At 41.7% G+C, this 90,074-nt stretch carries 82 protein-coding genes and 2 pseudogenes; 52 read left to right on the forward strand and 32 right to left on the reverse strand.

What is annotated here, in order from left to right; all coding sequences use genetic code 11:
• The 6 genes from ACEYW6_RS20695 to ACEYW6_RS20720 all read left to right on the forward strand — a co-directional run.
• On the forward strand, positions 1–609 hold a 609-nt coding region (locus ACEYW6_RS20695), incomplete at its 5' end, for a tyrosine-type recombinase/integrase (protein ID WP_412981220.1).
• A gap of 58 nt (positions 610–667) precedes the next feature.
• Positions 668–889 carry a hypothetical protein gene (locus tag ACEYW6_RS20700; protein ID WP_012412874.1) on the forward strand — a complete coding sequence of 74 codons (222 nt, stop codon included), beginning with the start codon at positions 668–670 and terminating at the stop codon, positions 887–889.
• 390 nt (positions 890–1,279) lie between these two features.
• Positions 1,280–1,483: a hypothetical protein gene (locus ACEYW6_RS20705; RefSeq protein ID WP_412981221.1), complete on the forward strand. Its 204-nt coding sequence runs from the start codon at positions 1,280–1,282 to the stop codon at positions 1,481–1,483.
• Positions 1,484–1,540: 57 nt separating this feature from the next.
• Positions 1,541–1,870: a hypothetical protein gene (locus ACEYW6_RS20710; protein WP_412981222.1), complete on the forward strand. Its 330-nt coding sequence runs from the start codon at positions 1,541–1,543 to the stop codon at positions 1,868–1,870.
• Between the two features lie 13 nt (positions 1,871–1,883).
• The gene (locus ACEYW6_RS20715) at positions 1,884–2,180 is read left to right on the forward strand and encodes a hypothetical protein (RefSeq protein WP_412981223.1); all 297 of its coding nucleotides are present in this window, start codon (positions 1,884–1,886) and stop codon (positions 2,178–2,180) included.
• 134 nt (positions 2,181–2,314) lie between these two features.
• Positions 2,315–2,623: a hypothetical protein gene (locus ACEYW6_RS20720; RefSeq protein WP_412981224.1), complete on the forward strand. Its 309-nt coding sequence runs from the start codon at positions 2,315–2,317 to the stop codon at positions 2,621–2,623.
• Between the two features lie 200 nt (positions 2,624–2,823).
• Here ACEYW6_RS20720 and ACEYW6_RS20725 read toward each other — a convergent pair whose 3' ends face one another.
• Positions 2,824–3,132 carry a hypothetical protein gene (locus ACEYW6_RS20725; RefSeq protein WP_412981225.1) on the reverse strand — a complete coding sequence of 103 codons (309 nt, stop codon included), beginning with the start codon at positions 3,130–3,132 and terminating at the stop codon, positions 2,824–2,826.
• A gap of 677 nt (positions 3,133–3,809) precedes the next feature.
• Between ACEYW6_RS20725 and ACEYW6_RS20730 the strand changes: the two genes are divergently transcribed.
• Together ACEYW6_RS20730 and ACEYW6_RS20735 are read left to right on the forward strand one after the other, a co-directional pair.
• Entirely contained in the window at positions 3,810–4,586 is a 777-nt protein-coding gene (locus ACEYW6_RS20730; protein ID WP_412981226.1) for a hypothetical protein, read from the forward strand.
• 2 nt (positions 4,587–4,588) lie between these two features.
• Positions 4,589–5,080: a hypothetical protein gene (locus tag ACEYW6_RS20735; RefSeq protein ID WP_412981227.1), complete on the forward strand. Its 492-nt coding sequence runs from the start codon at positions 4,589–4,591 to the stop codon at positions 5,078–5,080.
• Positions 5,081–5,217: 137 nt separating this feature from the next.
• On the opposite strand, the gene ACEYW6_RS20740 is transcribed toward ACEYW6_RS20735, so the two are convergent.
• From ACEYW6_RS20740 to ACEYW6_RS20760, 5 genes are all read right to left on the reverse strand, one after another.
• The gene (locus tag ACEYW6_RS20740) at positions 5,218–5,661 is read right to left on the reverse strand and encodes a DUF29 domain-containing protein (RefSeq protein WP_412981228.1); all 444 of its coding nucleotides are present in this window, start codon (positions 5,659–5,661) and stop codon (positions 5,218–5,220) included.
• A gap of 34 nt (positions 5,662–5,695) precedes the next feature.
• Positions 5,696–5,953, reverse strand: coding sequence for a BrnA antitoxin family protein (locus ACEYW6_RS20745; protein WP_109007450.1), 258 nt, complete (start codon positions 5,951–5,953; stop codon positions 5,696–5,698).
• Between the two features lie 3 nt (positions 5,954–5,956).
• Positions 5,957–6,223 (reverse strand): BrnT family toxin, encoded by a 267-nt coding sequence (locus ACEYW6_RS20750; protein WP_412981229.1) that lies wholly within the window; start codon positions 6,221–6,223, stop codon positions 5,957–5,959.
• Between the two features lie 85 nt (positions 6,224–6,308).
• Positions 6,309–6,587, reverse strand: coding sequence for a LapA family protein (locus tag ACEYW6_RS20755; RefSeq protein ID WP_412981230.1), 279 nt, complete (start codon positions 6,585–6,587; stop codon positions 6,309–6,311).
• A gap of 159 nt (positions 6,588–6,746) precedes the next feature.
• Positions 6,747–8,171 carry a phosphoglucomutase/phosphomannomutase family protein gene (locus ACEYW6_RS20760; RefSeq protein WP_412981231.1) on the reverse strand — a complete coding sequence of 475 codons (1,425 nt, stop codon included), beginning with the start codon at positions 8,169–8,171 and terminating at the stop codon, positions 6,747–6,749.
• A gap of 146 nt (positions 8,172–8,317) precedes the next feature.
• Between ACEYW6_RS20760 and ACEYW6_RS20765 the strand changes: the two genes are divergently transcribed.
• On the forward strand, positions 8,318–9,172 hold the full coding sequence (locus ACEYW6_RS20765) for a PD-(D/E)XK nuclease family protein (protein WP_190891502.1): 855 nt from the start codon (positions 8,318–8,320) through the stop codon (positions 9,170–9,172).
• Between the two features lie 307 nt (positions 9,173–9,479).
• Here ACEYW6_RS20765 and ACEYW6_RS20770 read toward each other — a convergent pair whose 3' ends face one another.
• Positions 9,480–11,147 carry a transglutaminase-like domain-containing protein gene (locus ACEYW6_RS20770; RefSeq protein ID WP_190891508.1) on the reverse strand — a complete coding sequence of 556 codons (1,668 nt, stop codon included), beginning with the start codon at positions 11,145–11,147 and terminating at the stop codon, positions 9,480–9,482.
• A 479-nt stretch (positions 11,148–11,626) separates the two neighbouring features.
• On the opposite strand from ACEYW6_RS20770, the gene ACEYW6_RS20775 reads away from it, so the two are divergent.
• Both ACEYW6_RS20775 and recF read left to right on the forward strand, forming a co-directional pair.
• The gene (locus ACEYW6_RS20775; RefSeq protein ID WP_412981232.1) at positions 11,627–14,485 is read left to right on the forward strand and encodes a cation-translocating P-type ATPase; all 2,859 of its coding nucleotides are present in this window, start codon (positions 11,627–11,629) and stop codon (positions 14,483–14,485) included.
• Between the two features lie 139 nt (positions 14,486–14,624).
• Complete coding sequence (gene recF, locus ACEYW6_RS20780; protein WP_412981233.1) at positions 14,625–15,746, forward strand: DNA replication/repair protein RecF; 1,122 nt, start codon at positions 14,625–14,627, stop codon at positions 15,744–15,746.
• Between the two features lie 25 nt (positions 15,747–15,771).
• Here the strand turns inward: recF and ACEYW6_RS20785 are convergent, their stop codons facing one another.
• Positions 15,772–16,221, reverse strand: coding sequence for an MgtC/SapB family protein (locus ACEYW6_RS20785; protein WP_412981234.1), 450 nt, complete (start codon positions 16,219–16,221; stop codon positions 15,772–15,774).
• Between the two features lie 638 nt (positions 16,222–16,859).
• Here ACEYW6_RS20785 and ACEYW6_RS20790 point away from each other — a divergent pair.
• Complete coding sequence (locus tag ACEYW6_RS20790; protein WP_412981235.1) at positions 16,860–19,232, forward strand: putative PEP-binding protein; 2,373 nt, start codon at positions 16,860–16,862, stop codon at positions 19,230–19,232.
• Positions 19,233–19,337: 105 nt separating this feature from the next.
• On the opposite strand, the gene ACEYW6_RS20795 is transcribed toward ACEYW6_RS20790, so the two are convergent.
• From ACEYW6_RS20795 to ACEYW6_RS20830, 8 genes are all read right to left on the reverse strand, one after another.
• Positions 19,338–20,510: a hypothetical protein gene (locus ACEYW6_RS20795; protein WP_412981236.1), complete on the reverse strand. Its 1,173-nt coding sequence runs from the start codon at positions 20,508–20,510 to the stop codon at positions 19,338–19,340.
• A gap of 229 nt (positions 20,511–20,739) precedes the next feature.
• Positions 20,740–21,396 (reverse strand): DUF1361 domain-containing protein, encoded by a 657-nt coding sequence (locus ACEYW6_RS20800; protein WP_190895112.1) that lies wholly within the window; start codon positions 21,394–21,396, stop codon positions 20,740–20,742.
• Between the two features lie 465 nt (positions 21,397–21,861).
• Positions 21,862–23,073 (reverse strand): hypothetical protein, encoded by a 1,212-nt coding sequence (locus tag ACEYW6_RS20805; protein ID WP_412981237.1) that lies wholly within the window; start codon positions 23,071–23,073, stop codon positions 21,862–21,864.
• 139 nt (positions 23,074–23,212) lie between these two features.
• The gene (locus tag ACEYW6_RS20810) at positions 23,213–25,105 is read right to left on the reverse strand and encodes an iron uptake porin (protein ID WP_412981238.1); all 1,893 of its coding nucleotides are present in this window, start codon (positions 25,103–25,105) and stop codon (positions 23,213–23,215) included.
• Positions 25,106–26,371: 1,266 nt separating this feature from the next.
• Entirely contained in the window at positions 26,372–26,791 is a 420-nt protein-coding gene (locus ACEYW6_RS20815) for a response regulator (RefSeq protein ID WP_190895115.1), read from the reverse strand.
• A gap of 114 nt (positions 26,792–26,905) precedes the next feature.
• Positions 26,906–27,286 (reverse strand): response regulator, encoded by a 381-nt coding sequence (locus tag ACEYW6_RS20820; protein WP_196512387.1) that lies wholly within the window; start codon positions 27,284–27,286, stop codon positions 26,906–26,908.
• Positions 27,283–29,847: an ATP-binding protein gene (locus ACEYW6_RS20825; RefSeq protein WP_412981239.1), complete on the reverse strand. Its 2,565-nt coding sequence runs from the start codon at positions 29,845–29,847 to the stop codon at positions 27,283–27,285. Before ACEYW6_RS20825 ends, ACEYW6_RS20820 begins: the two co-directional genes overlap by 4 nt.
• Entirely contained in the window at positions 29,844–31,793 is a 1,950-nt protein-coding gene (locus tag ACEYW6_RS20830) for a response regulator (protein ID WP_412981240.1), read from the reverse strand. The genes ACEYW6_RS20825 and ACEYW6_RS20830 overlap by 4 nt, the downstream gene beginning before the upstream one ends.
• A gap of 292 nt (positions 31,794–32,085) precedes the next feature.
• On the opposite strand from ACEYW6_RS20830, the gene ACEYW6_RS20835 reads away from it, so the two are divergent.
• The gene (locus tag ACEYW6_RS20835; RefSeq protein ID WP_412981241.1) at positions 32,086–32,472 is read left to right on the forward strand and encodes a hypothetical protein; all 387 of its coding nucleotides are present in this window, start codon (positions 32,086–32,088) and stop codon (positions 32,470–32,472) included.
• A gap of 116 nt (positions 32,473–32,588) precedes the next feature.
• On the opposite strand, the gene ACEYW6_RS20840 is transcribed toward ACEYW6_RS20835, so the two are convergent.
• From ACEYW6_RS20840 to ACEYW6_RS20855, 4 genes are all read right to left on the reverse strand, one after another.
• Positions 32,589–33,065, reverse strand: a complete 477-nt coding sequence (locus ACEYW6_RS20840; protein WP_412981242.1) for a hypothetical protein — start codon at positions 33,063–33,065, stop codon at positions 32,589–32,591.
• Between the two features lie 167 nt (positions 33,066–33,232).
• Positions 33,233–33,997, reverse strand: coding sequence for an energy-coupling factor ABC transporter ATP-binding protein (locus tag ACEYW6_RS20845; protein ID WP_196512383.1), 765 nt, complete (start codon positions 33,995–33,997; stop codon positions 33,233–33,235).
• Between the two features lie 29 nt (positions 33,998–34,026).
• The gene (locus ACEYW6_RS20850) at positions 34,027–34,680 is read right to left on the reverse strand and encodes an energy-coupling factor transporter transmembrane component T family protein (protein WP_190895122.1); all 654 of its coding nucleotides are present in this window, start codon (positions 34,678–34,680) and stop codon (positions 34,027–34,029) included.
• On the reverse strand, positions 34,673–35,596 hold the full coding sequence (locus tag ACEYW6_RS20855) for an energy-coupling factor ABC transporter permease (protein WP_196512381.1): 924 nt from the start codon (positions 35,594–35,596) through the stop codon (positions 34,673–34,675). Before ACEYW6_RS20855 ends, ACEYW6_RS20850 begins: the two co-directional genes overlap by 8 nt.
• Before the next feature lie 1,095 nt (positions 35,597–36,691).
• Between ACEYW6_RS20855 and ACEYW6_RS20860 the strand changes: the two genes are divergently transcribed.
• The 4 genes from ACEYW6_RS20860 to ACEYW6_RS20875 all read left to right on the forward strand — a co-directional run bounded on the left by ACEYW6_RS20860 (position 36,692) and on the right by ACEYW6_RS20875 (position 42,701).
• Positions 36,692–37,936: a glycosyltransferase gene (locus ACEYW6_RS20860; RefSeq protein ID WP_412981243.1), complete on the forward strand. Its 1,245-nt coding sequence runs from the start codon at positions 36,692–36,694 to the stop codon at positions 37,934–37,936.
• Positions 37,937–38,038: 102 nt separating this feature from the next.
• The gene (locus tag ACEYW6_RS20865; protein WP_412981244.1) at positions 38,039–39,904 is read left to right on the forward strand and encodes a glycosyltransferase; all 1,866 of its coding nucleotides are present in this window, start codon (positions 38,039–38,041) and stop codon (positions 39,902–39,904) included.
• Complete coding sequence (locus tag ACEYW6_RS20870; protein WP_412981245.1) at positions 39,882–40,163, forward strand: hypothetical protein; 282 nt, start codon at positions 39,882–39,884, stop codon at positions 40,161–40,163. Before ACEYW6_RS20865 ends, ACEYW6_RS20870 begins: the two co-directional genes overlap by 23 nt.
• A gap of 9 nt (positions 40,164–40,172) precedes the next feature.
• A complete protein-coding gene (locus ACEYW6_RS20875) occupies positions 40,173–42,701 on the forward strand; it encodes a sugar phosphate nucleotidyltransferase (protein ID WP_412981246.1) in 2,529 nt (842 codons plus the stop codon).
• Positions 42,702–42,794: 93 nt separating this feature from the next.
• On the opposite strand, the gene ACEYW6_RS20880 is transcribed toward ACEYW6_RS20875, so the two are convergent.
• Complete coding sequence (locus ACEYW6_RS20880) at positions 42,795–43,055, reverse strand: Txe/YoeB family addiction module toxin (RefSeq protein WP_412981247.1); 261 nt, start codon at positions 43,053–43,055, stop codon at positions 42,795–42,797.
• Positions 43,048–43,302, reverse strand: a complete 255-nt coding sequence (locus ACEYW6_RS20885; RefSeq protein WP_412981248.1) for a type II toxin-antitoxin system Phd/YefM family antitoxin — start codon at positions 43,300–43,302, stop codon at positions 43,048–43,050. Before ACEYW6_RS20885 ends, ACEYW6_RS20880 begins: the two co-directional genes overlap by 8 nt.
• Positions 43,303–43,591: 289 nt before the next feature.
• Here ACEYW6_RS20885 and fldA point away from each other — a divergent pair, with 289 nt between their 5' ends.
• The 3 genes from fldA (at position 43,592) to ACEYW6_RS20900 (ending at position 45,237) form a co-directional block, all read left to right on the forward strand.
• Entirely contained in the window at positions 43,592–44,104 is a 513-nt protein-coding gene (gene fldA / locus ACEYW6_RS20890) for a flavodoxin FldA (RefSeq protein ID WP_412981249.1), read from the forward strand.
• A 68-nt stretch (positions 44,105–44,172) separates the two neighbouring features.
• Positions 44,173–44,928 carry an alpha/beta fold hydrolase gene (locus ACEYW6_RS20895; protein WP_412981250.1) on the forward strand — a complete coding sequence of 252 codons (756 nt, stop codon included), beginning with the start codon at positions 44,173–44,175 and terminating at the stop codon, positions 44,926–44,928.
• A gap of 165 nt (positions 44,929–45,093) precedes the next feature.
• A complete protein-coding gene (locus ACEYW6_RS20900; RefSeq protein WP_412981251.1) occupies positions 45,094–45,237 on the forward strand; it encodes a hypothetical protein in 144 nt (47 codons plus the stop codon).
• Between the two features lie 680 nt (positions 45,238–45,917).
• On the opposite strand, the pseudogene ACEYW6_RS20905 reads toward ACEYW6_RS20900, so the two are convergent.
• Positions 45,918–46,790 (reverse strand): annotated as a pseudogene (locus tag ACEYW6_RS20905) (IS630 family transposase).
• Between the two features lie 210 nt (positions 46,791–47,000).
• Here ACEYW6_RS20905 and ACEYW6_RS20910 point away from each other — a divergent pair.
• The 3 genes from ACEYW6_RS20910 (at position 47,001) to ACEYW6_RS20920 (ending at position 51,824) form a co-directional block, all read left to right on the forward strand.
• On the forward strand, positions 47,001–47,438 hold the full coding sequence (locus ACEYW6_RS20910; RefSeq protein WP_412981252.1) for a hypothetical protein: 438 nt from the start codon (positions 47,001–47,003) through the stop codon (positions 47,436–47,438).
• 24 nt (positions 47,439–47,462) lie between these two features.
• Entirely contained in the window at positions 47,463–49,346 is a 1,884-nt protein-coding gene (locus tag ACEYW6_RS20915; RefSeq protein ID WP_412981253.1) for a CHAT domain-containing protein, read from the forward strand.
• Positions 49,347–49,511: 165 nt separating this feature from the next.
• Positions 49,512–51,824, forward strand: coding sequence for a P-loop NTPase fold protein (locus tag ACEYW6_RS20920; RefSeq protein ID WP_412981254.1), 2,313 nt, complete (start codon positions 49,512–49,514; stop codon positions 51,822–51,824).
• A gap of 65 nt (positions 51,825–51,889) precedes the next feature.
• Here the strand turns inward: ACEYW6_RS20920 and ACEYW6_RS20925 are convergent, their stop codons facing one another.
• The gene (locus tag ACEYW6_RS20925; protein ID WP_412981255.1) at positions 51,890–53,203 is read right to left on the reverse strand and encodes an ABC transporter ATP-binding protein; all 1,314 of its coding nucleotides are present in this window, start codon (positions 53,201–53,203) and stop codon (positions 51,890–51,892) included.
• 189 nt (positions 53,204–53,392) lie between these two features.
• Between ACEYW6_RS20925 and ACEYW6_RS20930 the strand changes: the two genes are divergently transcribed.
• The 6 genes from ACEYW6_RS20930 to ACEYW6_RS20955 all read left to right on the forward strand — a co-directional run bounded on the left by ACEYW6_RS20930 (position 53,393) and on the right by ACEYW6_RS20955 (position 57,808).
• Positions 53,393–54,649, forward strand: coding sequence for an FAD-dependent oxidoreductase (locus ACEYW6_RS20930; protein WP_412981256.1), 1,257 nt, complete (start codon positions 53,393–53,395; stop codon positions 54,647–54,649).
• 271 nt (positions 54,650–54,920) lie between these two features.
• Entirely contained in the window at positions 54,921–55,496 is a 576-nt protein-coding gene (locus tag ACEYW6_RS20935; protein ID WP_412981257.1) for a single-stranded DNA-binding protein, read from the forward strand.
• A gap of 359 nt (positions 55,497–55,855) precedes the next feature.
• Positions 55,856–56,131, forward strand: coding sequence for a DUF5132 domain-containing protein (locus ACEYW6_RS20940; protein ID WP_196510897.1), 276 nt, complete (start codon positions 55,856–55,858; stop codon positions 56,129–56,131).
• A 134-nt stretch (positions 56,132–56,265) separates the two neighbouring features.
• Positions 56,266–56,481 (forward strand): DUF2945 domain-containing protein, encoded by a 216-nt coding sequence (locus ACEYW6_RS20945; RefSeq protein ID WP_190899670.1) that lies wholly within the window; start codon positions 56,266–56,268, stop codon positions 56,479–56,481.
• A gap of 29 nt (positions 56,482–56,510) precedes the next feature.
• Positions 56,511–56,972: a rhodanese-like domain-containing protein gene (locus ACEYW6_RS20950; protein WP_412981258.1), complete on the forward strand. Its 462-nt coding sequence runs from the start codon at positions 56,511–56,513 to the stop codon at positions 56,970–56,972.
• A gap of 80 nt (positions 56,973–57,052) precedes the next feature.
• Positions 57,053–57,808, forward strand: a complete 756-nt coding sequence (locus ACEYW6_RS20955; protein ID WP_190899674.1) for a TIGR04283 family arsenosugar biosynthesis glycosyltransferase — start codon at positions 57,053–57,055, stop codon at positions 57,806–57,808.
• On the opposite strand, the gene ACEYW6_RS20960 is transcribed toward ACEYW6_RS20955, so the two are convergent.
• The 3 genes from ACEYW6_RS20960 to ACEYW6_RS20970 form a co-directional block, all read right to left on the reverse strand.
• A complete protein-coding gene (locus ACEYW6_RS20960; protein ID WP_190899676.1) occupies positions 57,793–58,494 on the reverse strand; it encodes a DUF547 domain-containing protein in 702 nt (233 codons plus the stop codon). The two genes, ACEYW6_RS20955 and ACEYW6_RS20960, sit on opposite strands and share 16 nt — an antisense overlap.
• 432 nt (positions 58,495–58,926) lie before the next feature.
• On the reverse strand, positions 58,927–59,964 hold the full coding sequence (locus ACEYW6_RS20965) for a CobW family GTP-binding protein (RefSeq protein WP_412981259.1): 1,038 nt from the start codon (positions 59,962–59,964) through the stop codon (positions 58,927–58,929).
• A gap of 79 nt (positions 59,965–60,043) precedes the next feature.
• Entirely contained in the window at positions 60,044–60,415 is a 372-nt protein-coding gene (locus ACEYW6_RS20970; RefSeq protein ID WP_412981260.1) for a hypothetical protein, read from the reverse strand.
• A 237-nt stretch (positions 60,416–60,652) separates the two neighbouring features.
• Between ACEYW6_RS20970 and ACEYW6_RS20975 the strand changes: the two genes are divergently transcribed.
• From ACEYW6_RS20975 to ACEYW6_RS20995, 5 genes are read left to right on the forward strand one after another with little or no spacing between them, the layout of a single operon-like run.
• A complete protein-coding gene (locus ACEYW6_RS20975; RefSeq protein WP_196510903.1) occupies positions 60,653–60,961 on the forward strand; it encodes an ArsR/SmtB family transcription factor in 309 nt (102 codons plus the stop codon).
• A gap of 21 nt (positions 60,962–60,982) precedes the next feature.
• Entirely contained in the window at positions 60,983–61,837 is an 855-nt protein-coding gene (locus ACEYW6_RS20980; RefSeq protein ID WP_412981261.1) for a phosphate ABC transporter substrate-binding protein, read from the forward strand.
• Positions 61,818–62,672 (forward strand): phosphate ABC transporter permease subunit PstC, encoded by an 855-nt coding sequence (gene pstC / locus ACEYW6_RS20985; RefSeq protein WP_412981262.1) that lies wholly within the window; start codon positions 61,818–61,820, stop codon positions 62,670–62,672. The genes ACEYW6_RS20980 and pstC overlap by 20 nt, the downstream gene beginning before the upstream one ends.
• Positions 62,665–63,504, forward strand: coding sequence for a phosphate ABC transporter permease PstA (pstA, locus tag ACEYW6_RS20990; RefSeq protein ID WP_190899684.1), 840 nt, complete (start codon positions 62,665–62,667; stop codon positions 63,502–63,504). The genes pstC and pstA overlap by 8 nt, the downstream gene beginning before the upstream one ends.
• Positions 63,504–64,307, forward strand: a complete 804-nt coding sequence (locus ACEYW6_RS20995) for a phosphate ABC transporter ATP-binding protein (protein WP_412981263.1) — start codon at positions 63,504–63,506, stop codon at positions 64,305–64,307. The genes pstA and ACEYW6_RS20995 overlap by 1 nt, the downstream gene beginning before the upstream one ends.
• A gap of 22 nt (positions 64,308–64,329) precedes the next feature.
• Here the strand turns inward: ACEYW6_RS20995 and ACEYW6_RS21000 are convergent, their stop codons facing one another.
• Positions 64,330–64,521: a hypothetical protein gene (locus ACEYW6_RS21000; protein ID WP_412981264.1), complete on the reverse strand. Its 192-nt coding sequence runs from the start codon at positions 64,519–64,521 to the stop codon at positions 64,330–64,332.
• 156 nt (positions 64,522–64,677) lie between these two features.
• On the opposite strand from ACEYW6_RS21000, the gene ACEYW6_RS21005 reads away from it, so the two are divergent.
• Positions 64,678–65,232 carry a RidA family protein gene (locus ACEYW6_RS21005; protein ID WP_412981265.1) on the forward strand — a complete coding sequence of 185 codons (555 nt, stop codon included), beginning with the start codon at positions 64,678–64,680 and terminating at the stop codon, positions 65,230–65,232.
• Positions 65,233–65,644: 412 nt separating this feature from the next.
• On the forward strand, positions 65,645–71,074 hold the full coding sequence (locus ACEYW6_RS21010; RefSeq protein ID WP_412981266.1) for an AAA family ATPase: 5,430 nt from the start codon (positions 65,645–65,647) through the stop codon (positions 71,072–71,074).
• Between the two features lie 168 nt (positions 71,075–71,242).
• On the opposite strand, the gene ACEYW6_RS21015 is transcribed toward ACEYW6_RS21010, so the two are convergent.
• The 3 genes from ACEYW6_RS21015 to ACEYW6_RS21025 all read right to left on the reverse strand — a co-directional run bounded on the left by ACEYW6_RS21015 (position 71,243) and on the right by ACEYW6_RS21025 (position 72,760).
• Positions 71,243–71,725, reverse strand: coding sequence for an Hsp20/alpha crystallin family protein (locus ACEYW6_RS21015; RefSeq protein WP_412981267.1), 483 nt, complete (start codon positions 71,723–71,725; stop codon positions 71,243–71,245).
• Between the two features lie 240 nt (positions 71,726–71,965).
• Positions 71,966–72,532: an HPF/RaiA family ribosome-associated protein gene (locus ACEYW6_RS21020; RefSeq protein WP_412981268.1), complete on the reverse strand. Its 567-nt coding sequence runs from the start codon at positions 72,530–72,532 to the stop codon at positions 71,966–71,968.
• 63 nt (positions 72,533–72,595) lie between these two features.
• Complete coding sequence (locus ACEYW6_RS21025) at positions 72,596–72,760, reverse strand: hypothetical protein (protein WP_412981269.1); 165 nt, start codon at positions 72,758–72,760, stop codon at positions 72,596–72,598.
• A gap of 860 nt (positions 72,761–73,620) precedes the next feature.
• Between ACEYW6_RS21025 and ACEYW6_RS21030 the strand changes: the two genes are divergently transcribed.
• From ACEYW6_RS21030 to ACEYW6_RS21040, 3 genes are read left to right on the forward strand one after another with little or no spacing between them, the layout of a single operon-like run.
• Positions 73,621–74,052, forward strand: coding sequence for a pentapeptide repeat-containing protein (locus ACEYW6_RS21030; protein ID WP_412981270.1), 432 nt, complete (start codon positions 73,621–73,623; stop codon positions 74,050–74,052).
• Between the two features lie 15 nt (positions 74,053–74,067).
• Positions 74,068–75,246, forward strand: coding sequence for a M20 metallopeptidase family protein (locus ACEYW6_RS21035; RefSeq protein WP_412981271.1), 1,179 nt, complete (start codon positions 74,068–74,070; stop codon positions 75,244–75,246).
• A gap of 46 nt (positions 75,247–75,292) precedes the next feature.
• Positions 75,293–76,468 carry a YbdK family carboxylate-amine ligase gene (locus tag ACEYW6_RS21040; protein WP_412981272.1) on the forward strand — a complete coding sequence of 392 codons (1,176 nt, stop codon included), beginning with the start codon at positions 75,293–75,295 and terminating at the stop codon, positions 76,466–76,468.
• Positions 76,469–77,153: 685 nt separating this feature from the next.
• Here ACEYW6_RS21040 and ACEYW6_RS21045 read toward each other — a convergent pair.
• Positions 77,154–77,576 (reverse strand): annotated as a pseudogene (locus tag ACEYW6_RS21045) (IS4 family transposase); the annotation flags it as partial.
• A 497-nt stretch (positions 77,577–78,073) separates the two neighbouring features.
• Between ACEYW6_RS21045 and ACEYW6_RS21050 the strand changes: the two are divergent.
• The 13 genes from ACEYW6_RS21050 (at position 78,074) to ACEYW6_RS21110 (ending at position 89,889) form a co-directional block, all read left to right on the forward strand.
• Positions 78,074–78,337 (forward strand): hypothetical protein, encoded by a 264-nt coding sequence (locus ACEYW6_RS21050; protein WP_412981273.1) that lies wholly within the window; start codon positions 78,074–78,076, stop codon positions 78,335–78,337.
• A gap of 193 nt (positions 78,338–78,530) precedes the next feature.
• On the forward strand, positions 78,531–78,749 hold the full coding sequence (locus ACEYW6_RS21055; protein ID WP_412981274.1) for a hypothetical protein: 219 nt from the start codon (positions 78,531–78,533) through the stop codon (positions 78,747–78,749).
• Positions 78,750–79,131: 382 nt separating this feature from the next.
• Complete coding sequence (locus tag ACEYW6_RS21060; RefSeq protein WP_412981275.1) at positions 79,132–79,905, forward strand: photosystem reaction center subunit H; 774 nt, start codon at positions 79,132–79,134, stop codon at positions 79,903–79,905.
• Between the two features lie 8 nt (positions 79,906–79,913).
• Positions 79,914–80,846 (forward strand): ribose-phosphate diphosphokinase, encoded by a 933-nt coding sequence (locus ACEYW6_RS21065; RefSeq protein WP_412981276.1) that lies wholly within the window; start codon positions 79,914–79,916, stop codon positions 80,844–80,846.
• A 17-nt stretch (positions 80,847–80,863) separates the two neighbouring features.
• Positions 80,864–81,523, forward strand: coding sequence for a phosphoribosyltransferase (locus ACEYW6_RS21070; protein WP_412981277.1), 660 nt, complete (start codon positions 80,864–80,866; stop codon positions 81,521–81,523).
• Positions 81,524–81,596: 73 nt separating this feature from the next.
• On the forward strand, positions 81,597–82,298 hold the full coding sequence (locus tag ACEYW6_RS21075) for a dienelactone hydrolase family protein (protein ID WP_190899703.1): 702 nt from the start codon (positions 81,597–81,599) through the stop codon (positions 82,296–82,298).
• A 20-nt stretch (positions 82,299–82,318) separates the two neighbouring features.
• Positions 82,319–83,650, forward strand: a complete 1,332-nt coding sequence (locus tag ACEYW6_RS21080; protein WP_412981278.1) for a glutamate-cysteine ligase family protein — start codon at positions 82,319–82,321, stop codon at positions 83,648–83,650.
• Positions 83,651–83,921: 271 nt separating this feature from the next.
• Positions 83,922–84,491 carry a pentapeptide repeat-containing protein gene (locus tag ACEYW6_RS21085; RefSeq protein WP_190899705.1) on the forward strand — a complete coding sequence of 190 codons (570 nt, stop codon included), beginning with the start codon at positions 83,922–83,924 and terminating at the stop codon, positions 84,489–84,491.
• Between the two features lie 70 nt (positions 84,492–84,561).
• Positions 84,562–86,187, forward strand: coding sequence for an alpha-keto acid decarboxylase family protein (locus tag ACEYW6_RS21090; protein WP_412981279.1), 1,626 nt, complete (start codon positions 84,562–84,564; stop codon positions 86,185–86,187).
• A gap of 53 nt (positions 86,188–86,240) precedes the next feature.
• Positions 86,241–87,341 carry a Glu/Leu/Phe/Val family dehydrogenase gene (locus ACEYW6_RS21095; RefSeq protein WP_412981280.1) on the forward strand — a complete coding sequence of 367 codons (1,101 nt, stop codon included), beginning with the start codon at positions 86,241–86,243 and terminating at the stop codon, positions 87,339–87,341.
• Between the two features lie 770 nt (positions 87,342–88,111).
• On the forward strand, positions 88,112–88,453 hold the full coding sequence (locus ACEYW6_RS21100) for a hypothetical protein (protein ID WP_412981281.1): 342 nt from the start codon (positions 88,112–88,114) through the stop codon (positions 88,451–88,453).
• A 33-nt stretch (positions 88,454–88,486) separates the two neighbouring features.
• On the forward strand, positions 88,487–88,714 hold the full coding sequence (locus tag ACEYW6_RS21105) for a hypothetical protein (protein ID WP_190899707.1): 228 nt from the start codon (positions 88,487–88,489) through the stop codon (positions 88,712–88,714).
• A 26-nt stretch (positions 88,715–88,740) separates the two neighbouring features.
• Positions 88,741–89,889, forward strand: coding sequence for a hypothetical protein (locus ACEYW6_RS21110; RefSeq protein ID WP_412981282.1), 1,149 nt, complete (start codon positions 88,741–88,743; stop codon positions 89,887–89,889).
• The last annotated feature ends 185 nt before the right edge of the window (positions 89,890–90,074 follow it).

Consider the following 90,074-nt stretch of genomic DNA (forward strand, 5'->3'; position numbering starts at 1 on the left):
GTAATCACGGCTTTGTTCAGTTTTGCTGTTGATATGGGATATCTCAAATCCAATCCGGTTGCGGGTCTCACAAGACGCAAACCTAGTCGAGAACAAGGAGAACACGCGACTGATGAGGTTGTGCGTTACCTTACTCCATACCAATTAAGTATCCTGTATGGTGTCATCAAAAAAGATATTCGTTTGTCTGCATTGGTGCGTTTGTTGCATACCAGTGGCGCTAGGATTGCTGAGGTACTGGCTCTAAATTTAGATGACATAGACCTCGAAGCTCGGAAATTTCAGGTTGTTGGAAAAGGCAACAAGCAACGGTGGTGTTTTTACAGTGAAGTAGCACTCACGAGTCTAAATAACTACATTGAATATTATAGACATCCCAAGCATCCAGCACTGTTTACTGCTCAACAGCCAAAAACTTTAGAAGTATCCCGCCTTTCTTATCGTATGGCGCATAAATCCTGGATTAAGCTCATTAGAGATAGTCCTGAACTCCAAGAAATTCGTATTCACGACCTACGGCACACTTTTGCTACAGAGCGAGTTGGATTAATGGGAATTGAAGAACTCAGGGCGCTCATGGGACATGAAAGCATTCAGACAACATTATAAAACTGAGCATTTCGCGGATTGGAAGAGAATTAGGGAAGTTGCAAAATAGGAATTAATTATGAGCAACCCTGACAATCATCCTGTTTTTGAAATTACCGTTACCGAAGAAGATGGAACTTTTTACGAGTCGTTTATTGCGTATGTTGATGGAGATTTATTTCGATGCTTGAAAATTTTAGATTATCCCGAAGACTGGGAAATTGATACAGAAGAACTATCAAAAGACACGCCGGAAGTGAAGTGGTATTTATGCGAATCTCAAATGATTGAAATCGATTGATAAACACTATAGCCTGCTATGCTAGCCAAGACTATGGATCTGAACTGGAGGGTTTCAATAGGCACACAGCCAAAATATAATACAAGCCAAATGCTATCGAATCATTTTGATAGTTTATTGGCAGATGCCAGATTTAATTTTACCATGCCTAAATACTATTTTAGGGAAAAGTGTATTGGAATTGTACGGTATTGTGAATGTATTGAATGTACCGCTTTTGATTGCTACGAATGCCAAAAGAGAATACCAAAAGGTCAAGAAAATATTATTTACTGGTCGGATGATAACCTACACTACTATTGCCAAGATTGCTTGCCAAAACAATTAGAAGCGATTCAACAAACAGTAGATTACGGGTTAAATGAAACGCACGATAGTTTTTAAAAATATATGGGGAAAAGAAAATTAAAGCCAGGCGATCGCGTAATCTTTGAATCGCACGATGAACATTGCTTGCCATTTCAGCAAGTTGGCATCGTAAAACGCTATATTTATCCACACTTTCACCCAGATGGATATATTGAAATTGTGGATGAAGCTGGCGATACAATTCTTTACGGCGAAGCAGGCAAAGGGATTCAGAAGGCGAAATGACGAAATGGATATTTTTAAATTTTGTACAATCATCTCATCAAAGCATGGATTTATACAATGAGAATTACTGAAATTTACGTGAGGAATAATTGTTTAGTATTTTGCACCGATGATGGATGTAAATCAATTTATCATTTATCAAATATTGTTGTAGATACAGGCTTATCAATAGATTCGCTCTCTCCCGAAAACCTACCAGAATCAAGAGTACAAACAATTATTGAAGCTGAAGGTGAACAAATAGCAATAATTGAAATCAAAGGCCCAACTGGTAGATTAGAAAATGCGGAAAATTGCCTTGAGGCTAGTTATAGTGAAGCTACTCACAGTTGCTCTTATTACTTTTCCGGGCAAATAAACAATATCTTAAATCAACTTTTTAGTTAATTTTATGATAAAAATGAAACACCGTGGTATAAGTATTCAAACCTACCAAGATGACATTACAGAATTTTGGTACGCTACAGCAAAACACCCCAAAGAGAAAGGTGCAAGCTTAAAATCTCATGCTGATTATCCCACCCAAGAAGCTGCACAAAAATATATGTGTGGCGTGTTAGATGCAATCTTAGATCAGTGTTCTGCTTGTGCTGGGGAGGGAAAGATCTATCGCTGGTTGGGCGATCAGTCGCCTCAAAAATGCAATTGGTGTAATGGCACTGGCAACATTAAAAATGTACAGCAAATGACATTTTAGGAACCATGAGTAAATGCCCAATAGGATTAATTTGTGAATTTTTTGATTGTGATAAGAAACAATGCTTTCAATTAGTTAAACCGTGGCCACTACCTTATTGCGATAGATCCTTTGATATTGAATGGAGATTATAGATGGTTATGAACGCGGATATGTTTATAGTAGTTCAAAGCACTGAAGAAGAAGGTTATTACTTTCTTAATAAAAATAAATTTCTTCCTGAGTTGGACGATGCTCAACAATTTACTAAACAAGAAGCAGACAAGCAGGCAGAATATTGGGATTTATATTGGAAGCAAAATGAACATCCTCCAGAGCTAACAATTATTAACACCTTTGTCACCACTCGCGAGCAAATACAGCAGATATATCAAGAGCGTGAACGTCAATGGACATTAACAGTGGAAAAGTATAATGGCCAAACTAGCAATACTGATTATTGATTGCGCTAGATGCTGGACAAAAACCGTCAAAAGACAAAATGGAGATTTTGACCAATTTAGTTTTTTGGATAGTGGCATTACTTGAATCTGGCTTGGTTTCATGTCAAATAGCAACAATTAGCAAGCAAAGATAAATGAATAATAGACTGTTTCCTGAACGGCTTGTTCTCCCCCTTCACTCCAGGGTGCTATTTCTCTGTTTAGTCTAACATCCATGTACAAACTTCTTTATGTCCGTTAACAGCTTGCTCCCAATTTGAATATCTCCAGAATTTACCATTGTATTCACCTCCAAAAACCATAGTTTCAAAAAGCTGTGGTTCAAGATTTAGTAAATTAGAATAATCCTTTCCCAAAAAAATTGTAGATACTCTTCCCCAAGAAAAAGTACTTAAAGCTACTTGTACATTGTTATCATCTTTCCGCCACTTAGACCATTGCTCAAGACTTGTGGGAGCAATAGGTTTGTGATTTTGATCTAATATATAAAGACCATCGAGTATATTCATACAGTCCCCTAAAATAACTAACAACTTTAAAAAATATACGACCAAAATAGAAACACGATTTTGAGAATTAGATACAAATCTAAAATTGAGTTATAAAGAAATTTTTGATCTTCTTTGTCAGGAATATCACTTTCACGCCAATTTCCTAGAAAAAGCTTTGAATTGTAAATGTCCATTTGCCTTGATTGGTTTTATTTGCGAATTAGAATCATAGGAACTTTCTACTTATGAGTATAGATAATCGGCGTAATTGACGCACACGGACACCTGAAGAGAAGCGATTACTATACAAAATTCTTTGCCAATCGAAACTAACCAAAAGAAGCTCCTAAAAAGCCAAAGAAGAAATTAGAATTTGACCAAAAATAATCGCAGGCTGCGGTAAATTTTATAAAATTGCTAGCCAAAATCGCTAAAACTTAGATACAGCAAGCCCTTTTAGACCATTTTTCCGGAAATTACACCCTATCTCGGCTCAATATCACTTACGGGTATTATTGAAAATTGGTGGCTAAAATGCTTATGGGGGAAGGGTTTCAGCCTTAGCGTACAATTTTCCCGTTTTGGCACGGTGACGCCAAATTGGTGAACAGGCTCAACAAAAATACGAAAGTAACCTGCAAAACTTAAAAGCAGCCTGGGAAATTACTAACCAGTCAGCAGAAGTTTATGGTCAAATGCAGCTTCGTATCAAACAGGGTACAATTTCAAACTTTATAGCTTTTATCGAGAGAATTGGTCAGCGAGCTTCCCAAAACAATCTGGATATTCTAACTGGATTAGACATCTCCACTCAGCAAATTCAGGAGTACAAAACAGAAGTTATCAAAGCTGAACAGTGGGTGAAAGGTGGTGTGTCAGCAGCCGTTGCAGCCTCAGCAGCAGGTTCTGGTGCAATTACCTTAGCAAGGACTGTAGGTACAGCTACTGTTTCCAGGTTCTTTGGATTGTGGACTGCTCAAGTCGGTATCTCACAACTTGGTGGTGCTGCGGCTTGGAATGCGACCATAGCTTGTTTAGGTGGTAGCAGTATGGCGGTTGGTGGTGCTGTGTTGGGAAGTATTACACTCGGCCCCGCGTTGATGGTTGGGGGTTTTCAACTTGCTGGTAAGGGTGAGGAAGCTTTGACTAAAGCGCGAGAATATGAAGCCAATGTCAACGTAGAGATTGCCAATATTGAAGCAGCTCAAGATTTTCTCTTACAGGTTAAAAGGCGAACAGTGGAACTAGCTAATTTAGTGTGTAATTTAAACAACCGTGCTAAATCTGCACTTCAAGAGCTTGAAGCCCAACCTTTTAATCGCGATCGCGATGCTAGCAAATTTCAAGAAGTAGCACTTTTAATTAAAGCACTTGCAGAAATTATGAAAATTCCTATTTTAGATCATGAAGGACTGTTAAACTCTGCTACTTTAACCATCCAAGCTAAATACAAAACTCTGGGAGTTAATTAGCAATGGTTTTACCAAGTATTGGTACAGTATGTACTGCGGTTAACGCGACAAAATCGTTAGTAAGCATTGTTTCCAGTTACAAGCAAATTGGAGAGCAACAACGGACTAAAAGACGTGAGATAGCAGCTTTGCAAAAAACACAATGTGTAGACATAGTTTCTTCAGCTTATATTGAATATAAGATAATTGCCGAACAGGAACAGACAAAGAGACGAGAGATTGATGCTTGGGAAAATGAAACAATTACCAAGATTAACGCCCAGCGAGAGTTGCTGATGGCGTATCTAGATCGCTCTTTTGATGAACGTGCAGAAAACTTTCGCGCTTTATTTGCTGTCGTTGATAATGCGATCGCATCTGGCAATAATGATCAATTAGCCCTTACCTTAAATTCAATCACAGAAATTGCTAAATTAAGCCCTTTCAAAGACCTTGCTAACTTAGCTTCTGTTCGCGCCGCCCTGGATGATCCAGACCACGAATGGACATTTTGATTTTATAACGGCGCGATCGCTCTGCCAAAAGTTTCTAAAAAGCCTGCGTTGTCAGGCTTTTTTTATATAGTGTGAGGCTTACAGGCGTTATTATTTAATAGCGATCGCCACTACCCATACAGTCACAAATAAAGTTATCAAATATCGCTTGCTTCCGGTAGCCAGTCTTCATCCAACAGTAACTCTAAAGAATATGGGCACTGTTCTGGAAACACGGATAAAAGTATCCCTGTTTGCTTGGCTGCTTGGTGACGCGCCCTTTGATAACTTTCCTGAAATTGCTCTGTAGGATAGTTCTTAAGACTAGGACTATCTTCTATCGCTAACTCAATTTGGGTGCGAGAATCAGTAATCGAATCGAGCCAACTATCTGAGCGACGCTGGGGTTGATATTGCCACTTGAGCAGATGCAACAGTAAGCGAGTTAGTTGACTGGCAATAGCCCGCCGTTCACTTTTGCCCAAGCCTTCAACCTCTTCAATCAGATGTTCTACATCAATTTCATGCCAGCGATGCGATCGCAATAGTTGGGCTGTCTGCTCAATCCACAAATTAAAATCTGCTTTATAAGTTGCGCTCATAGCCGTTATTGATCTTAAGCAAGCCAAAATATCCTTATTTTCCAATACGCTCAAGTTCCTCTCGCAATACTCGCCGTAATGTATCTTCTAACGGTTCACGGCGCTGCTGAATGTACTCACGCAAGGCATCGTTAATCAAAGTTTGGTAATTTCCTCCACCTGCTGCATGAACTTGGTCACGAAACCATGCTAATACTTCATCATCTAGGCGAATTGTAATTCGAGTTTTGCCTGTTGGTGTTGATTCAATCGCTCCCCGCTTGCCTTGGCTAAAATCATACTCAGCTTCCATCACTTATCCTTCTTCATACTGCTTTAGTTCATAGCGCGTAGCTTTGCGGGCAGAAATCAATCGAATCTCATCATTGCGCCATGTATACACAACTACTAAAACTCGACTGAAAGCATCTATCCCAATAGTGATAAATCTCTCTTCATCAAAACGTTGATCTGTGATGGTAATTGCTAAATCGTCAGAAAATACCGTTACTGCATCAGCAAAGTCAACGCCATGCTTACGAAGATTGGCTGCTGCCTTATCCCTATCCCACTGATACGCCATCTCAATCTATTGTATGCACATTCGTGCATATCACCAGATGAAGATTACTTAACTGGTGTAATTCTATGTGTTTTTTTTTCAACCCTCAAAAGTCTTCATCATCGACAAAAAATTCGGCATCCTCTTCCAATCGAGAATTACCCTGCCCAAAACCAGCAAGTCCCCACAGAGGTTGCAGCAGTGCCATACCAATTAAACCTATACCGGCACTAAAAGCTAGCACTAAACCCATTGGTATCTGAATCGATTGGAATGTTAAGAATTTTAACGATACAGGTGTGGCATTTTGGACTGAAATAATTGCGATCGCTATCACCCAAACCGTTACAACTAGAGATGTCAAAAAAGGAGCCAGAGTTTTCATACTTTGATCGAAGTTAGGAGTTAGGAGTTAGAAGTTAGGAGTTAGAAGTTAGGAGTTATATTTTGCTCGAAATTAAAAATGAGGAGTTAAGAATTGTTACTTTACAACTCTTAACTCCTAATTCATAACTCTTAACTTTTAATTCCTAACTCTGACAAATTAAACTGCTACTGCCTCTAGTTTAGCAATGGCACTCTCTAACTCTTGGGCGATTTGGGTGAGTTTTTCGGGAGTGTTGGTTTCTAGGTAGACGCGTACCAGTGGTTCTGTACCAGAAGGACGTAGTAAAACCCAGCTACCTTCTTCTAAATACAGCTTAATACCGTCTTTACGCCCCACTTCCTTGACTTTAATTCCAGCTACCTCTGTAGGTGGATTTTTAGTAAAGGAGTCGATGACGGCGGTTTTGTGCGCCTCTGTGAGGTGCAAGTCTAGGCGGTTGTTGTAAAGTGGGCCATCTGCTTCAGCGATCGCTTCTTTGACAAGTTGACTTAGCGGTTTGCCTTCATAAGCGATCGCTTCTGCCACCAGCATATCGGCTAAAACCCCGTCTTTTTCGGGAATATGCCCGATAATACTCAAACCGCCTGATTCTTCTCCACCAATTAATACATCAGTTTCGCGCATTTTTTCGCCGATGTATTTAAAACCAACTGCTGTTTCGTAAATTTGCAGCCCATTTTTAGCAGCAAAATTATCCAGCAGGTGGGTTGTCGCCACAGTGCGGACAATAGCGCCTGTTTTACCTTTGTTTTTGATTAAATGACGTGCTAGAACTAACAGCACAGTATTCGGAGTCAGGACGTTTCCTTGTTCATCGACGATGCCAAAGCGATCGCTATCTCCATCCGTTGCCAAGCCCAAATCAGCTTGATCGCGAACTACTGCTTCCACTAACTCAACTAATTGTTCTCCTTTGGGTTCTGGCATCCCACCCCCAAATAAAACATCCCGCCAATCGTGGAAACTTTCTAACTGAACGCCACTATGTTGCAAAACTTCATCTAAATATCCGCGAGAGGTAGAATACAAAGCATCGTACTTTACCTTTAAATTAGCGCTTTTGATTTTTTCTACATCAAGTAGGGTGTAGATAAATTGCAGATAATCAGGTTTTGGGTCGAAAATTGAAATTGAACCTGATGGGTTGCTTCCAGGCAACTCATCCGATGCACTTTCTATATTTGCCACAATAGTATCAGTAATCTCTGGAGTGGCAGGCCCAGCATAATCGGGTATATATTTAATTCCACAGTAGGGTGCTGGATTATGACTAGCAGTAAACATTAACGCCCCAGCGGAATTTAAGTGACGGGCGTTGTAGGCAATTACTGGTGTAGGGCAATCCCGATCAGTAACTTTCACAGTCCAACCCAAGTCTGCCAGTACTTGGGCCGCTGTTTGGGCAAACTGGTCAGCTAAAAAGCGAGTATCGTAGGCAATAAGTACTGGTCTGTCTTTTGTGTAGGCTGTTTCTAAGTAAGTGGCTATTGCTCTTGTTACTTTCCGCACATTGGGGAAAGTAAAGTCATCGGCAATAATCCCTCGCCATCCATCGGTACCAAATTTTATCTTGCTGGACATTTTTGCCACTTGCTCCCGTACATTATCAGTACTATTCAAGCTTCCCGCAAAGCGTGTGTAGCAGCAAGTATCCCCCGAAGTTCTTTTCTAAGGAAGCCTTAGCTTAAACTTCTCCCCACCGTATTTTCTCTCACTGTTTCTGAGCAATGTCAACCCCCGATCGACCTTTTGCCAGTTATCACCTTTGGTCTCTAGTTGCCCCAGCGACCGGGCAAGAACGCTGGCATTGCCAGATGAGACGGGGGTTTATCAAAGCGCGGCAACACGAACCACAAGTCAAAGCACTGTTAACGCAAGCCACCGCACCCCAGCGGATTGGGATACTCGCCCAAAAAGGCGTTTATGAGTTTCATCATCACAGGCATCTGTTGAAGCAAGCAGATGGTGTAGAAAGAGTTGCACAGCTACTTAAATTAGCCAACTCAAGCGATCAAGTCCAGCAACGCGTGCTGCAAATTTTAAAAAAATATCACGATGCACCGTTACTTTTGGATAAAGATATTATTCAATTAACTCCGGGTGATGAAGGCTTTCCCAAACCGATAGTAGTTGAACAAGAAGATTATTGCTTTCGCTTATATGCGGCTATGGACTGCGTTTTCATCGAATCTGATAGCACTTTACATATTTTAGATTTCAAAACTGGTAAGTCGGCTTTTGACCGACGACAGGCATTAGTTTATTTGGTAGCTGCTCGTTATCTTTACCCTGGACGGGAAGCTGTCGCATCATTTTATAATTTAGAAATATGTAAAAAGTCTGAGTTAATTAGCATCAATAGTAGTGAATTAGAATCCTTAAAATTTGAGTTAGCGAACATTGCTCACAAGCACCAACACGACTTGCAAAAATATCAAGAACACAGTAGTAATTTCAGTAAAATTTTCCCTCCTAATCCTGGATCTCACTGCCGATTTTGCCCATTTAACTCAATTTGTGACTTTGCTGATTTTAAGCAGCATCAATCATATCCACTGCCCAGTTTAAGAGTTAATAGCTAATTGGTTTACCTGTTTATCTTGGTTCAATATTCAAAAAGATCTGCAAAATTCTCGTACTTTTACTGACCTAACTCTTCACTCTTGTCAGACAACCTAGATGTAAAATACACCGATTTTCTATTCTGTAGATGAGCCTGAGGCACTACAGAAATTTTTTGAATTGTTTGAAGAATACTTGAATAAAAATAAGAGTTTAGAAGTAGACACAAATTGTGGTTAAGCAGAGACTATTAAGGTGCGTTAGCCTACGGCATAACACACCTTACTCGCTTTCTCAGCACCTTTCCAGGATGCTCAATGCCCTAATTCAAAAGTCCGGTAATTCTTTAAGAATTGTGAAGCGAATATGATTAATCGCCAAATCACCGATGGGGATATCTTCTTTGGTTAGTCGCGCACCTTGACTTGTCACAGTTTCAAAAGTGATACCTTTGCCAATTTCAATGTGATACCAGCATAAGCCCATAAAAAAGCGCGTCGGATAAGGCCCCCCTTGACCCACATCGTCAGGATTTGATTCCATTGGCAACCAGCCAAAATTCGGTACGTAAAACTCCAGCCAAACATGATTAAAGTCCGGTTGTAGCGGTACTCCTAGTAAGTCACTATGGGGAGGACATTTGTACCTACCTACAGTCCGACAAGGGATGTCATTTAAACGGCATAACGCAAGTAAAACACCGACATATTCGCCACAGGAACCAACACCTCGCTCTAAAACTATATCTGGCGTGTCAATGTAAGGTTTAATACCGTAGGATAACTCATCATAGACGTAGTTGCGGATGCTGTACATTTTCCGCAGCACATTGGTTTCAGAACCAATGGCTTCTCTAGCAGCACGGCGAACAATGGGAGTGTCCATTGCTAAATCATCGTCATCCACTAGGTAGCGTGTTTGTAATTCGGGGGACAGTTCAGGTATATCTTCTACATCTCTAGGTGTGATGCGATACTTGATGCCTCGAACTTCCAAAAGTGCTTTCCAGCCAAATATATGCCGTTCACCTGGGGTAAGAGAATCAAATTTAAATACTGCTACACGTTGCCCCTCTATCACTTCTTCAGTAAAAGGTATACCAATGGGTTCAACGTGTTTTACCTTTTGACGTTCGGTTTCCGATGGTAAGGCGATACGCCATTCTACCTCAGGTAAATAAACCTCGTCTAGGGGTGCAATTTCCTCAGCATAGGACATCTCAATGAGATAACCGTTAGAGAGGGCGTAGCGCTTATCTGGTTGGTAATGATAATACAGGGGATGAATAAAAGTGCGATCGCGGAACGTTAGCTCATGACTCGGATCAGCATTGGGGTTGTCCCGAATATAAGGCTCCTCTGTGGCGTAGGCGACGTAAATACTTTCTTTACCTGTTTCGTCAGTTTTATGAATTGCTATGCCTGTAGGACATTCAAAAGGGGTCAGGACACTAAATTGTAGTTCTCCTGTTGCCCTGTCCATCGCGTAAACTGATTGTTCGGTGCGATCGCAAATCCACAGCATTTCCTGAGTCACTGCCAAATTTTCTACCCCAACTCCAGGGGCATAAAATCTGGTAATTTCTTTTCGCGTTTCGCGGTCAAAAATCAGAATGTAGCCCAGCCTTTGACAACTGACATAAACTGTCGTTTCCCAAACAGCAACGCCGTCAGCCGGATAAGGCAATGTCACAAAATGTTCCAGTCCCAAAGCATTGAGCTTGCACAAGTAAACACTATTTTCTCGGCTCACCCACAGGGTATCTTCCCATACTGCTATACCAGTGACATCGGTAAATTCTTTAACTTGATGGGGATTGAGAATTTTGCTGTTGTCAGAGGTGGGATCAATCTCCAGTAGATGCCCTTTAATGCTGTCAATGGCAATCAGTCTATCTTTAATGAAAGTAATGCCACACAGGGTAGCAGCAGTCAGCGGTCGAATTGTTTTTTGCCCAAACATCTGGCTTGCGGTCGTGGGGAGTGCAAAACTCATATTAAGCATATTTCTTGAATGGTTTAGCACGCCTGGACAATTCAAAATTAAAAACTCTGCTGGAAAAGTTTGCTAAATCAGGAAACCCTCCTGGCACGCCAGTTCGCTTGAAGGCGAAATACACAAATGGCTGGCTCAACTTTGGGCAAAATTCAAAATTAAGAAATGCAATCGTGCCATGCATCCTGGCTATTGACTAGATGTAAATGAAAGCAATGGCAGCCTAAAATTAATTGTGGCATACGCTCTGCAACAAAGCTTCAAAGCTCTATTACTCACAATTATCGAGTACAATATGTTCCAAAAAACTCTTTCGTGAGAAATAACACTATCTCAAAAAAGGATAAATTTACAAATGTTAAGAATTACATATACACTCATACAACTTAGCGATCGCCTTAATGTAACTTTAGAAGATGGTTTTCCTGCCATCACTAAATTATGATCGAATTTTGTAACCATTTCCTGTGACGTACACGATGTCTGCTAATTCTCTGCCTGAAGGTGCCGCCGTTTGGCATAGTTTAGAAGTTGATAAAGCGCTAGGCCTGCTTGATAGTAATGCAGACAGTGGCTTAACACCCCAAGAAATTCAACAGAGGTTGCAAAAGTACGGCCCCAACGAACTTGAAGAAACTGCTGGCCGTAGTACTTGGGAAATTCTGCTGGATCAGTTCAAGAACATTATGTTGTTGATGCTGATTGGCGTGGCTCTGATTTCTGGGATTTTAGACCTTATAGCTTTGCGGGCGGGGGATTTGAAGCCTGGTGAAGTGCCATTTAAAGATACGATCGCTATTTTAGCAATTGTCATCCTCAATGGCATACTCGGCTACGTCCAAGAAAGCCGTGCCGAAAAAGCCTTGGCAGCCTTGAAAAAACTCACCTCTCCCTTAGTGCGGGTCATCCGCAACACCAGATTGGTGGAGATAGCAGCCAAGGAACTAGTCCCAGGGGATGTAATGCTGCTGGAAGCTGGGATGCAGATAGCCGCAGATGGACGCTTGATCGAACAGTCGAATTTACAAGTGCGTGAGTCGGCACTGACAGGTGAAGCCGAAGCTGTGAATAAACAGGCAACGCTAAAATTGCCCGAAGAAACAGATTTAGGCGATCGCATCAATTTAGTATTTCAAGGAACCGAAGTAATCCAAGGACGGGCGAAGGTTCTGGTAACTAACACTGGCATGACAACAGAACTAGGCAAAATTGCCACTATGTTGCAGTCGGTGGAAAGTGAACCTACACCCTTACAGCAACGGATGACTCAACTGGGTAACGTCCTGGTTACGGGTTCTTTGATTCTCGTGGCAATTGTTGTCGTCGGTGGTGTTATCCAGGCAAGAGGTTTTAGCAACATCCAAGAACTCTTAGAAGTTTCCTTGAGTATGGCCGTTGCTGTGGTGCCAGAAGGTTTACCAGCCGTAATTACCGTTACCCTGGCACTGGGAACCCAGCGAATGGTACGCCAGAATGCCTTGATTCGCAAATTGCCAGCAGTGGAAACATTGGGTTCTGTAACCACTATCTGTTCTGATAAAACTGGCACGCTGACTCAAAATAAAATGGTGGTGCAATCGGTTTCCACCAATAACAAAACTTTTCGCGTCACTGGCGAAGGTTATGCTCCCACAGGGGACTTTCAGTTAGATGGTCAACAAATTTCCCTAGAGGAGTCTCCAGAAATCTCAGCGTTGTCAATCGCCTGTGCTGTTTGTAATGATTCCGTGTTGCAAAAAGAACAAGGTGAATGGGCAATTTTGGGTGATCCTACAGAAGGGGCGTTAGTCACCCTGGCAGGAAAAGCCGGAATCGAAAAAGACCAGTGGAACAGTAAGTTACCTCGCGTTGCGGAATTTCCCTTCTCCTCAGAACGGAAGCGGATGAGCGTGATTTCTCAAGTTGAGGGAATCGCCACAGGTGACGCATCTTCAAGAGGTGTTGACCCTGCGATCGCTAATTTTCTCCAATCTGAACCTTACTTAATGTTTACCAAAGGTTCTCCAGAGTTAACCTTGGCACGTTCGGCTCAAATTCATTTGGGCAATCACTCAGCCCCCTTAACCGAAGAACAACGCCAGAAAATTTTGGCAGAAAATGACCAAATGGCGAGTAAAGGTTTACGGGTGCTAGGTTTTGCCTACAAACCCCTCGCGGAAATCCCACCAGAAGGTTCAGACGAAGCATCTGAGCAAGACTTAGTATGGCTGGGATTGGTGGGAATGCTGGATGCACCACGCCCAGAGGTGAGAGCAGCAGTCCAAGAGTGTCGGGATGCAGGTATTCGCCCAGTGATGATTACTGGTGACCACCAATTAACAGCACGAGCGATCGCTACTGATTTGGGAATTGCCCAAGAAGGCGATCGCTTGCTCACAGGTCAAGAGTTGCAGCGGATGAGCGACGAGGAATTAGAGCAAAATGTTGACTTGGTGAGCATTTATGCTAGGGTTTCCCCAGAACACAAACTGCGAATTGTTCAAGCACTGCAACGCCGGGGCAGATTTGTGGCCATGACGGGTGATGGTGTCAACGATGCCCCAGCCCTCAAACAAGCTGATATCGGTATTGCAATGGGCATTACTGGTACCGATGTCAGTAAAGAAGCAAGTGACATGGTGTTACTTGATGACAACTTCGCCACCATTGTCAGCGCCACTAAGGAAGGTAGAGTTGTTTACACCAATATCCGCCGCTTTATTAAATACATCTTGGGCAGTAACATTGGCGAAGTTCTGACAATTGCGGCTGCACCCCTAATTGGTTTGGGAGGCGTTCCCCTTACTCCCTTACAAATTCTCTGGATGAACTTGGTGACAGATGGTTTACCAGCCTTGGCATTAGCTGTGGAACCTCCAGAACCGGATGTGATGCAACGTCCGCCTTTTAGTCCCCGCGAAAGTATTTTCGCCAGGGGATTAGGTTCTTACATGATTCGCATTGGGATCATTTTTGCCATTATCACCATTGCCTTGATGTGGTGGGCTTATCAACATACCCATGCCCCTGAGTATCAGGGAAATCCCGATACTTGGAAAACAATGGTATTTACTACCTTGTGTATTGCTCAAATGGGCCATGCGATCGCCATTCGCTCTAACAACCGACTGACCATCGAGATGAATCCCTTCTCCAATATTTTTGTACTAGCGGCTGTTGTCGTCACCACGATTTTGCAGTTGATGCTAGTTTACGTCCCACCCCTGCGAGATTTCTTTGGTACTCACTACCTGACTCTAGAGGAATTGGGAGTTTGTATTGGCTTCAGTGCCTTAATGTTTGTGTGGATTGAATCGGAGAAGATATTTTTGCGGATTATGGGCAAGAAGGCTGTCTGAAAAAGTGCGTAGCTATGAGTAGAGACGCGATTAATCGCGTCTGTAATGAGTTATAAGGTATGAGTTTTCAATTCCTAACTCCTAACTCCTAACTCCTAACTCCTGACTCCTAACTACTCTTTGCCCCTAACTTTTCTCTATGTACCTCAAAACTCTAAACCTCCGACAATTTCGTAATTATCAAGACCAAAAGGTTGAGTTTACTGCTGCCAAAACAATTTTGGTAGGTAATAATGCTCAGGGAAAGTCGAATTTGTTGGAGGCGGTAGAGTTGCTGGCGACATTGCGATCGCACCGAATGGCCCGCGATCGCGATTTAGTCCAAGAAGGAGAAGCCGTAGCCCAAATTAATGCCACCCTTGAGCGACAAACAGGCGTTAGTGACCTTAGCTTAACCCTGCGCCGCAATGGTCGCCGTAGCGTTGCTCTCAATGGTGAATCTATCCGCCGTCAAATGGATTTTCTCGGCGTTCTCAATGCAGTCCAATTTTCCAGCCTAGATTTAGACCTAGTACGCGGTGGCCCGGAAGGTCGCCGCAACTGGTTAGATACACTCTTAATTCAACTCGAACCAGTTTATGCTCACATTTTGCAGCAGTATAACCATGTGTTACGCCAGCGCAATGCTTTTTTAAAACGTCATGTAGAGACATTGGATGCAACGTCTCTACACTCAGAACTGGCGGTGTGGGATGCACAATTAGCTACCACAGGAACCAGAGTAATTAGACGACGCGATCGCGCCATCCAAAGATTAGCTCCTATTGCTAGTGCTTGGCACGCCAGTATTAGCGGCAGTACAGAAATTCTACAAATCAATTACGTGCCGAATATTCCTTTAGAGGATAACCATCCTGAAGAAGTGCAGCAAGCTTTTTTAGCAAAAATTCAGCAGCGAGCGATCGCTGAAATGCACCAAGGCACTACTCTTGTCGGCCCCCATCGAGACGAAATAGAATTAACTATTAACCAGACACCCGCTCGTCAATACGGTTCTCAAGGTCAACAACGAACGCTGGTTCTAGCTTTAAAATTAGCCGAATTACAATTAATTGAAGAAGTCGTCAAAGAGCCACCATTGCTATTACTTGATGATGTTCTTGCCGAACTCGATTTATCCCGTCAAAATCAATTGCTTGATGCTATTCAAGACCGCTTTCAAACCCTGATTACTACCACTCACTTGGGTTCTTTTGATTCCCAGTGGTTGAAGTCCTCCCAAATTCTTTTTGTAAAAGCAGGAGAAATAATCCAACAGTAATTATCAACTATGAATAATTTTGACCTTATTCTAACCTTTTAAAAATGTTGAGAACTACAAGAGTTAGCAGAGAACCGATTAATCCTAACTGCCATAAACCACAGCCAGCAGCAATTCCCAATGCAGCCGAAACCCAAATAGCTGCTGCTGATGTGAGTCCATGAATTTCAAATCGCTGTGATTCTTGGGAAGATTGGCGCACAATTTCTCCAGCACCAAGAAATCCTACACCAGTTGCAATTCCCTGAATTACACGGCTAAGTGCATCAGTAGTATCTTGCAGTCCTCCTGTTTGCATAATTATCAAAATAAAAATGGCTGAACCGAAACTCACCAGCATGTGAGTTCTTAAACCGGCTGGTTTGTGCCTAATTTCGCGGTCTAAGCCGATTATCGCTCCAATTAGCAATGCAATGCCTAGCCGGAAGCTCATATTCAGCCAATCATTAGTTGCCAGGTAGTAAGTGTTTGACAATGCTTAGTTTGGTATAGAGTATTCTATATACTAGGCTAACTGATAATATTTTTATTAATGGAGTTTAATCCAATGGGTTTAGTGCAATAGCCTATCTCATATTTGGATTTTATCGATTCAGGAATGCTTTTTAAGCTAGTAATTAATATCTTCCATTGTTAGGATTATTTTTCAATAATATCTTCTTTCAGTCAATAAATTGAGGTTTGCATGATGAAATTATGGAAACGATCATAATTTGGACAAACTACATGAATTTTAAGTTTATTAAATAGTTTTTGGGCCATTTAAAATAACTAATGCTATAAAAGCCTACCTTAAATTGCTAGATTTAACCCATACACTTAATAATTAAATATGACACCGCCATGTACAATCTCGATAAAGAACTAAACTCCCGGTTTTAGGGAAGGGAGGCGAAATGAAGGCAAAAATTTGATTTCCAAAGAAGTCGAATTACAGGAATACATCGTGTAACTAGCAATTAACCACTAACAAGGTCGGTAAATTCAAGGTAAATGCTGAAAACTATTCCTATTGAGGAGTCCTGATTCAGGAGTCAGTGGATTAACGCCTGATAACGTACCAGGAGGGAATAGCTGTGGCGACAAATAGACAATTGAAAACTAACAAATTGAGTGGATAAACTCTACTGGCTAGACCAAATTAAACTACAAGACCGCGCCAAAGTAGGTGACAAAGCGTTTTTCTTAAGCAAAATTATCCAGCGTGGCTATCCGGTGGTGCCTGGTTTTGTCGTTTCAGCGGAAATTCTACGGCAATTTCTCGAAAATCTCAATAGTTCAGAGTCATTAGTGGCTGACTTACCCCATTCTTCGTTACACCTGGATGTCACTAATTGGCGGCAACTTCAGCAGGTGGCTGGTCGCTTGCGCCAGGAAATTCTGACTGCGACTGTGCCAGAGGAGTGGGTGAGGACAATTTTCCAAGCAGCTAGAGAATTGCAAACTGGCTGTTTAATTCTTCGACCTACCTTGGCAGTATCGACTGCTACCCCAAGTATGAAGAATATATCTGGTTTGCTGGAGTCGGTGTTTTGCCAGTGCGAACCCGAAGCGATCGCTTTTGCATTAAAGCGTACCTGGAGCCAGATATTTCGTGCCAGAAGTCTACTATATTGGCAGCGGGCCGGAATTAATCTGCAACAAATAAATTTAGCAGTTTTGGTGCAACCTGTTGATAATGCGATCGCCAGTGGTTTGCTCAGAGCCAACTCCTCTGGGTGGGAAATTGAAGCTACTTGGGGATTAGGAATTGCGATCGCTCTTGGCGAAGTCCAGCCAGATGTTTACTACATTCAACAGGCAACTGGGATTGTACTTGAGCAACAGTTGGGCAATAAAATGCTTGCTTATGGTGTGGATGATGCAGCACCTGAAGATTTTTCGCAACCCATCCCCAAGTCAGCGCTAACACCAGATCACTCTTGTCTGAATACCTACCTACTTCAGGAAGCCCAACAAAAACAGTACGCTTTACAAGAAGAATACTTACAACAAATAATTGCTCTGGGAACTCAACTGGTGAGTGAACTGGGAAAAACCTTTACTATTAAATGGACTATCGCCGGACAAACTCCATCTGGCAAGCTCTACATAACACAAGTTAGTTCTCCCCAATCTGTAATTATTCCCCACGGACACTTTATCAGGGGACTAGGGGCGGCAGGAGGACGTGTTGTGGCGACTGCCCTAGTAATTACTAATCCGCAACATAAACCCGAACAATTACCCAAGGGAGTGATTTTAGTAATACCAACGATCGCACCTGATTGGTTACCATTACTGCAACAACTTGCTGGGATTATTACTGAACAAGGTGGATTAACCAGCCATGCTGCAATTCTTGCCAGAGAATTAGGTATTGCAGCAGTAGTGAACGCAACATCTGCTACAAGCTTAATCCAAACTGGCGAACGACTGCTGCTTGATGGCGACAGAGGAGAGGTTTATCGAATCAAAGGAAACTCAAAGGAGGAGATGGAAAAAGCTACAGAGGAGGAAAGTGGGAAACTGGCAGGAGAAAAGTTTCTTTCCTCGAATCATCACAATCTCAAAGTGCCCCATCCTCCTCTTAGTTCTCATCTACCTATGATTGCTACCCAACTACTAGTTAACTTGAGTCAGTCCAGTTTAATAGAACAAGTGCAAAGCTTTCCTGTGGATGGGGTGGGATTGTTGCGCTCAGAATTGATGGTACTAAATATATTGGACGGGCAACATCCCAATAGTTGGATTTTAGGTGGGCGGCAAGCAGAATTGTTAGAGCGATGGTCTGAGCAGATTATGCAGTTTGCCCGTGCCTTTGCACCAAGACCAGTTTTTTATCGTTCTTTAGATTGGCCGCAGGATTTACCATCATTGAGTGATAATTTACAATCTTCAACCCAGTCGATGTTGGGTGAACGTGGCACCTTCAGCTATTTACGAAATCCCGCAGTCTTTGAGTTGGAATTGCAAGCTTTGGCAAGTGTTCAGCAAGCTGGTTACAGCAATGTCAATCTAATGTTGCCTTTTGTGCGAACTGTGGAAGAATTTGTCTTTTGCCGTCGTAAAGTTGAGCAAGCTCTTTTAACTGAGGTATCACAGTTTCAATTGTGGATGATGGCAGAAGTGCCAAGCGTCCTGTTTTTACTGCCAGAATATGTCAAAGCAGGTGCAGATGGAATTTCTATTGGTACAAATGACCTGACCCAATTATTGCTCGGAGTAGATCGAGAGCAAGGACAGCTAGCAAAAGTATTTAATGAACGTCATCCGGCAGTGATGAGTGCGATCGCTCAACTGATCCAAATGGCTAAAAGTGCCGGTATACCTTGTTCAATCTGCGGTCAAGCACCAGCCCTCTATCCAGAAATCATAGATAAGTTAGTGGAATGGGGGATAAATTCTATTTCCGTGGAACCGGAAGCAGTGGAGCGAACATATCAGGCGATCGCTCGTGCTGAAAAACGTCTAATTTTACAAGCTGCACGACGAAAAATTCATTAGTTAAGAGTAATTAAATTTTTGATTTTTTAACGATAGATATCACAAAAGACCCCACCTCAATATACTCATAGGGTGGGGTAGCGATCGCCTGAAAAACCGAAATTGTTAATATCGGTAAATCGCCGCAACGGCTGTACTATATGGAATCTGTTCAAAGGGAACGGCGTAAACCGTGCCACCATTTAATAAAGTATGAGCAGCAACAAAATCCAACAAATCCTCATCACCAGCTTCTTTTTCTGGGTGCAAATAAACCGTTTCTGAGGTTGGATCGAATAAACCCCACTGTTGCTGACCAACTGCAACTAGTAATGAATCCACTCGTTGGTAATAAGCAGCTGAGACAATTTCTTTGAGGTTGTTAGATGCTTTACCAGTATCACCACCAAACAATTTGTGAAATTGTTCCAAAACCTCTTGCTGCGACTTCTGGAAATCAGCCTCGACAATCGGCCAAGCTTCGTCATGTAACTCTTGGGCGCTGAGAATTTCTGGATTACCCGTGATAGCTTCATCCATCAAATGCTGGTAAGTATTTGCCTGTCTGTACAGAGGCAATAGATACTCTACCCCAGCCAGCACCAAAGGCGCTTTTTGCTCTCGCAGTTTTTCGTGCAATGCGCCATCAATAATCTGAAAGAATTGTAGTATGTATTCTTGTTGTTTATCCTTTTCAGGGCTTCCCTGCCCGTGAAACGTACCTGGTTGCGAAAAGGAATTGGCGGTTCCCCCTCTTGATGTTGCAAGCCGGAACTGACCTTCTTTAGCAGTCTCGTCTTTTTGCAAAGCTTCATCTAGACTTTTAGGAAGATTTTCTACTTCCACCTCATTGACGGTGTAGCGTGTTCCTTCAAAAAACCTGACATCTTTTTGGCTCAAAGCCAGCATATAGAAACGACCATTGCCATTTAAAATTGGCAGCAGTGGCTTGATATGAAATCGGTCTGTAACCACGACCAACTCTTGAAAATCAATTGGCAGGGTATAGTAGCGAAAAATATTTTCAGAAATAAAAATCGCCAGCCCTTGGTCTCCCATTTGCTCCCAAAACTCTTGGGTATCAATTTCATGGGATTTTTCCAGCAATGCGATCGCTTCTTTCTGTTCCAAACCCGCATCGATTAAACGAGTCTCCGCTTCCTTGACCAAATTTTTAAAGCGAATCGGGTCTTGTCGCACTTCTGGCCCAGCTGGGTGCGTTGGCATATAAATTGAAACACAATTTCCTTTTGGCTGTTCTATTAATATCTTTATTTCCTCTCTAGAGATTAATTGCATCTTATATCCCTCCTATCAACGTGACCAGATAAATTAGACCAGACCATCGATATTCAATGATCTGATAGGGCGTTAGTTTCAGATAGTGGCGGTTGAAGTTCAACCGTTTGCTTCTGAATCTATTTCATCTCAAGGAGGGTTTAGTTACATCTTTCTTTTGACAGGCAATATTAATCAGAGGAATTACTAATTAAAACCTCAAATTTAAAAGCCAAAATCGTCACGTTCATCAAATGTTTGGTGTGTTAGAGTTAGCGCGTCCTGAATTTATCCCTATTCTACTATTTGGTTGGCTAAGACCTAAAGTTACTCGTTTCATAATCCAGTACAAACCTGCAAGTACCACAAAGGTGATAGCAATAATCACCAGGGGCTGTTTCCCAAGAATTTCTTCTACCCCTTTGGTAAGTAAAGCATCAGGTTGAGTAATCAAATCCCAACTGTTGAAACGCAAAAATCGTCCCCAATAAATACCAATAGCGCAAAGAAAATGTGTAATCAACTCAACCCGCCAAATCCATTCGCTCTTGCCTATGCGATGTAAGTAGTAACCCCAATTAATTAACGATATTACATAAGCTTCAAATCCACCGAGAATTACTAACAAATACACAGGAATGAGTATCAAAGTAATCATCCACACCGATTGAATCGTGCGGATATCATCTATTAGGTGAATTACATCAGTCAACAAATATGGTGCATTTGGTAAGAAAGCATAGAAAACTAAGAATCCTAGCCACCAAAGCCAAGAGCCACCACGCCTAAAGCGAAATAGCCACACACTCAAAGCTAAAGGTATAAAAGCCAGAAATAAATTCCAAGTCATCCAACTCATATTAATTCGCAAGACCTGCACAACTCTGGCTATCAATTCTTCTTTCATAGGTGCTAACTCAGAAGACGTTTGATTGATCTAGATTCACTCTGTAGTGTTAGTGTTAACCTCAGTGATTGACTGATCAAATTTTTGTACCCCCAAAGAAATTTTTTACTCCCAGACTAGACAAGGCTTTTGTGTCACTTCAAAAGAAATGCACACTGATATATGTCTGATATTTAGAGTTTTTATGTCTTTCATACTGGGGGATGAAATTTATCAATCAATCAGCTGAAATCACTAGTATAGCCAGAAAATCATCAGGGTAAAATCTACCATAGAAAGAAAGTCTGAGCGGCAAAAATGCCGCTAAATAACTTCCTGTGGACTTTTTTATTGGAATGTTTCCCCTGTCCTGGCTATTATATAGATTTAATTCTGCCCTGCTAGAGTTCCAGAAGCACCCTAAAACTTTTGCCAAGATGCCTAAAATAATCGTGCAATCCCTTCAGAACTAACGATATTAAATAACTAACGCACTAGCACTCGACTACGGGGGCCGATCGCTTGTTTGGGTGAAGCAGGTATTGTGCAGCTATTGGCAGAATCCTGTGAACAAGCAGCCTGAGGAAGGGTTGCAGGGTTGACAACTACTTGATTGCTCTCCAGGGAATTACCATTACTCAACTCCATATTAGGTGTAGTAGAAAGTGATGGATTAGACCCAGATGTGTACGTTGTAGGTGTCGAGGAAGCGATCGCACTACCACCATCAACTATTGGTGTAACAGTGAATGTGTTACCCCCATCAACTATTGGTGTAACAGTGAATGTGTTACCGCCATCAACTATTGGCGCAACAGTGAATGTGTTACCACCATCAACTATTGGTGTAACAGTCAATGTGTTACCGCCATCAACTATCGTTGTGAGAGTGGGTGTGCTACCACCACCAACTATTGGTGCAGGAGTGGGTGTGCTACCGCTATCAACTATTGGTGTGGGAGTGGGTGTGCTACCGCCATCAACGACTGGCGTGGGAGTGATGAGAGTTGCAGTTGCAGGTACTTTAATTGTTATCCTCGCCAAGGGAGAGTTAGTCATTTCCAAAGATGTTACCTTTGGCGAACCTGGAAGATCGGATTTGAAATCAAAGACTGTGGGGGTTGCACCACCATTGCGATCGCTATATCGCACTCCATATCCACTTACTTCAAATGTGCCCTGATACTGGTTTCCAGTGTTTGGATCGGTGACAATACCAGTGTATAAGGCTTTTGTGAGATTAAATTCATCCTGAACTACTCCCTGAAATGTAGTTCCTGCCAATCTTCCCTGGTATTTATAAGGTGTCAACTCACCGTCAGAGAGAATCGGCGAAGTTAGAACCCCGTTGAAGGAGACAATCGGAATGCCTTTAAAGTCAACGTAGTAATGTAGGCTTCCATCATTACGTGTTCTTACTTGTACATAGTCTGACTTGTATACAGGAACGTAATTAGGATTGTTCTTAGTTCCTAAGTTCCGGGAGTAAGTCCCCGTGTCATCTGTATCAACACGAGTAGTACTTTGATTGAAATTGGGATTAATACTGGGAAGTTGGATAGTGCCTGATAATGTGCCAGTACTTTGAATTGTGATTTGAGCGAAAGCACTTGTTCCAGTTAAAGCAATGATGATTGCGGCTAAACTACTGCTGCCAACAACTGCACAACCCAACTTAGTTGATGAATGTAATTTCATGAAAAATTTGCTCCTTTAATCACCTATGAAAAAAAATACGCTTGGCTTTTCCTTCCTGCCATTGGGTAATGCAAGCATTTCATACTGAATAACCCAGTATGGAAAAAGCGTCTTTAATTACATTTACATCAGTACAAAACTAAAACCGGAAAGTAGCTCTTAATGCCCCAACAATTAATGCATCGTTAGCAGCATTGTGATCGGGATTGAAAATAACGAATAAGCCCGGAGTCAAGGCAATATTGTCGCTCAACTGGGCGCGGTAAAAAAGTTCTACGTGAATTGATGTGTCACTACGTCCGTCTGCTGTCCCCCCATCAGAAAAGTTGGGAAAGTTGAAGCCTTCGGGTAAAGTGCTAGAAGTAATTTTGGGCGGTTGTCCTACGAGAACGCCCCCTAAATTCCCAGGACGCAGCAAATTGGGAAAAGCCGCGAACACCATCCAGTTGGTGGTTTCCACACTTCCAGAAAGGTTAAATGGTTTAGAGGAAGTAAAGCCACCCCAACCGCCCAACTGCAAGTTAGGGTTAATTCGCCAAGCAACGGTAGCGCCAATGGCTTGGGTATCGAAAGCTGTAGGATCTGCAAAAGGCGAAATCAGTTGAGAATCGCCGACACCACTTCCCAGCAAACCATCTGGGGAGTGGGAATAAAGATAATGTACGCCGATATCGATGTTATTGGTGGGTGCTAAACTTAACTGTGCGCCAGCAGTAAATCTACCGCCAAATAGTCCGCCTTGGTTGATATTGCCAGGAAAGCTGGGGATTTCTGCACTATAAACGCCTTGTAAACTGATGCGATCGCTAATCTGCCAGTCAAAGCCTATACCGCCTGTGCCGTTGCCAATACTTAAAATTGGGTTACGTTGACCAAATAGAGAAATCGCGCCGTCGCTAGAACCTTCTAAAGGACTAATTCCGCGAAAGGTGTTGATGGGGTTAACTCCCGCCGTACCTACGACAATTCCCAAGTTATCCGAGGCCAGAAATCGATAAGATAAGTCACTAATAACTAGATTGTTGTCTGTATTTGACTCGAAACCCAACCGCCCCATATTGGTAGATAGCAACGATGCAGTAGAACCCAAATTACCCGCAGATAGACCTGTTAACAGCAAATCTCGCCCTGTAAATGAAGTTGCTAAGGTTAGTTGGGCGCTACTTGTGAAAGTTAGATTGGTTTTTCCCTGGCGTTCAGGTACTCCATCTCTAGGAAACAAATCTACATCCGGGCTATTGGTTCCCTGAACGCTAAAAATGGCTTGACCAAATAATCTGGTAGTTGTGGAAAACCGATTACCTTGTAATTCACTAGTCCGGTTTTCTACAGCCTCGACACGCTGCTGTAATTGCTGCAACTCTGCTTTGAATTCACCCTGCAACCTTTGCAGTAGGATTAAATCTTCATTATTAACAGTATTAATTTTATTATTAGCGTAGGCGTAGCCCGCCGCAGGCATCGCTTCGTTAATCTTCTCTAAACAAGCGTCTAAACCAGCCGCAAATTCATAACGGCTGATACTACTATTCCCCAGATAAGTCCCATCAGGGTATCCAGCAATGCAGCCATAGCGTTCTATCAAAGACTGCAAAGCACCAAAAGCCCAGTCGGAGGGTTGCACATCTTTAAGTTGCGATACTGAGGTGACTTGAGACATTGGGTTGTCTGAGTCTGGAGACTGAGGAGATAGAGAGAATTCTTCTGTATTTTCCTGGTTCTGGGCAACTTCTGTTACAGGTTGAGTATCTTTTAATTCAGGTAAGTTAGGAGAATTTATAAATTGAATTTTTTCTCTGCTTTTTTTAAGTATATTTTCGTACTTATTGTTTATAGCTGATGATGTGATTATATCTGGCTGCACAAATTCAGGCGGTGTAATTTCAGCAGCTGATACAACTTGAGATAAATTTTCCTGTGTTGACTCCTGCACCGGATTCTCTGGCATAATTACGGGCTGTTCTGGTAAATTAAGCGCAGAGATTGGCGCTGTTGCTAGCACACCCGCCATCAGTAGACTAATATCACTCATGGTATTCCATTTGACTTGCACCAATATTTCTTTTGACAGACAAAGTTGGTGTATATCAGGAAATTTTTTGAAAAAAAAGTGATAAAAGTTACTATGGCTATGATCCTAATGGCACTAAAAAAGCTACAAGCTATACAAAATAAGCACTACAACTTTTAAAGCTATTGAACAGTGGAGAGATGGGGCGATTATCCTTCATGCAGTGCTTAGGCAAAGTTCCGCTGTTCCTTGCAGAGAGATTGGAATGGAATGTATGGGTTGTCCAAAAATTTTTGTAAGTAGAAAAAGCTGATACCAACAGGACTTATACAGAAGATATCTCCCCTAATTTAAAAAATTGGATCTTAAAGATCCCCTCCTTGTTTAAATTAGGGGGGATCGAGGTTTCAGCTTTTCAATACGTAAGTCCTAAACAATTTTGTATGAAGATGCAGAGAATGTTCTGCCTGAAATGCTTGCTAGATAAAGGGACTATTCTATGCAGCCTCACATAGAATTGGTATCACTTTTCAACCTATTAGTTAGCATTTCAGGCGATATCCCTAGCTAACTGACCTGAAAGCAATCGCTCTATTAGCAATGGTGTTTGCTTCCTGATTCACTATGGCTGAAATCCCGGTTTTTACGGTTTTTACGTCCGTTTGCAAAAGTTTGTGGTTTACTGAAATTGGCTTTTTAACTGATGATGTGCTTTTTATAGTCAAATTTAAAATATTGCTGTTTTTTTCTGAATTCAGGTTAGGCATCTCTTGCCAGCAGTGGCGGCAGAACCAGTAGGTTTGTTGTAAGCGAATGTGACGAAGCATTTGGTTGGAACAGCAGGGACAATTTGTCATAAAATTGATATTTTTTAAAAAAGTTAAACACAAGTAGATAGTTGGCTCTTGGCTTCACTACCAACAACTTGAATTTATAAACAGAAAATAAAAAACTAATAAAGAAATGAAAGTAGTTAACAAATTTTAAAAAATATCAGCAAGCACTTGATTAGCGATTACAATCTTCCTGAAACAATCTATAAAATTAAGAATTTATTAAATAATTTCAGATATTTGGACTGCGAATAAATTCGTCAGCGCCTTAGGGACTTCCAACTAAAAAAATATCCCATCGCTTTCTTGGCAGGGGAGTAGGGAGCAGGGAGCAGGGGGGAGCAACAGTCGTGTTGAGTCCAGAAATTAGGATAATTTATTTTTTGGAGTTCCCTTACCTCTATGTTTAAAAGCAGGGGCTGTCTCGGCTCGGATATCTTGGTAAACTTATTGTTTAATCCATTAATGAGGTAAAGTCCCAACCCAGCAGTTGAGCAACTTGAGCAGGGAGGGTAACTGGATTAAAGGGTTTGGGGATTACACCTGCGACTTGATACTGTCGCAAAATTTGCGAATCCAGCCATCGCGCTTTAGCACTGAGCAGCACTACAGGAATAGCTTGAGTTTCTGGATTATTTCTTAGTTTATTCATAAACTCAAAACTCGCGATGTCACGGATTGAGATATCTAATACAATCGCATCAGGACTGTGGCGTACTGCATTCTGCAATCCTTCTAATGGAGAATCTGCTGTCACCACATCCCAACCAGCTAAATCTTGGAGGCAAAATTTTACTATCTCACGTACATTCAGTTCATCATCAATGAGCAATATCATTTTGCCGCTTATATTTACCTCCTGTAGCATGTTCATTTCATTTCATATACCTTTCCGGTTATATAAAAGATTTTTATCTATAACCAAGAAAGATAAATTACAAAAATAAAAAACTAATAAAGATATAGATTATGTTACAAATCTTAAAAATTAATCGTCCCACCCCAGAATCTCAGTAACTTCGTTGCAAATAGAGGTGGGTTCAAAAGGTTTGGTAATAATCCCAGCAATTCCCATCTGAGCAAAACGAGCGCGATCGCTCCCTTGGACTTTCGCTGTTAACAGAATCACTGGAATCCCTTGGGTTGCAGAATTTGCCTGAAGTTTTTCGTATACTGCAAAGCCGTCAATGTCAGGCATAGACACATCAAGGAGAATGGCATCAATGGGTTCTGTTTGAGCGATTTTTAGTCCTTCTGCCCCTGATGCAGCTGTCAGAGTGTTCCATCCTCCCAAGTCTTCTAAACAAGCTTGTACTAATTCGCGGATTCGTTCTTCATCATCCACAATTAATACTTGTCTGTTAGTCATGTGATCTCCTCTGGTGGCAATGGCAGAGTGAAGAAAAACGTGCTGCCAACACTAAGAGTACTCTCAGCCCAGATTTGCCCACCGTGCCGATCAATAATACTACGACAGATTGCCAATCCCAAACCTGTGCCGCCTTTGGTGCGAGAATCAGAGGCATCTACTTGCTGAAATCTTCCAAAGATTGCTTCTAATTTGTCTGCGGGGATACCTCGTCCTTGATCCGCGATCTGGAAGAGTACGCGGTCTGTTTGCTGTTGGACACTCAGGGTAATAGTAGAATCGGCAGGGGAGAATTTAATCGCATTACCTAACAAATTGGTGAGTGTTTGCACAATGGCATCAGCAGCAGCCCAAACTTGAGCATTGCTAGGGTGGATCTTAAAGGTAATATTTTGCTGATTAGCGATCGCCTGCACTCCTGCTACTGCTTGTTGAATTAAATCAGCTGCATTGCAGGTGGCTTTTTCTAGGACAGCTCGATCCGATTCTAAGCGTTCCAAATCGAGAATATCGTTAACTAGACGCACTAAGCGATCGCTGTCGATGGCTGCAATCTCAATCATCCGCTTGAATTTGTCTGGTTTTTTGTCGTAGATACCAGTTTGGAGTAAGCCCAGTGCAGCGCGAATTGCAGTTAAGGGAGTGCGGAGTTCGTGACTAACGATGCCAATAAACTCACTCTTCATTAGATTAACCTGCTCTAGTTCAGTAATATCTTCGGCAATACCAGCAATCCGAACTACCTCGCCTAATTCATTTTTGATCGCAAATGCGCGATCGCGAATCCAACGGATTGAACCATCAGGGCGGATAATCCGATATTTTTTATCGTATTGCCCTGGTTTAAGCTGTTCAATGACTTCAGTTTCGACGCGCTGGCGATCTTCTGGGTGAATTGCATCTAACCAATTTGAATAGTTGTGATACAAGTCCTCACAATTTCTTTGCCAGATGGTTTGGTATGCGTTGCTCACATATAAAACTTGCTGACTTTGATTATCGGTCATCCAAAATACTGCTTGGATGTTTTCTGCCAGCTGACGAAACTTTTCTTCGCTCTCGCGTAAAGCTTCTTGAATGCCTTTGCGCTCAGTGATATCTTGGTGAACCGCAACCAGAACGTCGCCGTAGTCGGGATGCCTGAATACAGAAGTCGTCACACTACACCAAAATGGTGTACCATCTTTTTTAAAATTCTGGACTTCGTAGTTGGCTTCAGTATTTTGTAAGACGGCTGACAAAGTGGCTTGATTTACATCTTCGGTAGTTACCGATTTGGTGACACCGCTCACAATCGAAACGTGCTGACCGTTGAGTTCATTAGAGTCATAGCCAAACATCTGCTCAAATTTCGGATTGGCATAGATAATGACTGCATTATCAATTCTCACTAAGCAAATGCCTTCCCCCATATTTCGGGTGATTACAGCCTGAAGCTCTAGCATTTGCGCCTGTTCTAAAAGTGTGAGTTGGGTTTGTTGCTGCTCTATCACTGTTTTTCGCAGGCGATCGTTCGTCTCTGTCAGTTGTGCAGTGCGTTCTTGTACCCGTTGTTCAAGTTCGGCATTTAGTTGTTGTAGGTCAATTTCTGCTTGTTTGCGCTCCGTTAGTTCTATCTGTAACTGTTTAAACAAATCTGCTTGCTGGATAGCAATGCTTACTTGCGCTCCTAACTGCCGCAACAGAGCAATTTCTGAAGATTGCCACTCACGAGGAGCCGCACATTGATGAGCTGCCATTAATCCCCACAATTCATCTCCCAAAGAAATGGGAACGACGAGATTTGCCCTCACCTGAAGACTTTCCAAAAATTGAACGTGACAGGGACTAATTCCAGCAGTATAAATATCAGTTTTCGCAGTGACTAAGCCTTGTTTGAAGGGTTCGACGTTCTCTTCACCAATGCAAGGATCATGAATCTGGAGTGGTAAAAGAGCCATCCATTCCGGTGCAACAGACTCAATAACAATCGTTCCACCCCAACCTGGATAAAATTGGAAGATAGTGACGCGATCGCACTCCAGAAATTGCCGCACTTCATCAACAGTAGTTTGCAAGATATCTTGTAAATTCAGCGATCGCCGGATACGCTGAGTCATTTCCATCACTAAACGCTGTTGCTCAAATTGCTGTTGCAGCGTTTCTTGTGCTTGTTTGCGATCGTCAAGAGTCATCCGCAATTGCTCGGCATTTTCCTGAGACAATTGTTGGTTGAGTTGTTGAATTTTCTGTCTGCTGTACTGAAGATTGCCAGTGACCAGGTTAATTATCAAGGCAACCAGTAGGAAAAGTCCTAGCCGCAATACATCTTCTGGTTGATTAATCCCTGGTTGATATCGAGGGGGAATCAAGAAATAATCAATTGCCAGTGTGGAAAGGACAACTGTAACTATCCCTGGTCGAAAGCCACCATACCAAGTACTGACGATAATAGCTATATAGAAAAAAGCACCAATGGTTCGAGAAATCAGCGGTTCTAGCCAGAGTGACAAAAGCAGTGCGATCGCAGTTGAGCCAATAGCAACACCGTAGTTCAATAATTGCGGATAATTTCTCATCATGCTTTACTTCTTCCTGCCTGAGAGCGCCAACGCGTTCTTTGAATGCGGCTCAGTACCCGTGTCACAAGTTCTGGCCCTAGCACTGGCTTGCTGATAAAATCATCGGCTCCGGCAGCAAAAGCTTGCTGAAGAAATTCTGCTTCAGTATGGGCTGTAACTACTAAAACAGGTAAATCTCCCCACTGGGCATCCTGGCGCACGACCTGGCACAACTCTAAGCCATTAACTATTGGCATTTCTAAATCTAGTACTACCAAATCTGGAGATGTTGCAATCAGCACCTTCCAAAATTGTTGTGATTGAGAGAGAGTTGTTACTTCCAGCCCCCAAGGAGTTAGTAACGCCGATAATCCAGCCAGTATTACAGGGTCATCATCTACGATTAAAACTTTGGCTTCGGAAGTTTTCGGTTGAGGTAAGACACGAGCGATCGCCTGAAAAATCTGCTCGGTTGTCGCCGGTTTATGCAAAAATTGTCTAGCTCCTAAACGGGATACTTTCAGTCGATCTACCAGGGTATCTCTTCCTGTAAAAACAATCACTGGGATATTTGGCGATCGCTGTACTATCTCGCTCAACAATACTAATCCATCTTCCTCTGTTCCAGGAAAACTCAAATCCAGTAAAACTGCGTCAGGAGTTTTTAAGGAAAAAAGCGATCGGGCCATTGTTAAGTTTGGTGCAATCTTCATCCTGATTCCCCATAAGTCGGCTTCTGCCTGCAACTGCTCCGTCAGCATCGCATCATCATCGATGACTAATAGACGATAAGTTTGATTTATCGGCAAGTTTGGAGCGGTAGAAGTGACAGCAGGCTTGGTTAACTCTTGCTGTAATGCTGTTACCAATTGTGAGAAATTAGAGATTTGATCGGGAGATAGCGAGGAATTTTCAAAAAGAGGCAGGGTAGCAGGAGATTGAGACCCTTGCTCCACTTCGTTTCGCAGTTCTTGTGGAGGAGCATTTCCCCTGACCCCTGCTTCTTGTTCAAGTAGTAAATGCTCTATTTTCCGTGCTAGCCGGGAACCCTCTGGATAACCGAACGACCCCATTGAGCCTGCGAGCTTATGGGCTTCATGCAATGCCTGCTGTTGTAACTCTTGATTTAAATTCCCTGCTAAGAGTGCAGTTTTTGCCTGCTCCAACACACCAACCTGTCCGGCAAAGGAATTACGAAATCGCTCCAGCACCCGATTTACAGAAGTCATATCTTTGGGAGCAGGTTTTTTCTTTCCATCTTGATTCTTTTCGATAACAGAGATGGAGCGATTAGGCGCAGGCTTGAGGCGATAGCCCATGCCATATACCGTTTCTAGAAATTCTTCTGCTAGCCCTGCTGTTTTCAGTTTCTTTCGCAAGTCTTTAATATGAGTCGTAACTGCACTTTCAGTCGGTGCATCATCAAATCCCCAAAGCCGATCTAGAATTACTGCACGACTAAAGATCCGTTCTGGGTTTTGCAAAAACAACTCCAGCAGTTTGTATTCTGTTGCAGTGAGGGGAATTTCTTGCTCATTACAAGTGACTCTGCCGGCACTTGGATCTAAACAGAGATTTCCCCAGGTTAACGTGGATGATGAGATTGCCTCATTGCGTCGTAATAAAGAGCGAATTCTGGCTAGTAATGCTTCTGGGTTGAATGGCTTAATGACGTAATCATCTGCTCCGGCATCTAACCCAGCAACAATGTCTGCATTAGAATTTTTCCCGGTTAGCAACAGAATAGATTTACGGTAGCCTTGCGATCGCAGTTGCCGACACAAGCTAATACCATCCAGTTTCGGAATTAGCCAGTCCAGCAAAATCAACTCATATTCAACCGATATTGCTAGTTCTAATCCAGCCTGTCCATTGCTTGCTATGTCGATAGTATAACGATTTGCACTCAACAACTCGAAGAGTGCTGTACTCAGTAATACGTCATCCTCTACCAACAAAATTTTCATAAGTTGAATCTAAAAAAGATGCTTATGACATCTTTGCGATCGCAGCGCACACTATCTGCGTGGTCAAACTCCTGCATAATTTTAATATATTGTTACAAACTTTACAACAACTTAATTCAAATTTTGCACTCTGATATGCTTTTTTACAAATCTTCATAAATAAAGGAAAATATTCCTTTACTTTGATTGTGAGAAATTTATTTAATAATTTTTTCTGTAAAACCTAGAATCCTCATTAAATCTTTAGATTTAGAGATTATTTTTTGAAAGTCTCAATTATGCTCTATAAATTATGCAATACCTATACTATTTGTCCAATGCTAGTCTGACACTGCGGGTTGTTGAATATTGTAGTAAAAATGATTTTTCTGTTGAATTTGTGACTGTAATTAATCAATTTGATGGTTGGATAATCAACCTCAAAATTAAATCTTTTATTTCTGCACAAAAGGATAAAGATATTAGAGCTTTCTTAAGTGAATTGGGAATTATTTACTCACCATCCGAGTTGATTAGTAAGGTTCTGAGCAGTTTGGAAGCTGGACAATCAACAATTAATGTTATGAAACGCTATAAGGTAGCGGTAGTTTCTCACGGTAGACCGCAGCCTGATGAGATTGAAGTATTCCGACAAAATTATATCCGGGGATTGGGCTATTGTCCGCAAAACTTAGCTTGACTTAACGTTATATTGCTTTTCTTAGTGCCATTTGGAGCAGGGAGCATGGGGAAAATTCCTCTCCTCTGAACTTTTTTCCCTGCCCCTCTGCCTCTTGTGCCCAATGCCCCAGATAGTTATTCTGGCTGACTACAATACTTATTCATCTGATTGACTAACGTATCCGACTGCTTGCCAACTGTTGTAGCTGTTGTCAGTGCCGAGTCAATTTCGGTTCTCGCCTTTTGGATTTTTTCCCTACCAGGTGCCGAGGCTTCTGCTGTCTTGGTTGCGCCTAGTGCTCTACCGGCAATGGCTACCGCTTGACTGAGATTCTGAAAAATTTTGACAAAACCGCTTTGAAATTCTTTCAGCTTAGGATCTGTTAAATTCAGTTCCCTAATCGATTTAGTCACAAATTCTAAATCTTTGGATAGCTGTATGCTGGTAATCACTTGCGTTCCTTTATTTTTATCAATCAGAGAAGTTCCGGCATTCACAACTCGAATCAGTCGCTGGCACTGGGAGACTTTATTTTCGCTACAACTAGTAATGAATAAGGCAATGCTCAGGCTAACAGGAGCCATAACGGTATATTTAGGTAAAACAGACATTAACACCCCACCAGCAATAAAACCCAGAATATAGTACCCAATATTACGAGTAAAAAAGATAAATCAGGTAGGGGGCATGGGGCATGGAGAAGAGGCAGAGGGGCAGGGAAAAAAGTACAGAGGAGAGGAATTTCCCCCTGCTTCCTGCTTCTCTTCTCTCTCTCATATCACCAATCTATCGGCAAACCCAACTGGTCTAAAGTAGCACCATCTTGTAAAAGTGGCTGAATATCGCTGTCTATTTGAATGCGACCACCAGACAGTACCAAGGCACGTTGCGTAACTCTGCCTAGCCAATGCAAGTCATGGGAAGCAATTAATATCACCTGCACGGGTAACTTTAACAACACTTGCGCTAAATGTCGCCGCCATGCTGGATCAAGACCGTTAGTCGGCTCATCCAAAATTAGAATTGTCGGGTCTAGGGCTAAAATTGAGGCTAGGGCGGCCAACCGTCTTTGTCCACCAGAAAGTTCGTGGGCGGAACGATTGGCGTAAGCTTCAAGACCGAAATCAGCTAATAATTGCCGGGCGCGATCGCTTGCCTGGGCTGGTGACATTCCATAGTTGCGTGGCCCAAAGGTAATATCTTCCAAGATGGTCGGCATAAATAGTTGGTCGTTGGCATCTTGGAAGCTAAAGCCGATTTTGCGACGTACTTGGGGTAGAGTTTTAGGTTCTACTGGGATGCCATTAATCGTAATTTTGCCAGTTTGCGGTTGTTTTAAGCCGATCAGGTTCTCCAGCAAGGTGCTTTTTCCAGAACCAGTTGCTCCCATCAACGCCACGCGATCGCCTGGATTTAAGGTAAAAGAAATTTCTTGTAATACTGGCTCCTGGCGAGAATAGGCATACACTAGGTTCTCAACCTCGACCACGGCTGCGTGGGGGTTATGGGTTGATGGTTGGGGATTAGAACTTAAAGATTTCAAGATTCACAAACTCAATATTCACAACTGCGCTAAATTCTGTAAGAAGTTACAGTTACACAAGCAGCGATCGCCCAAGCTGCTAACAGGGCAAAACGCTCTTTTGGTCTGAGGGTAGAATCTATGGGCAATTGCCCGTTGTATCCGCGAGCGATCATTGCTGCATAGACTCGCTCTGCCCTATCCAAACTACGGAGATACAAGGCTCCAATCATGGCAACACTGGCGTAGCGCAGCCATCCCGCAGTTCCTGTCAGACCGCGTAACTGAGCGCTACGTTGCATCCGCGTCACTTCTGAGAGCAAAATTTCCATATATTGCCCAGCTAACAACAAGTTTTCCTTTAAAGGTGCAGGTACAGGTAAGCCTTTAAGGGCTATGCCAAAACTGTGGGGCGGTAAGGTTAACAAAAAACTATTCATGGTAACCAGACAAACCAGAGAACGAACTAGCAAAAAACTGGCTCGTTCCCATCCCAAGGGCAATGCCAGCAATGACAAAAAAATCAATTCTGTACCGAGTAATCCTCCCAAGCTGCGAATTGGTACACGCAAGAAGCAAGCCCACAAAAGTGCGATCGCGCCATATACACCTAAGCAATACCAAGCATGATGCTTTAATAAAGCTGCTCCCACCACAACCACTAGAGACAGTTGCAAACGTAATGGCAAGGGAAGTTTAAGCATTCTTAGGTTTCACCACCTTGGCAATCCCAAAGGCAACAGCAAAACAAACGGTAGCTCCCACAAGTCCAGCGATACTTGTGCCAATTGGCCCCAAACCCTCAATCCCATAGTCAGCTAAGGGAGTCGGCACAATTACCCGCACTTTATCGGCTAAGTCGATGAAGCCCGTATTTTCGGCGACTTTCTCCAAACCATCAGGCCAAGCTGAAGCAAAGAGTGATAGCACTCCCGCAATTAAGAAAATGGTGACAATGGGTACAGACCAACCGCGAAACTCCTGCTGTTCCCCTGGTAATAAATCTGGTCGGGCTGTGGCTAAATAAGTCAGCACACCTCCCGTAATTATCCCTTCGCCAATGCCAATCAGAATATGGACACCAGCCATTGCTGGTAAAACTATAGCTACGGGTGCAGTTCCTGAAAGGGCTAACTCAATGGCACAAGCAATAGCAGCTACCACTACACTTACACCAGCAGCTATACCAGCAGCCAAAGGTAAGCGCCCTTTAGCCCCCCCAAACAGCCGCTGCAAGGTTTGGGTTAAAACCCAGCCAACCCAAACACCAACTACTGCCATATTCAGAATATTCGCTCCCAAGGCTGTAATGCCACCATCAGCAAACAGCACAGCTTGAATAATTAAAACTGTGGCGATACACAACGTTCCTGCCCAAGGACTACCCAAAACGATCGCAGCTAAGGTTCCCCCCAACAAGTGACCACTAGTACCCCCTGCTACCGGGAAGTTGATCATCTGGGCGGCAAAAATGAAAGCCGTGGTTAGTCCCAGTATGGGCGCACGGCGGATACCAAAAGCCTGTTGCGATCGCTCAAAGGCAATAAAGAGTGCTGCCACGCTGGCTAAACCAGTAGCCCCTGCCACCGGTACAGAAACAAATCCATCAGGAATATGCATGTTCTACCCTGTATTTTAGATGTTTATTTACTCACTACAAGCAATAAAACAAAGGCATTAAATTAATAACAAACAGAATTTTCACCTTTTTTGCAATGCCCTCTTGGGGGATTTTATCCTGTTACTTTTGAGAGATTTCCAATCCAATGACTGATAAATAGTATACTTATTTTATTAAATTATTAAATTTTGTTAATTTTATTTTTATAGTATGTCGCTAAATTTTGATAAACTCTTGGAAAAGTGGAAAAACTTGACTTTAGTAAGTTAACATGCTTCCGAGTCACATATTATCAATCACCAAAAGGCTGGCTAGAATTGCGTTTCTTTTCTACGAAACGCTACGCGAACATTTTGAATTTTGAATTGCTTTGCTGCTCTGAGGTTGAGAGATAGCTATCACGATTTACAGAAGTTTTCATTTATTTTATCCACATATGTCGTATGGAAACAGTATTGCTGTGCCCCCAAAAGATCGAGTCTATTTACCTGAGAATAGCTGTATAACTAAATTGTTTTGATATTTATCTAGATTCAAAAAGAATTATAAAGTCAGAGTTCAAGATTCAGAATATAATTAGCTCTTGATCCGTACTCACCACTTTCTTGTTGACCACCAATTTGAAGATTTAGTGAACCAGTAATTAGTAAGTAGGTGCAAATAATTAAAATAAATGCACCTAAAACCCCAGATGGTGCCTGACAAAAGCCGTAAAACCCCTAGAAATACTATTTTCTTACGAATGATTTCGGATTGGTACATTAACCCTAACTAATACTAAAAGGTCTTCACATAGTCTTGACAATACTGTATATTTTCTAACTTAATGATACAGTATAAATTAATTATTTGTATAAAAAATTGAGTAAGCGTTGATACATACCATAAAAACAATTGGTCAAATTTAAAATTTAGATGAAGTTTAGGAAAATATTTTGAATTGAGGTGCGGCAATTACTAAACTTTTCAAAACAGTTAACTGTAACAAAAGTAGTCATCAAATTTTGACTTAACCTAGTTAGTCAATAAAGGTAGCAGATGTTCGGCTTTATTTCCCTCGGTCTTTACATATCCTCGTTCTGTAATGTGAAATTATGAAGACAAACTCATCCAACTCACTGTTAACAGCACCAACTGGCCCACTAAAGATTTCCGAGTTGCCACCTAACCGTGTGGCTACAAGTGGTGAATCTATCCATCTTTCCCTAGTAATTCCTACTTATAAAGAGCGTGACAACATCAAAAATGTGGTCAGCATATTGAGTCGGTTACTGGATGAATCTATTCCAGGAAACTATGAATTGATTGTGGTAGACGATGATAGCCCAGACCGAACTTGGGAAATAGCACAATCCTTGACGACAGAATACCCGCAGTTACGGGTGATGCGACGCCAACAAGAACGGGGGTTATCCTCAGCGGTGATTCGTGGGTGGCAAGCAGCTACGGGGAATGTGTTGGGGGTGATTGATGGAGATTTGCAGCATCCACCAGAAGTGCTGATGCAACTGTTGCGTAGCGTTGAGGAGGGAGCAGATTTGGCAGTAGCCAGCCGTCATGTTGAAGGAGGTGGTGTCAGTAGCTGGAGTGTTGTCAGGCGTTTCTTGTCTCGTGGTGCTCAGTTGTTAGGCTTGGTGATTTTGCCGGGGGTACTGGGGAGAGTTTCTGACCCAATGAGTGGTTATTTTATGGTGCGCCGGAGTGCGATCGCAAATGCAACACTCAATCCAGTTGGATACAAAATTCTCCTAGAAGTAATCGGGCGCGGGAAAGTAGACCAAGTTGCCGAAGTTGGGTATGTGTTCTGTGAACGCAAAGAGGGTGAGAGTAAGGTCACATGGAAGCAATATATAGATTACATCCACCACTTAGTACGGTTGCGGCTTTCCACAGGACGAGTAGGACGATTGAGTAGAAAAGTCAATTTCCCCGTTGGCCGATTTCTTCGCTTTGGGGCGGTTGGCTTTAGTGGGGTATTTGTGGATATGGCAGTACTTTACTTGCTCAGTGATCCGACTACCTTGGCTTTGCCACTGACGCGCAGCAAAATTATTGCTGGTGAAATTGCGATTTTAAATAATTTCTTGTGGAATGATGCTTGGACATTTGCCGATGTCAGCGCCAGACAGCAAGAATGGCATCAACGCCTGAAGCGGTTTGTGAAATTCAACGCCATTTGCCTTGCTGGACTCGTATTGAATGTACTGATATTAAATCTGGTATTCAATTTCTTGATTCCTAACCGCTATATTGCCAACTTTATTGCGATCGCAGTTGCTACCATCTGGAATTTCTGGATTAATTTGAAACTTAGCTGGCGCGTCACTGATGTGAAATAATCACAACGAGGGATTTGAGATTTTGATTTTTGTTCTTAGACTTTAGAACGAACTGAAATCTAAAACGTCAAATCTACAAATCCATTTGTGTGAGGCCCGGCAATGAGAGTTTTTTTCCAAGGTGCATTTTATTTTTCCAGAAAAATTATCTCGTTGCTACCTGCATCTGCTATCAATTTCCTATCTCTGGCAGATACAAACTCTGCCTCACAACACAAGCATTGGCATAGTTGGCATCGCCTCCCTCCTTCCTGGGTTCACCCCTTGCTGAACTTGATGTGGTTGCTCATCGGCATTAGCTTGCGCCTAGCCAACTTGACTGCAAAGCCTCCTTGGACTGATGAGTTTTCCACCTTAGTGTTTAGCTTGGGGAATACTTTTTTATCAGTACCCCTAGATCAAGCGATCGCACCTGATGTTCTCCTATCACCACTACAACCAAACCCAGCGGCTAGTATTGGTGATGTCATTCATAACTTGGTTACACAAGATACACACCCACCACTGTATTTTGTGCTGGCTTACCTATGGATGAAATTATTTCCCAGCGACGGAGGATTAGTATCGATATTTGCGGCGCGATCGCTACCAGCTATAATTGGTGCTGCCTCAATACCATGTGTTTACCTATTGGGTAGGGTAGCATTTCGTTCGCCATTAGTAGGACACTTGGCTGCTGCCATGATGGCAGTATCACCCTACGGCATCTTTTTAGCACAAGAAGCACGCCATTACAGTTTGGCAGCCTTATGGGTAACTGCTTCCCTCACCTGCTTAGTAATTGCCACACGTCATATTCAAAACCGCACACCTTTACCCATCTGGATAGCGGTTTCCTGGGTGGAAATTAATGCTTTAGGCCTGGCTACTCATTATTTCTTCAGCCTCACCCTCTGCACAGAAGCTGTAGTTTTAATTTTTCTTGCTTGGCTTCAATTGCAGACTAGCACCAAATTTTCTCTCCTCTTCTCTCCTCCCTGGCGGCGGATCTATGCCGTTGCTGTAGGTACTTGTGTGGCGGGTTTAATTTGGCTACCAATCTTTTTAGAGAATAAAAATCGTAGTAATTTGACCGAGTGGATTCGAGGTTCGCGCGTCGGACTAGATTGGTTAAGCCCAATTTTTCAAGCTTTAGGAACATTGATTGCAATGATTTCCCTGTTACCAGTTGAATCTTCGCAACTATTGGTTGTGATTCCTTCTGGAGTGGTAATGCTGATTTTCTTTATTTGGGCAGTACCAATTTTGCTGCGTGGGATCAAGATTCAACTACAGCAGCCAGAAAGCCGGATGATGATTCAGGTGTTTGCTGGAGTCGTGATCAGTGCGATCGCTTTATTCTTTATCTTTACGTACTTTTTCGGTATTGATCTGACAAGAGGTGCTAGATATAACTTTGTTTATTTTCCCGCGATCGTTGTTTTACTAGGGGCAAGCCTCGCAGTTTGTTGGCATCCTCCCAAGGAATGGATAGAAACACAGCAAGGGAAAAATAGGATAAAAAGTATAGGTAAATGGGGAATAAACGGTAAAAAAGCCGTGATGTTAATTTGGTTAATGGGATTTGTCAGTGCAGTTACAGTAATCTGCAATCTCGGCTATCAAAAATATTATCGTCCTGACCTGTTTGTGCAACTAATTCAACAAACATCCCCAATACCAGTACTGATTGCCAATACTCACAAAACTTATGTACACACTGGGGAAATGATCGGAGTAGCTAGGGAGTTTAAACTTGCAAATTCACCCCAAAAACCTCTGTTTCTCCTTGCCCATCAAGACCAAGACCCGAATACTTCCAGCATTACTCTGGAAAATACTTTAAAGAAATTACCACGACCTTTTGACTTGTGGCTGGTAAACTTTCACGCACCTGTAGCAGAAGCCGTTAAAACATGCCTTATGTCTGAGAGTCAATCTTTGCCAAGCGTAGACGGCTACGAATATGAACTTTATCATTGCCAATAACTTGGGAAATGGGAACTGGGGAGTGGGGCATGAGGGAGCAGGGGAAGCAGGGGAGAATTGGGGACAAGAGGAACTTGAAACAAGTCTTTCCCCTTGTCCGCAATTCTCCTTGTCCCCAAGTCCTCTTGCCCAATCCCCAATCCCCAATCTATATGCATCTTGTGGAAGTTCCTCAAATATCGATATCCATAGGAGACTAGAGAAAGAAGAAAAAATATATCTGACACGTTTTCAAGCATCGAAGGCTGTAACTAGTTAAGGAGGATTTATGCGTGCAGTACTGATGGCAGGGGGTTCGGGAACGCGGCTTCGCCCGTTAACTTGCGATCTGCCCAAACCGATGGTGCCGATCCTAAATCGACCAATTGCCGAACATATTATCAATCTCCTCAAACGACATCAAATTACAGAAGTTATTGCAACATTGCATTATTTACCTGATGTCTTGCGAGACTATTTTCAAGATGGCAGCGATTTTGGTGTCCAGATGACCTATGCCGTCGAAGAAGATCAGCCTCTAGGTACAGCTGGCTGTGTGAAAAACATTGCTGAACTTCTTGATGAAACTTTTTTAGTCATTAGCGGTGATAGCATAACAGATTTTGACCTCACGGCAGCGATCGCATTTCACAAACAAAATAAGTCAAAAGCTACTTTGATTTTGACTAGGGTTCCCAACCCGATTGAATTTGGGGTGGTGATTACCGATGAGAAAGGACGAATTCGGCGATTTTTAGAAAAACCCTCTAGTAGTGAAATTTTTTCCGATACCGTCAACACTGGCACTTACATTCTCGAGCCAGAAGTTTTAGAATATCTGCCAGCAAACATTGAATGTGACTTTTCCAAAGATTTATTTCCTTTACTACTAGCAAAAGATGAGCCAATGTATGGTTACATTGCTCAAGGTTACTGGTGCGATGTTGGTCACTTAGATGCCTACCGGGAAGCTCAGTATGATGCCTTAGATCGCAAGGTAAATCTCGATTGTGCCTACAAAGAGGTTTCTCATGAGTTATGGGTGGGTCAAAATACTTACATCGACCAGACGGCTGTGATTGAAACGCCAGCAGTAATTGGTGACAATTGCCGCATTGGGGCAAGAGTACAAATTGAGGCCGGAACTGTAATTGGCGATAATGTCACCATTGGCGCTGATGCGAATCTCAAACGTCCCATAGTGTGGAATGGGGCATTCATTGGCGATGAAGCACATCTTTCTGCCTGTGTAATTTCCCGTGGCGCTCGTGTAGATCGCCGCGCCCATGTATTAGAAGCTGCTGTTGTGGGTTCGCTTTCCACGGTGGGAGAAGAAGCCCAAATTAGCCCTGGCGTGCGCGTTTGGCCCAGTAAAAAGATTGAGTCAGGGGCAGTTTTAAACATTAACTTGATTTGGGGAAACACCGCCCAACGAAATTTATTCGGGCAACGTGGTGTCCAAGGATTAGCTAATATCGACATCACCCCAGAATTCGCGGTGAAATTGGGAGCTGCTTACGGTTCTACTTTGAAACCTGGTTCTAAGGTAACGGTTTCCCGTGACCAGCGTAATGTCTCTCGGATGGTGACGCGATCGCTGATTGCTGGTTTGATGTCAGTAGGTATTGATATTCAAAACCTCGATGCTACAGCTATCCCCATTGCCCGCACAGTTATACCTACAATGTCAGTAGTTGGTGGCATCCATGTGCGGGTACACCCCGATCGCCCTGACTACATTTTGATTGAATTCATGGATGCTAAGGGCATTAATATCACCAAAGCCCTGGAAAAGAAAATTGAAGGGGCTTACTTTAAGGAGGATATGCGTCGGGCGCTAATTCATGAAATTGGCGATGTATCTTATCCTAGCCAAGTCATGGAGCGCTACTGCACTGCTTTTGAGAAATTGTTGCATGTTCATACACTCCGCAACAGCCGCGCAAAAGTGGTGATTGACTATGTTTATGCGGTATCGGGGGCAGTTTTACCTCAAATGTTGGATAAATTTGGCGCTGATGCAGTGGTGTTGAATGCCAGTGTCAATAAAACGGCAATGTCAATCACTGACCGCGAAGGACTGCTGACTCAGTTAGGTCATGTAGTGGAGGCATTGAAAGCTAACTTTGGCGTGCAAGTCTCGGCTAATGGAGAACAGTTAATTTTAGTTGATGAATCAGGCTACCCAATTCGTGGAGAAACTTTAACAGCACTGATGGTAGACATGATTCTGACGGCTAACCCCAGAGGAACGGTAGTAGTGCCAGTTCATGCTTCCAGTGCTATTGAACAAGTCGCCCGCCGCCACGATGGTAGAGTCATTCGCACTAAAGCCAACCCTACAGCCTTAATGGAGGCTTGTCAGAAAAATCCGAATGTGGTGCTAGGAGGTAGTGGAGAGACTGGTTTTATTTTCCCGCAACTGCATCCGGGATTTGATTCCATGTTTTGCATTGCCAAGATAATTGAGATGTTGACTATACAGGAGCGATCGCTTGCTGCTGCTCGGTCAGAATTGCCCCGTGTAATTCACAAAACTTATACAGTCCGCTGCCCGTGGACAGCTAAGGGTGCTTTGATGCGTTATTTGGTGGAAACTCACCCAGCCCAAAACCTAGAACTCATTGATGGAGTGAAAATTTGTCAACCCTACGATGACAGTTGGCTGTTAGTTTTACCAGATGCTAGCGAACCACTAGTGCATTTGTATGCAAATAGCAACGATCGCGAATGGGTAGATGAGACTGTGAGAAACTACCGCACCCGCGTCCAGACTTTTGTGGAAAGACAACAAGAATATCAACCCGCCGAAGCGTAATTCGTAATTCGTAATTCGTAATTCGTAATTCGTAATTGAATTTTTTAATTACGAATTACGTTAGCGCAACGTCATTAGCAATTACGAATTATTTTAATAATGGTATAGACAAGAAATAATTGTTAGATAGGCATCCTCCACCGCATAAACCAAACGGTTTGCATCATCAATTCGCCGCGAACAAAAGCCAGCTAAATTTTCCCGTAGAGGTTCTGGCTTACCTATACCCTCAAAAGGCATCCGCATCGTCTCCTGAATCAGTTTATTGATTCTTTTGAGTGTCTTCTTGTCTTGCCCTTGCCAGTAAAGATAATCAGCCCAAGCCTCATCCGTCCATGCCAGCATTCTAGTCATTGAGCAAATCTCGCTCCACCACTTCCCCCTGCTTAAATTGAGCAATAGAACGTTCCAAATGGGCTGCATTTGTCGGAGACTTCAGCAAATGCACAGTCTCCATCAGACTATTAAAAAACTCTAGCGACATCACCACCGCATCATCCGCATCCCGTCTCGTGATGATCGTATAGTCGGCATCTTCCGCCACCCGATCTAAAACCGTCTTCAGGTTATTTCTCGCCTCGCTAAAAGAGATAACTTTCATCTGGACACAACTTGTACTTTTTATTGTACAAGTATAGCTTTTTCTTCAATTTGTTTGTTTCCTGAAATACTTTACAAAACTTAAATCAAATTAAATGATAAAAAATTTCAATAAGTCTGGTACGATATCTTTAAGCTTATTGAGATAGATATTCATTAAGCTCATGATAAATTTCAACAAGCAAGGTAAATAAGTATCCTTGCGTAAATTATTGCGTTCGCGTAGCATCTCCGTTCGTGCAGCGTCACGCAGGGAAGGAGAATTGCAAAACTATATATCAGGTGAGAATATGTCAAAAAAAATCGGTCTATTCTACGGTACTCAAACTGGCAACACTGAATCTGATGCCGAAAAAATTCAGGATGAGTTTGGTGGTGATGTTGTAACATTACATCCCATTTACGAGGCGGATACTACCACTTTTGATGAGTATGACTTGCTGATTATTGGCTCTCCCACTTGGGATATTGGTCAACTTCAGAGCGATTGGGAAGGCTTTTTCTCCGAGCTAGATGAAATAGATTTTAATGGTAAGCTGGTTGCCTATTTTGGTGATGGCGATCAATATGGCTATGCCGATAATTTCCAGGATGCAATGGGAATTCTAGAAGAAAAAATTTCTCAGCGAGGCGGTAAAACAGTTGGCTACTGGCCAACTGAGGGATATGACTTTGAAAATTCCAGAGCTTTGAAAAATGGCAAGTTTGTCGGATTGGCACTTGATGAAGGTAGTCAATCTGATTTAACAGATGAGCGAATTAAAACTTGGGTTGCTCAGTTGAAGACAGAGTTTGGTTTGTAGAGATTAAAGGCGTACAGCTAGCTGTGCGCTCCTACTGAAATTGATAATTTAGAAGTTATAGGTTATTTATGTCTGATTCATTTGATGTTCTGTGGTTAAGTTCCAGCGCTGCTTTACAGCGTTTTGATAAACCATTACTTCAATATTTATCTGGGTATATGAAAATCGCCCAGTGGGAATACCAGCAAACCAAAGATGAAGCCAGTTCCATAGATCAAGCTGTGGATTTGCTATATGAGTTTTTAGAATGGTGCGATCGCCCCGTACATTTAGCCGGTCATGGGATGGGTGGTGCGATCGCCTTAACCTTTGCGCGGCGATTTCCCCAAAAAGTGCGATCGCTAACTCTGCTGGCTGTAGCTGCTCAACCTGCAAACAATTGGCAGGCTCACTATTACTTTCAACGACAACTTTTTAGCATCAGCCGTGAGCTAGTTTTAGCAAGCAGCGTTCGCAGTCTTTTTGGAAATCAACCAGTTCATACTACTAAGAAGTTAGTAGCTGCCTTAGATAAAGATTTAGAACAATCTCCCTCGTCCCACTCTTTATTTAAGTTGGTTTATTTACCCAAAGGTGGAGTTTCTATGCCAATGATGGTATGTGGTAGCAAGAGTGATCCGGTAGTCAATCCACCTGCATTGCATGACTGGTTGAATTGGTTGAAGCCAGAAGATAAGCTCTGGGAATGCTCACAAGGATATCATTTTTTTCACTACTTCTATCCTCAACAGGTTGGCGAACAAATTTTGAGTTTTTGGGAACGCCACAATCTGCATTTGGTGGAAACATCTGCGCTATCTTTTAGCAGTTCTACAAGTTGGTAAAATGATAATCGTTCTGTGAGATACAAGAGTGCGATCGCTACTTAATAACTCAAGTTGCTAGTTACTCTGGAAGAGGGATGACATAGGGGTAGAGAAAAAAAATCCCTCCAAACAGACAATGAGTTATTAACTACCAAAACAGGTATTCCAGTGGAATTTGTGTTCATGCTAGCCAGTGCGACAGATATACGGGGATTGAGTGCTTTACCTTTGAATTTACCACCTGGGACTCAGGTTTATGCCGATTATGCCTATCTTGATTACACTGTGGAAGATGAATTAATTGAAACTAGTCAAATCTCGATGTAAGTCATGCGAAAAAGTAACTCTAAACGTCAAGATGCACCATGAACTCAATACATTAAATAGTCTATTTGTCACTACATTTAAACCGTATTTAGCGGAGTTACGAGTTGTTTCCAAAAATCGATTCATGCAGTAACACATGAAGGGTTTTTACTGAATTTACAAGCTTTTATTTTTGCCTACACTCTGCAACAAGCTTTTATTGACTAAGTTACAAATGCCACTTTCTCTTCAACTAAACTGAATATTCATGATTGCACTTTCGTGGTAGTTGTATTTCGTACAACCGCTTATTTACTGTGCCTACATTTCCCATATCCTCATTTGTATTTTATTACCCGCAACTTGGGTTAATAGGGAAGCAATCTGCTCATCAGACCAGCCCTTACTTATAGCAGCCAGGGCTAGTTTGGTTCGTGTGGCAAGTAGATTCTAAGAACTTTTTTTACCTTGCTCTACTTATAAAGTATTGCTCTTCTTGATAAAAGGACTATGTATCTTAAATCTCCTAACAGTAGTCGGATTGATCTGAAGTTGTAAAATTGACTACTTTGATAATTTTATTATAAAGATAGTTCAATAGATAAGGTTAATAGAAATTATGAATTGTAAATATTATTGAAATTTAACCAGTTTTCTCTGATTTAATTAGTTAGAATTATTTATAGCAATAGCCAGATGAGTTAGGACGCTAAACGCAAGACAGATTCCATCGTTTCTCGAAGAGAATTAAACTGCTGGATTTGTTTGCGAATTCGACTTTTCAGCCAAGACTAGGATTTCTCAATTCGGCTGAGGTCTGCGGAATAAGGTGGCAAATACAAAACTTCACAGCCAGCATCTCGAATCAATTGTTCAATACATCCACCTTTATGAAAGGTAGCATTGTCCATCGTCACAACCTGACAAAAGTTTGAGTACAGGGATTAAGCAAGTTTTTAGCCAGGTTTGAAACACATCTCGATTACAAGAACCTTCAATAATGAAAGGAGCCATCAACTTCTGATTACACAGTGCGGCAATCATATTCACCCGCCCTTGACGCCGCCCAGACTTGAGAGCATAGAAGCGCTCTCCTTTCTGATTCCAGCCATAGCCATAATCGTCTCGATCCATGCCAGACTCATCAACATAGACAACCATATTTTTTCAAGCTTGGCTATCTGAGCAATAAACGAACTTCGTTTGTACTCGTCTCGTTCTTGATAACCATAGGTCTTTTTTTTTCGCGTGAATCCGATTTTCTCTAACCCACGGGAGATAGTACGCGCACTAATCTCGTCTTCCCATAATTGTGCCATCTGGTCTTGAGTCTTATCCCCGTGTACTTTCACAAAAGCTCGAAATTTCTCCCAGTTGGTGATTTTCTGATTATGTCCAGGGGACTGATTGTGCTTGGCCTGGAAATCTCCGGTTTCTGCAAAGCGTTTCAGCCACAAATTAATTGTGTTTCGACTGATGTTGAACAGTTCACTTGCTTCGCTTTTTTTTAGCCCGTTCAATTCAATGGCTTCAATTACCTTCCGGCGGAAATCGTAACTGTAAGGGTTTGCCATTGTTAATCAGTCCTAATTTCAGAACGCAACACTTTTTCTAGTCTACGTCCTAACTGTACTGGCGATTGCTATACATACATAACACATAACTGGATTCACGAGCAAGCGAAAAAGTTTCATATTTTTTGTAGATGGACTTTCGGCTTGTCATACATAAACACCGTTTCAGTAATAAGTCATTCTTCCTTAACCAAATACTTTGTAAACAGTATGAAGACCTACTTAAAAGTTGAATTTGAAGTTAAAAATTCAAAAAATGTTGAAAATGTCGAGAAAATTTTATATGAAACCTTTAAAGTAAAATTTCAGCAAATTGACACACAAGAGGTTGAAAGTTATAAAGATATTCAGGTGAATGTGGGAGGAGATTTAGCAGTTGGAGAGATAGTAATTGCAGTCATTGGCTTGGCTGTTGCAGTTGTAGACTTATATAAGTTCTTGAAAGAAAAAGAACTGAGGTTAGAAGAACTAGATGTTGAAAAAGCAAAGCTTGAATTGGAAAGAGCAAAGTTTGAATTGGAAAAGCTCTCAAACTTTGAAAGAGAAAGGCTAAGGCAAGCTTTTATCGAAGAAGATTTACCGCAAATCTTACAGGCAAGTGATGTGACTTATACTGAGCTTGATACATCCATTTATATAAAAGAGTAGGGAAGTCAAGCTAAAGGTATTTATATGAAGCAAGCTGAAGACATATCTACCTTTCACTTAGAGTTAGAAACCCTTGGCTCATCATCAGAAGCTCTGAGAGTTAAGCTTATCAGTGGACCAGATAGTGATGAAGAATCAGAAACTCATGTGATTGATAATCCATTACACAAACAATTTGTAAGCGATATCGAATTAGGACGAGCACTTTATGAGTGTCTTTTTGGCTCTAAAGAGAATCCTAATGAAATCGGTCAGAGGCTCAGCAAGTATTATAACGAAAAATGTGCTAATCAGCTAGACAACCAAGTATGTATACGCTTGCTGTTGAAATTTTCATCTACTAAAAAACGCCCTGAGCCAGCAATAAGTCTTCCTTGGGAATTGTTACACGACGGTCAAAAATGGTTAGGTAGAGATCCACGCATTTCTATTGCCCGCCGAACAACTTTTAAAAGTAATTCTCCCCAGAAAAATGATTCTTCCTTACGAGTGTTATTAGCTTATGCTGAACCCAAAGTTTTAACTCAATTCGATGGCGAAGAACATTTAAAAAAGATTGCAAAAGCGATAGGAGAATCTACATGGTTAGATTTAGTGCTACTTCCTAAAGCTAATCGTTTAACTCTTAAGGAAAAGCTTAAAGAAGGATTTCATATTTTTCACTTTTTAGGACATGGAGAAGCTGAATCCTCAGCAGAAGTAGGATTGAATGCCTATTTACATCTTGAGAGTTCCCATTATCAAGATAAAAGTGAGAGAGTATCTGCACTTGATTTCGCAGAGTGGTTTAAAGAGGCAAAAATTTCACCACAGTTAGTTGTGCTTACTGCTTGTCAAAGCAGTATAACAAACTGCTTCTCAGCTTTAGGCACTGCTCAAGCATTGCTTGATAGCGGCATTCCTGCTGTAGTAGCGATGCAAGCAAATCTACGTATTCCAGAGGCACTCTTGTTTGCGCAAGCATTTTATAAGCAGATAGCAAATCACACCACAGTAGATGATGCCCTTCAAGCGGGACGTAAAGCACTTGATCCATTGACAACTAGATCAAAGCAAAGAGGCGTAGAAGAACAGGTAATTCGTTTGCTGAAACCTCCTACTTTAAGTGACACAGGGAAGGTATTTGAAATTGATACTGCGCAAGAGTCTTTAGGAAACACCTTGAAAGATCAAACTGTTAGGTTTCCAGCTTGGGCAATTCCAGTTCTTTTACTTAATGGTGATAGTCGATTAGGGCTGGAACCTCCCCCTCAAAAAATTTGCTGGAAATTAGAAAAGATTTTCTGTGAAATGGTATACATTCCCGAAGGTAATTTTTATATTGACAAATATCCAGTCACTTATGCTGCTTATCAAGAATTTAATGTGCAATTAAGTAATCCCCATTTCAAAGAAAACTCTTCAGAAGACTTTGATAACTATCCTGTAACTCGTGTATCGATAGAACAAGCTAGAGAGTTTGCCCATTGGACGGGTAGGCGTTTACCTCTAGTTGAAGAATGGCAACAAGCGGCTCTTTCAGGCATACCTGACAAATATCAACGTTACACATGGGGCAATCAAGTTCGACAAAATTCTTGTAATACCCTCGAAAGTGGACGTAATCCGTTAAGCCCGATGTCTGTTATAGAAGAAGCAGATTGCTATAAGGGTAATACGAATCCAAGCGGTATGTGTGGCATTATTGGTAACGTTGCTGAGTTTGCTGAAGATAATGCTGGAGAAATTAGATTATGTGGTGGTACATATATTACCAAACTGGAAAGCATTTCTATTAAACAAGCACTTCCAGCAGCAAAAGGACTTTTCAAAACAGTAGGATTTCGGTGTATTGCTGATTGGCAAGCCATTAAGGTAGCTCAAAGGGAAGGTAGATTATCTATCCCTTTAAGTGCAAGTTGCTCATAAAAATTAGTTAGCTTAAAAAGTAATAATCTTAAAAGTATATTTGAAAAGTATAGATTTTATAAATAAATTTTACCATCTTTAATAATCACTATTCAAGAATATAGTAGATAAATAATCAGGTGTTAAGTATTAATCACAATTTACAGAGAATGAATCAGAACAAGTATGTATATCGGTCCCATTCTTCTAAGTGATGCACCAGTCGATTCTGAAGGAGATTTAATCTGGCAAGAAACAGATATCGACTTAGATGCTGCCATGATTTCTGACACGATTTTAAATTCTGAAGATCCCTTGGTATTTGCAATTCATGGGCCTTGGGGTTCGGGTAAAACAAGCTTCTTGAAGATAGTCGAAAGTAGACTTAAAAAGCAAGAGAATCAAACAATTTATATTTCTTGGTATATCGCTTCAACTTATCAATCAGTTGGTGATGCAGCTACCACATTAACCTTGCGAATTTTAAGAACCTTACGTGGAGAGACAAGAGATTCATCTTCTTCACCAGCTGAGGATTGGTATACACAATTCATGCAGCAAACCTTTCCTAAAGTTAGAGATGAAGCTATGGGAATGTATGGCTTCTTAGAAGAATTAGCTGCTAAAGTGGCCGTCTTGTCAGATTTAGGAGTATTGATTGAAAACATCCTCAATGGTGGTGCTGAGGGAGACAAGAAAAAACTAGTGCTCATGATTGATGATCTTGACCGTTGTTCACTAGAATATATTGGCGATTTAATAGAGGCAACTCAACGTTTAAGTTCGGTCAAAAATTTATTTATATTCTTAGCTATTGACCAAGCCAGACTTACTAATGCTTTGGGAAAACGGTTTGAAGATGTCAAAGATGAAAGAGGTCCTAGATGGACTGGTGAAAAATATATTCAACATACAATAGAATTGCCACCACTTGATGAAAACAGCCTCAAGGATTTTATTGATAAATCACTTCAATTTAAACATTCTAATGTAGAAAATACAGAACTCTATCCCTCGGCGCTTGAGGCACTTGAGACGATTTCTAAATCAACAAGTTATTTTGCTACTGCGATTCGTCACAAATTTCCAAGAACTGTTAAAGCTTGTATTAACCTTATCCGTCCTGTTTTAACACGAGAAATTATAAAATCTAAAAGACAACATTCTGTTCTAGATAGTGATGAAAAGCGTCGGATTGTCAAAAGACGTTTAATAGAATATTTATTTCGTGAATTTAGTGAAATTTGTTTGAAGAAAGCAGAGTTAAATAAAGATTCTCAAGAGTTTGAATTTTTATTAGAAGCAGAAGGGTATTGTCGTGATTCTTATTCTAAAGGTAAGCCTTCTGTTGATACATACGAATTACTTAAATTTCGACTTGAAAGACTTAAAAGAGCTAATCTTTTGGAAAGTGAGCATTTAATTATTCCTGAGGAATTAGCAAAACTACTAGCTCAAGATCCGTTCTTTTGTTTGGAGGAACGAGAACCTCATGTAGACAATGTTATCGTAGTTGATGCTGAGCAAAAGTTTGTCGAACTATATAATCAATCAGAAGAAGCTAGAAAGGCTAGTGATGCTAAAAACTGTGTGATTGCAGCTACTAATGCCTATAGATTTGCCATCAAGAATCGACAAGCACTTGGTAATGTCGCTTGGAGGGTTCATAACTTAGCACTTAATGCTGAAGAATTCCATAAAATTCCCTTAGCAGAAGCTCTTTACCGATTAGCACTTGAAATTGACCCTACATATGTAAGGTCAATGGTATATTTTTCTGCATTTATTATCAAAAATCGTTTTAATTTATATGATGAAGCTAAACAATGGTTAGAAATAGCTTATAAATCTCGAAATAATGATGAGTTTATTCCACTTATATTGACTTCATCGCTAGTGCTTAAAGAGCGAGTAGGTCAAACTACCACTCAAGAAATTGAGGAAATCAACAGAAGAATAGAAGCCTCTACAGATGCTAAGGAAATAGGTGAATATTTAAGAGGTATGATTGACGCTAAACGTGATACTGAAGCAATTGAATTGTTCAAAAAAGCTGCACCAAAATTTGCTGGTACAAAGTCATTGGCATCAATGCAACTTAACTTTGCTAGCGATTTAATCATGAAAGGAGATCACGGTAGAAATATTTCCTTGATTGCTTTAGAGCTTTTCAAGCAGTTGTTAGACAAACAAGAACTATTACAACAAAATCAAATATCTACTTTGAAGTATTACTACGCTTATGAACTATATGTGTGTGGTTATATAGCCCAAGCTGTAGATCCTTTCTTTGAAGCTTACAATCAAATGCGAAATAATCCAGGAAGTACTTATATAACTAGTAACTTTCCTGAGTTTTTAAGAGATATTGGTGCCACTCACCTCATTCAAAAGGTAATACTTAGAGAGGCAATTGAGCCTTCCGAATGGGTTTTTATAGAAGAAACCGAGCCGCTTCCGGAACATTTTTCCCCTATTGCTTTACCTAATTATCTTTGAGAGATTGGTTACTGTTGATAAAACCAATCCAAAGTGCGTATTCTACCAATTAGACCCGGATAGTCTTAGGGAAATATTGCTAACTCAGTTTCCGGGTCAAAAAAGTGAATTTTCTCTGGAGTGAGAGATAACCATAATTGCTCACCTGCTTTTACAAATCGGTCTGGTGGTATTCGCACTTGTAAGGAATTGGCTGTAGTAGTAGGTTGAGATCCCGGTTCGGCAATCTTAACAGCGAGAAAGGAATCGTTGCCGAGATTTTCTACCAAATCTACTTGCACTGGGAGATTTTTGGTCGCAGGCATACTCAAGTTCAAATGTTCTGGGCGAATGCCTAAAATTAGAGTTTTCCGATCATATTTTTGTAGGGCTTTTCCCCAGACTTCTGGAAGCGTGAAACGCAACTGGGAATGAGTAATCAATAGAGGGGCATGAAATTCCACAGGAATAAAATTCATCGGTGGTGAACCAATGAACTCTGCTACGAAAAGATTGGCAGGACGGTTGTAAAGTTCTAAGGGAGAAGCAACTTGCTGAATTTTACCCTCAGACATAATCGCAATGCGATCGCCCATTGTCATCGCTTCTGTTTGATCGTGGGTGACGTAAATTGTCGTTGTCCCCAATTGGCGCTGCAATTTGACAATTTGAGCGCGGGTTTCCGCCCGTAGTTTGGCATCTAAGTTAGAAAGCGGTTCATCCATTAAAAACACTTGGGGGTCACGTGCGATCGCTCGTCCCAATGCAACTCGTTGCCTTTGTCCCCCAGATAGCTGTTTGGGTAAGCGATTCAGCAATGTTTCGATTTGCAACAGTTGGGCAACACTACGCACCTGCTGATCCACTGACCGTTCTTTGTCAGAAATGTAGCGCAGTCCTTTAGGTAACTTTCTTGTCGTCCCCACAAAAAGATTTTCTGCCCATGTCCGAAGATATGGAGATGAGGAAGTAATTTCTCCTCCTGCTTCCCCTCTTCCCGTAAAACGGCGGCGCAATCCAAAGGCGATGTTGTCATACACCGTCATGTGGGGATAGAGGGCGTAATTTTGAAACACCATTGCTATGTCGCGTTCCTTGGGTGGTAGGTCATTGATCAAGCGATCGCCTATCCAGATATTGCCGCCAGTCATCACTTCTAACCCAGCGATTAACCGCAGCAGAGTGCTTTTACCACAACCGGAAGGCCCCACCAGCACCATAAATTCGCCATCTGCGATCGTCAGGTTAATCCGCCGCAAGACGTTGACACTTCCCGCACGTTCTTGCGCTGCATCAGTTTTCTCCCCAGACTTGAGTGGGGATTGAGTTTGCCCTGTCATACTTTCCCCTTTACGTGGGGAAAAACTTTTATAAACGTTTTCTAAAACAACTTGCGCCACGATTAGTTATTGTCATTGAGCATTGGGGATGGGGCATTGGACATTGGATTTGGACAAATGACAAATGACCAATGACACTTTAGCGCCCATCATAGTACAGGTTCTATGTAAATACGAAAAGTTAAAAAAACAGCTTGCAGCATCAAAAGCAAACTACCCTGAATTTTAGGGCTGTCAGGAGGTGTTGTTATGACTACCGATATACCTAAAAATCTTTCCCAAGACCCAAGTATTAACCCTATCCATGACATTGTAGACGTACAAACCACAGATTGTTGCATTGTGGGTGGGGGCCCGGCAGGAGCAGTATTGGCACTGTTGTTAGCGCGTCAAGGCATTTCTGTGATGCTGCTGGAAGCACACAAAGACTTCGATCGCGACTTTCGCGGCGATACGATTCATCCGTCGGTGATGGAAATTATGGAGGAATTAGGACTTAGCGATCGCTTGCTAGAACTCCCCCATGCCAAAATGCGCCAAATTAGGTTTAAAACTCCTCAAGATACTGTCACATTGGCAGATTTTAGTCATCTGAAAACCCATTATCCCTACATTACGATGCTTCCCCAGGTAAAATTCCTGGAGTTCATCACCCAAGAAGCACAAAAATATCCTAGTTTCCATCTGGTAATGGGTGCAAACGTGCAGGACTTAATTGCCGAAAATGGCGTGATTCAAGGTGTCCGCTATCGGGGAGGCGGTGGTTGGCACGAAATCCGGGCAATACTGACAGTGGGTGCAGATGGTCGCCACTCACGTTTACGCCATCTCGGTGAGTTTGAGTCAATCGAAACCTCGCCGCCAATGGATATCCTCTGGTTTCGCCTGCCCCGGCAGCCAGAAGACCCAGAGGGGGGAATGGGGCGGTTTGGCCAAGGTAAAATCATCGCTATGCTTGACCGTGGTGATGAGTGGCAACTTGCTTATGTCATCCCTAAGGGAGGCTATCAACAACTACGGGCTGCGGGTTTGGAAGAATTAAAAAAATCTGTTGTCGAAGTGGTGCCAGAATTTCACCAACGCATCCAAAATTTACATGATTGGTCACAAATAGCTTTTCTCTCAGTCGAGTCCAGCCGCGTCAAACGCTGGTATCGTCCGAGACTGCTACTCATCGGTGATGCCGCTCATATAATGTCTCCTGTCGGTGGAGTTGGCATTAACTACGCGATTCAAGATGCAGTAGTTGCGGCGAATGTACTCAGCAAACCGCTCAAGAACCGACAAGTACAACTGAGCGACCTAGCAAAAGTACAACGTCAACGCGAGTTGCCCACACGCATCATTCAGGCGTTTCAAACTTTTATCCAAAAGCGGGTATTTGCCCCAGTTCTCACCTCAAATCGCACCTTTGTACCACCTGCGTTTTTGCGCTTACCCATTTTGCGCGACCTACCAGCAAGGTTGATTGCCTTCGGTGTTTTTCCATCTCACGTCAAGACTTAATTTTTGCCAAGAATTTTTTCTATTTAATGAGTTGATGGTACAATTATACTACTCCATGCAGAATTAAATGCTCATTTAGTCAAGCGAGGGTGGCGAGCGGCATACTCAATGCTGTTCAAAGCGATCGCTTGGCTTTTATGCTAGAAAGGACTAAAAACTCAGCCATTATTAAAAAATGCAAACAATTAAACATATCTAGATATTAATTGGCACTACATAGAAAAACCCCCTCTTTTTGAATCAGTACTTTTTGCAGTCAGGAGTAATTTTAATGAACAGCTGCGTTTTGATGGCGGAAATTATTAACGAGCCGCAACTCCGTTATACGGCGGATAATCTGGGAGTTACAGAAATGCTGGTGCAGTTTCCCAATTCCCAGAAACCAGAAGATCCACCAGCCACCCTGAAAGTTGTCGGCTGGGGGAATTTAGCCACAGAAATTCAGCAAAACTATCACCAAGGCGATCGCGTCATTCTGGTAGGACGTTTAGGTATGAGTACTGTTGAGCGCCAAGAAGGTTTTAAAGAAAAACGCGCTGAATTGACAGTGCAACAAATTCAATCTGTTGGAGGTAGTTTTAATACTGATCCATTGCCCTCAGCAACCGCAACTCCATCATTTACTGAAACTGCTCCACGACAACCATCTTCAGCATCTCGTCCTGCACAGAAAGACGTTCCCACTTACGAGTCACCACGTCCAGCGCCTACCCCAGCGACAAATCCTGTTGGCGTTACTCCCCCAGCGACAAGTTACGAACCCATACCCCAACCCACAAATTATGAGCGAACCGCTTATCCAACAGTGAAAGAGGAAGAACCAGATCCAGATGATATTCCCTTCTAAAGTTGGGAGTTTAGCGTGTATTTAACAGGACTTACGCAAAATCATGAAAAAACGAACCACAGAGGACGCAGAGGGCACGGAGAAATAAGAATTTCAGAGAGTTCTTGCGTAAGTCCTATTTAATTTGCTAACTAATATTACGATTAGACAATTTCTACAAATAGCCATCCTTTAGGTAGGATGTGCTATTTTTTTGTCTGCGTTGATTTAAGTCAACTGCGGATTGTAGTGCTGGATGATGAAGATATGCGGGATTGATTATTATCGTTACGATAAATTAATTAGGGTTTTGATAGAGAAATTTAACGAGAAGATGGAATATAGAATGAAGTGAGTTAGACAAGGGAGGTAGAAATAATATGTCAGTAAAACTTTTACCCGATCTTGAAGAATTAGCTGAAGGGTTGGGAGTTACAGGGATTATAGGAATAGTTCTTATACCCGTGTTACTTCCAGTTATAGGTGGTGTTGGCAGGCCAATAGCTAAAGCGGCTGTAAAAAGTGGAATCCGTTTTTATGAAAGAAATAAAGAAGCTTTGGCAGAATTAGGTGAAACTTGGGAAGATATCATCGCAGAAGCGAAAGCAGAGGTTGGTGAAGCAAGAATGAAATCGGCTGAACCAACAGAAACTTAGTAAGCGATCGCTTTGCCAAAAAGATAACAAGAAAAAGTAGCTCCCCATAACCCTTTTTCTATCGTTCGGCTGATTAATTTTTCTGGGCGACCCCACCATAATAAACAGGTATAAAATAGCCAAAAGAAAAACTCGTGACAGAAGAATTAAAGAAAGGCGATAAGGTTAAGTGGAATACGGCACAGGGTGAAACTACTGGCAAAGTTGAAAAAAAATTAACTTCACCCATAGATATCAGTGGACATCATGTTGCTGCTTCAAAGGATAATCCACAGTATCTAGTGAAAAGCGACAAAACTGGAAAAGAAGCTGCTCATAAATTCGATGCTCTTGAGAAAATTGAAGAGTAAAATTGCTGTAATCATCTCTGAATTAGCCAGTGAAAGGACTTGCACTAAACTTCCTCAAACTCCTTATCCGGTTTAAGTTTCCGGCTATTCAGGAGATTACGACTGAAGAATTTGCTCACTGGTTATTAAACTCTAGAAAGTCACAGCCATTAGTGCTAGATGCACGAAGTCAGACAGAGTATGCGGTGAGCCATATCAAAACAGCAACGCATATAGACGCTATTACACCTGACTTAGCAGTACTTTCAACAGTTGCAAAAGATAGACCAATTGTTGTGTACTGTTCCATCGGCTATCGGAGCGCAAAATTAGCCCAACAGCTTGATAAAGCTGGAATGAAGTGCATTTATAACTTAAGCGGTGGGATTTTTCAGTGGGCAAATGAAGGGAGGCTCATCTTTAAAGACGAGCATCCGACACAACTTGTACATCCTTATAATGCAATGTGGGGAAAATTGCTAAAAGCTACTTACCATGCTCAGGAGTGGTAAATACCAGATTTTTCTTGGGACTAAAGCCTAATAACATCAAGCAAGTAGAATAAAAACAACAATAAAACTACTTAAGCTGCATGTCTCAAGTTTCGATTGTCATTCCTACATTAAACGAAGCAGTGAGCTTAGGACGTACATTGCGCCAACTGACTTTACTTAATCCGCCTGCTTTTGAAGTGATAGTGGTAGATGGTGGTAGCGAAGATGAGACAGTGGCAGTTGCAAAGCAAGACTTTGGATCATTCAATCAGTTGCTATGTGTACAAGTTCTCTCATGTGAGCGGCGTGGGCGTTCTATTCAGATGAATTACGGTGCATCGGTTGCAACTGGAGATATTCTTTGCTTTCTTCATGCAGACACTTGGGTACCGGATGACCTAATCAGCGTAATAGAGCAAACCCTAGCAAAGCCAACCATTGCCTGTGGAGGGTTCATTTCTCTGATGAGTGGATCTCAAACGACTCGCTGGGGTATCTCTCTACATAACTATCTAAAAACCTATTACGCACCACTACTATTTAAACCTCACCTGTTTTTTCGAGGATTGCGTCTGTTGTTTGGAGATCAGGTAATGTTCTGCCGTCGGGCTGATTTTTGGGATTGCGACGGATTTAATGAGGCATTGCCGATTATGGAGGATGGAGATTTATGTTTGAGATTAGTTAAAAAAGGACGTATTTATCAGGTGAACCGTATTGTTCACTCTTCAGATCGCCGCGTAGCCAAATGGGGTAGCTCCAAAGCAACTGCAATTTACCTTTACATTGGGTTTTTGTGGGGAATTGGTGTTGATGCAAATTATCTCAAACAGTTTTATCAAGATATTCGCTGATTTAGGCTCCAGTCATAGTGAAGATAGGATATCCGCGTTGAGGCACTAAGGGGATAATCTGTTTTCAAGTAGCAGCGAATGTATTCGGGAATGGAGGGCGCAACCTTTAAAAAATCCTGACGATACCATTTGAAGATTTGATTACAGTAAAGCGTTTTGCTATCCATGTCATAACGGACTTTTTCAGGATTATTTATGAAACGACGCGCATCTTCATCTAACTGTTGACTCACCTGCTCAGGAAAGTAAGCTCCCGAACGAAGTAAGGGACAACCAACCGAAGCACAGACAATCGCAAAATGAATTCGTGGCTCCTGCAATTTATCCCGCAGAATAGAGTTCTCAATTTCAGCTAAACTGTAACTTTCCCGAAAGATATAATAACAGCGACGTTGGAAGAACCACAAAAAAGCTAGCCAGTTGGGAATCCCTAAAATTTTCGGACGAATCGACTTTATTGGGTATCTCTCCAAAATTGTCGAAATGGTGAACGCATTGTAAAGGTTGATCCACAATGCCAATTGCTCAAAAGTGTTGTAATTGGATTTAAAAGCCAGATTTTTTTGACTAGATAACCAATCTGCTACCGCTTGAGGTTGCTCCGTTTTCCAAGCAATATAGTCTACACGACCCTGTTCATCAACATACTGACGCAACAACCTGTCCCAAGGTTCAAAATCAATCATTATCGCTGTATTGATATGTTAGCCGTTGTTTTTAAGTATACTAATCCCAATTAAAAGTTAAAAATCATTATCAGCTTTAAAACAGTAGTCTTTTATGGTTCCGACAGGAGCGATCGTAAATAGACCATGCTATAGGGGCACAGCAATGCTGTGCCCTTACAAAAGATATGGTTTTTAACCTTTTCCATATTTGGTATTTCTTGTCAATGCGTAAGTCCTAAGTTATTGCGATCGCCTGCCGGAAATTGTAAACCAGCGCCTAGCCAGCAGATGCTACAGACAGTTCATATTTATGGAGTATTAAGTATTTTTTGTTGCTATCCAAACTCTGATCCAGAAAACTGTAAAAATCGAGTAATCTGACGGGGCGACAAGCGCCCCGTCAGCTAACGACCACTAAATAAGTTCTGTGATTAATTAACATTTAATTAATTAAGCCAAACATTTGTTAAGTTGTGAGTAAATTTGGCCAATATCCAGCTTTCTACCAATAAAAACTGCTTGATTTTTAGGCGGAGTTTGCCATTCATCAGCATGTAAGCTATAGCGAAGCCCACTCATCTGAAAAATATGGCGCAATTCACTATCACTAAACCACAAAATCCCCTTAGCTCGAAATACATCCTTTGGCATTTCTTCAGTAAGAAAATTCTCAAATCTCTGGACATCAAATGGTCTATCAGTTTGGAAAGAAATCGAAACAAATCCATCATTTTCTAAATGATGAGAGTGATGTTGATGATGATGATGTTCATGATTATGGTCATGATGATGGTGTTCATTCTCGTGAGAACCTTCCGCATTATTAGCGGTATACTCATCTGTTGGAGTTAAACCCACATCTAGAATTAACGGTAACGACACTTCTCCATGTTTTGTGTGCAGAATTTTCGCACCATTTTTCATATCATGGATAAAATTTTCTACAGTTTCTAGTTTTTCTGGAGTAACGAGGTCTGTTTTATTCAGAAGAATAATATCTCCATAGGTAATCTGTTTTAAAGCAGCTTCGCTCTCAAAATGATCTTTATTAAACGTTTCAGAATCTACTACAGTTATAATCGAGTCGAGATTTGTTATATCCCTTAATTCTGTTCCCAAAAAAGTTAATATAATTGGCAAAGGGTCAGCAACACCAGTCGTTTCAATGACTAGATAATCAATGCGGTCTTCTCGTTCTAAAACTCGATAAACTGCATCAACTAAATTATCATTGATGGTACAACAAATACAGCCATTAGTCAGTTCGACCATATCTTGGTCTATAGAAATTAGCAATTGGCTGTCTATGTTAATATCACCAAACTCATTTACAAGTACGGCAACTTTTAAATCTTGTTTGTTTTTGAGAATTTGATTTAGCAGTGTAGTTTTACCACTGCCTAAAAATCCTGTGATAATAGTAACAGGCATTCCTTGTTTAGGAATATCAAGACTTGGGTTTGAAGTTGGTGCTGGTAATTGAGTCATAATCAATTCAACTCTCTGCAAATTTCAAAATTTTTAGTAGTAATTAGTAATTGCTAGTAGTTAGTTTTTAAAAGCCCTACTAATCACTTTTTATTTCCTCGTCTCCATAGGGTGGAGTGGAATTCTCGCCAGAATCGCTTTTTGTAAAACTTCTGTCGGCGCGAATTTTGTCTCGTTGTACCTCTTCGCGGATGATAGGTAAGTTTGCTTTGATTATTCGCTGCATCTTTGCCTCGATTTTGTCCAAGTCATCGGGAGTGATGCTGACTGGACAATCGAAGTCGTAGTAAAACTCGTTTTCTGTGATGGGGCCAGTTGCTACTTTAGTCCTTGGAAATAGCTTTTGCACTGCCATCGCCATTATATGGGCGCAGGTGTGACGAATCCGCATGAGCTTTTCGCACTCGTGCTGGCTCAAGTTTTCCTGGGACTGAGTTAGGGAACTGACCATGCTTAAAAAGAATGAGAATCGTTATCATGATAGCGCAAAAAAAGTTTGATGGTGCAACCTCGATGGAGAAAAGATAAAACTGCATGACAAGAGTGAGGGATGCCACCTTGCTAGAGAGACTTAACAGGAAAAGTCAGATCCACAACTTCTAGCGCTCTGGAGAAGGAAAGAAGTATGATATAGACTTGAAAAAATTTTCATATCAATAGCCATTCATTCAAATCATATTAATGGTGAATGATGAACCCTAAAACCTTATCGTCTCCAGATGTTTGCGCCCGGCAACTCAAAATCTTAGCAGATACCACTCGTCTATCTGTTCTCCAAATTCTCATGGAAGGCCCTAAACACGTCGGAGAACTGAATGCTGTTTTGAAGCTAGAGCAGAGTTTGTTATCCCACCATTTAAAAATTTTGCGGAAAGCAGGTTTTGTGGAGGCCACACGAGATGGCAAGGCAGTACTTTACCATTTTGTGCCGACGATTCGACAAGTCAACACTGGTAAGGCAATTGATTTAGGCTGTTGTCTGCTTTCTTTTGAATAAAAATTTAGAAGCAATTTTTCGATGAAAAAACTCAAAACCTTAGCATTGATTCCTATTGGTTTCACAATTTGCTTAGGATTATCATCTTGTACGCAACCTTCAAAAACAGCTACTCAACCAACCAATCAATTACAGGGAAAGTTAGTTTTAACAGGCTCTAGTACAGTAGCACCGTTGGCAGCAGAAATTGGTAAGCGATTTGAATCAGAGCATCCTGATGTGCGAGTGGATGTGCAAACAGGAGGTTCATCTCGTGGTATTGCCGATGCTCGTACAGCCGTTGCTAATATTGGTATGGCATCTCGTAGCCTCAAAGAGGAAGAAAAAGACCTACAAGCTTTTTCAATTGCCCGCGATGGAATTGGCATTATTTTGCATAAAGAAAATTCAGTAAAATCCCTGTCAAATCAACAGGTTATCGATATCTACACGGGTAAGATTACTAACTGGCAACAGGTTAGCGGCAAAAATGCACCGATTACGATTGTCAATAAAGCTGAAGGACGTTCTACCCTCGAATTGTTTCTTGGCTACTTTAAACTCAAGAATAGCGATATCAAAGCATCGGTTGTCATTGGGGACAACCAGCAGGGCATTAAGACGGTAGCGGGTAATCCTAACGCCATTGGTTATGTATCAATTGGTACTGCTGAATTTAGTATTAACAACAGCGTTCCCATCAAGTTATTACCTTTGGATGGAGTCGCTGGCACCACAGAGAATGTGCAGAATGGGACGTTTCCTCTTTCCCGTCCTCTGAATTTAGTTACCAAAATTCAACCACAAGGATTAGATCGAGCATTTATCGAGTTTGCACAGTCGCCACAAGTCCATGACATTGTTAAAAAACAGGATTTTGTCCCCATCTCAAAGTGATATCGTTTTAGTGTGGATATTACGGCTATTCAGTCTTGTCACAGGTATTATTGTTATCTTAATTACTGCATTTTTATTACTTGAAGCATTGCCGATACTGCGACAGGTAGGATGGTTGCGTTTTGTCAACGATCCGTCTTGGCATCCAGTTCAAGGATTCTATAACCTGATGCCGATGTTGTGGGGAAGTCTTTTGGTGACACTCGGTTCTGTACTGTTTGCTACACCTTTAGGAATTGGCTCGGCGATATTTTGTCAATATTATGCACCTCCTTTCATTGCTAGATTTTATCGGCAGTTAATTGAGTTACTCGCAGGCATTCCTTCTGTAGTTTACGGTTTCTGGGGTTTGGTCGTCCTTGTGCCACTGATTGGCAAACTCCAACCGCCAGGAACCAGCCTTCTAGCGGGAATCGCCATTTTGACATTAATGATTCTGCCAACGATCGCCTTAACAGCAGAAGCCAGTTTTTCTGAAGTCCCGCCTGAGTATCTACAGGGTGCAGCAGCCTTGGGAATTTCTCGCTGGGCAACAATCAGAAGCGTTGTTTTACCTGCTGCTAAATCTGGTTTATTTACTGGTTTGATTTTAGGAACAGGACGCGCCATTGGAGAAACGATGGCAGTGTTGATGGTTTGTGGCAATGTAGTACAAACACCTACCAGCTTATTTGACCCCGTTCGCACCCTCACTGCCAATATCGCTTTAGAGATGGCTTACGCCACAGGGAATCACCGTTCAGCACTGTTTGTTAGTGGCTTATTGCTGATGGTAGCGATCGCCTTATTGATAGCCGTTACCGAATGTATTAGCCGGAGAAACATTTATGGGTAAAAAATCGATCCCATTACCTACCCTTGTCCTCTGGGCGATCGCTCTATTTGTCACCGCCGTTTTTTGCTGGATTTTAGGCGATATCGTCTGGCACGGCATGGGGCAACTTTCCTGGGAATTCTTGACAACTGAACCTCGAAATGCAGGGCGTGAGGGGGGAATTGCGCCGATTCTGATTTCTACTTGTCTGATTTTAGGGGTTTGTATGGCGGTTTCTCTCCCCCTTGGTATTTCTACTGCCGTGCTATTAGCCGAGTTTACAACCACTGAAAGTGTGTTTGGGCGTTTGGTGCGTCGTAGTTTGGATGTGTTGGCAGGAGTACCATCTATTGTTTTTGGCTTGTTTGGCAATGCCTTTTTCTCGATTAAGTTGGGATTAGGCTTTTCGATTTTGTCCGGTGGGTTGACTTTGGCTTGTATGGTGTTGCCAATCCTGATTCGTTCCGCAGAAGCAGGATTTCGGGCTGTTCCGGCTGATTATCGATTAGGGGCAGCCGCTTTGGGATTATCACGCACCACCACATTATGGAAACTGCTATTACCAGCAGCGACACCTGGGTTAGTTGTGGGTTTAGTGCTGGGGATTGGCAGGGCGATCGCAGAGACAGCCGCACTGATTTTTACCAGTGGTTATGTAGATCGAATGCCAGAGTCATTACTAGATTCTGGGCGATCGCTATCGATTCACATTTTCGATTTATCAATGAATGTGGCTGGCGGGGATGCTAACGCCTACGCTTCTGCCTTAGTGCTGTTGATTTTATTGTTGCTGGTGAATGGTATAGCAACATGGACAGCTCGATTTTGGTTAGCTCGGAGAATTACATCTTGATGAAGGAATCTCAATTATCACAAAATTCTCGGTTATCTCTGCCTTCAATGCAAACCGAGCGACTGAGTTTATATTATGGGAAAAAAGCTGCTTTTACAGAGATAACCATGCCGATTCAGGCAGGTAAGATTACTGCACTGGTGGGGCCTTCTGGCTGTGGCAAAAGCAGTTTTTTGAGTTGTCTGAATCGCCTGACTGATTTGATACCTCACACCAAAGTTGCGGGAAGCATTCGGTTAAATTCTTTAGAAATTCTCAATGAGCGTGTAGATGCGATCGCACTACGTCGGCGTGTGGGTACAATCTTTCAAAAGCCCAATCCTTTCCCCTTCTCAATTTGGAAGAATCTGGCATTTCCCCTACAAGAACACGGGATCAAAAACCGCGAAAAACTTGATTGGCTGATTGAAACCACGCTCCAAGATGTCGGACTGTGGAAAGAAGTCAAGGATCGACTTCATACCTCTGCCTTATCTCTGTCTGGCGGACAAAAACAGCGATTATGTATTGCCCGTGCTTTGGTTCTGCAACCAGAAGTCTTACTATTTGATGAACCCTGTAGCGCCCTCGATCCGATTTCTAGCGGCGTAGTTGAGGATTTAATTGCCAGTCTGCGAGGACGTTACACAGTGGTAATTGTTACCCACAACCTCGCTCAAGCTAGACGAATTGGCGATTACGCTGCCCTGTTCTGGGTACAGCAAGAAGTAGGACGATTAATTGAGTATGGTACAGTCGAGCAGATTTTTACAGCACCCCAGCACTCTTTGACTGCCGCTTATGTGAATGGTATTCGGGGGTAGTAATACCAATTCGTAAGCACATTCAGTAGACCGAAAAGTTCTGCGATCGCATGGCGTTAACCAAGTCGCCGCAAGAAATAGCATAGTCCATTGCTGTTTGTAAGCGATCGCAGAGATTTTTGTGCAGATTAACCCAATGCCTCTTGTATAAAAAACTGAGTTCGGAATTATCTCTTCTGATAATTGCTAAGATTTCGGTTTGCCCTATCTCCATATTGGAAGGAAGCTAAACCAACTAACCCCGATTGAGGTGTTGCAATTACGTGATTGCCCATAAGTAGCTTTATTTAATAGTGCTTTTTTACTCTAATGGATAGATAATAGAACTAAGTATGAGCAAAAATATATAACTCATATTTAAGGAGCTTTAATGACTAGACGTATTACCAGTGCTGTAAATTCACTAGTGGCAAACTTATCTCGACGAAATGCACTTTTGTGGCTTGGAGGTAGCGGAGTAACTACCGCCTTGATGGTGGGAACACAAAAGGAAGTGAGCGCTCAAAACGACAAAGAGTTGAAATTGGTGAACCCACCAACGTTATATGATGCAACGCGAAATGGCTATAGTCATATAGCTGTTACACCATCAAGAACGAGAACCGTCTATATTTCTGGTCAATTTGGTTCGGATTTACAAGGTAATCTTGTCTCCGACGACTTTGAACAGCAGTTAATACAGGCTTTTAAAAACCTCCGTTTTGCCCTACAAGCAGTTGGCGCACAACCACAAGATGTAGCAAAAACTACTATTCTTATAGCGGATTACAACCAAAGTAAATTGATCCCATTAGGACGTGAAATTAGTAATTTGTGGGGGTATAAACCACCAGCAAATACTCTTATTCCCGTTCCTAGACTTGCACTTGACGGTATGTTGTTTGAAATTGATGCTTATGCGGTAATTCCAGAAAAACGTAATTGAAGGCTGTTTCCAACTTAACTAAAAATCCCGGCAGGTGCTAGTAGTTCGCTCTCATGGACTTGGCTCTTTTAAGGGTAAGGGTAAAAGAGGAAAGGAATTAAAAACCTTTCCCCAGCCCTGACAAGCACATTTTTAGGTTGTCAAATTACTAGCTTACGTTTTGCAGTTTCCTACTGAGAACCTCGACACTTTTGTGTGGGGTATCTTATGTCTAAATTTGATGCCTTAAAATTTTTTATCACTGCTGGACTTGAGAAACAACGTCTGGATAAATTTGGTTGTCACCGATTTTTATCAATAGCCTGGGAATCCTAAATATAAAATTAAGCCACACTAATATTTACCAATTAACATTAAACTACCGTTGCTAATTTGGGAACAATAAGTTTATAAATAACTAGGATTTAGCAGCATGTTTAGCAATCGCGTTAGTATTCCCAGATACCACATCATTGAAGAAATCTACAATGGTTTGAGAACCATAGTTTATCGAGGGTATCGAGAAACTGACTCATTACCTGTAGTGATCAAACTGCTGAAAAATCCATATCCCACCTTCAATGAACTGGTGCAGTTTCGCAATCAGTACACCATCGCTAAAAATCTAAATTCATCCCTGATCATCCAAACCTACAGCTTGGAAGCATATCAAAATGGTTATGTGTTGGTGATGGAGGATTTTGGCGGTATTTCTCTAAAAGATTATTTTGCTCGTGATCAGACGCGAGACATGGGGTTTTTGCAAGAGTTTTTACAAATAGCGATCGCGCTCTGTAATACCTTAGATATCCTCTATAGTCAGCGCATCATTCATAAAGACATCAAACCGAGCAATATTTTAATTAATCCTCATTCCAAACAAGTTAAATTAATCGACTTTAGTATTGCATCACTATTACCAAGGGAAACGCAAACGCTAATTAGTCCCAATGTGTTAGAAGGAACACTAGCTTATATTTCTCCAGAGCAAACAGGGAGGATGAATCGGGGGATTGACTACCGGACTGATTTTTATTCACTCGGTGTAACTTTCTATGAGTTACTCACAGGTGAGTTACCTTTTCAATCAAATGATCCAATGGAGTTAGTGCATTCCCATATAGCTAAAATAGCCTCCTCAATACATAAAATTAACTCAGAAATTCCGCCGATAATTTCGGAGATCGTCAGTAAGCTGATGGCAAAAAATGCTGAAGACCGCTATCAAAGTGTATTAGGATTAAAGTATGATTTAGAAATTAGTCTTACTCAACTGAAGACAACGGGTAAAATTGAAACTTTCCCAATTGCCCAAAGGGATGTGTGCGATAGATTTATTATCCCTGATAAACTCTATGGACGAGAAGCAGAAGTAAAAATCCTACTAGAAGCATTTGAAAATGTCAGCTTGGGTGCAACAGAAATAACACTGGTAGCTGGGTTTTCGGGGATTGGTAAAACTGCGATTGTTAACGAAGTCCATAAACCTATTGTTCGTCAACGTGGTTATTTTATCAAAGGCAAATTTGACCAATTTAATCGGAATATTCCTTTTTCAGCATTTGTTCAAGCTTTCCGCCATTTCATGGAGCAATTACTAGCAGAAAGTGATGTTCAAATACAAGAATGGAAAAATAAAGTTATTCAAGCATTAGGTGAAGACGGACAGGTAATTATTGAAGTCATTCCCGAATTAGAAAGAATTATTGGCAAACAACGACCTGCACCAGGATTATCAGGTAACGCAGCCCAAAATCGATTTAATTTATTATTTCAGAAATTTCTCCAAGTATTTACAACTAAAGACCATCCCTTAGTAATATTCTTAGATGACTTGCAGTGGGTAGATTCAGCTTCGTTGAAACTCATGCAATTATTAGTGAATGAAACTAATCAGGGATATCTATTGTTAATTGGTGCATATCGAGACAATGAAGTTTTTCCAGCACATCCGTTGATGGTGATGTTGGATGAAATTCATAAAACAGGTGTAACTGTGAATAAGCTTACCCTGAAACCGCTTAACCAATTGCAATTGAATCAACTTGTAGCCGATACGTTAAATTGTGCAGAAAAGGTGGCATTATCTCTTTCACAATTGATTTATCGCAAAGCCCAAGGTAATCCATTTTTTGCGAATCAAATTCTCAAATCATTACATCAAGATCAACTGATTCAATTCAATTTTGTAGAAGGATGCTGGCAATGTGACATTTCCCAAATAAATGAGCAGACACTAGCAGATGATGTTGTTGAGTTTATGGTCTTTCAATTACGAAGGCTACCAGAATCAACTCAACAACAATTGAAGCTAGCTGCTTGTATTGGGAATCAGTTCGATTTAAAAACATTAGCGATTGTTTCTAAACAATCAGAGGTAGAAACCGCAGATTGCTTGTGGAAGGCTTTGCAAGAAGGATTGATTTTGCCGCAAAGTGAGGTTTATAAGTTTTTTGTTGATTCAGAAAATCAAGCAGCTACTCAAGAACATTCTGAGATGGTTGTATATAAATTTTTACACGATCGCGTCCAGCAAGCGGCCTATTCACTGATTCCAGAAGCACAAAAACAGTCAACACACCTGCAAATTGGGCGATTGTTATTGCAGAATACACCTTTAGAACAGCAAGAGGAAGGAATTTTTGCGATCGTTAACCAATTCAATTACGGACTGGATTTATTAGAGGAACCTAGCGAACGAGAACATTTGTCCCGGTTAAATCTGATAGCTGGTTGTAAAGCCAAAAACTCGACTGCTTATACGACAGCAGTGGAGTATTTAAAAGTTGCAATGCTTCTATTACCGATAAATGCTTGGCAAAGCAGCTACGAATTGACCCTTGCGGTTTATGAATCTGCGGCTGAGGCAGAATATCTCAATACAAACTTTGAGTCATCAAAATCATTAGTAGAGATTATTCTCAAAAATGCTAAATCTCCATTGGAAAAAGTTCGTACCTATGAAATTCAAATCCAATCTTATACGGCGCAAAATAAATTTATTGAAGCAATAGCTACAGGTAGAGAAGCGCTGCAATTACTAGATTTGACGTTACCTGAAAACGGTAACACTCAAATGATTTTTGATGAACATCATCAATTGCAACAAATGTTAGTTCATCAATCAATTGGAGCATTGGCAGATATGCCAGAAATAACTGATCCCCAAAAATTAGTTGCGCTCCGCATTCTATCGGGTTTGTTTGCCCCGGTTTATATAGCCAAACCAATGTTGTTGCCACTGAAGATTTTTACAATGATCAGAATTTGTATCCAGTATGGCAACTCACCACAGGCAGCTGTTGCTTATAGTCTCTATGGGTTATTTTTGTGTAGTGTAGGTGCAATTGAAGATGGGTATAACTTTGGAAAACTGGCAGTACAACTTTTAGATAAATTTCAAACGAAAGAACTTAAAAGTAGAGTTTATTTAACATTCAGTCTATTTATTAAACACTGGAAAGATTCAATTAAATCCACATTAAGTTTATTTTTAGATGGATTACAAAGTGGTTTAGAAACCGGAAATCTAGAATATGTAGGTTATTGTGCTAACTGCTATTGTCAGTTTCTCTTTTGGAGTGGAGAAAACTTAGAAAATGCTGTACTAGAGGCAGATAAATATTGTGACCTCATGCAGCAAATTAAACAAGAGGTATCTCTGGTTTGGGGAAATATCTGGCGGCAGACGGTTCTAAATTTACAAGGAGAAGCGATCAATCCCTGTTGTTTAACTGGTAAGCATTTTCACGAAGTAGAAATGTTACCAATTTTGATTGAAACTAACAATATCAATGGTATTTGTTATGTCTATTTAGCAAAAACTCTACTGGGTTATCTTTTTGGTGAATACGAATCTTCTTGGGAATATTCCCAAAAATTTGAGCAGTATGAACAGGGAGCAGCAGGTTTATTAATTGTTCCTTTGCGGAATTTTTATCAATCTTTGAGTTTGTTAGCCCTTTGTTCTCAAGCAAATGAAGCACAGCAACAGCTTTATCTCCAGAAAGTAGCTGAAAACCAAGCGAAAATGCAAGAATGGGCAGATCATGCGCCAGTGAATTACCAGCATAAGTACAATTTAATTTTGGCTGAACAAGCTCGTGTAACTGGCGATCGCCTAGAAGCCGCAGATCATTATGAAATAGCTATCCAAGAAGCGATCGCTAATGACTATGTTCAGGAAGCAGCGATCGCTAACGAACTTGCTGGCAAATTTTACCTAGAATGGGGTAAAGAAAAAGCCGCTGAAGGATATCTGCAACAAGCATATTACTGCTATGCCCATTGGGGAGCAAAAGCCAAAACTGATGATTTGGAAAAACGCTATCCCAAATTACTCAAACCCATTTTGCAACAGCAAGAATTCAACTTTAACCCCTTAGAAAGCATAGCCAGCATTGCCCGTACATCAACTTTCACATCTACTTACACTACCAGCAGTACTAATATTTCTGATGCTCTAGATTTAACCTGCATTCTCAAAGCTGCTCAAACTATCTCTAGTTGCATCGAATTAGACGCACTCATCAGCAGTATCAGTCGGATTATCCTAGAAAATTCTGGTGCGAAAACATCTGTATTAATTCTTCCTCAAGAAGATACTTGGCAAGTGCGGGCAATTACCTTTATCGATCTACAGTCAAATTCCCAGGCTGATGTCAAAACCATTCTTGATCCACAACTACTAGATGCTTGTCAAGATATTCCCAGAAAACTGATCAATTACGTTAAGAATACTCAAGAAACCGTCATCATAGACAATTGTAAAACAGATATTCCTGGTGTAATTGGGGAATATATGCTGCTACATCAACCCCAAAGTGTATTATGTACACCCATTATTAACCAAGGTCATGTGGTGGGGATTCTCTACCTAGAAAATCAACTAAATCAAGGGGTATTTACTAGTAACCGTCTACAGGTGATTAACCTACTCTCTTCTCAAGCAGCAATTGCCTTAGAAAATGCTCGACTTTATCAACAAGCCGGGCAAGCATTGCAAGATTTGCAGCAGGCACAATTACAAATAGTCCAAAGTGAGAAAATGTCTGCATTGGGGAACTTAGTCGCTGGTGTAGCCCATGAAATGAATAATCCTTTAGGCTTTATTTCTGCTACTCTCCAGCAAGCTAAACCTACCCTTGCTGATGTTTTTGAACACTTAAAACTATATCAAAAAAGTCTCCCCAACAAGAGTGAGGAAATTCTTGACCACGCCGACAGAATAGACTTGGATTATAGTTTAGAAGACTTGCCCAAGATGATTGCTGCAATGGTAATGGCGTGCGATCGCCTAAAAAATATCAGCACCAGTCTCCGCACTTTCTCTCGTGCAGACCAAGCCTACAAAGTACCGTTTAATATTCATGAAGGAATTGATAGTACAATTCTCATTTTAAAACATCGTCTCAAAGCCAATGATAGCCGTCCGGCAATTGAAGTAGTATCTGAGTATGGAAAATTACCGGAAATTGAATGCTTTCCAGGACAATTGAATCAAGTATTTATGAACATTTTAGCGAATGCTATTGATGCATTAGATGAATCAAATATAGGTCGGGCTTTTGAAGATATTCAAGCTAATCTTAACCGAATTATAATTACCACCTCATTAACAGAAAACCAGGTTGAGGTGAAGATTGCTGATAATGGTAACGGCATGAGTGAATCAGTCAAACAAAAGGTATTTGACCATTTGTTTACCACTAAAGGTGTTGGTAAAGGTACAGGATTAGGATTAGCGATCGCTCAGTCTATTGTTGTAGAAAAACATGGTGGAACTTTGGATGTGAATTCTACCCCAGGCGAGGGAACAGAATTTGTGATTACCTTACCGATTCTGGCTCAAATTCTGGGGTAACTTGTTGGAGATATTGACAGGACTTGCTCCTAGTCCGCTTCTTTATCAAGAAAGCCAGGAAGCAGAAGGAATACTACCCTCTGCTTCGTGCTGTGACTACTCATGAGCAAGGGTTTAAGAACCCTATTGAACTTCCGCACCCTGTTTTCCTGCTTTTACAACAGCAAACTAACCAAGGTTAATCTTGACGGCTTTTTTCTTCTCTCCTTCAACCTTCGGTAGGGTGAGGGTAAGAATGCCGTTCTTGTAATCAGCTTTGGCTTTATCGTTTTGAACGTGAGCAGGTAGCGGAATGACTCGCTCAAATTTGCCATAACGGAATTCAGAGCGCATCATGCCTTTTTCTTCCGTCTTGGTTTCAGACTTGCGTTCGCCACTGATTGAAACAGATTCTTCAGTAACCTCCACATTCAAATCTTTAGATTCCAGTCCCGGAATTTCTAGTCTGAGGTGAACTGCGTCAGCAGTTTCTTCCATTTCGGCGGAGGGTATAAAGGTAAATGCAGAGACTTCTCCATCACCACTAGGGATCATCCGCTCAAACAGGCGGTTCATCCGTTGTTGCAGATGCTCAATCTCCCGCAAAGGCTCCCAACGGAAAGGTTCCCAACGTTCAATTTCTTGAAAAGGTTCCCAACGAGTAATCGCCATAATCATTGCCTCCAATATTCGTGATTTCAAACTTGATATTTCAACTTAATTGCTACCCTTGTAGGTTTTCCTTCAATGTGATCTGGATGTAGCAAGTTATTAGGTAGATGGTGGTAAAACTCTTTTGCAAATAAGGAAGGTTCAGCCACTATCTTTAAGTTAAAAAGAAAATTTGAGGAACTTGTGAAGAAGTGGTTGATACTCCCTGGACTATGAAGAAAGTGCCTGAAGTCAACAGCTTCAACCTTGCAGGTGATGCTTACCAATCAGTCTGACAGTACTAGCTTGGAGTCCCTTGTCACCTTCTTCTTCCGCAAAACGAACTTCGTCTCCCGCCTGCAACTGCTCGAAATCACCATTGAATAGACTGTTGCGATGAAAATAAACTTCGCTACCATCAGGTGTCTCAATGAAGCCGTAGCCCTCGTCTGGGAATAATGTCGCAATCCGTCCATGAGGCTGTTCTTCGTGAGTTTTGGTTTCTTGCCGTAGCATACTGGCATGGTCTTGTAGTTTGCGCTTGGCTGCATCAAAGGCATCACGAATTGCTACATAAATATCCTCGTGGGATTGACGTTTAAGTGGGTCACGTTTCACAACTATTTCCCCCGTTGGCACAGTAATATCAATTCGCACCTGATAAAGTTTGCCGTTATGGTGATGTCGATGTGGGGCATCAACTATGACTCGACAGCTGGTAATTCGGTTATAAAAATTCTCTAGTTTATCAACCAAGGAGCGAATTTTTGTTTCTACAGCTTCTGATGGGGGAATATTATGAAAGGTGATTTGGAGTGGGATTCTCATGATTTCTCCTATTTATCAAGTATTTCTTGCCTTGATTGACAAGTTGCTCAGACAAGGTGCTAATTAAGATGCGTTTTCCCAATCACAAAGCAACTCATGCTCTTGCTTAACTGCAAGTTGACGTAGGGGAACTTGAGGAGTACCGATATCTGTTGAACGTTTAGATAACTGTTTTTTCTGAATTTGCTTTTTTACCTGCAACTTTGGTTTAGTGGCTGTGATGGTCATTCTACTCACCTCCAACACTAAATCTGGAAGGACAATTCATTATGAGAAAGCAGATGTAAAACATGCTTTCTGTCGGTTTTTTAGACCTAGATTGTGTACTTCACTAACTTGAAGTCTGCTGTATATGCAGCAATTAAAACTCAGTAGGCAATATGCATTCGGATTTTGAACTTTAATTATTAACACTCTACTTCTTATATTATTTCTCTAAAAGCCAATGCCAGCGAATAAACGACAAAAAACTATATACAAATAAAATGTAATATTTCGGCAGAAATAAGTTGAAAAATAGGAGTATTCGGGCAAATAAATGATTATTTTTGAGATTCAGTAACTTAGGGCTAAAAAACTAATATGTAATTAAACAAATCGCCTAGTTTTGGCGAAACCAATCTCTAGATAATAAAAATCCACTATTAGCTAATTTCTTTAATAACTAATTGCAAATTGTTGTGTCAAAAATTTATTAATTGCTGCATCACTGAGGGACAAGTTCTCATACCAGAGAGGGATGCCTGCGGTGGTCACGTAGCTCTGTCGTACAAGCTACGCGCAGCGTCTTGTAGAGAAATGGGGACAAAGCCATCGCATACAAAGGTTCTGGTGTCATTAAACATATAAGCTGATCATATAGCGGTTCCCACTCAGATGCGGTACAACATTATATCGCCAGGTGTAGGGTGTACCTCACGTAAACGAGAACCGCTGTAAATAAAATTGAGGGAATTGTGAGGAAAGCAAAACTACCTCACAAGTTCTTCAAATTTTTCTCTTAGCATCAAATTAAAGCCATAATAATTGAGCCACATTGCACCTGGACAGTTACATACTCCCAATTTATAAAAACTGGTGAATTTACTATGCAAAACCTATCTAATCAACCAGTGAAAAGCGCTCATGAACTCAAAAGGAAGTATGAAGCAGGCGAAAGAGACTTTCGAGCCGCCGAGTTATCTAAAACTGACTTGCAGGAAACCTATTTAGAAGGAGTAGACCTGAGTGGAGCTAACTTGGATGCAGCCAAACTTAGTAGAGCAGACTTGAGTGGAGCTAACCTCAGTGGAGTTTTCTTAAGAAAAGCCATCCTCAGAGGAGCCAACCTCAGTGGTGCAGACTTGTTTAAAGATAAATTAGTTGGAGCAGATTTGAGTGAAGCCGACCTTCGGGGTGCAGATTTGAGGGGAGCTAACTTAAACGGCGCTAACCTGAACGCAGCCAAATATGACAGCTACACAGTTTTTCCAGAGGATTTTGACCCTGTAAGCGCCAAAATGATCCGCCTGGAAGAATAAGGAAGGAGATATGTTATGACTAGAATCCTGACATCCGATAAAGTCTTCCCTCGAATGGTGGAATTGCGCAGGACTTTACACCGCCATCCTGAACTGGCATTTGAGGAAAAAAAGACAGCAGCGATAATTATAGATGAACTCAAGCGTCTAGGTATTCCTTTTTGGTATGGCGGGGTGGGTAGTGGCATCATTGCCAAGCTGATGAATGCTGGACAAGGAGCGCCTACAATTGCACTGCGGGCTGATATGGATGCCCTCCCCGGACAAGAAAATACGGGGTTGCCCTTTGCTTCTCTCAACTCAGGTAAGATGCACGCTTGCGGTCACGACGGCCATATGTCAATGGTGTTGGGCGCAGCAGCTTTATTGAAAGAGAACCCGCCACCGGGAAATATCGTTTTCATCTTTCAACCTGCTGAGGAAAAGGGTGCTGGGGCTAAAGTTATGATCCAATCCGGTGCTTTAGAAGGCGTGAATGCCATCTTTGGCGGTCATGTTACGCGTCACTACAAAGTGGGAGAGATTATGGTTGCCAAGGGAGCAATCACTGCCCATTCTGATGGCTTTACCATTTACATCAAAGGTAGAGGTGGACACGGAGCCAGACCTCATGAAACTGTTGATGCCGTAGTTGTTACTGGACTGTTGATTATGGCTGTGCAAACCCTAGTTTCACGAGAAATCAACCCCGCCTATCCCTCGGTAGTGACCATTGGCAAAGTAGAAGCAGGTAGTGCAGCTAACGTCATTGCCGAGGAAGCAACTCTGGAAGGCACGATCCGTACAACTAACTTGGAGGTGCAAAACTACCTGATCGATGGACTAAAGCGCATAGCCACAGCCGTCGGAGAACTGCACAATGCCAGAGTAGAGGTAGAAATTCGCCACGGATACCCACCTGTAATCAATACAGCAAGAGAGACAGAAATTGCTCGTCAGGCTGTAGTCAAGTTATTGGGTTCAAAGGGATTGGTCGCAATGGATCATCCCAGTATGGGAGCAGAAGATTTTTCTTACTACTTATTACACGTTCCTGGCTGTTACGTCAGATTTGGCGCTTGCCAACAGGGTTGTGAGAACATCCCCTTACATAGTCCTTCTTTTGACTTTGACGAAGAGGCATTGAAAGTTGGTGCAGCCTTCTTTGATCGGGTAGTCAGAGAGGCGATCGCAGAATATACAGATAATTCCTAGTACCTACTTACGAATTACGAATTACGAATTAGTAATTATTAATGATATGGGTGATATAGAATTCAAAAGCTCTCCCGAATTCTCTCTCGGTATGGAGATTGAGTTGCAATTGCTCAATTCTGATACCCTGCAATTGGTAGATGGCATTTTACCGCTTTTGGAACAAGCTCCTGAAAACTCTTTGATTCAGGCAGAATTTAACCAAGCTATGGTAGAGGTTGCCTCTAAAGTCTGCTCCAATATTCCTGAGTTAGAAGCAAATATTGTTTCAACTCTTTGTAACCTGAAAGCCAGATGCCAAGAACTGGGTATGACTATTTGTACAGCAGGAACTCATCCATTTTGCGATCGCTTTGCCTCTATCACCCCTCTTCCCAGATATCTTAGCCAGCAAACTGCATCTGGCTATCTCGCAGATTTAATGATGACTTTTGCTCTTCAGATTCACGTAGGAATGCCATCTGGGGATGCAGCTATAGATATTATGGGCAGACTCAAACCCTATCTCCCCATTTTGCTGGCGTTGTCTGCTAGTTCACCTTTTTGGTGGGGTCACGATACAAGTTTTGCTTCCTATCGCCAAAGGTTTTTATCATCGTTGAGAACCTATGGTATTTCTCCCAGCTTTAAAAACTGGCAGGATTTTGCTAATTTCTTTACTACTGCTCAACATGCAGGGATGTTTGAAATTATCCGTGACATCCATTGGGATTTGCGTCCCCAACCAGATTTCGGAACCCTTGAAGTTAGGGTGATGGATGCTCAACCAACGATAAAAGAATCTATGATGCTGGCGGCTTTTGTCCATTCTTTAATTGTGGATTTACATCACCACAGCCAAGAAAAGCAAGCAGGATTTCTGTTAACTCCTCTTCCTTGGTTGATTGAGAAGGAAAACTACTTTCGAGCATCTCGGTGGGGTTTAGATGCTAACTACATCGAAGATGAACAAGGCAACAGCAGACCTATCAAAAATATAGTTAAGGATATCTTGAATGCAGTAGCAGAAACTGCCGATACTCTGGGAAATAGTTCATATCTACTCCAACTCGAAAAAAGATTAGCAGAAGGGCCTAGTTATATTCGCCAAAGGCAAGTGTTTGCAAAGACAGGTTATGTGAAGGCGGTAGTTGCTTCTTTAGTCAGCGAGTTGGAGGATGAATTAGCTATTACAACAAGACAGGAGGCAGAAAATAATCAGCTTTCTTCGATAACCTTTTAACCTTCTTCAACGAAATTCGGCGGGAATTCCATTCGTTCAAAGGATGTCCGAGATAGCCGCCTGCCGATTTAGTAATTGGTACTAATGAATCATGATTTCGGCAATTCAAGAAAACGAGCGATCGCAGAAGCCTGTCGTCAAACAGAGATGAATAACTTGTGAGCAACTTTAGTCAGGGCGGAAAAACAAAAAAATTGTCCCTATGACGATTTGGGGAGGAAGAGATGATACCGGAGTTCCTCAAGAAAAATGGACACAATAAAATGGCTGAATTCTGGTCTCCACCTAGAGGCTACGTCATCTATATTCCTCAGTTTTGAGCAGATTTTTATCAAATCTAATAGATGTTTAAATTAGTATTAGTATACTATTCCTAAAGCAATAGGTTGTTATATCTGTAATACTCTTTAGGAAGAGATAAATATTATAAAAAAACTATATCAATTGGCCGATATTAAAATCGCGGTATTTTTTACTATTTAGAAATACCTTGTGAATTAATTAAATTAACTTTAAAAAACAAGTATATCAAATGTTGTGTAATTCTATTTTTTAAATAGAGGAGCATAGAAAACATCTACGAAATCTATCAGTTCTTTGCTCGTAATTGTCTATGAGAATAGAACTGTAACATGATTTTGTGTAGTTTATTCTTTGCGATTACTCTGAGGGGGCGACATGAAAGCTAAAACGTAGACAAAATAAGCTCCATAGCCCTCATACCTCGTAAATAATACTCGATCTTATTACAATATGATCTCATTAATTTTTGAAAAATACACCAACATTTATCTATAAAATTTACCCAGGTTTGACTATATAAACCAACATAAAAATTGCTATGCTTCCTAGTCACTCGTCCATATTGTTTGACTCTAGCAACATATTTTTGTACACCAATACGCTGATTTCGTTGCCCTTGAAAAGTGGACATACTATAAGCAAAAGATATGATTAATATCAAAGATATCAAGCGATTACCCGAAACGTTCGTATCTTCTAAGTTGTGACCACCACTTTTAAAATATCGAAACATTTCTTCAATATCAAAACGTTTTTTATAAGCATTAATAGCCGAGGTAATATCGGTTAAATTCGTTAAGATAAACATGATTGACCTATATTTTCTACCATAATTCGGTCAAACCTTTATACCATCTGCAATGTAGGCTGTATGTCACCCCCTCAGAACGCAATATGCAACTGATTATTAAAACTCCTTTCCATAGAGCGAATGGCTTCTCGTAGAGTACCTCTCGCTTTCAAGAATAGAGGCTTGAATGCCTGCTCATCTTCACTTTTGTGTAGGGGTTGCAAGTTGGATTTAAGAGAAGTTTGTATATGATGTGAAGTAGCGAGTGGAGAGAGGCAGCATTTTTTTGCCTCTCTATTTTTTGTGATTATATTGTTGTAAATTAATTGTTTGTAAATTGTTGCATTAATCGAATATTTTCCTTTATTTCATGTTTTTATTAACCCAAAGAATGAGAAAAATACTTACTTAATGTCTCCCCTTAGAATCAGTAAAAAAATATCCAATTTAATCATCATAAATATGTAGGTTAATAACACCTACAACAGTAAAGTAAGTGAGGTCAATCTTTTATGTCCACTCAAATCATGCAATCTGTTCAAGAGAACCAACTGTTCTCTGAAATTCCTGCTGAAGAATCCGCTACTCTTAGTGGTGGTGGGCCCGTTAGCTATCTTGAATACATCCAATTAGCACAGACTCCTGCCTCTCCAGGCACAGACATCGCGGTGGGTGATGAAGTTCTTACTAATGGTCTAACTACCGGGGAAGTACAAACTGGGTGGAACATCCTAATTAACCAGACTGGTGCCGTCGGTAGAGTCCCAAGTCCGTAATCTGATTTTTCCCGTCAAGTTATTTACATCATCTGAGATGAATATCTGAAGTAAAGAACGCGCCCTCCCAAGTAAATTCGGCCGAATACTTTTCGCTCACTTTTGAGCGGGATGGGCGCATTTATTACACTTTCTATGAGCATAGATAGAGAAACGTAGAGAGAAAGATTTTTATTGGGAGCATAATACCAAAATGAAAGCAATCGAAAAAAAACCAATTCTTACAGAAATTACTAAAGAAGAAGCTTCTTCTTTTAGTGGGGGTGGCCCCATTAGCTATCTTATCTATATGCAATTGGCTCAAACCCCGGGTTCACCAGGAGGCACTATAATCACCGCCGGAGAAAGACTTAATGGGTGGAATATCTTAATCAACGCAGCTCCTCCTGTTAACGGTATTATTAGTCCTTAGAGACTTCCAGAAAATAAATTATCCAATTTACTCAGATAATATTTTGTTGTCTTCCCCCTGCTCCCTGATCCCCTGCCTACCCAGTGATAGGATATTTTTTTAGTTGGAAGTCCCTTAACTGGATGCCTAAGAAATAAGCGTGAACCTTGACCGAGCGAAAGGGATACTTAATACACTACTGAACAACAACATCCCCGACTTCTTAAAGAAGTTGGGGATCTTAGCCTTGTGATTTTCGATTAAACAATTCCTCACGTTTTCCTCACATTTTATTTCTAACCTTAAAATAGAGTTCATGTTTAAAACAACAATGTGGCAAGAGGTGAGCCACTATGTTTATTGATCAAACTCCAAGAGAAGTAGAGAGTATTGGAGGGGAATCATGCTCAACTTTGTGCGTCGCAGTCAAATTATCGGTTGCATAGCAATAGATGGCTCAACGGCTGATTTTGTTGGTGAGTTAGAAGAAGTCTGGCTAGATGATTCTGGACGTATTGCTTATTTTTCGGCTGGAGAAGCGTATCTGCCAGTAGAGAGAATTGCTGGGGTAGGCATGGGTGCGGTTTCAGTTTATTATCCCCCAGTGATTGACACTCCAGAAAATCTTCGGTGCTTGCATGAAATTAAGATTGAATCTACGCTAGGTGAAACCCTTGGCTGGGTGGAAGATTTTTTATTTGATTGGCAAACAGGAGAAATCGCTGCTTACATTGTGGCTGGAGAAATTGCGACTCCTTTTGGTGGCAGAGCAGTGCTTTATCCTGAAGATGTCGAGGAAATTACCACTGATAAAGTAATTATCCGTGAAGATGTTCAAAACCAACTTAGGGGAGAGTCAGAAGGATTGAAGGGTTTTTTCAGTGAGAAATCACAACAGGTACAACATCTGGTACATATAATAGGCGATCGCCTACATCATCTGATTGCCCCTGAAGATAAACCGGAAGTTGTCCGCGTCAAAATCAAGGAAGTTAGCGACGAAGTGGCAGCTTCTACTAATCATCCACATGACGCCTTGCAAGAGGCTACGGAGTTTTTGCAAGAGCAATGGCATAGTTTGCAACAGAGTATTTCCCGTGCGGGCGTTGGCGTAGCCCGCCGCAGGCATCACAAAAAATCTGCTTTAGATACTGCCTGGAAGCAAATCACCAAATAGTCTTGATTATGGACAATTTCATCCTTTTTGCTGGCACAGCTAACCCAGATTTAGCTGCCGCTATTGCTGAGAAACTCAACATCTCCTTGGGGAAATCTGTGGTTGAACGTTTTCCAGATGGTGAAGTAAATGTGCGCCTGCTGGAGTCGGTACGCCAAAAGATTGTGCTTATCCTCCAATCCACAGCACCACCTGTCAATGACCATCTAGTAGAACTTTTAGCCTTTGCAGATGCCTGTCGTCGGGCTGCGGCTACTCGGATTACAGCAATTATTCCTTACTTTGGCTACGCCCGTGCAGATAAACGCCACGGTAGGCGGGAACCAATTACGGCCAGTATGGTGGCTGTAGTGTTACAGGCTGTCGGGGTAAATCATGTTGTCACACTTGATTTACACACCCCACAAATTGAGGGTTTTTTTCGGATTCCTGTAGATAGTCTAACGGCTGTACCAATTTTTTGTGAGGCTATACGCCATCATTTACCGCCTAATTTTGTAGTTGTATCGCCAGATACGGGGCGTGTACAAATGGCAACACAGTATGCCCAAAAGCTCGATAGTTCGGTAGTGGTGCTACACAAACACCGTACAAGTGGCACTGAAACAGAAGTCACTCGTGTTGTGGGTGATGTAAAAGGTTATGCCTGTTTAATTATCGATGACATGATTTCCACTGGCGGCACTCTTGCTAAGAGCATTGAAGCACTACTCAAAGCTGAGGCACGTCCAGAAATCATTATTGCTGCTACTCACGGTTTATTTGTGAAGGAAGCACGCGCTAAGTTAAGTCACCCCAGTATCCAGGCTGTTTTTGTCACCGACACTGTAACACCAAAAGAAACCGACTGGCAGCAATTAAAAATTGTCTCAGTTGCACCTTTAATTGCTACTGCTATTCAACGATTTAAAGCTGATGGTTCAATTAGTGATTTATTTTAACCAAGAGGTATAAAAATATGCGACAAATATTCCTTAATCGGACTGAAGCAGGTAAACTATTAGCTGCCCAGTTAACAGAGTATGCCAATCGTCCAGATGTTTTAGTATTGGGACTTCCCCGTGGTGGTGTGCCTGTAGCATTTGAGGTAGCAAAGGCACTTAATGCACCATTAGATGTCTGCTTAGTGCGGAAACTAGGTGTACCTGGACACAAGGAATTGGCAATGGGTGCTTTAGCAATGGGAGGAGTACGTGTAATTAATGAGAATGTCGTAGATTGGTTAAGGATTTCCAAAGAAACTATTGATGAAGTAGCAGCAATCGAAATGCGGGAATTAGACCGCCGCGATCGCACCTATCGCGGTAATCATCCGCCACCAAAACTCAAAAATCACACCATTCTTCTTGTAGATGATGGGATTGCTACGGGCGCTACTATCCGAGCAGCGATCGCTACATTGAAAAAACAACACCCCCGCGAGCTTGTGGTAGCAGTTCCGGTTGCGGCGGCATCCACCTGTGAAGAACTGCAAGCAGAAGTAGATAAGGTTGTATGTGTGATCATGCCAGAGGATTTATATGCGATTGGTATTTGGTATGAGGATTTTGAGCAAATAAGCGACGCAGAGGTAAGTGAACTCTTGGCAAGGCAAAAACTTTTGATAGCTAATGACTGAAATAGTTCGTAATTCGTAATGACGCTCGAATACTCGCTAACGCTGCGCTAACGTAATTCGTAATTAATTCATCATGGATAGAACATCAACACATCACCCCTACGAACATCGGGTGTTAGTGACAGCAGGTGAAGTTAACTTAGAGGGGAATTTGGTGATTCCAGATGGTGCTACGGGCATAGTCTTATTTGCTCATGGCAGTGGTAGCAGCCGTCACAGCCCCCGCAATCGCTATGTTGCTGGAGTTTTACAACAGGCAGGACTCGCAACTTTATTAATTGATTTGCTGACTCTGGAAGAAGAAGAAATTGACCTTCGAACAAGACATTTACGCTTTGATATTGCTTTGTTGGCATCGCGGTTAGTTGGGGCTACAGATTGGCTAGTACATAACCCAGACACCCGACACCTAAAAGTCGGTTACTTTGGTGCTAGTACAGGAGCCGGTGCAGCTCTAGTTGCCGCAGCAGAACGCCCAGAAGTTGTGCAGGCTATTGTTTCTCGTGGTGGACGACCGGATTTAGCTGGTTCAGCCTTACCTCATGTCAAAGCACCAACATTGTTGATTGTTGGGGGTTACGATATGCCAGTGATCGCAATGAACGAGGATGCACTAGAACAGTTGCGATCGCTTCCAGCGGGGCGTAGCCCATCGCCAAAACGACTGGAGATTATTCCTGAAGCCACCCATTTATTTGAAGAACCAGGTACATTAGCAGCAGTAGCACGACTGGCGAGTGAATGGTTTACGCACTACCTCAATCATGGGGTATAAAGTCGATTGCGGAGGTCTAGATGGATGTAGTCAAGCGTCGTATCGGTCTTGAGCAAGAGTTTTTTCTGGTAGATGAAGTTGGTCATCTGAGCGATCGCGCTGATGAATTTTTGCAAGGTTGTCACTTAATGGCGCAAGCACAAGGTTTAAATCCAAGTTACTTTGTACCGGAGTTTGTCAAAAGTATGGTGGAAATTAACACACCACCAGCCTATTCTGCTACAGAGCTAGCAAGAGTTTATCTTAAAAATCTCAAATTGGCACTTACTGTGGCGCGACAGATGGGTTTACGCCTTTACCCCCTGTCTAGCTACCCCTTGCATATCATGCCAGTGATGCGCGATCGCCCTAACTATCATATCCAAGCGCGGACTGTCGGCTATGAAAGATTTCTGCATGCCGGGAAATGTACAGGTACACATCTGCATTTGGAAGTCCCGCCTGGGGTAATTGACCCTCGTGTTGCAGTATCCTATAACTCGACATCGACAGAGCGAGAAGAACTACTAAATATCTACAATTTAGCTACAGCTTGCGACTCAGCGCTCATTTCCCTGACGCGGGCGTGTCCCTTTTATGAAGGACAAGCGATCGGGCTAGCCGCGCACACAATTCGTTATCGAGGTAGCGAAACCTTTGGTTGGGAGGGAGTTTATACTAATTTACAACCTGTCGGCGGACTCATGCCTTATGCCGAAAATGTCGAGGGTTTAGTTGAGCAGCAGTTCGCTCGTTACTATGCTTGGCTGCAAGCGATAGAAAAAGCCGGAATCGAACCTCACTTGTTCTTAGAAGCGGGAGGGAGCTTACTTAAGTCAGCTTGGAATCCAGTTAGACTCAACAAACTCGGCACTGTGGAAATAAGATGTATAGATAGCAACTATCCATCAGTTATTTTAGCTGTAATTACACTGTTGGAAAATGCGGCTAATCGAGTCAGACGAGAGAATTTAACAGTTAGACCAGCTAAAGAAATGCAGATATTTAAATTAGTAGGCAACCACCTTTATGTACCAGATTTTGAATATCTCAATGGTGAATTGCTCTATACCTCAGCTACAGAGGGAGTCAAAAATCCCAAAGTTAAGGCTTACGTCGATTCAATTTTGCAATTTGCGATGAAGGACACTGGCGAAGGAGCAAATTTTCTGGCAAAACTCAGCCAAGACCTTGATCGCTATCAGACAATAGAAGCTGGGATATTGCAAGAGTTTACCCCGACAACTGCTCAACTTCCATTAGATGCGGGTTTACGTCTAGTGCGTGAGTGTTGTGACAAGCTAGAAGCTCAGGTTTCATGGATAGATATAGAAAATCCCCTAGCAGCGTTGGATATTGATGAACGATTTTGACTACAACAGCGTTAATGGAATCTCAATTCAATAAACAACCCTGCTGAATCAAAGTATGAAATGATTGGATAGATGAAGCGCTAAAAGCGTTTACCAGTAATTCTTTCACAATCCAAAATCCAAAATATAAAACGGTATAACTTCCTCATAAGTTCCTCATATTTTTCCTTTAGTATTTAAATTAAGAACATAATTCTGCTTGATTTTTAAATCAATATCTTTAGTTTTTTGTTCAAAGCGTTCCAACTAAATTTACTCAAAACTTAAGGCTATGGACGTTAAAGAACTTCTAGATCGATATGCAGCAGGAGAACGGAACTTCCACGGTATTGTCTTACCAAAGGCCGACCTACGGGGTGTTCACTTGGGCGGTGTAGACTTTGGTAGAGCAGACCTGAGAGGCGCTAACCTAGCAAAAGCATCTATGAGTGGAGCTAATTTGTGTAAAGCCAATCTTCAAGGTGCGAACCTAGAACACGCAAATTTATCTGAAGTGATTTTTTGTGGCGCTGATTTGTGTGAAGCGACACTGACAACAGCCAACCTCAATGAATCAGACCTTAGTGGTGCATATCTTTGTGGCGCAGACTTATGTGATGCTACTTTGCATATGACATCACTTAGTGCGGCAAACTTGCAGCGTGTAAATTTGAGTGATGCAAAAATGAGCGGAGTCAGGATGTGGAAAGCTGATTTGCGAGAATCTGACTTGACTGGTGCTGATTTAAGCGAGGCAAATCTGAGTGAGGCAAACCTGACTGGGGCGAATTTAAATGCAACAGATATGAGTGAAGCTTTTTTAACTGGGACAATTATGCCTGACGGTACTATGCATAAATAGTGTTAGAACCTGAAAATTAGTTGTCTGCTGATAGTCGGTTCTTAGAAAACAGTCTTTAGGGAGGTAGAAAATGCCTCAACTAGCACCGCATATATTTGATCTCTTATACCAGCAGGGTGTACAACACGCGTTTGGTATACCTGGGGATTTTGCTCTAACGCTATTTGATGCACTAGCGGCTAGCAAGATTGAACCCATTGTGATGACACATGAACCCTGCGTAGGCTTTGCTGCTGATGCTTACTCCCGGATTCGGGGTTTGGGTTTAGCGGTTGTTACCTATAGTGTCGGCGGGTTGAATATGGTGAATGCTGTAGCAGGCGCTTATGCGGAGAAATCACCATTAGTAATTTTAAGTGGTGGCCCAGGCATCCGGGAACGACGGGAGCATGACTTACTGCACCATAAAGTAAAAACCTTCGATACGCAACGGCGTGTTTATGAAGAAGTCACTCTTTACGCCACAACGTTAACTGACCCAAAAACAGCTGATACGAAAATTCATCGTGCCCTTGACTATGCAACGACATTCAAGCGTCCTGTTTATTTGGAAATTCCCCGCGATCTGGTTTATGCCGAGATTACGGAGTCAGAACACTTGCTACCACCAATCAAGCGCACTGATCCAGATACCTTAACGGAAGCCGTTGCAGAAACCTTGGAGATGTTACAGCGATCGCACTCACCTGTGATTATTGCTTGTGTAGAGGTTCATCGCTTTGGCTTGCAGGAACAACTTCTAGCCTTGGCAGAAAAACTCGGTGTACCAGTCTGCTCAACCATGTTAGGGAAATCTGTTTTTCCTGAAGGACATCCCCAATACATCGGTATCTACAATGGTGAAGCAGGGGATTTAAATGTGCAAAGAACTATTGAAGAATCAGACTGTGTGCTGATGTTGGGAGTGTTTATGACTGATATCAACTTGGGGATGTTTACGGCCCATCTCAATCCAAGTTGTACAGTCTATGCAACCTCAGAACGCATTGCTATTAAACATCATGAATACCCGAATGTGAGGTTTGAAGATTTCATCACCACCTTGTTGAATAGTCCAGATTTGCCTCATTGGAATTCATCTAGCATCAAAACGATGAAACCGCGTGTTGCTCGATCTTTGGGCAAGATTTCCATGAGTGGATTACTCTATGAACTCAATCAGTTCATTGACAGCAATACTCTACTGGTGACAGATGTCGGTGATACCTTATTTGCAGCAGATGATATCCAGACACAGCAAGGCACATCATTCTTATGTCCCGCCTTCTACGCCAGTATGGGATTTGGAATTCCTGGTGTAATCGGCGCTCAATTAGCCGATCCATTCCGGCGGGCGATCGCTTTGGTTGGCGATGGCGCATTTCAGATGACAGGAATGGAATTGCTCACAGCTAAACGCTTAGGACTGAACCCAATTGTCATTGTCATCAATAATGGTTCATTTGCTTCTCTCCAAGCGATGGGGCATCAAGAAGCGGCATTTGTCAAAATTCCCACAATTGACTATGCCCAGTTAGCAAAAGTCCTGGGAGGTCATGGCTTTGTTATTCACACAGGCACACAACTACAACAAGCCTTACATATAGCGAGAGATAGCGAGATTTTCAGCATTCTTGATGTTCGTCTTTCACCTGAGGATATTTCGCCTGCTTTGCAAAGATTGAGCGCACTATTTGCCAAAACCCTCAAAGGATAAAGTCATACGAATTCGTAATTCGTAATTCAGACAGTCCCCAACCCCCAATTCCAATGGATAATATTTTTCGGTTTGCTGATGATCTAGGCCCAGCCAAGATTATCCACATCTACGAACCTGAAGCCGATTTAAAAGCGATTGTCGTTGTTGATAATGTTGCTTGTGGTCCTGCGATCGGTGGAGTACGGATGGCAGTAGATGTGACAACGGAAGAAGTCTTCCGACTGGCGCGAGCCATGACCATGAAAAATGCTGCTGCTGAGTTACCCCACGGTGGCGGCAAATCTGCAATTTTAGCTGACCCAAAACAGTCCTTGGCAGATAAGGAACGCTTGATACGTACTTTTGCCCGTGCCATCAAGGACATCACAGACTATATCCCTGGCCCCGATATGGGAACAGATGAACAGTGCATGGCTTGGATCAAATCAGAAATTGGTCGGGCTGTCGGACTACCAAGAGCAATGGGTGGTATCCCTTTAGATGAAATTGGCGCTACTGGCTTTGGTCTTAGTGTTTGTACAGAAGTTGCAAGCAAGTTTTGTCACCTCAATTTAAAAGGTAGTCGTATTGTCATTCAAGGCTTCGGTTCCGTTGGCAAACACGCTGCTCGCTTCTTAGCTGCTCAAGGGGCGCTACTTATAGGAGTAGCAGATTCTCAAGGAACGCTGTTTAATCCTCAGGGAATCGATGTAAAGCAGTTAATCAAACTTAAAAATTCTGGTAAGAGTGTGATTGACTATCCACAGGGAGACAAACTAGGCCGGGACGCAGTTATTGACATTGAATGCGATATTTGGATACCAGCCGCCAGACCTGATGTCATTCATGCTGATAATGTTGCTTGCTTGAAAACTCAGCTTGTCGTCTCAGGTGCTAACATCCCGTTCACGGAAACAGCCGAAAGGATATGTCATCAACGAAATATTCTTGTAGTACCTGATTTCATTGCCAATGCAGGGGGCGTAATCTGCGCTGCGGTTGAGTATGATGGTGGAAATCAGACAACAGCTTTTGAGGCTATTGCCGAGAAAATTCGCCACAATACGACGCTAGTGTTAGAACAAGCTACCCAAACAGACAGGCTACCACGACAGATTGCCGTGGAACTTGCCCAACGGCGGGCATGTATTGCTAAGAAAGATATTTTTTAGCTTTAAACAAAATCTAGTAGATTTCACAGGTATTTATTGGTTGTTAATTATTGATTGTTTGGAATTTTTTAAGACGTATACGCCATCTATAATTCCTCAGTTTGGATCAGATTTTTATCAGGATGTGGTGGCGAGGTACGAGGTATGGGGAAAGTATTCCAAAATTGGGGAGAGGCTTTTACCTCTCCCCAAAATTTTACGAATTTTAATCAAGTCTATTTTATAACTACCTTATGCTCAAATTAATATCAATTATCCTCATCTTAAAGGCGTAGTTTTTTAGCCTAAAAATATTCTTTAGAAAGATATAACTATATCCAAACTTATATCTATTGGTTGATATTTAAATCAAATTATTTTCTACTATTTAGGAATACCTTGTGAATTGATTAGAGAAACTTTAACATGGTTTTAATTGAGAGTAAAATATATCATGCAGTAGTGCAGTAGTAGTGATGTATATAGCATGATATAGGGTCAATTTTTACAGAAATTGGCTTGGTACTTTTGTAGCAATTTATAGGTCATGGTGGCAGATTTATAGGTTTCTTACTGTGAACTAAGAGGCTAAGATAGCTACATTTACCTTATCGCTTTTAGATATCAAATTAAAGCTTAGATACTCATCTGTCAAACAGATCAATTAGTATTCAATTACTAGCAGATTGGATGAATATAGCTATAACCTGGACAAATAAAATTCACAAGTCTTGACCTGATGTTAAATATAAATTGAAAAATGGTTTTCTTAATGATTCAAAATAATATATATGAATAAAAACTTAGGATTGATTTTTATAACCATAGCATTAGTAAGTTTATTATTTTTACCATTATTTACCGTGAATCAGGAAAAACAACCTTTGTTTTTGTTAAATTCTGTATCAATTAGTCAAACTATTGAACAGATAAAAGAGCAATATGAATCTGATTTACTGAGTATTGATGGTGTAGTAGGTGTGGGAATTAGTGAATGTGAAGATAAACCTTGCATAAAAGTGTATTTAGAAAATGAATCTCCGAACTTGAAAAAGCAAATACCAAAGCAGTTGGATGGATTCAAAGTAGATATACAAGTTACAGGAGCTATTCAAGCATTGCCTCAGCAATAACAAGTCTTTTTTCTCTGTAAAAGGGAGATGGTGATGAACAAAGTTAATACCGTCAAACAGGATTATGAGGAACAACTGATGAGGCTACCCAATGTTACAGGCGTTGGCATTGGTGACAAGGATGGGAGGACGGTCATTAAGGTTTTTGTGACCCAAAAAATTCCAGAGTCCGACTTACAGCCGCAGGAGGTTGTCCCGAAGTCTATAGAAGGATGTGAAACCGACGTTGAAGAAATCGGCATTGTAACAGCACAAATCTAAATAACCAGATCAACAGGAGATTTGATATGAAATTAGATGAAAACAAGATGATACTGTCTAGACAGTACACAGCAGAGGTGCAAAAAGCTCACAGAGCCGCAGTAGAAGAGTTTATGAGTCCACAGCAGCTGCGTCCCAACGTTGTTGGTCTTGGAGTAGGCGTAAAATGGCGGAATGGAGAGCCTACGGGTGAACCAGCTTTGTTGACATTAGTCACTCACAAGATGCCAAAAGATGAATTGAGTGATGCTGATCTCGTACCATCAACATTGGCAGATATGCAAACTGATGTTTTAGAAATCGGTTATCCTTTCGCGGGAGTGGGCGAGTTACGCCAAAAACCACCGCAGCTGAGAACTGAGCTTATACAACCTACTAATGGTGTGACTGGAACTTACCGTGTTACTGAAAGGGTTGAAATACCAGAAGCGGGCATTGAGATACTTGCTAAACGTGCCCGTCCAGCGGAGGGAGGCTACAGCGTTGGACATTTTAAGATTACGGCAGGTACTATTGCTACTTGCGTATACGATATTTTACCAGAAGGTTCTACGAACCCTCCCGTACATGGCAAAGGTATCCCGTCCCGCTACTATATTCTTAGCAATAATCATGTCTTGGCTAATAGCAACGATGCTGCTGTAGGTGATCCTATATTGCAACCAGGCCCCTTTGATGGCGGGACTGCTCCAACAGATATCATCGCTCGGTTGAACCGATTTGTTCCAATTGACTTTGAGCCAACAATTCCCAGAGAACAGCACCGCAACCTTGTTGATGCGGCAATCGCAGAAGGAGCATTCCATGATCTTGATCGGGAAATTTACTGGTTGGGCTACGTGCGAGGTTGGCGGCGCAAGCAGGATATAACGGTGGGGATGCCTGTGTATAAGACTGGACGCACCACAAACTTCACAAGCGGTAGAATTACGGCGATTAGTGCCACTGTCGATGTGGGCTATGGTAACGGGAGGATAGCTCGTTTTAAGGATCAGATAGTTACTACCAATCTTTCGGCCGGTGGTGACTCTGGTTCACTGGTTGCTACTTTGGTCAATAACACCCCGGCGGCTGTAGGGCTGCTGTTTGCTGGCTCCTCGGTGGCAACTATTGTCAATCAAATCGAAAATGTGCGATCGCTACTACGCATAGAAGTTGCAGAACAGATTCTCTAAAAGCATGTATATCTGAGTCAATTAGTAGTCCACTAACGACTTGGTGATAGTGTGTTGTTTTAGCAGGTAGATACATGAAATCAAAACCCCCTAGCTGTGAAATAAGCTAGGGGGCTTTGATATAAAAATGAATCCTGGCATCGAGCTATTTTTGCGTAGGGCTACCCCTAAACTATCGTGGCCGC

Source organism: Nostoc sp. UIC 10607, assembly GCF_047228265.1.
Taxonomy (GTDB): Bacteria; Cyanobacteriota; Cyanobacteriia; order Cyanobacteriales; family Nostocaceae; genus Nostoc; species Nostoc foliaceum_A.

Excerpts from the sequence above, each read along its gene's own strand:
- ACEYW6_RS21060 (WP_412981275.1), top strand. The coding sequence starts at position 79,132 with ATGCTCAACTTTGTGCGTCGCAGTCAAATTATCGGTTGCATAGCAATA.
- ACEYW6_RS21020 (WP_412981268.1), bottom strand. The coding sequence starts at position 72,532 with ATGAGAATCCCACTCCAAATCACCTTTCATAATATTCCCCCATCAGAA.
- ACEYW6_RS20880 (WP_412981247.1), bottom strand. The coding sequence starts at position 43,055 with ATGACTAGAATGCTGGCATGGACGGATGAGGCTTGGGCTGATTATCTT.
- ACEYW6_RS21075 (WP_190899703.1), top strand. The coding sequence starts at position 81,597 with ATGGATAGAACATCAACACATCACCCCTACGAACATCGGGTGTTAGTG.
- ACEYW6_RS20875 (WP_412981246.1), top strand. The coding sequence starts at position 40,173 with ATGCGTGCAGTACTGATGGCAGGGGGTTCGGGAACGCGGCTTCGCCCG.
- ACEYW6_RS20855 (WP_196512381.1), bottom strand. The coding sequence starts at position 35,596 with ATGCATATTCCTGATGGATTTGTTTCTGTACCGGTGGCAGGGGCTACT.
- ACEYW6_RS21005 (WP_412981265.1), top strand. The coding sequence starts at position 64,678 with ATGACTAGACGTATTACCAGTGCTGTAAATTCACTAGTGGCAAACTTA.
- ACEYW6_RS20720 (WP_412981224.1), top strand. The coding sequence starts at position 2,315 with ATGGTTATGAACGCGGATATGTTTATAGTAGTTCAAAGCACTGAAGAA.
- ACEYW6_RS20995 (WP_412981263.1), top strand. The coding sequence starts at position 63,504 with ATGAAGGAATCTCAATTATCACAAAATTCTCGGTTATCTCTGCCTTCA.
- ACEYW6_RS21080 (WP_412981278.1), top strand. The coding sequence starts at position 82,319 with ATGGATGTAGTCAAGCGTCGTATCGGTCTTGAGCAAGAGTTTTTTCTG.
- ACEYW6_RS21000 (WP_412981264.1), bottom strand. The coding sequence starts at position 64,521 with ATGGAGATAGGGCAAACCGAAATCTTAGCAATTATCAGAAGAGATAAT.
- ACEYW6_RS20760 (WP_412981231.1), bottom strand. The coding sequence starts at position 8,171 with ATGTCCAGCAAGATAAAATTTGGTACCGATGGATGGCGAGGGATTATT.
- ACEYW6_RS21105 (WP_190899707.1), top strand. The coding sequence starts at position 88,487 with ATGAACAAAGTTAATACCGTCAAACAGGATTATGAGGAACAACTGATG.
- ACEYW6_RS20895 (WP_412981250.1), top strand. The coding sequence starts at position 44,173 with ATGTCTGATTCATTTGATGTTCTGTGGTTAAGTTCCAGCGCTGCTTTA.
- ACEYW6_RS20740 (WP_412981228.1), bottom strand. The coding sequence starts at position 5,661 with ATGAGCGCAACTTATAAAGCAGATTTTAATTTGTGGATTGAGCAGACA.
- ACEYW6_RS20900 (WP_412981251.1), top strand. The coding sequence starts at position 45,094 with ATGCTAGCCAGTGCGACAGATATACGGGGATTGAGTGCTTTACCTTTG.
- pstA (WP_190899684.1), top strand. The coding sequence starts at position 62,665 with ATGGGTAAAAAATCGATCCCATTACCTACCCTTGTCCTCTGGGCGATC.
- ACEYW6_RS20910 (WP_412981252.1), top strand. The coding sequence starts at position 47,001 with ATGAAGACCTACTTAAAAGTTGAATTTGAAGTTAAAAATTCAAAAAAT.
- ACEYW6_RS20870 (WP_412981245.1), top strand. The coding sequence starts at position 39,882 with ATGAACTTTATCATTGCCAATAACTTGGGAAATGGGAACTGGGGAGTG.
- ACEYW6_RS20710 (WP_412981222.1), top strand. The coding sequence starts at position 1,541 with ATGAGAATTACTGAAATTTACGTGAGGAATAATTGTTTAGTATTTTGC.
- ACEYW6_RS20725 (WP_412981225.1), bottom strand. The coding sequence starts at position 3,132 with ATGAATATACTCGATGGTCTTTATATATTAGATCAAAATCACAAACCT.
- ACEYW6_RS20970 (WP_412981260.1), bottom strand. The coding sequence starts at position 60,415 with ATGGTCAGTTCCCTAACTCAGTCCCAGGAAAACTTGAGCCAGCACGAG.
- ACEYW6_RS20860 (WP_412981243.1), top strand. The coding sequence starts at position 36,692 with ATGAAGACAAACTCATCCAACTCACTGTTAACAGCACCAACTGGCCCA.
- ACEYW6_RS20700 (WP_012412874.1), top strand. The coding sequence starts at position 668 with ATGAGCAACCCTGACAATCATCCTGTTTTTGAAATTACCGTTACCGAA.
- ACEYW6_RS20955 (WP_190899674.1), top strand. The coding sequence starts at position 57,053 with ATGTCTCAAGTTTCGATTGTCATTCCTACATTAAACGAAGCAGTGAGC.
- ACEYW6_RS20960 (WP_190899676.1), bottom strand. The coding sequence starts at position 58,494 with ATGATTGATTTTGAACCTTGGGACAGGTTGTTGCGTCAGTATGTTGAT.
- ACEYW6_RS20840 (WP_412981242.1), bottom strand. The coding sequence starts at position 33,065 with ATGTCTGTTTTACCTAAATATACCGTTATGGCTCCTGTTAGCCTGAGC.
- ACEYW6_RS20940 (WP_196510897.1), top strand. The coding sequence starts at position 55,856 with ATGTCAGTAAAACTTTTACCCGATCTTGAAGAATTAGCTGAAGGGTTG.
- ACEYW6_RS21085 (WP_190899705.1), top strand. The coding sequence starts at position 83,922 with ATGGACGTTAAAGAACTTCTAGATCGATATGCAGCAGGAGAACGGAAC.
- ACEYW6_RS20755 (WP_412981230.1), bottom strand. The coding sequence starts at position 6,587 with ATGAAAACTCTGGCTCCTTTTTTGACATCTCTAGTTGTAACGGTTTGG.
- ACEYW6_RS20805 (WP_412981237.1), bottom strand. The coding sequence starts at position 23,073 with ATGAAATTACATTCATCAACTAAGTTGGGTTGTGCAGTTGTTGGCAGC.
- ACEYW6_RS21050 (WP_412981273.1), top strand. The coding sequence starts at position 78,074 with ATGTCCACTCAAATCATGCAATCTGTTCAAGAGAACCAACTGTTCTCT.
- ACEYW6_RS20930 (WP_412981256.1), top strand. The coding sequence starts at position 53,393 with ATGACTACCGATATACCTAAAAATCTTTCCCAAGACCCAAGTATTAAC.
- ACEYW6_RS21035 (WP_412981271.1), top strand. The coding sequence starts at position 74,068 with ATGACTAGAATCCTGACATCCGATAAAGTCTTCCCTCGAATGGTGGAA.
- ACEYW6_RS20770 (WP_190891508.1), bottom strand. The coding sequence starts at position 11,147 with ATGAGTTTTGCACTCCCCACGACCGCAAGCCAGATGTTTGGGCAAAAA.
- ACEYW6_RS21100 (WP_412981281.1), top strand. The coding sequence starts at position 88,112 with ATGAATAAAAACTTAGGATTGATTTTTATAACCATAGCATTAGTAAGT.
- ACEYW6_RS20750 (WP_412981229.1), bottom strand. The coding sequence starts at position 6,223 with ATGGCGTATCAGTGGGATAGGGATAAGGCAGCAGCCAATCTTCGTAAG.
- ACEYW6_RS20965 (WP_412981259.1), bottom strand. The coding sequence starts at position 59,964 with ATGACTCAATTACCAGCACCAACTTCAAACCCAAGTCTTGATATTCCT.
- ACEYW6_RS21110 (WP_412981282.1), top strand. The coding sequence starts at position 88,741 with ATGAAATTAGATGAAAACAAGATGATACTGTCTAGACAGTACACAGCA.
- ACEYW6_RS20815 (WP_190895115.1), bottom strand. The coding sequence starts at position 26,791 with ATGAACATGCTACAGGAGGTAAATATAAGCGGCAAAATGATATTGCTC.
- ACEYW6_RS20975 (WP_196510903.1), top strand. The coding sequence starts at position 60,653 with ATGATGAACCCTAAAACCTTATCGTCTCCAGATGTTTGCGCCCGGCAA.
- ACEYW6_RS21030 (WP_412981270.1), top strand. The coding sequence starts at position 73,621 with ATGCAAAACCTATCTAATCAACCAGTGAAAAGCGCTCATGAACTCAAA.
- ACEYW6_RS20915 (WP_412981253.1), top strand. The coding sequence starts at position 47,463 with ATGAAGCAAGCTGAAGACATATCTACCTTTCACTTAGAGTTAGAAACC.
- ACEYW6_RS20865 (WP_412981244.1), top strand. The coding sequence starts at position 38,039 with ATGAGAGTTTTTTTCCAAGGTGCATTTTATTTTTCCAGAAAAATTATC.
- ACEYW6_RS21065 (WP_412981276.1), top strand. The coding sequence starts at position 79,914 with ATGGACAATTTCATCCTTTTTGCTGGCACAGCTAACCCAGATTTAGCT.
- ACEYW6_RS20820 (WP_196512387.1), bottom strand. The coding sequence starts at position 27,286 with ATGACTAACAGACAAGTATTAATTGTGGATGATGAAGAACGAATCCGC.
- ACEYW6_RS21010 (WP_412981266.1), top strand. The coding sequence starts at position 65,645 with ATGTTTAGCAATCGCGTTAGTATTCCCAGATACCACATCATTGAAGAA.
- ACEYW6_RS20715 (WP_412981223.1), top strand. The coding sequence starts at position 1,884 with ATGAAACACCGTGGTATAAGTATTCAAACCTACCAAGATGACATTACA.
- ACEYW6_RS20835 (WP_412981241.1), top strand. The coding sequence starts at position 32,086 with ATGCAATACCTATACTATTTGTCCAATGCTAGTCTGACACTGCGGGTT.
- ACEYW6_RS21015 (WP_412981267.1), bottom strand. The coding sequence starts at position 71,725 with ATGGCGATTACTCGTTGGGAACCTTTTCAAGAAATTGAACGTTGGGAA.
- ACEYW6_RS20825 (WP_412981239.1), bottom strand. The coding sequence starts at position 29,847 with ATGATGAGAAATTATCCGCAATTATTGAACTACGGTGTTGCTATTGGC.
- ACEYW6_RS21090 (WP_412981279.1), top strand. The coding sequence starts at position 84,562 with ATGCCTCAACTAGCACCGCATATATTTGATCTCTTATACCAGCAGGGT.
- ACEYW6_RS21095 (WP_412981280.1), top strand. The coding sequence starts at position 86,241 with ATGGATAATATTTTTCGGTTTGCTGATGATCTAGGCCCAGCCAAGATT.
- recF (WP_412981233.1), top strand. The coding sequence starts at position 14,625 with ATGTACCTCAAAACTCTAAACCTCCGACAATTTCGTAATTATCAAGAC.
- ACEYW6_RS20920 (WP_412981254.1), top strand. The coding sequence starts at position 49,512 with ATGTATATCGGTCCCATTCTTCTAAGTGATGCACCAGTCGATTCTGAA.
- ACEYW6_RS20810 (WP_412981238.1), bottom strand. The coding sequence starts at position 25,105 with ATGAGTGATATTAGTCTACTGATGGCGGGTGTGCTAGCAACAGCGCCA.
- ACEYW6_RS20775 (WP_412981232.1), top strand. The coding sequence starts at position 11,627 with ATGTCTGCTAATTCTCTGCCTGAAGGTGCCGCCGTTTGGCATAGTTTA.
- ACEYW6_RS20705 (WP_412981221.1), top strand. The coding sequence starts at position 1,280 with ATGGGGAAAAGAAAATTAAAGCCAGGCGATCGCGTAATCTTTGAATCG.
- ACEYW6_RS20935 (WP_412981257.1), top strand. The coding sequence starts at position 54,921 with ATGAACAGCTGCGTTTTGATGGCGGAAATTATTAACGAGCCGCAACTC.
- fldA (WP_412981249.1), top strand. The coding sequence starts at position 43,592 with ATGTCAAAAAAAATCGGTCTATTCTACGGTACTCAAACTGGCAACACT.
- ACEYW6_RS21055 (WP_412981274.1), top strand. The coding sequence starts at position 78,531 with ATGAAAGCAATCGAAAAAAAACCAATTCTTACAGAAATTACTAAAGAA.
- ACEYW6_RS20735 (WP_412981227.1), top strand. The coding sequence starts at position 4,589 with ATGGTTTTACCAAGTATTGGTACAGTATGTACTGCGGTTAACGCGACA.
- ACEYW6_RS20980 (WP_412981261.1), top strand. The coding sequence starts at position 60,983 with ATGAAAAAACTCAAAACCTTAGCATTGATTCCTATTGGTTTCACAATT.
- ACEYW6_RS20885 (WP_412981248.1), bottom strand. The coding sequence starts at position 43,302 with ATGAAAGTTATCTCTTTTAGCGAGGCGAGAAATAACCTGAAGACGGTT.
- ACEYW6_RS21025 (WP_412981269.1), bottom strand. The coding sequence starts at position 72,760 with ATGACCATCACAGCCACTAAACCAAAGTTGCAGGTAAAAAAGCAAATT.
- ACEYW6_RS20730 (WP_412981226.1), top strand. The coding sequence starts at position 3,810 with ATGCAGCTTCGTATCAAACAGGGTACAATTTCAAACTTTATAGCTTTT.
- ACEYW6_RS21040 (WP_412981272.1), top strand. The coding sequence starts at position 75,293 with ATGGGTGATATAGAATTCAAAAGCTCTCCCGAATTCTCTCTCGGTATG.
- ACEYW6_RS20800 (WP_190895112.1), bottom strand. The coding sequence starts at position 21,396 with ATGAAAGAAGAATTGATAGCCAGAGTTGTGCAGGTCTTGCGAATTAAT.
- ACEYW6_RS21070 (WP_412981277.1), top strand. The coding sequence starts at position 80,864 with ATGCGACAAATATTCCTTAATCGGACTGAAGCAGGTAAACTATTAGCT.
- ACEYW6_RS20745 (WP_109007450.1), bottom strand. The coding sequence starts at position 5,953 with ATGGAAGCTGAGTATGATTTTAGCCAAGGCAAGCGGGGAGCGATTGAA.
- ACEYW6_RS20850 (WP_190895122.1), bottom strand. The coding sequence starts at position 34,680 with ATGCTTAAACTTCCCTTGCCATTACGTTTGCAACTGTCTCTAGTGGTT.
- ACEYW6_RS20765 (WP_190891502.1), top strand. The coding sequence starts at position 8,318 with ATGTCAACCCCCGATCGACCTTTTGCCAGTTATCACCTTTGGTCTCTA.
- ACEYW6_RS20795 (WP_412981236.1), bottom strand. The coding sequence starts at position 20,510 with ATGCAATTAATCTCTAGAGAGGAAATAAAGATATTAATAGAACAGCCA.
- ACEYW6_RS20830 (WP_412981240.1), bottom strand. The coding sequence starts at position 31,793 with ATGAAAATTTTGTTGGTAGAGGATGACGTATTACTGAGTACAGCACTC.